The sequence below is a fragment of the Fodinibius sp. AD559 genome, assembly GCF_052712805.1.
On the sequence record NZ_JBQPVW010000004.1, the window covers coordinates 114,999 to 230,341 of the forward strand.

At 42.6% G+C, this 115,343-nt stretch carries 104 protein-coding genes and 1 pseudogene (1 of these 105 only partly in view); 54 read left to right on the forward strand and 51 right to left on the reverse strand.

The window, feature by feature from the left end; translation table 11 throughout:
- The first annotated feature begins 736 nt into the window (after nucleotides 1-736).
- Entirely contained in the window at nucleotides 737-1,861 is a 1,125-nt protein-coding gene (locus ACQ4LT_RS08630; protein WP_445665631.1) for a GTP cyclohydrolase, read from the forward strand.
- Nucleotides 1,862-2,938: 1,077 nt separating this feature from the next.
- On the opposite strand, the gene ACQ4LT_RS08635 is transcribed toward ACQ4LT_RS08630, so the two are convergent.
- Complete coding sequence (locus ACQ4LT_RS08635) at nucleotides 2,939-3,178, reverse strand: hypothetical protein (protein WP_445665632.1); 240 nt, start codon at nucleotides 3,176-3,178, stop codon at nucleotides 2,939-2,941.
- 152 nt (nucleotides 3,179-3,330) lie between these two features.
- Entirely contained in the window at nucleotides 3,331-3,549 is a 219-nt protein-coding gene (locus ACQ4LT_RS08640) for a cold-shock protein (protein WP_445665633.1), read from the reverse strand.
- A 728-nt stretch (nucleotides 3,550-4,277) separates the two neighbouring features.
- Here ACQ4LT_RS08640 and ACQ4LT_RS08645 point away from each other — a divergent pair.
- From ACQ4LT_RS08645 to msrB, 17 genes are all read left to right on the forward strand, one after another.
- The gene (locus ACQ4LT_RS08645; RefSeq protein ID WP_445665634.1) at nucleotides 4,278-5,942 is read left to right on the forward strand and encodes a TonB-dependent receptor; all 1,665 of its coding nucleotides are present in this window, start codon (nucleotides 4,278-4,280) and stop codon (nucleotides 5,940-5,942) included.
- On the forward strand, nucleotides 5,870-6,526 hold the full coding sequence (locus tag ACQ4LT_RS08650) for a hypothetical protein (protein WP_445665918.1): 657 nt from the start codon (nucleotides 5,870-5,872) through the stop codon (nucleotides 6,524-6,526). Before ACQ4LT_RS08645 ends, ACQ4LT_RS08650 begins: the two co-directional genes overlap by 73 nt.
- Before the next feature lie 56 nt (nucleotides 6,527-6,582).
- Nucleotides 6,583-7,308, forward strand: coding sequence for a tetratricopeptide repeat protein (locus tag ACQ4LT_RS08655; protein WP_445665635.1), 726 nt, complete (start codon nucleotides 6,583-6,585; stop codon nucleotides 7,306-7,308).
- Between the two features lie 4 nt (nucleotides 7,309-7,312).
- Nucleotides 7,313-7,804 carry a hypothetical protein gene (locus tag ACQ4LT_RS08660; protein ID WP_445665636.1) on the forward strand — a complete coding sequence of 164 codons (492 nt, stop codon included), beginning with the start codon at nucleotides 7,313-7,315 and terminating at the stop codon, nucleotides 7,802-7,804.
- A gap of 61 nt (nucleotides 7,805-7,865) precedes the next feature.
- The gene (locus ACQ4LT_RS08665; protein WP_445665919.1) at nucleotides 7,866-8,207 is read left to right on the forward strand and encodes a CPBP family glutamic-type intramembrane protease; all 342 of its coding nucleotides are present in this window, start codon (nucleotides 7,866-7,868) and stop codon (nucleotides 8,205-8,207) included.
- Between the two features lie 12 nt (nucleotides 8,208-8,219).
- Nucleotides 8,220-9,311, forward strand: a complete 1,092-nt coding sequence (locus ACQ4LT_RS08670) for a sensor histidine kinase (RefSeq protein WP_445665637.1) — start codon at nucleotides 8,220-8,222, stop codon at nucleotides 9,309-9,311.
- Nucleotides 9,312-9,316: 5 nt separating this feature from the next.
- The gene (locus ACQ4LT_RS08675) at nucleotides 9,317-9,709 is read left to right on the forward strand and encodes a LytR/AlgR family response regulator transcription factor (protein WP_445665638.1); all 393 of its coding nucleotides are present in this window, start codon (nucleotides 9,317-9,319) and stop codon (nucleotides 9,707-9,709) included.
- 66 nt (nucleotides 9,710-9,775) lie between these two features.
- A complete protein-coding gene (locus ACQ4LT_RS08680) occupies nucleotides 9,776-10,063 on the forward strand; it encodes a LytTR family DNA-binding domain-containing protein (RefSeq protein ID WP_445665920.1) in 288 nt (95 codons plus the stop codon).
- A gap of 185 nt (nucleotides 10,064-10,248) precedes the next feature.
- Nucleotides 10,249-10,824 carry an outer membrane protein gene (locus ACQ4LT_RS08685; protein ID WP_445665639.1) on the forward strand — a complete coding sequence of 192 codons (576 nt, stop codon included), beginning with the start codon at nucleotides 10,249-10,251 and terminating at the stop codon, nucleotides 10,822-10,824.
- A 166-nt stretch (nucleotides 10,825-10,990) separates the two neighbouring features.
- Nucleotides 10,991-13,240: a RelA/SpoT family protein gene (locus tag ACQ4LT_RS08690; protein WP_445665640.1), complete on the forward strand. Its 2,250-nt coding sequence runs from the start codon at nucleotides 10,991-10,993 to the stop codon at nucleotides 13,238-13,240.
- A gap of 164 nt (nucleotides 13,241-13,404) precedes the next feature.
- Nucleotides 13,405-13,737, forward strand: a complete 333-nt coding sequence (locus ACQ4LT_RS08695) for an HU family DNA-binding protein (protein ID WP_445665641.1) — start codon at nucleotides 13,405-13,407, stop codon at nucleotides 13,735-13,737.
- A 2-nt stretch (nucleotides 13,738-13,739) separates the two neighbouring features.
- A complete protein-coding gene (ruvX, locus tag ACQ4LT_RS08700) occupies nucleotides 13,740-14,195 on the forward strand; it encodes a Holliday junction resolvase RuvX (RefSeq protein WP_445665642.1) in 456 nt (151 codons plus the stop codon).
- Nucleotides 14,167-14,736, forward strand: coding sequence for a peptide deformylase (gene def, locus ACQ4LT_RS08705; protein WP_445665643.1), 570 nt, complete (start codon nucleotides 14,167-14,169; stop codon nucleotides 14,734-14,736). Before ruvX ends, def begins: the two co-directional genes overlap by 29 nt.
- Before the next feature lie 8 nt (nucleotides 14,737-14,744).
- Entirely contained in the window at nucleotides 14,745-15,659 is a 915-nt protein-coding gene (gene fmt, locus ACQ4LT_RS08710; protein WP_445665644.1) for a methionyl-tRNA formyltransferase, read from the forward strand.
- A gap of 92 nt (nucleotides 15,660-15,751) precedes the next feature.
- The gene (locus ACQ4LT_RS08715) at nucleotides 15,752-16,441 is read left to right on the forward strand and encodes an ankyrin repeat domain-containing protein (RefSeq protein ID WP_445665645.1); all 690 of its coding nucleotides are present in this window, start codon (nucleotides 15,752-15,754) and stop codon (nucleotides 16,439-16,441) included.
- A 125-nt stretch (nucleotides 16,442-16,566) separates the two neighbouring features.
- The gene (gap, locus tag ACQ4LT_RS08720; RefSeq protein ID WP_445665646.1) at nucleotides 16,567-17,571 is read left to right on the forward strand and encodes a type I glyceraldehyde-3-phosphate dehydrogenase; all 1,005 of its coding nucleotides are present in this window, start codon (nucleotides 16,567-16,569) and stop codon (nucleotides 17,569-17,571) included.
- A gap of 197 nt (nucleotides 17,572-17,768) precedes the next feature.
- Complete coding sequence (msrB, locus tag ACQ4LT_RS08725; protein ID WP_445665647.1) at nucleotides 17,769-18,221, forward strand: peptide-methionine (R)-S-oxide reductase MsrB; 453 nt, start codon at nucleotides 17,769-17,771, stop codon at nucleotides 18,219-18,221.
- On the opposite strand, the gene ACQ4LT_RS08730 is transcribed toward msrB, so the two are convergent.
- Nucleotides 18,218-18,631 carry an OsmC family protein gene (locus ACQ4LT_RS08730; protein WP_445665648.1) on the reverse strand — a complete coding sequence of 138 codons (414 nt, stop codon included), beginning with the start codon at nucleotides 18,629-18,631 and terminating at the stop codon, nucleotides 18,218-18,220. The two genes, msrB and ACQ4LT_RS08730, sit on opposite strands and share 4 nt — an antisense overlap.
- Before the next feature lie 158 nt (nucleotides 18,632-18,789).
- On the opposite strand from ACQ4LT_RS08730, the gene ACQ4LT_RS08735 reads away from it, so the two are divergent.
- Together ACQ4LT_RS08735 and ACQ4LT_RS08740 are read left to right on the forward strand one after the other, a co-directional pair.
- Entirely contained in the window at nucleotides 18,790-20,838 is a 2,049-nt protein-coding gene (locus tag ACQ4LT_RS08735; protein WP_445665649.1) for an OPT family oligopeptide transporter, read from the forward strand.
- Nucleotides 20,839-20,866: 28 nt separating this feature from the next.
- Entirely contained in the window at nucleotides 20,867-21,874 is a 1,008-nt protein-coding gene (locus ACQ4LT_RS08740) for an acetamidase/formamidase family protein (protein WP_445665650.1), read from the forward strand.
- A gap of 51 nt (nucleotides 21,875-21,925) precedes the next feature.
- Here ACQ4LT_RS08740 and hisIE read toward each other — a convergent pair whose 3' ends face one another.
- Both hisIE and hisF read right to left on the reverse strand, forming a co-directional pair.
- Nucleotides 21,926-22,540, reverse strand: a complete 615-nt coding sequence (gene hisIE, locus ACQ4LT_RS08745) for a bifunctional phosphoribosyl-AMP cyclohydrolase/phosphoribosyl-ATP diphosphatase HisIE (protein ID WP_445665651.1) — start codon at nucleotides 22,538-22,540, stop codon at nucleotides 21,926-21,928.
- A gap of 12 nt (nucleotides 22,541-22,552) precedes the next feature.
- Complete coding sequence (gene hisF, locus ACQ4LT_RS08750) at nucleotides 22,553-23,314, reverse strand: imidazole glycerol phosphate synthase subunit HisF (protein ID WP_445665652.1); 762 nt, start codon at nucleotides 23,312-23,314, stop codon at nucleotides 22,553-22,555.
- A 333-nt stretch (nucleotides 23,315-23,647) separates the two neighbouring features.
- Between hisF and ACQ4LT_RS08755 the strand changes: the two genes are divergently transcribed.
- A complete protein-coding gene (locus ACQ4LT_RS08755) occupies nucleotides 23,648-24,151 on the forward strand; it encodes a phosphoheptose isomerase (protein ID WP_445665653.1) in 504 nt (167 codons plus the stop codon).
- A gap of 3 nt (nucleotides 24,152-24,154) precedes the next feature.
- On the opposite strand, the gene hisA is transcribed toward ACQ4LT_RS08755, so the two are convergent.
- The 11 genes from hisA to hisG form a co-directional block, all read right to left on the reverse strand.
- Nucleotides 24,155-24,877, reverse strand: a complete 723-nt coding sequence (gene hisA / locus ACQ4LT_RS08760) for a 1-(5-phosphoribosyl)-5-[(5-phosphoribosylamino)methylideneamino]imidazole-4-carboxamide isomerase (RefSeq protein WP_445665654.1) — start codon at nucleotides 24,875-24,877, stop codon at nucleotides 24,155-24,157.
- 154 nt (nucleotides 24,878-25,031) lie between these two features.
- The gene (locus tag ACQ4LT_RS08765; protein WP_445665655.1) at nucleotides 25,032-26,279 is read right to left on the reverse strand and encodes a hypothetical protein; all 1,248 of its coding nucleotides are present in this window, start codon (nucleotides 26,277-26,279) and stop codon (nucleotides 25,032-25,034) included.
- 5 nt (nucleotides 26,280-26,284) lie between these two features.
- Nucleotides 26,285-26,971, reverse strand: coding sequence for an ABC transporter ATP-binding protein (locus ACQ4LT_RS08770; RefSeq protein ID WP_445665656.1), 687 nt, complete (start codon nucleotides 26,969-26,971; stop codon nucleotides 26,285-26,287).
- A 228-nt stretch (nucleotides 26,972-27,199) separates the two neighbouring features.
- Nucleotides 27,200-28,417, reverse strand: coding sequence for an ABC transporter permease (locus ACQ4LT_RS08775; RefSeq protein WP_445665657.1), 1,218 nt, complete (start codon nucleotides 28,415-28,417; stop codon nucleotides 27,200-27,202).
- A 2-nt stretch (nucleotides 28,418-28,419) separates the two neighbouring features.
- On the reverse strand, nucleotides 28,420-29,643 hold the full coding sequence (locus ACQ4LT_RS08780; RefSeq protein ID WP_445665658.1) for an ABC transporter permease: 1,224 nt from the start codon (nucleotides 29,641-29,643) through the stop codon (nucleotides 28,420-28,422).
- A gap of 3 nt (nucleotides 29,644-29,646) precedes the next feature.
- Entirely contained in the window at nucleotides 29,647-30,453 is an 807-nt protein-coding gene (locus ACQ4LT_RS08785; RefSeq protein ID WP_445665659.1) for an outer membrane lipoprotein-sorting protein, read from the reverse strand.
- A gap of 147 nt (nucleotides 30,454-30,600) precedes the next feature.
- A complete protein-coding gene (gene hisH / locus ACQ4LT_RS08790; RefSeq protein ID WP_445665660.1) occupies nucleotides 30,601-31,200 on the reverse strand; it encodes an imidazole glycerol phosphate synthase subunit HisH in 600 nt (199 codons plus the stop codon).
- Nucleotide 31,201: 1 nt separating this feature from the next.
- A complete protein-coding gene (gene hisB, locus ACQ4LT_RS08795) occupies nucleotides 31,202-32,092 on the reverse strand; it encodes an imidazoleglycerol-phosphate dehydratase HisB (protein ID WP_445665661.1) in 891 nt (296 codons plus the stop codon).
- Nucleotides 32,089-33,150: a histidinol-phosphate transaminase gene (gene hisC, locus ACQ4LT_RS08800; RefSeq protein ID WP_445665662.1), complete on the reverse strand. Its 1,062-nt coding sequence runs from the start codon at nucleotides 33,148-33,150 to the stop codon at nucleotides 32,089-32,091. Before hisC ends, hisB begins: the two co-directional genes overlap by 4 nt.
- A gap of 17 nt (nucleotides 33,151-33,167) precedes the next feature.
- Nucleotides 33,168-34,463: a histidinol dehydrogenase gene (hisD, locus tag ACQ4LT_RS08805; protein ID WP_445665663.1), complete on the reverse strand. Its 1,296-nt coding sequence runs from the start codon at nucleotides 34,461-34,463 to the stop codon at nucleotides 33,168-33,170.
- Between the two features lie 79 nt (nucleotides 34,464-34,542).
- Nucleotides 34,543-35,424: an ATP phosphoribosyltransferase gene (gene hisG / locus ACQ4LT_RS08810; protein WP_445665664.1), complete on the reverse strand. Its 882-nt coding sequence runs from the start codon at nucleotides 35,422-35,424 to the stop codon at nucleotides 34,543-34,545.
- 34 nt (nucleotides 35,425-35,458) lie between these two features.
- Between hisG and ACQ4LT_RS08815 the strand changes: the two genes are divergently transcribed.
- The 5 genes from ACQ4LT_RS08815 (at nucleotide 35,459) to lepB (ending at nucleotide 40,179) form a co-directional block, all read left to right on the forward strand.
- Complete coding sequence (locus ACQ4LT_RS08815; protein WP_445665665.1) at nucleotides 35,459-35,587, forward strand: hypothetical protein; 129 nt, start codon at nucleotides 35,459-35,461, stop codon at nucleotides 35,585-35,587.
- A gap of 561 nt (nucleotides 35,588-36,148) precedes the next feature.
- On the forward strand, nucleotides 36,149-36,424 hold the full coding sequence (locus tag ACQ4LT_RS08820; protein ID WP_445665666.1) for a YkoF family thiamine/hydroxymethylpyrimidine-binding protein: 276 nt from the start codon (nucleotides 36,149-36,151) through the stop codon (nucleotides 36,422-36,424).
- Nucleotides 36,425-36,594: 170 nt separating this feature from the next.
- Nucleotides 36,595-38,409 carry a translation elongation factor 4 gene (gene lepA, locus ACQ4LT_RS08825; RefSeq protein WP_445665667.1) on the forward strand — a complete coding sequence of 605 codons (1,815 nt, stop codon included), beginning with the start codon at nucleotides 36,595-36,597 and terminating at the stop codon, nucleotides 38,407-38,409.
- A gap of 14 nt (nucleotides 38,410-38,423) precedes the next feature.
- On the forward strand, nucleotides 38,424-39,056 hold the full coding sequence (locus ACQ4LT_RS08830) for a hypothetical protein (RefSeq protein ID WP_445665668.1): 633 nt from the start codon (nucleotides 38,424-38,426) through the stop codon (nucleotides 39,054-39,056).
- A gap of 25 nt (nucleotides 39,057-39,081) precedes the next feature.
- Complete coding sequence (gene lepB / locus ACQ4LT_RS08835; protein WP_445665669.1) at nucleotides 39,082-40,179, forward strand: signal peptidase I; 1,098 nt, start codon at nucleotides 39,082-39,084, stop codon at nucleotides 40,177-40,179.
- Here lepB and rlmN read toward each other — a convergent pair.
- Entirely contained in the window at nucleotides 40,176-41,288 is a 1,113-nt protein-coding gene (rlmN, locus tag ACQ4LT_RS08840) for a 23S rRNA (adenine(2503)-C(2))-methyltransferase RlmN (protein ID WP_445665670.1), read from the reverse strand. The two genes, lepB and rlmN, sit on opposite strands and share 4 nt — an antisense overlap.
- A gap of 139 nt (nucleotides 41,289-41,427) precedes the next feature.
- Complete coding sequence (locus ACQ4LT_RS08845) at nucleotides 41,428-41,856, reverse strand: OsmC family protein (RefSeq protein ID WP_445665671.1); 429 nt, start codon at nucleotides 41,854-41,856, stop codon at nucleotides 41,428-41,430.
- A gap of 254 nt (nucleotides 41,857-42,110) precedes the next feature.
- Between ACQ4LT_RS08845 and ACQ4LT_RS08850 the strand changes: the two genes are divergently transcribed.
- Nucleotides 42,111-43,022 (forward strand): mechanosensitive ion channel family protein, encoded by a 912-nt coding sequence (locus tag ACQ4LT_RS08850; RefSeq protein WP_445665672.1) that lies wholly within the window; start codon nucleotides 42,111-42,113, stop codon nucleotides 43,020-43,022.
- Between the two features lie 72 nt (nucleotides 43,023-43,094).
- Here ACQ4LT_RS08850 and ACQ4LT_RS08855 read toward each other — a convergent pair whose 3' ends face one another.
- The 6 genes from ACQ4LT_RS08855 to ACQ4LT_RS08880 all read right to left on the reverse strand — a co-directional run bounded on the left by ACQ4LT_RS08855 (nucleotide 43,095) and on the right by ACQ4LT_RS08880 (nucleotide 53,799).
- Complete coding sequence (locus ACQ4LT_RS08855; protein ID WP_445665673.1) at nucleotides 43,095-45,329, reverse strand: S9 family peptidase; 2,235 nt, start codon at nucleotides 45,327-45,329, stop codon at nucleotides 43,095-43,097.
- A gap of 90 nt (nucleotides 45,330-45,419) precedes the next feature.
- The gene (locus ACQ4LT_RS08860) at nucleotides 45,420-46,172 is read right to left on the reverse strand and encodes a ZIP family metal transporter (protein WP_445665674.1); all 753 of its coding nucleotides are present in this window, start codon (nucleotides 46,170-46,172) and stop codon (nucleotides 45,420-45,422) included.
- 151 nt (nucleotides 46,173-46,323) lie between these two features.
- Entirely contained in the window at nucleotides 46,324-48,066 is a 1,743-nt protein-coding gene (locus tag ACQ4LT_RS08865; protein ID WP_445665675.1) for a phospho-sugar mutase, read from the reverse strand.
- Between the two features lie 20 nt (nucleotides 48,067-48,086).
- A complete protein-coding gene (gene lgt, locus ACQ4LT_RS08870) occupies nucleotides 48,087-48,917 on the reverse strand; it encodes a prolipoprotein diacylglyceryl transferase (protein ID WP_445665676.1) in 831 nt (276 codons plus the stop codon).
- A gap of 240 nt (nucleotides 48,918-49,157) precedes the next feature.
- Nucleotides 49,158-50,612: a cysteine--tRNA ligase gene (cysS, locus tag ACQ4LT_RS08875; protein ID WP_445665677.1), complete on the reverse strand. Its 1,455-nt coding sequence runs from the start codon at nucleotides 50,610-50,612 to the stop codon at nucleotides 49,158-49,160.
- 106 nt (nucleotides 50,613-50,718) lie between these two features.
- Nucleotides 50,719-53,799, reverse strand: a complete 3,081-nt coding sequence (locus ACQ4LT_RS08880) for a DUF748 domain-containing protein (RefSeq protein ID WP_445665678.1) — start codon at nucleotides 53,797-53,799, stop codon at nucleotides 50,719-50,721.
- 147 nt (nucleotides 53,800-53,946) lie between these two features.
- Between ACQ4LT_RS08880 and ACQ4LT_RS08885 the strand changes: the two genes are divergently transcribed.
- The 3 genes from ACQ4LT_RS08885 (at nucleotide 53,947) to ACQ4LT_RS08895 (ending at nucleotide 56,885) form a co-directional block, all read left to right on the forward strand.
- Nucleotides 53,947-54,615 carry a protein-L-isoaspartate(D-aspartate) O-methyltransferase gene (locus ACQ4LT_RS08885; RefSeq protein ID WP_445665679.1) on the forward strand — a complete coding sequence of 223 codons (669 nt, stop codon included), beginning with the start codon at nucleotides 53,947-53,949 and terminating at the stop codon, nucleotides 54,613-54,615.
- A 104-nt stretch (nucleotides 54,616-54,719) separates the two neighbouring features.
- Nucleotides 54,720-55,850: a DUF368 domain-containing protein gene (locus ACQ4LT_RS08890; protein ID WP_445665680.1), complete on the forward strand. Its 1,131-nt coding sequence runs from the start codon at nucleotides 54,720-54,722 to the stop codon at nucleotides 55,848-55,850.
- A 42-nt stretch (nucleotides 55,851-55,892) separates the two neighbouring features.
- Nucleotides 55,893-56,885: a universal stress protein gene (locus ACQ4LT_RS08895; RefSeq protein ID WP_445665681.1), complete on the forward strand. Its 993-nt coding sequence runs from the start codon at nucleotides 55,893-55,895 to the stop codon at nucleotides 56,883-56,885.
- An 83-nt stretch (nucleotides 56,886-56,968) separates the two neighbouring features.
- Here the strand turns inward: ACQ4LT_RS08895 and ACQ4LT_RS08900 are convergent, their stop codons facing one another.
- Entirely contained in the window at nucleotides 56,969-57,676 is a 708-nt protein-coding gene (locus ACQ4LT_RS08900) for a metal-dependent hydrolase (protein ID WP_445665682.1), read from the reverse strand.
- Between the two features lie 221 nt (nucleotides 57,677-57,897).
- Between ACQ4LT_RS08900 and ACQ4LT_RS08905 the strand changes: the two genes are divergently transcribed.
- The 3 genes from ACQ4LT_RS08905 (at nucleotide 57,898) to ytxJ (ending at nucleotide 60,164) form a co-directional block, all read left to right on the forward strand.
- Entirely contained in the window at nucleotides 57,898-58,569 is a 672-nt protein-coding gene (locus ACQ4LT_RS08905) for an L-threonylcarbamoyladenylate synthase (RefSeq protein WP_445665683.1), read from the forward strand.
- Between the two features lie 4 nt (nucleotides 58,570-58,573).
- Nucleotides 58,574-59,650 carry a 6-phosphofructokinase gene (locus tag ACQ4LT_RS08910; RefSeq protein WP_445665684.1) on the forward strand — a complete coding sequence of 359 codons (1,077 nt, stop codon included), beginning with the start codon at nucleotides 58,574-58,576 and terminating at the stop codon, nucleotides 59,648-59,650.
- A gap of 127 nt (nucleotides 59,651-59,777) precedes the next feature.
- On the forward strand, nucleotides 59,778-60,164 hold the full coding sequence (ytxJ, locus tag ACQ4LT_RS08915) for a bacillithiol system redox-active protein YtxJ (RefSeq protein WP_445665685.1): 387 nt from the start codon (nucleotides 59,778-59,780) through the stop codon (nucleotides 60,162-60,164).
- An 18-nt stretch (nucleotides 60,165-60,182) separates the two neighbouring features.
- On the opposite strand, the gene mtnA is transcribed toward ytxJ, so the two are convergent.
- A complete protein-coding gene (gene mtnA, locus ACQ4LT_RS08920) occupies nucleotides 60,183-61,241 on the reverse strand; it encodes an S-methyl-5-thioribose-1-phosphate isomerase (RefSeq protein ID WP_445665686.1) in 1,059 nt (352 codons plus the stop codon).
- 112 nt (nucleotides 61,242-61,353) lie between these two features.
- Complete coding sequence (gene ggt / locus ACQ4LT_RS08925) at nucleotides 61,354-63,054, reverse strand: gamma-glutamyltransferase (RefSeq protein ID WP_445665687.1); 1,701 nt, start codon at nucleotides 63,052-63,054, stop codon at nucleotides 61,354-61,356.
- A 217-nt stretch (nucleotides 63,055-63,271) separates the two neighbouring features.
- On the opposite strand from ggt, the gene ACQ4LT_RS08930 reads away from it, so the two are divergent.
- The 4 genes and pseudogenes from ACQ4LT_RS08930 (at nucleotide 63,272) to ACQ4LT_RS08945 (ending at nucleotide 66,143) form a co-directional block, all read left to right on the forward strand.
- On the forward strand, nucleotides 63,272-63,643 hold the full coding sequence (locus tag ACQ4LT_RS08930) for an IPT/TIG domain-containing protein (RefSeq protein WP_445665688.1): 372 nt from the start codon (nucleotides 63,272-63,274) through the stop codon (nucleotides 63,641-63,643).
- A 12-nt stretch (nucleotides 63,644-63,655) separates the two neighbouring features.
- A pseudogene (locus ACQ4LT_RS08935) lies at nucleotides 63,656-64,573 on the forward strand (IPT/TIG domain-containing protein); the annotation flags it as partial.
- Nucleotides 64,527-64,925 (forward strand): TolB family protein, encoded by a 399-nt coding sequence (locus tag ACQ4LT_RS08940; RefSeq protein WP_445665689.1) that lies wholly within the window; start codon nucleotides 64,527-64,529, stop codon nucleotides 64,923-64,925. The pseudogene ACQ4LT_RS08935 and the gene ACQ4LT_RS08940, both read left to right, overlap by 47 nt.
- A 42-nt stretch (nucleotides 64,926-64,967) precedes the next feature.
- Complete coding sequence (locus tag ACQ4LT_RS08945) at nucleotides 64,968-66,143, forward strand: TolB family protein (protein WP_445665690.1); 1,176 nt, start codon at nucleotides 64,968-64,970, stop codon at nucleotides 66,141-66,143.
- A 109-nt stretch (nucleotides 66,144-66,252) separates the two neighbouring features.
- On the opposite strand, the gene ACQ4LT_RS08950 is transcribed toward ACQ4LT_RS08945, so the two are convergent.
- The 3 genes from ACQ4LT_RS08950 to ACQ4LT_RS08960 form a co-directional block, all read right to left on the reverse strand.
- Complete coding sequence (locus ACQ4LT_RS08950; RefSeq protein WP_445665691.1) at nucleotides 66,253-69,054, reverse strand: tetratricopeptide repeat protein; 2,802 nt, start codon at nucleotides 69,052-69,054, stop codon at nucleotides 66,253-66,255.
- A gap of 61 nt (nucleotides 69,055-69,115) precedes the next feature.
- Nucleotides 69,116-69,679, reverse strand: coding sequence for an ECF-type sigma factor (locus ACQ4LT_RS08955; RefSeq protein ID WP_445665692.1), 564 nt, complete (start codon nucleotides 69,677-69,679; stop codon nucleotides 69,116-69,118).
- Nucleotides 69,680-69,797: 118 nt separating this feature from the next.
- The gene (locus ACQ4LT_RS08960) at nucleotides 69,798-69,983 is read right to left on the reverse strand and encodes a hypothetical protein (RefSeq protein WP_445665693.1); all 186 of its coding nucleotides are present in this window, start codon (nucleotides 69,981-69,983) and stop codon (nucleotides 69,798-69,800) included.
- Nucleotides 69,984-70,166: 183 nt separating this feature from the next.
- Between ACQ4LT_RS08960 and ACQ4LT_RS08965 the strand changes: the two genes are divergently transcribed.
- Nucleotides 70,167-71,027, forward strand: coding sequence for a hypothetical protein (locus ACQ4LT_RS08965; protein WP_445665694.1), 861 nt, complete (start codon nucleotides 70,167-70,169; stop codon nucleotides 71,025-71,027).
- Between the two features lie 255 nt (nucleotides 71,028-71,282).
- Here ACQ4LT_RS08965 and ACQ4LT_RS08970 read toward each other — a convergent pair whose 3' ends face one another.
- Both ACQ4LT_RS08970 and ACQ4LT_RS08975 read right to left on the reverse strand, forming a co-directional pair.
- On the reverse strand, nucleotides 71,283-73,862 hold the full coding sequence (locus ACQ4LT_RS08970; protein ID WP_445665695.1) for a tetratricopeptide repeat protein: 2,580 nt from the start codon (nucleotides 73,860-73,862) through the stop codon (nucleotides 71,283-71,285).
- A 17-nt stretch (nucleotides 73,863-73,879) separates the two neighbouring features.
- Nucleotides 73,880-74,443 carry an ECF-type sigma factor gene (locus ACQ4LT_RS08975; protein ID WP_445665696.1) on the reverse strand — a complete coding sequence of 188 codons (564 nt, stop codon included), beginning with the start codon at nucleotides 74,441-74,443 and terminating at the stop codon, nucleotides 73,880-73,882.
- Nucleotides 74,444-74,681: 238 nt separating this feature from the next.
- Here ACQ4LT_RS08975 and ACQ4LT_RS08980 point away from each other — a divergent pair, with 238 nt between their 5' ends.
- Nucleotides 74,682-75,884, forward strand: a complete 1,203-nt coding sequence (locus ACQ4LT_RS08980; RefSeq protein ID WP_445665697.1) for a hypothetical protein — start codon at nucleotides 74,682-74,684, stop codon at nucleotides 75,882-75,884.
- A 332-nt stretch (nucleotides 75,885-76,216) separates the two neighbouring features.
- On the forward strand, nucleotides 76,217-77,872 hold the full coding sequence (locus ACQ4LT_RS08985; RefSeq protein WP_445665698.1) for an IPT/TIG domain-containing protein: 1,656 nt from the start codon (nucleotides 76,217-76,219) through the stop codon (nucleotides 77,870-77,872).
- Between the two features lie 89 nt (nucleotides 77,873-77,961).
- On the opposite strand, the gene ACQ4LT_RS08990 is transcribed toward ACQ4LT_RS08985, so the two are convergent.
- The 6 genes from ACQ4LT_RS08990 to ACQ4LT_RS09015 all read right to left on the reverse strand — a co-directional run bounded on the left by ACQ4LT_RS08990 (nucleotide 77,962) and on the right by ACQ4LT_RS09015 (nucleotide 88,244).
- Nucleotides 77,962-80,778, reverse strand: coding sequence for a tetratricopeptide repeat protein (locus ACQ4LT_RS08990; protein ID WP_445665699.1), 2,817 nt, complete (start codon nucleotides 80,776-80,778; stop codon nucleotides 77,962-77,964).
- A 113-nt stretch (nucleotides 80,779-80,891) separates the two neighbouring features.
- Nucleotides 80,892-81,458, reverse strand: coding sequence for an ECF-type sigma factor (locus tag ACQ4LT_RS08995; protein ID WP_445665700.1), 567 nt, complete (start codon nucleotides 81,456-81,458; stop codon nucleotides 80,892-80,894).
- Between the two features lie 116 nt (nucleotides 81,459-81,574).
- Nucleotides 81,575-82,483, reverse strand: coding sequence for a site-specific tyrosine recombinase XerD (gene xerD, locus ACQ4LT_RS09000; RefSeq protein WP_445665701.1), 909 nt, complete (start codon nucleotides 82,481-82,483; stop codon nucleotides 81,575-81,577).
- Nucleotides 82,484-82,488: 5 nt separating this feature from the next.
- Complete coding sequence (locus tag ACQ4LT_RS09005; protein WP_445665702.1) at nucleotides 82,489-84,939, reverse strand: HD family phosphohydrolase; 2,451 nt, start codon at nucleotides 84,937-84,939, stop codon at nucleotides 82,489-82,491.
- 122 nt (nucleotides 84,940-85,061) lie between these two features.
- Nucleotides 85,062-87,065, reverse strand: coding sequence for an NAD-dependent DNA ligase LigA (gene ligA, locus ACQ4LT_RS09010; protein WP_445665703.1), 2,004 nt, complete (start codon nucleotides 87,063-87,065; stop codon nucleotides 85,062-85,064).
- A gap of 24 nt (nucleotides 87,066-87,089) precedes the next feature.
- The gene (locus ACQ4LT_RS09015; protein ID WP_445665704.1) at nucleotides 87,090-88,244 is read right to left on the reverse strand and encodes a helix-turn-helix domain-containing protein; all 1,155 of its coding nucleotides are present in this window, start codon (nucleotides 88,242-88,244) and stop codon (nucleotides 87,090-87,092) included.
- Nucleotides 88,245-88,393: 149 nt separating this feature from the next.
- On the opposite strand from ACQ4LT_RS09015, the gene ACQ4LT_RS09020 reads away from it, so the two are divergent.
- From ACQ4LT_RS09020 to surE, 7 genes are read left to right on the forward strand one after another with little or no spacing between them, the layout of a single operon-like run.
- A complete protein-coding gene (locus ACQ4LT_RS09020; protein ID WP_445665705.1) occupies nucleotides 88,394-89,104 on the forward strand; it encodes a ComF family protein in 711 nt (236 codons plus the stop codon).
- Between the two features lie 52 nt (nucleotides 89,105-89,156).
- Nucleotides 89,157-89,792 (forward strand): hypothetical protein, encoded by a 636-nt coding sequence (locus tag ACQ4LT_RS09025; protein WP_445665706.1) that lies wholly within the window; start codon nucleotides 89,157-89,159, stop codon nucleotides 89,790-89,792.
- A 1-nt stretch (nucleotide 89,793) separates the two neighbouring features.
- A complete protein-coding gene (locus tag ACQ4LT_RS09030) occupies nucleotides 89,794-90,435 on the forward strand; it encodes a histidine phosphatase family protein (protein ID WP_445665707.1) in 642 nt (213 codons plus the stop codon).
- 37 nt (nucleotides 90,436-90,472) lie between these two features.
- The gene (gene ubiE, locus ACQ4LT_RS09035) at nucleotides 90,473-91,162 is read left to right on the forward strand and encodes a bifunctional demethylmenaquinone methyltransferase/2-methoxy-6-polyprenyl-1,4-benzoquinol methylase UbiE (RefSeq protein WP_445665708.1); all 690 of its coding nucleotides are present in this window, start codon (nucleotides 90,473-90,475) and stop codon (nucleotides 91,160-91,162) included.
- Nucleotides 91,163-91,206: 44 nt separating this feature from the next.
- Nucleotides 91,207-91,650, forward strand: a complete 444-nt coding sequence (fabZ, locus tag ACQ4LT_RS09040) for a 3-hydroxyacyl-ACP dehydratase FabZ (protein ID WP_445665709.1) — start codon at nucleotides 91,207-91,209, stop codon at nucleotides 91,648-91,650.
- Nucleotides 91,651-92,478 carry a 3-methyl-2-oxobutanoate hydroxymethyltransferase gene (gene panB / locus ACQ4LT_RS09045; protein WP_445665710.1) on the forward strand — a complete coding sequence of 276 codons (828 nt, stop codon included), beginning with the start codon at nucleotides 91,651-91,653 and terminating at the stop codon, nucleotides 92,476-92,478. It begins immediately after the preceding gene.
- Nucleotides 92,479-92,490: 12 nt separating this feature from the next.
- Complete coding sequence (gene surE, locus ACQ4LT_RS09050; RefSeq protein WP_445665711.1) at nucleotides 92,491-93,258, forward strand: 5'/3'-nucleotidase SurE; 768 nt, start codon at nucleotides 92,491-92,493, stop codon at nucleotides 93,256-93,258.
- Nucleotides 93,259-93,260: 2 nt separating this feature from the next.
- Here the strand turns inward: surE and ACQ4LT_RS09055 are convergent, their stop codons facing one another.
- Both ACQ4LT_RS09055 and ACQ4LT_RS09060 read right to left on the reverse strand, forming a co-directional pair.
- On the reverse strand, nucleotides 93,261-94,121 hold the full coding sequence (locus ACQ4LT_RS09055) for an esterase/lipase family protein (RefSeq protein WP_445665712.1): 861 nt from the start codon (nucleotides 94,119-94,121) through the stop codon (nucleotides 93,261-93,263).
- A 1-nt stretch (nucleotide 94,122) separates the two neighbouring features.
- Complete coding sequence (locus ACQ4LT_RS09060) at nucleotides 94,123-94,998, reverse strand: hypothetical protein (protein WP_445665713.1); 876 nt, start codon at nucleotides 94,996-94,998, stop codon at nucleotides 94,123-94,125.
- A gap of 212 nt (nucleotides 94,999-95,210) precedes the next feature.
- Between ACQ4LT_RS09060 and ACQ4LT_RS09065 the strand changes: the two genes are divergently transcribed.
- Entirely contained in the window at nucleotides 95,211-96,353 is a 1,143-nt protein-coding gene (locus ACQ4LT_RS09065) for a hypothetical protein (RefSeq protein WP_445665714.1), read from the forward strand.
- A 78-nt stretch (nucleotides 96,354-96,431) separates the two neighbouring features.
- Nucleotides 96,432-98,585 carry a PAS domain S-box protein gene (locus ACQ4LT_RS09070; RefSeq protein WP_445665715.1) on the forward strand — a complete coding sequence of 718 codons (2,154 nt, stop codon included), beginning with the start codon at nucleotides 96,432-96,434 and terminating at the stop codon, nucleotides 98,583-98,585.
- Here ACQ4LT_RS09070 and coaBC read toward each other — a convergent pair.
- The 7 genes from coaBC to ACQ4LT_RS09105 form a co-directional block, all read right to left on the reverse strand.
- Nucleotides 98,582-99,784: a bifunctional phosphopantothenoylcysteine decarboxylase/phosphopantothenate--cysteine ligase CoaBC gene (gene coaBC / locus ACQ4LT_RS09075; RefSeq protein ID WP_445665716.1), complete on the reverse strand. Its 1,203-nt coding sequence runs from the start codon at nucleotides 99,782-99,784 to the stop codon at nucleotides 98,582-98,584. The genes ACQ4LT_RS09070 and coaBC overlap by 4 nt on opposite strands.
- A gap of 3 nt (nucleotides 99,785-99,787) precedes the next feature.
- Nucleotides 99,788-100,081, reverse strand: coding sequence for a DNA-directed RNA polymerase subunit omega (locus ACQ4LT_RS09080; protein ID WP_445665717.1), 294 nt, complete (start codon nucleotides 100,079-100,081; stop codon nucleotides 99,788-99,790).
- 15 nt (nucleotides 100,082-100,096) lie between these two features.
- A complete protein-coding gene (gene gmk, locus ACQ4LT_RS09085) occupies nucleotides 100,097-100,675 on the reverse strand; it encodes a guanylate kinase (RefSeq protein ID WP_445665718.1) in 579 nt (192 codons plus the stop codon).
- A complete protein-coding gene (locus tag ACQ4LT_RS09090; RefSeq protein ID WP_445665719.1) occupies nucleotides 100,668-101,549 on the reverse strand; it encodes a YicC/YloC family endoribonuclease in 882 nt (293 codons plus the stop codon). Before ACQ4LT_RS09090 ends, gmk begins: the two co-directional genes overlap by 8 nt.
- A 72-nt stretch (nucleotides 101,550-101,621) precedes the next feature.
- Nucleotides 101,622-102,965 carry a phosphoglucosamine mutase gene (gene glmM / locus ACQ4LT_RS09095; protein WP_445665720.1) on the reverse strand — a complete coding sequence of 448 codons (1,344 nt, stop codon included), beginning with the start codon at nucleotides 102,963-102,965 and terminating at the stop codon, nucleotides 101,622-101,624.
- A 116-nt stretch (nucleotides 102,966-103,081) separates the two neighbouring features.
- Entirely contained in the window at nucleotides 103,082-103,630 is a 549-nt protein-coding gene (locus tag ACQ4LT_RS09100; protein ID WP_445665721.1) for a cob(I)yrinic acid a,c-diamide adenosyltransferase, read from the reverse strand.
- Nucleotides 103,631-103,706: 76 nt separating this feature from the next.
- On the reverse strand, nucleotides 103,707-104,330 hold the full coding sequence (locus tag ACQ4LT_RS09105; RefSeq protein WP_445665722.1) for an IMPACT family protein: 624 nt from the start codon (nucleotides 104,328-104,330) through the stop codon (nucleotides 103,707-103,709).
- 251 nt (nucleotides 104,331-104,581) lie between these two features.
- On the opposite strand from ACQ4LT_RS09105, the gene ACQ4LT_RS09110 reads away from it, so the two are divergent.
- The 4 genes from ACQ4LT_RS09110 to ACQ4LT_RS09125 all read left to right on the forward strand — a co-directional run bounded on the left by ACQ4LT_RS09110 (nucleotide 104,582) and on the right by ACQ4LT_RS09125 (nucleotide 110,085).
- Entirely contained in the window at nucleotides 104,582-105,289 is a 708-nt protein-coding gene (locus ACQ4LT_RS09110; protein ID WP_445665723.1) for a succinate dehydrogenase cytochrome b subunit, read from the forward strand.
- Nucleotides 105,290-105,316: 27 nt separating this feature from the next.
- Nucleotides 105,317-107,236, forward strand: coding sequence for a fumarate reductase/succinate dehydrogenase flavoprotein subunit (locus ACQ4LT_RS09115; protein ID WP_445665724.1), 1,920 nt, complete (start codon nucleotides 105,317-105,319; stop codon nucleotides 107,234-107,236).
- 45 nt (nucleotides 107,237-107,281) lie between these two features.
- Nucleotides 107,282-108,049: a succinate dehydrogenase/fumarate reductase iron-sulfur subunit gene (locus ACQ4LT_RS09120; RefSeq protein ID WP_445665725.1), complete on the forward strand. Its 768-nt coding sequence runs from the start codon at nucleotides 107,282-107,284 to the stop codon at nucleotides 108,047-108,049.
- 110 nt (nucleotides 108,050-108,159) lie between these two features.
- Nucleotides 108,160-110,085 (forward strand): RecQ family ATP-dependent DNA helicase, encoded by a 1,926-nt coding sequence (locus tag ACQ4LT_RS09125; RefSeq protein WP_445665726.1) that lies wholly within the window; start codon nucleotides 108,160-108,162, stop codon nucleotides 110,083-110,085.
- 4 nt (nucleotides 110,086-110,089) lie between these two features.
- Here ACQ4LT_RS09125 and ACQ4LT_RS09130 read toward each other — a convergent pair whose 3' ends face one another.
- Genes ACQ4LT_RS09130 through ACQ4LT_RS09145 form a run of 4 tightly spaced genes read right to left on the reverse strand, consistent with a single transcriptional unit; the run spans nucleotide 110,090 to nucleotide 113,182 of the window.
- Nucleotides 110,090-110,443 carry a DUF4296 domain-containing protein gene (locus ACQ4LT_RS09130; RefSeq protein ID WP_445665727.1) on the reverse strand — a complete coding sequence of 118 codons (354 nt, stop codon included), beginning with the start codon at nucleotides 110,441-110,443 and terminating at the stop codon, nucleotides 110,090-110,092.
- Nucleotides 110,444-111,163, reverse strand: coding sequence for an SDR family oxidoreductase (locus tag ACQ4LT_RS09135; protein WP_445665728.1), 720 nt, complete (start codon nucleotides 111,161-111,163; stop codon nucleotides 110,444-110,446). It lies immediately after the preceding gene.
- 51 nt (nucleotides 111,164-111,214) lie between these two features.
- Complete coding sequence (udk, locus tag ACQ4LT_RS09140) at nucleotides 111,215-111,871, reverse strand: uridine kinase (protein WP_445665729.1); 657 nt, start codon at nucleotides 111,869-111,871, stop codon at nucleotides 111,215-111,217.
- Between the two features lie 18 nt (nucleotides 111,872-111,889).
- Nucleotides 111,890-113,182, reverse strand: coding sequence for an N-acetylmuramoyl-L-alanine amidase family protein (locus ACQ4LT_RS09145; protein WP_445665730.1), 1,293 nt, complete (start codon nucleotides 113,180-113,182; stop codon nucleotides 111,890-111,892).
- Between the two features lie 161 nt (nucleotides 113,183-113,343).
- Here ACQ4LT_RS09145 and ACQ4LT_RS09150 point away from each other — a divergent pair, with 161 nt between their 5' ends.
- Nucleotides 113,344-115,343: the 5' portion of a hypothetical protein gene (locus ACQ4LT_RS09150; protein ID WP_445665731.1), read on the forward strand. Its footprint extends 943 nt past the window's final position; 2,000 of the gene's 2,943 nt are visible here — the first part of the coding sequence; it begins with the start codon at nucleotides 113,344-113,346; its stop codon lies off the right edge, out of view.

Sequence of the window (115,343 nt, forward strand, 5' to 3'; positions counted from 1 at the left end):
TGATTTTGTAATAAGGATGAAAGCCCCACCAAGGACGTCATGCCACACCTTGATGCGGCATCTCACACCGCAGTAGCCCCAGTGCAGGCAACGAAACAGAGCAGCGATACCCATTTATTACCGCTGTTTTATTATGGTGGCGGTGCTGATACCTTGCTATGCGAGATTGCGGCTCAGGTCCGCAATGACAGGTTCTGAGCGTTTTGTAGTCGAGAAACATATGGCGCCAATTATAAATTTTCGAAGCATGATAGATCCCTCGACAGGCTCCCCGTAGTATGGGACACAGCGGGATGACACTCCAAACTGCAAGCTAACCTTATTGATAAATCATTTCTCTAGTTGAGAGAGGGTTGTACCCTCGAGTAACAACGAAAATGTTCTTCGGGAGTACAATTCCCTCTGAACACAGAGATGACAAGGTTTATGAATACAATGTAACACCACCAGGACGTCATGTCGCACCTTGATGCGGCATCTCGCACGGCAGTAGTTTTTGTATACAAGCATGGAAAACAGCTCAGCGGTATAAATATCCCCAAATTTTTTATTTGCCGTTATTATATTTCCTGCCGTATCAGATTGCGGATCAATACCGCAATAACATAGTAAAAAAGTAGATGCCATCGACAAAATGCCATTATTTTTTGCCTATACTTATTAGTATCATAAAGGCAAAAATGAGGGATATTTTTACCTTCGTTATTCGTTTGGTCAAAATTGATACTGATACTGCATGATTACTATTCGTGAATTGAGCTCCCATGATGAGCTTTATGATTTCGTTCACTTTCCCTTTTTGCTGTTTGGCGATGATCATCCACAATGGGCGCCGCCTATAATAAGTGATGAGCTGGATAATCTGAATCCTCAGAAAAATCCGGTATTTAATCATGTGGAGGTCAGGTACTTTATGGCCTATAGGCATGAACAGCCGGTGGGGAGGATAGCAGGGATTATAAATGGGCTCGAAGTCCGCGAGCTGGATATCCCTAAAATACGTTTCGGCTATTTTGATTACATCGATGATCCGGATGTTTCCAAAGCACTGCTGAATCAGGTGCGGCAGATGGGTAAAGAACACGAATTGGAGTTTTTGGAAGGTCCGTTGGGACTTTCCAATTTGGATAAGGCGGGCATGCTTGTTGAGGGATTTGAAGAGCCCAATACCATGGTTACGTGGTACGGGATGCCTCACTATCCATCCCACCTCGAGCAGCTGGGGTACGAAAAAGAAAAGGAGTGGGTAGAGTATGAGATTCAGATTCCTGAAGACGGTCCCTCCGATAAAATTGAACGCTTTGCTGAACTCATCAGGGAGCGGTATAACCTTCATATGGTTCGCTTTTCAAATACCAAGGAGATACTCGGTTATGCTGATGAGATGTTTGATCTCATCAATAAAACCTATAGTAATTTAAGTACTTATATCCCTATAAAGCCGGACCAGATTGCTTACTATAAGGATAGATATCTTAAATTTCTTCATCCGGATTTTATCAATTGCGTGGCAGACGAAAACGGCAATCTGGTTGCTTTCGCTATTACGATGCCGTCATTTTCTGAGGCATTGCGTAAAGCGAACGGTAAGTTATTCCCCTTTGGATGGTATCATCTGCTAAAGGCGCGGTACTTTCCCCGGAAAGCGGCTTTCTATCTGATTGGGATCAAGCCGGAATTTCAGAACAAAGGCGTGCCATCTATTATTTTTAAGGAGATGAACGAGGTATTTAACAAAAATGGGATTACCACTGTTGAAAGTAATCCCGAGCTTGCAGATAATGAGGCCATACGATCGCTTTGGAAAAAGTATGAAAACAGGCTTCATAAAAGACGACGAACCTACCGAGATAGCTTGTAAAGTAAAAGATCTAACCAAGACGTCATTTCGACTAAGTCCCGAACGGGACGCACGGAGAAATCTATTAAGGCAATTCGTAGTTGAGAGAGGGTTGTACCCTCGAACAACGGTTATTCGTTATTTGGGTAAACCGTAAAATAGGCACGAAAAAAAATCCCCTTCAGTGGAGGGGTGCCGAGCTTGCGAGGCGGGGTGTGTAACACATTTAGCTACCCACCCCATCAAATCTGAAAAGCACAGATTTGATAACCGTACCCCTCCCAAGAGGGGACTTGATGGCCTGTACGAACCTGGTATCGGGAGATTCATCGACTTACACTCCCCGTAGGACGGGACACAGCAAGATGACGCTAGGTTAAAACATAATACCACATGACGTCACTCCGCACCCGATGCGGAGTCTCGCACGGCAACTGTTGTTATATACTAGCATGGAAACAGTTCAGCGATACCGACTTATTGTTACCGCTGTTCCAATTAGGTAAGTGTTACCGATTTGCTGCCATGCCAGATTGCGGATCAAGGTCCGCAATGACATTTTCTGTTCATTATGTTTTGAATTACCAACCCTGTCATTTCGAGTGGAGCGCAGCGAAACCGAGAAATCTCTGTTTTTGCACATAACTAAAACAAAGATCTCTCCCTGTCGGTCGAGATGACAGGTGAAGGGGATAAAGTGTTGATCTTATACTGTAACCAGAGCGAAGAAATAAGATAAGAACCTAAAATATAAACATGGAAAATCCCCTCCGCTGGAGGGGTGCCGAAGCGAAGCAAGGCGGGGTGGTTTCGCATAAATATGAGTTCCGAGAAGATTGTGCTCTCGGGATGACAGGTTTGACATATAGTATTAGTATTGCGAATCCAGAAAAGCCAGCAATACCGTCATTTCGACTAAGCCCCGAAGGGGACGCACGGAAAAATCTATAGTGGCAATTAATAATTTATGAAGCATGATAGATCCCTCGACTACGCTCGGGATGACGACTTAAAGAGAATTGGAATAATGACGTCATATATCGTGGCAGAAAAAGAATCAATCACACCCAACCAGGGATGGCCGCTTAGGCCTTCGGTTTACCTCTTTCTCTTTCTTTTGCTTTTCATTCTCTTCTTCTCTTCACGAAGCCATAATTCTACATCCGTGTCGAAAGCAGCAGCCAAATGATGAGCCCGAAGGCTGGTTATAGGAAGGTCACCCTCCATAATACCCTGTACTTCCGTTTCAGGCAGGCCTGAAAGTTGAGAAAATTCTTGGGGACTTATATCCTCCTTGCGAAGGTATTTCTTTAAAAGTTGAGCAGGTAATTGATGCATAGTTCTTTTTAACAAGCAATTTCAGTGGTACCGGTTCTCTTGATAATTATTAGATTACAGGGTAAAAAAAGATTTCAATACGTCCCCCTTAAAGCAATAAAAAAAGCCCGCTTAAAAGCGGGCTTTCATATACCAAATATCTTGGCTAAAATTTACTTGTAATCAAGGCTGCGTACCTCAACTGCACTTAAGCCTTTGTCGGTTTCTTCAACGTCGAATTCTACATTCTCTCCGTCTTCAAGACCTTGATTATAATCCAAATTTTCTACGTTATTGCGGTGGACGAAAACATCTTTACTTCCGTCCTCAGGCTCGATAAATCCATATCCTTTCTCTACATCGAACCATTTAACTTTACCTTGTTGTGTCATGTATACTAAGTATTGTGTGTTTATACACCTTAGGTTAAGATCGTCAAAGAAATGTATCGTAAGATAGTTCTATCTTAGATCTCAATTCCAAGGTGGGAATTAAAATTATATTTAAAGATACAATTCTATTTTTGGAATGTCCATCCCCGGCGTGCATATATCCGCATATCCTGACTTCAGTATTAACAAATTATTCTTTCATTATATTTCTAATAACCATATTGGTTTCGATAATTTAAGTAAGAGTCATCAGAGGGATTTTGAACTAATTCAATCGATTTAATCCCTAACCTTAAATTCGGTATCAAGTATGCTCACAGGCACAGATTACGTTCTGGTTTATTATGCGCTGGGCCGGGTGCGTATGTAGGTTGATGAGTTTGAGGAAGGGAGATGGATGGTTTGATGAAAGTAATTGCTGTCTTTCGGTATATGCATTTATCTAATTAAAAGTCGGTGAAACTTCCAATTGCAAAAAATGACCCTCATAAAGTAGGTTTTAGCATTTGGAGAAGTTGCTTGAGCTGATTTGGAGCTATTTGATTTTAAATCGACAAAAGTTCTTAGATATAATCTAAAAACTTAATTTCGGTGGATGGATACATTAGGCCTATCGCATCTGCCAGTTATCGATTAATACTGCAACTCATCGAAAATAGTCGTTAAAACCGGGCGCAGCCTTTTACTTTTTGGAGTCATGTTAAAGTCAGAAGCAAAAATAGTGTCCGATGACTCATTTACAATTCCATATTAAAAGAGTAGTTGTATTATTTTTGGGGGTATTTTTTACTGTAGCCGTACTTCCCATACAGGCGCATCAAGGGGAGCAAACGGTGCTTAAAGGCACTGTGCTTAATGAAGAGGGAAAGCCATTGCATTTGGCTCATGTTATGATTGAGGGAACTTCGAATGGAGATGTAACCGATCGGCAGGGCCGATTTCAAATAGAGGTATCTTCTTCGAGTTCCGTTGTCATGGTTGTTTCAATGGTTGGGTATGCTCCGGCTAAAGAGGAAGTAAATGTAGAGGCCGCGAAAACAGTTGAAATCAATTTTCAGTTACAGCGGAAGCAGGCTAAACTGGATGAGACAACAGTAACGGCCGATGCTTTTACTACTGGTGATACTGAAGGGGTTACCCTGTCTCCAACTGAAGTCGTAACTACACCGGGGGCAGCCGCAGATATTTTTCGATCATTACAGACTTTTCCTGGAGTCTCTAATATGGATGAAGGATCGGGTTTGTTTGTCCGTGGCGGTGATGTGAGTGAGGTTTCATTTGTGCTGGATCAGGCTCCGGTTATACATCCTTATAAATATGAGAGGCCGACTGGCGGAGTGTTTGGAACGATTCCGCCTTTCTTGGTTTCGGGAACTTATTTTTCGACCGGCGGATTTTCAGCTAAATATGGCAATGCGATGTCGGCAGTACTGGCTATGGAATCAAAGGGAATGCCCGATGCTAACCAGTTCGATGCAAATATTGGCATGGCGGCGCTGTCGGCCGGGGGTGCCATTCCGATTGTATCGGATAAGTTGGGAATCCGATTTTCGGGGAATCGAAGCTTATCTCGGTTTATGTTTAAAGTCAATGGCCTGGTCGATGAATTTGAGCAAGCACCAATGGGCGCTAATGGGAATTTCAGTATTATTGCCAAGCCATATCAGGGTACTACCATCAAGTTTTTTAATTATGTAAAAAGCAATCGGGTTGGTGTTCCAGTGCCCCGGCCTTCGTTTGATGCAACCTACCGGAGTAAGGAACAAAATCGTCTCCATAATTTGCAGTGGAAACAGCTTTGGGGCAATTGGCTTGTAAAAACCAGCGCTTCGGTAAATCGCTACCAAAACGATCGGCAGCTGGGCGGGCTCGACCTGAATGAAGCAGACCGAGCATACAAACTACGGTCAGATCTGGAGTTCTCTGGATTTGAAGATATGGTGTGGTATGCCGGTTTAGAATGGGGGCGCTTTGGCAACGAATTTGCGGGACAATTACCTGGCGAGAAAGATATTTTAGATCCCGATGCAGATTTTTATACGATTGATGAACAATACTTTACCAAACGTTTAGGAGGATATCTGGAGTCGGAATATCAGTTGTTTCCTCAATTGGAGCTCCGCTTGGGCGTACGCACGGATTACGAAAATCATGCTAAGGAATGGACGATCGATCCACGAATATCATTGCAGTATCAGACAACCAATCACAGCAACATTCGTCTGGCCAGCGGTCGCTACCATCAGTATGCCGAACCCTTTCAATATAATTCTGCAACAGGCAATAAAACCTGGGCGTTCAGCAAGCCTGGCACTACATTATCGGATATGAATTCAGGAAAAACTTATTTCATGTCCGAACGGAGGGCTATTACAAGTCGTATAGTGACTTAATTATTGAGGATGACCAACAAAACCTCAGTAATGCGGGTTATGGTGAAGCGTATGGGGCTGACTTCTTTTTCAAGTATTCTGATTTTATGCGTACGCCTTTCAATGGATGGATTTCATACAGCTTTTTACGATCCAAGCGACTGCATCCCCGCCAAAAATCCGAAAGCATCGATTATGAATATGCGCCTTCAGCTTTTGACATTACACATAATCTAAATGTTGTTGCCAAGGCCTGCCTGGTTGATATGTTAACTGGCGGATTTACCTACCGGTATTCTACGGGACGACCTTTTACACCTATCATAGGCGCCGAACCGGTTTCCAAGGGGTACTATCTACCGGTGGAGGGATCCGTTCACTCGCAGCGGTTCCCAGATTTTCATCGCTTGGATTTAAATTTGAGCTATTACTGGGTTCCAAAGCAGAATTGGTCGGTCATATTTTATGCTTCTGTTTCGAATGTACTCGACAGACAAAACGTAACAGATTACACTTATAACAACGATTATTCACAACGTAGACCTATTTATAGCGATTATAGCCGGTTCGTTTATGCCGGTGTTACCATTAATCTTGAACTCTAAATCACCAGCAAATGAAATATCTAACAACGTTATTTTTCTGTTTGTTAATGATCCCTATGTCGCAACAGGTATCGGCGCAGGATTCTACTCAATTTGACAAAATTCGCCAATCTATTGAAACAGCAGTGGATTCTCTTCAGCCCGAAAGGTTAATTGGGTTGAATACAAAACTAAAAACACTGACTCAAACAGGTGATCCTGAGATAAAAAAATACGCCTATTATTATTTGGGGTACAGCAACTACCGGTTGCAAAATTCCTTTCCTCAGATTAATGAAGATCAACAAGAGAAATATCTCGACGAAGCTACGGGAATGTTTGAGAAAGCAGTGGAAATCGATCGGGAGTTTGCTGAAGCCTACGCCATGCTGGGGAGTTGCTATGGAATGAAAGCCAGTGGAATTTTTTCAGGGATGAAATACGGTCCTAAATCAGATAATGCCATGAGTAAGGCCAAAGAACTGGCTCCCGCAAATCCCCGCATAGTGATGCTTGATGCCATTGGGAAACTATATAAGCCCTCGATGTTTGGTGGAAGTATTGAAGGGGCAATTGAAGGTTTTAAGCGGGCAGCTGAGTTATTTGAGGACTGGCAGCGGCCAAATACGTATGCTCCCAGGTGGGGTGAGGCTGAAGTTTATGCCTGGCTTGGGCAAGGGTATGTAAAAGCCGAGAAATACGAAGAGGCCCGGCAAGCATACCGAAAGGCGCTTGAAGTTAAGCCTGGTTTCCCTTGGGTTAAAAATATGTTGCTTCCCGAATTAGAAGAAAAGTCCGAGTAGCGTTATGGAGAAAACGCACCTCTCACACTTAACGGAAGAAATAAGGCTAAAATATCACAATAAGGTACTGGTCATTAGCGAAGTAATACTGGCGTATATCAGTATTATTGGGCTTATGTGGATAACAGAGTTAATACCGGGATTTGAATCTTGGCAGCAAACTTTTTTAGGTCGGCCAATCTTGAGCGCCATAATATATATGGTATTACCGACCGTGCTGCTCGTTTATTGGCATGGTCGGGTGGAATCGGAAAGGGAGGGCAGGCTGGTTTTTAATGGCAAAAAATTTACAAAGTCGATGATCGCAGGCGCGAAAGCCCTTGCCGTTATGTTTCCCGCTTCTTTTGCTTTTCCCATTGCTGAGATGTTCGGCCTGGGATTTACAGACTGGGGCGGGGCAGGAATCATAGCTTCTTTTTATCTGATAGCCATATTGGGATTGCTTTGGTTGTTTAAGGAAAAAGGTAGTCGAAGAAAAAGGCTTTTCGAGCAGTGATGCGCGCATATCAGGATGGATTTTTATTATCGGGCTATTTCTGGTTGGAATTTTCTATGCTCTGTATCCTCCGGTATCCAATGTTGTAATTGCGCTGGTGTTTGTGGGATTTATGGAAGAGTTCTTTTTTAGAGGTTATATGCAGCCAAGACTGAATTTTGCTTTTGAAAAACGGTTTAACTTTCTGAATTTCCAATTTGGATGGGGACTCATTATAACTTCGGCATTTTTTGGACTCATCCATGTGATTAGTCCGGGAGACAACCCAATGGAGTGGGCATGGGGATTCTGGACCTTTGTTGCCGGATTCGGTTTTGGCGTAATTCGTGAAAAGAATGGCTCGTTTTTGGCTCCGGCCATAGTGCACGGTGTTACGATGATACTACCACTAATTTTTTCATAAATAGAGCCGACCATGAGTACGGATTTTGATAGCATGGAATTGCGATTAGAAAAACCACAGTTATCGACACGTGGCGTTGGATTAGCTTTGTCTGTAGCATTCTTATATCTGCTGTTTTATACCGCAATTATATCCAATGTAGAGGATGTGCCTTTGATAGCCGCTTTCATCAACTCTGCATTAAGTGCCTCTATTAAAGTACTGCTGCTTTTTGGGAGCTGGTATCTTATTATCCGTGAAATGTACAAATTCAGCGGATGGATTAAACTGGCGGCTCATGTATTTGCAGGAGTGATATTCGCAGTAGGATGGTATTATAGCTATTTATGGATTTTTGACCTGTTATTCGGGTTGGAGTTTCTGGAAGGCGGTGGCTTTTTGGAAGAAAAGACCTGGATTATGTCTTCTGCCTACTTTGAATATGCTATTACGTTTTCGGTGATCCACATTATGGATTCAATGAAAAAGCTACGCCTGCGTAAGCAGCAGGCAGCAGAGCTCCGTGAACTTTCGACCCGGCAGCAGATTGCCAATTTGAAAGCACAGTTAAATCCTCATTTTTTGTTTAATACGCTTAACAGCATTAACGCGATGGTATCGAAAGATGTGGGCCAAACGCGTGATATGATTACCGGACTTTCGGATATGTTGCGTTATTCAATCCGAAGTTTTGAAAAAGATCGAGTGGCATTATCCGAAGAGCTGGAATTTGTGAGGCAGTACCTGGAGCTCGAAAAACATCGCTATGGAGATCGATTACAATATGCTATTGCAATCGATGAAGATTTATCGAATGTGGAAATTCCGCCGATGATAATACAGCCTATTGTTGAAAATGCGGTAAAACACGGGATTGCTCCTACCGAAGAGGGTGGAGAGGTGAATATCAGTATTAGCCATGATGGCGAAGAAATGACGGTTTCGGTAGAAGATACCGGTCGTGGATTGGACGATCCTGAGGAGGTAAATTCCTCGGATGGTATCGGTATTCGTAATACGGATGAACATTTACAAAAACGATATGGCCGTCAATCTAAACTACAGTTCGAATCGCTGAATCCACATGGCACAAAAGTGTGGTTTAGAATACCGTTGGGAGGATAGTAGTCATGAAAACGCATCAAGCAGTTATTATAGATGATGAATCGCCGGCTCGCGAGGTGGTGGCAGAGTACCTCGAAGACGTGGATTGGATAGGGGTTGCAGGATCATTTGGGAATCCCCACAAAGCACTGACATTCCTGGAAAAAAATCAGGTAGATTTGCTTTTCTTGGATATACGGATGCCACAGATGTCGGGTTTTGAATTAGTGGATCAGCTTGACACACTTCCCCATATTGTTTTTTCGACTGCTTATGATGAATATGCTATTCGGGCTTTTGATATCAATGCGGTGGATTATCTGCTCAAACCATATACCAAAAAGCGATTTCTGGAAGCCCTGAAACGGGTTCGTCAAATTGCGGGTGATAATAATCAGCAGAAGCGAATTCGTGCTTAACTTCATCAGGTTAAGGAGCAAGAGGATTATCCCAAGCAACTGTTTGTCCGTAGTCGGGATCGTATTATCCCGGTTATGGTAGATGATATCCTCTGGATTGAAGCGGAAGGGGACTATGCATGCATTCATCTTGAAGAAAAGACTGTATTTTGTGGAATCGGTTTGGGTAAACTCATGGATAGAGTTGACCCTGAGCGCTTTGTCCGCGTGCATCGGTCGCACGCTATTGCACTTTCGGCTTTAAAAAAATTAGACCCGGACGGTTACGGTGGTTTTACGGCTACATTATCTGATGATACTGAAGTTAAAGTGAGTCGACATTATGCCAAGCGAATCAAGAATTTTATTATTTAAGAAAATAGTAAACGGATACCTGCCGACTTGCTGATATTGGTTCTTTAGATATTAAGTCTGTTTAAGGCTTATGTATTTATTCTTTAAAATATGCCAAAACTCTTATTTGCATAAAGTTTTTTACTATCTTACTCTAAGTGCATTGCACAAAAGTAAGAATCAATAATAATGGAAGAGGAAAGATTATGAAGCTTAACAAAATATTAGTTGTAGTTGCTACTTTTGCATTGATGTTTAGCATGATGCCCGAAAAAACGTCAGCTCAGTGGAGTTTGGGCGCTTCCTACGAAATAAGAGATGAGGATCCGCAGAATGGTTTCGGAGTTCGTCTCGAACGTCAAATTCTGAATAAAATTCCCGTCGTAAATCTTAAATTACGTGGGCATTTCAGTTACTTCAACGATGATATCTCATATGATAACAGAACATATTCTACTGATATCACTAATTACGATTATGGATTAGCGGCTGTTGGTGGAGTTTCTCTCGGTTTGTTAAGTCCATACGTGGGGCTGGGATTAGGAGCTTCTACTCTTGATGTAAGTCGGGATAATCTTCCCCAAAACTCTCCAATGGATTCAGAGAATAACGATAGTGCTATCTATTGGAATGGCTTTGTGGGAGCAGAGGTGAGTCCCATACCAATGATTAAACCATTTGTAGAATATCGTTTTGAGGATGTTGCTAATTATAGTGATGAGCTTTCCGATGTAAAAAATAGCAACGGACGGCTTATTTTTGGAGTTTCTCTGTCGTTCTAAATACATATATTCATTCAAAAGGCGGACGTTGTTAAAGCGTCCGCTTTTTTATTTTAAATTATCTTAGTGATTGCTAAATAGGCATACAGTTCCTTTTTTGAATGTAAAAGGTATTGGTGTTGTTTTAATGATAGTGAAAGCGCTTAAATATTGTCACATGTAATATATGGCAGATACAAAAACGACATATGATATTGATCTGAACGATTATATTCTGGATCCGCCTCAGCAAGATGATCTTGATGAGCTGTTAAAAGTATGCCGTGAAAATCTGGAAGAGGTTGATGAAAACCTTGTTTCACGCGCATTTAAGCTCTGCTATATATCGCACGAGGGTATTGAGCGGGCATCCGGTGAGCCCTACTACTATCATCCCGTGTCAGTAGCTAAAATTGTGGCATCAGAAATTAATATTGATGATGTTTCAGTCGTTGCTTCGCTGCTGCATGACACAGTCGAAGACACTGAGGTTACCCTCGATGATATCAAAGAAAAATTTGGTGACACGGTATCGCATCTCATTGACGGGGTGACGAAGATTTCGGGTGTATTTAAGAGTCGCAACACCAAGCAGGCCGAAACTTTTATGAAGATGCTTCTGTCGATGGCAGAAGATATCCGCGTGGTGTTAATTAAGTTTGCCGACCGGCTGCACAATATGCGTACAATTCAGCACATGCCACGCGAAAAGCAGATGCAAAAGGCGACAGAGACGATGGAGCTGTATGCTCCACTGGCTCATCGTTTTGGGCTTTTTAATATTAAAAGTGAGCTCGAAGATCTCTGTTTTAAAGTAATCGATCCCAATTCCTACAAGTTTATAGCTCGTAAGCTTCGGGAAAAGAAAGAGGCTCGTGAGGCCTTTATCGAGGAGTTCATGGAGCCTATCGACGAAGAGTTGGAAAAGCAGGGATTTTCTTTTGAGATGAAGGGGCGTCCCAAGCACATTTATTCCATATTTAGAAAAATGCAGCGCCAACAAAAGCCATTCGAGGAGATTTACGATCTTTTTGCCATCCGGATTATCCTTGAACAACCCCATACCAAAGAGGACTGCTGGCGGGTATATTCTATTATTACGGATTGGTACACCCCTATTCCCAAGCGGTTCCGCGATTTTATATCGGTACCCAAAGCCAATGGTTATCAATCGTTGCATACGACGGTAATTACCAAGAAAGGCCGCAAGGTGGAGGTACAGATTCGTACGCGCCATATGGATGATATTGCTGAAAAAGGGGTGGCCGCACACTGGAAATATAAAGAGGGCAAAGAGAACGGCTCTGAGACGCTGGATAAATTTGTGCACTGGGTACGTGATATCTTGGATAATCCCCGTCCCGATGCGGCGACAGAATTTGTTAAAGATTTTCAGCTGAATCTGTATCAGGATGAAATTTACGTGTTTACTCCCGATGGAGAGCTGCGAACCTTACCGCAGGGGGCAACGCCTATCGATTTTGCTTTTGATATCCACAGCGAAATTGGAGAGCGGGCGATTGCTGCAAAGATAAATGGTAAAATGGCGCCTCTTCGCCAGAAGTTGGATATCGGTGACCAGGTAGAGATTATTACAGGGAATAAAATTAATCTCAATCCTGACTGGATTAATGATGTTGTTACTCATAAGGCCAAATCCCGCATTCGGCAGTACATCAAACAGAAAGAACGTCAGACGGCCGAGGAGGGACGAGAGATCTGGGAGAAAAGAGCCAAGCGCGCCAATATTGAAATATCGGATCAGGATCTGACGCGCATTGCCCAGAAACTGAAATTCGATTCCACACAAGACCTGTTTTATGATATTGGCAAGGGAAGCTTTGATGTTAATGAGCTCTACAATGTTGTTAAGCAGTTTACCAGCAAGGGACGTATTGATGAGAAGGAGGACGAAGATAAGCCGGCTCCTGTAACCGAAGAGGAAATTCAGGAAACATATATCAATGCGGCGCGTTCGATTAGTGATGATAAAGCGCTGGTTATAAATGGAGAGCTCACTAATGTTAAATACAGTTATGCCAATTGCTGTAATCCTATTCCCGGTGATGATGTGATGGGATTCATCAGTCGAACAGGTGATGTGAAGGTGCATCGATCAAACTGCAAGAATATTCATCATCTGATACAAACCGACGGCGAACGTATTGTGGATGTCTCATGGGCGAAAAATATTGATTCCAAATTTCTTGGTGCTGTTAAAGTCATCGGTGAAGATCGAGTGGGTATGATTAATGATATTACTGATGTGCTTTCGAAATCGCTTGAGACGAATATGAAAAGCATCAACGTAAATAGCGACAGTGGCATGTTTGAAGGCATTCTTACGGTCTATGTTGATGACATTGACCACCTCGGACGTATTGTCAATAAATTGCAGAATGTGGGAGGCGTAAAAAGCGTATTCAGGTATGAATAAATTGTTGTTTTCCTTACTACTTATCGGCTAAGTTCATTTTTATCTCTGGGATAAAAGTAATATCATCAACCTGGTAAAAATTTGGTGCTTTTCCACTATTACAGCTACGGGACACTGTAAAAACAGTGTTGAATTACAGAGTTAAAAAAGATCTTTTTTAATTTATGATAACCTATACTAAAAGAGATATCGTGAGACGCGTTGCTGAGGAGATGGACGAGCCCATGGTTCAGTCCGATCCGTGGGTAAATGCAGTGTTGGATGCTTTGCGCGAGACGATGATGGACGCAGACCCAACGTGTCGGATTGAATTGCGCGATTTTGGTGTTTTTGAAGTGAAGAAGACCAAAGCGAAGCCAAAAGCCCGAAATCCGCGCACAAACGAAGAGATTTATGTGCCGGCGCATCGCAAAACACATTTTAAACCCAGTAAACTGTTAAAAGAATTTTTAAAACAACCTCTTGAAGAAGAGGAAGTAGAAGAAATGGAAGATTAGTCGTGGCAGAATATGGAAGAATAATCGGTATCGATGTAGGAACAAAATGGATTGGCTTGGCCCGTACCGACTTATTAAAAACTGTAGCCAATCCTATCGGAACCTATTATGTTGATGACGTTTTTGAAGCACTTGAAGAACAGGTTGAAAATGAAAACGTCGAAAAGATTGTAGTAGGTTGGCCGCTTACTCCCGAAGGTGATGAAGGCAGAGCCATCAAAATGGTTGAGGAATTCCTAACCAAACTTGAGGCCAAATTTCCCGATATTGAAATCGCTAAGATTGATGAGCGTTATACCACGAAGGAGGCCGTTCGAGCAATGGTTGAAGCGGGAGTTCCCAAAATGAAAAGGCGTGAATCTGATCGCATAAACCAGGCTGCTGCCGCTATAATTCTTCAGAAATATATTGAACTTGTAAAAGCAGATAATGTCCGTATTACCGATCGTTACATATGATGATGAAGTGCTTCGCAAAGAAGCAGAACCTATCAAAAAAAACACTCCTGAAATTCAGCAGCTTATCGACGATATGTTCGATACTATGTATAATTCTGATGGGGTCGGGCTTGCTGCTCCGCAAATAGGGGAACTGCGTAGGATTTTTGTAGCTGATGCCGGTCCGCTGACGGAGGAAGAGGGAGGGAGTAAATATGGTCCTTTGGCACTTATCAATCCTGAGATTACCTTCGAAAGTGAGGAGGAAGTTGACATGGAGGAAGGATGCCTGAGTATACCGGGTGTTAATGCATCAGTAACCCGTCCCGAAAAAATTGTAGTGAGCTACCTGGATCGTGATTTTAATGAGCAGCAGCTGGAAGTAGACGGGTGGTTGGCAAGGGTGATACAGCATGAAACCGATCATCTTGATGGTATTTTATTTCTGGATCATCTTTCCATGTTTAAACGAAAACTGTTGAGTTCCAAGCTCAATAAAATTGCTGAGGGACGTACCGAAATAGATTATCCCATTGTTCCCAAAAAGCAAGAAACCAAGTAGAGGCTTTTATGCGCATTGTATTTATGGGTTCTCCGGATTTTGCCATTCCCAGCTTGGAGCGACTGCATAAATCTGATCACGAAATAGTATCGGTTGTAAGTAATGTTGATAAGCGGCGCGGCCGACGTGCAAAACCATCGCCAACGGCTGTAAAAAAGAAAGCGCTTGAATTGGATTTGCCGGTTATAGAGGTGGAAGAGCTCAATGATCCCGGCTTTTATGATGAGCTCAACGCATTGAACGCCGACCTCTTTGTGGTTGTCGCATTTCGGATTTTACCGCCGGATATTCTGGATCTGCCCCAAAAAGGATCTATTAATCTTCATGCCTCGCTGCTTCCCAAGTATCGAGGGGCGGCTCCCATACATTGGGCCATTATGAATGGAGAAGAGAAGACCGGCTGTACGGTTTTCTTTTTGGATGAAAAAGTTGATACCGGGAATATTATTGAGCAGCGGGAAACAGATATTGGTCCCAATGAAACGACCGGTGATGTATACAAGCGCCTTAAAAAGATGGGCAGTCAACTGTTAATGGACGCCGTCGATCAGATCGAACAGGATTCGTATCAGCTGCAGGAACAGGATCACGATAAAGCAACGCCGGCCCCCAAATTATTTACGGAGGATTGTAAAATTGATTTCAGTAAAACGGCTGAGGAGATACACAATAAAATTCGTGGACTTAGTCCATTTCCAACGGCCTGGGCTATGCTCGATGATTTGAAATTTAACATGTACCGATCAGAAGTGGGCCCTTCCAAAGATTTAGCTCCGGGACGTCTGCAGATGCATAATGATGAACTTATTGCCGGATGCAAGGATGGAAGCGTAGCATTGAAAAAAGTACAATTGGAGGGAAAAAAGCGAATGAGCGGAAAGGATTTTATGAACGGGTATAACGGTCGTGGAATGCTTCATTAAAATATCCCGAAAGGAAATTTTCATTGATAAATAATCAGATAATTGTCATATAATCACTTTCACTTTCATCCAACAAAAAAACAACTGTTAATATGGAATTATCACCATTCATGAATGCTGCTAAAAAGGGAGATTTGTCTCAAGTAAAGAAATTAAGTGAGGGTGATCACGATATTGATGAAGCTGCTAAAAATGGCGTTACCCCTCTTATTCTGGCAGCTGAAAATAATCAGGAAGAGGTTGTTGATTTTCTGTTGGATGAGGGGGCCGATGTCAATGCTGCAACAGCAATGGGCGGTACTGCTGTTAGCAGGGCGGCCGAAAATGGACATGTTGATATTATCGGGAAGCTGCTTGACCACGGAGCAAAGGCCGGTGATTTAGCTCTTATCGCCGCTGCACGGGAAGGAAAGTTAGAAGCCGTTAAGCTGTTGGTCGAAAATGGTGCCAATGTCAACGCGGAGCAGCGATGGGGACAGACCCCTTTGATGCTTGCTGCCAGAGAAGGTCATTCGGATATTGTTAGTTATTTGCTGGCAAACAAGGCAAGGATAAAAGTGAAGGATAAAGATGGTCATTCGGCCTTGTCACTGGCTCTGGATAATGATAATGCTGAAATCGCGAGTCTATTACGGCGGGCCGGAGCAAAGGCTGATGCCGCCCGTGAAGGTGAATCAGATCCGGATGACGAAGAGGGGGATGATGTTCTGGATACAGATGATTTTGACGACCTAATTGATGAAGAGGAAATCCCTGAGGATATCGATCTGGATGAAGATTAGGGGTAAATTAATTCAGGAATTGTTTACAAAAGATCGTTTGAACTCTTATTTTTAGTTGAAAATAAATAACACGCGATTTTATATCGTGAGAACTTTAACGAAGTAACTAAAAAAGGTTACAATTTATGGGTAAAATTAATATTGGAATTAATGGTTTCGGGCGCATTGGAAGATTGGTAACCCGATCAATTATGGCGTACCACAAAGACGACATTAATATTGTTGGCGTCAATGATTTAATGGATGCGGAGACGCTTGCTTATCTCTTTAAACGTGATTCTGTACACGGTACGTATCAGGGGGAGGTAAGTCATACAGAAAACAGTATTACGATTGATGGAATGGAAATCGGTATTTCATCCGAAAAAGATCCCTCGAATCTGAAATGGGGTGAGCGCGGCGCTGATATCATTGTTGAATCAACCGGATTATTCAGAACAAAAGAGGCCGCTTCCAAACATCTCGAAGCCGGTGCTGAAAAGGTGATTATTTCGGCTCCCGCTAAAGGAGATAAAGATGTAAAAACTGTGGTACTGGGAGTTAATGAAGAAGTAATTGATGACAGTGCTCAAATCTATTCTAACGCAAGTTGTACGACCAATTGCCTGGCGCCAATGGTGAAAGTATTGAATGATGCTTTTGGTCTCGAAAAAGGATTTATGACAACTACCCATGCTTATACGGGCAGCCAAAATATTCTGGATGGACCGCATAAGGATCCCCGTCGCGGACGTACGGCAGCACAAAATCTGGTTCCAACCACTACTGGAGCGGCTCAAGCGGTTGAGCTGGTATTACCGGAGTTGGAAGGAAAACTGGACGGCAGCGCTATTCGTGTTCCGGTACCTGATGGATCACTCACTGATCTGACGGCAACGCTTAGCAAGGATGTTACGGTTGAACAGGTTGATCAGGCGTTCAAGGATGCTGCCAATGGTGCCATGAAAGGCGTATTGGGATATTCCGAGGAAGAGTTGGTCTCAACCGATATTTTAGGCGATCCGCACTCTTGCATTTACGACAGTGGCTTTACCAAAGCGAATGGTAATCTTGTGAAAATTCTTGCCTGGTATGATAATGAAGCAGGATACTCTGCTCGTACCGCTGATTTAATCAAGAAAATAGCATAGATCTAAAATTGAGATATGGTCCACTTGAAGTGGGCTATATCTCTATTTATTAATATTTCTTACGGGACGTAGCGCAGTCCGGTAGCGCACTTAGTTTGGGACGAAGGAGTCGCTCCGATGATTCGGAGTCGTCCCGACAACCAAGGTCAGATTTAATCTGACCTTTTTCTTTTTAATAGATAGAACAAAATAAGCTCATGATTGATTGGAAACAGGTGAATGAATATGCAGGCAAGGGAAATCCCGAGCCGCCCAAAAGAATTGAAAAGTCCGATGAAGAGTGGAAGAAGGAACTTACCGATGAACAGTTTTATGTGACACGTAAGCATGGTACAGAGCGTCCGGGGACAGGAGAATATTGTGAAAGCCATCAGCCGGGTTTGTATGCTTGCGTCTGTTGTGGTACAGAATTATTTGATTCTACCGAGAAGTTTGAATCGGGATCGGGATGGCCCAGTTTTGGGGAGCCGGTGAAAAATAATGTGGTGAAATACAAGGAAGATTACAGCCACGGCATGCAGCGTATCGAGGTGTTGTGTAATGTTTGTGATGCCCACCTTGGGCACGTCTTTCCGGATGGCCCCAAGCCTACCGGGCTTCGTTATTGTATTAATTCAACTTCGCTACAGCTTGTAGAAAAAGCTGATTAGGACTTTATTTCATAACGGTAAGAAATATCGGATCCTTTTTCCAAGGCTTTGGAGACCGAGCAATATTTTTCGAGGGATAAATCAATAGCGCGTTCCACTTTCTTTTCTTCCAGATCGCCGGTAAAAATAAAGCGTAGCTGAATAGTCTTAAATTCTGAATAAGTTCCCGCGGATTGTTTGTTACCCTCCACGATCACCTGTAAATCTTCGAGCGGTTGTTTCTGTTTTTCCAGAATTCCAATAATATCGATGGCGCTGCAGCCACCAATACCTGCGAGCAATAACTGCATGGGACTAAAACCACCTTCGAGCCCACCGATTTCGGTTTTTCCGTCCATGCGGATTTTCCCACCTTCTTCATTTTGGGCTTCCATATGTAGATCATTAAGGTGGTCGATAGTGATTTTCATAAGAACGTCTTTTTTACCTAAAATTTGCTGCGCAAAGTACAAAAACACCGTTAGTTAGCAAAGTGTGGATATGATATTAAAGCGAAAATCTGCCACTTGCTTTCTTGTTTAGTTCTTTTAATTTGAAACGAATCAATCTAAAGTAACGGGAGAATGTTTTGAGTGACGAAAGCAAGCAATTTGTACCATATGTTCGGGCGGAGGATGACTATCCGCAAATAACATTTAAAGCTGTAATTCTGGGAATTTTGCTATCGGCCATTTTGGCCGGAGCCAATGCCTACCTGGGATTAAAAGTAGGGATGACCGTCTCGGCCTCTATTCCGGCAGCTGTAATTTCAATGGCTGTGTTACGACTTTTTAAAGAGTCTAATATTCTGGAGAATAACATTGTGCAGACAGCAGCCTCGGCCGGTGAATCGTTGGCCGCGGGAGTTATTTTTACGCTTCCCGCCCTGATTTTGCTTCGCTATTGGTCAGATTTCCCTTTCCTTGATACGATGGCTATCGCCATGTTTGGCGGGATATTGGGCGTCCTTTTTACGATTCCATTGCGACGGGCTCTTATCATCGAAAAGAAGCTTAAATTTCCGGAAGGGGTTGCTACCGGTGAGGTACTGAAAGCCGGCACCGAAGGTGGTAAAGGCATTGTACAAATTGTTTGGGCCGGACTTGCTGCAGCTCTGTATAAATTGGGACAAACAGGGTTTAAGTTATTTTCGGGATCAGTCAGCGGATCGGTGACAGCCGGCAAATCGATCTTCGGGATGGGGACAGAGCTGTCGGTGGCACTCTTAGGGGTCGGATACATTGTGGGATTAAATATTGCGGTACTCGTGTTTGCGGGAGGATTGATTTCATGGTTATTTGGGATCCCACTGTACATGGCATTTGCGAATCCCGCTGATGTCGCCGAGGTAGTTGGAAATATGAGCGGATATGATGCGGCTCTCGAAATATGGAGTCAAAAGATTCGCTATATGGGGGTTGGAGCCATGGTGGTCGGTGGCATCTGGGCGTTAATTTCACTTACCAAACCACTCAAGGATGGTATCGCATCATCATGGGAAGCAGTTAAAAAAGCTCGTGCCGGAGAGAGTGCCGATATTCCACGCACTGAGCGTGATATGCCTATCAATTATGTATTGTGGGGAATTATTGGATTGGCCGTCCCGATATTTATTGTGTTTACCCAGGTCATTGATACAACGCACCTGCCGGTATCGAGTGGATTGTATTGGACGACCATGGGAATAGGCGCTGTTTTTTCACTGGTTGCCGGTTTTCTGTTTGCCTCCGTTGCCGGATATATGGCCGGTTTGGTCGGATCATCGAATAACCCTATTTCGGGCGTAACAATTGCTACTATTTTAGCTACTTCATTGATACTGTTGGCCCTTTTGGGATCACAGCTTGATTTCTCAGTTGATACGGGAAGAGCCCAAGCTGCTGCGGCTGCTGCAATTTTAGTTGGTGCAATGGTGGCTTGTGCGGCGGCCATTGCCGGCGATAATATGCAGGATTTGAAAGCGGGCCAGCTGGTAGGGGCAACGCCATACAAGCAGCAAATTATGCAGATTGTGGGAGTTGTTTCTGCGGCGCTGGTAATTGCTCCGATACTGAGCTTGCTGTTTAATGCCTATGGATTGGGTGGTGTGCTCCCACGTGAGGGAATGAGTTCGGCCGAGATGTTAAGTGCTCCTCAGGCTACCTTGATGCAGTCGGTGGCCGAAGGGGTGTTTGCTCGGAACCTGGAATGGAATATGATATGGATTGGAGCAGTTATTGCCGTGGCGATTATTATTTTGGATAAAATCCTTGAAGCCAAAGAGTTTGAGTTTCGAACGCCGGTACTTGCAGTTGCCGTTGGAATATATCTCCCGCTTGAGCTTACAGTACCAATTTTTATTGGTGGAATGATTGCATGGTGGGCCGGACGCGTGGTTGCCAGCCGAGCCAGACAAGAGGGAGCAGATGTGGAAGCGGCTAAAACCAAAGCCGAGCGCAGAGGGTTATTGTTTTCATCGGGATTGATTACCGGGGAAGCCCTGATTGGTATTGTGCTGGCAATTCCCTTTGCTATCCAGGAGAGCACTGATGCCCTTAGATTAGTTCCGGAATCATTTGCGCCCTTTGCAGATTGGCTGGGTGTATTGGCAGCAGTGTTTTTCATAATTTGGCTATATAAGGTAGCCGTTAAGAAGTAATTAAATGTTAAAATAAACAGGGGATAGGATGAAACAGCATACTATAATATTCGGATTGATAGTGCTATTGGGGATTGGATGTGAGCAAAAGATGTCGGATACCGGGCACTCAGAGGAAGTTCCGGAGCCGCAGTATACGCTCTCAGCCGATCAAACACATAGCTATTGGAGCAGTGCGATTGAGCCATTAATAGAGGTGGAATCGGGAGCTGTGATAGAGGTGAATACGGAAGAAGCATCTGACCAACAGCTTACTCCGGAATCAACGGTAGAGGACATCAAAAATTTAAGTTTCGATCCCATTCATCCGCTTACAGGGCCGGTTTACGTAGAAGGTGCAGAGCCGGGCGATATCCTGAAAGTAAAACTACACAAAGTAGAATTAGGTAGCTGGGGATGGACGGGAATCATCCCCGGATTTGGGTTCTTGTCCGATGAATTTGACGAGCCCTGGATTAAGACATTTGAGTTTGATAAGAATTCAGGTACCGCTGCATTTTCTGAGGATATTAACATCCCGCTAAAACCCTTTCCAGGTGTTATGGGCGTAGCACCAGATACAGAAGAAGAACTTTCAACGGTACCACCGCGTGCTAATGGCGGTAATATGGATGATCCTCATATGACGGAGGGAACCACGGTGTATTTTCCGGTGCAGGTAGAAGGGGCTTTATTTTCTATTGGTGATGCTCATGCTGCCCAAGGCCTTGGGGAGGTTTGTGGTACGGCAATTGAAGCACCTACCCGCATTGTTTATGAAGTGGAAGTGATCAAAGGTGGGCGCGAAATTCAAGAGCCGCAATACGAAACGGATGATTATTATGCGGTAACCGGCTTCGGAAAAACCATCGATGAGGCAGCGAAGAAGGCAACCCGTTACATGATCGATTACCTCGTGGAGGAACACAATATGGATCGCAATGAGGCCTATGCACTGTGCTCGCTGGCGGGTGATCTTAAAATTGCTGAAGTGGTAGATGTTCCGCATATGCTGGTGACGATGCACATGTCGAAAGAAGTACTGGGCGTTAAATAGTTTCTTTATTTCATCGGATGGCTGTGTTTGCCATCCGATGAATAATTAAGTTTACTTCCCGTGACGTTCTTCAAGGTTTTGGATGATTGTTTGTAATGGCACTTCTTTCTCTACTAACAATACTAACAGGTGATAAACGAGATCTGAAACTTCGTCCACGATGCGATGATCTTCATTTTTGGCTTCGATCACTGTTTCTACCGCTTCTTCTCCTACTTTTTGGGCAATTTTATCGATCCCATCATCAAAAAGAGAAGTAGTGTACGAACCTTCCGGCATTTCTTTTTTTCGACTAATGATCAGCTCTTCCAGATCATTGAGGAAATTTAAATCCTTTGTGGGTTTAAAATCCTTTCGATAAAAACAGGATTGCTCACCGGTATGACAAGTGGGGCCGTGCGGTTTAGCTAAAACGAGCAGGGTATCATCATCACAATCCTGTTGGATGTCAATCACATCAAGATAATTGCCCGAGGTTTCGCCTTTGGTCCAAAGGCGTTGTTTGGTACGACTAAAAAAGGTAACGCGCTCCTCGTCAAGCGTTTTTTTAAGGGCGTCTTTGTCCATGTATCCAAGCATCAACACTTGAAAGTTATCGGCGTCCTGAATGATGGCGGGAATAAGTCCGTCACCTTTTTCGAAGTCTAATGAACTGATATCAATCATAAATAAAAGTAATTAAATCGTATTACGAACAGAGATATTTGCTTGCTGAAGTTCTTTTTTTAGGTCGCTAATTTCTATTTCCTGAAAGTGGAAAATGCTGGCTGCTAAAACTGCATCGGCATCCCCTTTTTTAATGGCATCGATACAGTGTTGTTTTGTACCGGCACCGCCGCTGGCAATAACGGGAATAGTGGTAAATTCGTTGACTCGTTGCAGCAATTCAATATCGAAGCCTTCCTTGGTACCGTCCTGATCCATACTTGTGAGGAGGATTTCCCCGGCCCCGCGTTTTTCTACTTCTCTGATCCATTCCAAGGCATTTTTACCGGTATTTTCTGAGCCGCCGGAAATAAAAACGATCCACTCATCGTCAATACGTTTGGCATCAACAGCAGCTACAATACATTGAGAGCCGAACTGTTTGGCGGCTTCGTTAATTAACTCGGGATTTCGAACGATAGCGCTGTTCAAGGATACTTTGTCGGCTCCGGCATGCAGTAGTTCAGCAATTTGTTCAGTGCTGCTGATACCTCCACCCACGGTAAACGGAATATCGATCTCGAGCGCAATCTTTTTTACGAGATCTATCAGTGTTTTGCGCTTTTCTTTAGTAGCCGTGATATCCAAAAATACGAGTTCATCAGCTCCTTCATCCGAATAGCGTTTGGCTAATTCAACGGGGTCGCCGGCATCACGCAGGCCTTCAAAGTTTACACCTTTGACCGTTCTTCCGTCTTTAATGTCTAAACAAGGTATAATACGTTTTGCGAGCATTGTGGAAATTCTTTAAACCGTTGCTTTTACTTAACTTAGATTGAATTTAAATTTGAGGGACAGGGAATTATATTACCAAAATTTTTTGTAGAATTGAAGTGAAGGTTAATGCTAAAACCCGATTCGTTATGGCAAAACCAGTAGAATGTCCACAATGTGGAGCTTCTGCAGTTGATCCTTGTCAAAAAGAGCCAAAGATTGATTGCGAACGCGACGATTAAAAATTCACTTAAAAAAATAATTAAAAGGCTGCGGTTTAACCGCGGCCTTTTTTATTTTAAAGGCCAGATAGAAAAACTTATGAGTTATAACGGATAAAAATTAACAGATTCAATGAGTACTGAGCAGCCAGAGAAACAACTTTTTACCAAAATAGAAAATGAAATAAATGAGCAGGGATTTAGGATCGTTGACAAAGATTGGGATCGTCCTTGGGGCGGTTTTTTTGTGATAGATGAAGAGCAGGCTCCGGAGTTTGCGAAAATATATTTTGGAGATAAAGATATAGACGATCTTAAAATTTCGGGAAAACTGAGTCCCAAGATTTTGGTTGTGCAGCCGGAGAAGCGATTATCTTGGCAGTATCATCACCGGCGGGCCGAAATATGGCGGGTGCTCGAAGGTCCGGTGGGTGTTATGACCAGTGATACGGATGAGCAGCAACCGGTAGAGACATTAAAATCGGGTGAATATGTTAAATTAAAACAGGGCGAACGCCATCGCTTGGTTGGACTTGATGACTGGGGAATATTAGCTGAAATTTGGCAACATACCGATCCTGATAACCCCTCTGATGAAGATGATATTGTGCGTGTTCAGGATGATTTTGGGCGATAGAATCTATTCTGCAGAATGATATTTACGCATCTCTTTGAGGGATAAGTTGCCTTCATAGTAAGCGCGTCCAACAACAACACCATAACGATCTTGCTCGGCAAGGGCTTGTAAATCCGAAACATCGGAAACGCCCCCCGAAGCAATAAAATTAAGCTGTGGAAAATGCTCTGATAGTTCTTGGTAGAGTTTTAGATTTGGACCAGCCATTGTGCCATCCCTGGAGATATCGGTACTGAGTACAGTTGAGAGGCCACGGTCGATCATCGGTTGTAAAAAATCTTTCAGTGATTTATCGAGTGTTTCCAGCCATCCTCCATAAGCTACTTTGCCGTCTTTGAGATCCATGCCCAATATAGCCCGGCTTCCATATTCATCGAGTATTTTAAGCCATTCATCGGAACTTTTAACCGCCATGGAACTGCAGATAATATTGGAAATACCGGCATCCAGCAGCATTTTTGCATCCCTATAACTGCGAATACCACCGCCCGTTTGAACCGAAAGACCTGTTTTTGAAATTATTTGCGAAATGATGTCAAGATTTACGAATCGACCTTCTTTGGCTCCGTTGAGATCAATAACGTGGATATGGTCAAATCCGGCTTCTTTAAAAATTTGGGCCTCTGCAGGTGGATCGTCGTTATAAATGGTAGCTTCGTCGTAATCGCCTTTGTGTAGGCGAACAACCTTTTCATCGAGCAGATCAATAGCGGGAATAACTTTCATTGAGAAAAATTTATTGAAATTAGATTGTGAAAGTAATCAAACAAGCAGACAGTTAATAGTGTAATATTACGGCTGTGAACAGTGATCAGAGTCAGCATTTCATAAAATTTGCTCACCGTTTTTAAATTTGGCAATTCCTGCTAACTGCTCATTATTAATACGACCATGTAAGTCTAAAGAAGAAGAGGTTTGGCGTTTGAACCGCTTGTTTGAAAACGGAGCCTTTTAATAGCTGAGAAAGCAACAGCAGATCTATATCTTCAGTAACTGAAAAGGTAATTTGTGGAATTGCTATAAATATCGATCGATCAAAGCTACCCATAAAACTGATGTTGCCATTTACAAGAGGATGAATCTGGTAAGAACCGTTGAATAGAAATCCCGATTTGGCAATAAAAAGATTGTCAGCACTGGGCGGTTGTACCAAGGTATTGAGGGGATTTCCTCTTTGGTTATATCCCCCGTTATATAGGAGCTCACCTTGTAGATAAACGCCATTTTGCAACATATAATCGAATCCGGCTGTAGCATTAACATGTCCGGAGTGTTTAAAAAATTGATTTTCGGGATGGAAGTAGGAAATTTCTCCTTTAAATCCGGCATCGCCAAGATAACCTGCCCATCCCGTACCAAGGGTTAGGTTATCTAGGTAATGGCCTCCAATTATTTGGATGTCATAATTTTTCCAGCTTGTTCGTACCAGGGCGGCGATAACCGATTCGTTCCAATTGTCACCCAATCGAATACCCACCTGTGAACTTGAAGCGTAACTCCAGTTATATTGAGCAGTGAGTGCATCTACGCCGGGACGTTCTTCATAGTCGAAATCCAGAAAGGCGTAATTGTTGAAAAGGTCGTTGGGATTCCAAGCCATCGTGCGACCCCAGTTAACCCGCTGTCGTCCGGCATGTACTTCCCATGGGCCGTTGATATAGCTTAGGTGCATCCGGTCAATATTAGAATGCATCAGCGAGCGATTGTTATGAAACCATATCCAGGACAGGTCAAAATAGTTGGGGTCTTGTTCGTAGAATTGCTCAATTGCTGGTGTATTATTCACCGTATAGCCGTTAAGTAGTCGAGTTCGAAGATCCGCACGAAATTCGAAATGATCAGATAATGTCCAGTCGCTTTCAATGCGGTGGTGGAGGATATTGTCGTAATGGAGAGTGCTAAAATCATTGTTTATGCTTATTTGACCAAGCTCTTTTACATATCCGCCGATATCTACCTCTTGTGCGAAAGAAGCTTGGAATCCAAGTAAAAAAAGAACAGCTGTAAAGCATGCTTGACCTATATTTTTACGGAAAAAACCACAGGGAAGCCCCAAAGTATCACAAAGAAAGCTCCTTTGGTTCTTTGTGTCTTTTTCGTGTAACTCTGTGTAATAATCTGTAAGCATGTGTCCTATTCTCTCACTTCATCATTGTCAATTTTTCCATCCACGAGCGTAACGACTCGGCGCGCCCGGTCGATGACTCGCTGGTCGTGGGTTGAGAATACAAATGTCATTTCTTCCTTTTTGTTGAGCTCCAGCATTAAATCCAGCAGGTCAGCAGTTGATACGGAATCGAGACTTGCAGTAGGTTCATCTGCCAGTACAAAATCGGGTTTGGAGGCCAGCGCTCGTGCTACTGCTACGCGCTGTTGTTGTCCCCCGGAAAGTTCTGAAGGACGTTTATAAATTTTATCCTTGAGTCCCACTTCTTTTAACAGAGCAATACTCTTTTGTTGATACTCCTCAGCTGTACGCCCTTGCATTTGCATGATAAACGACACGTTTTCTATAGCTGTCAAAACGGGAATTAGGTTATAGGCCTGAAAAACAAAGCCGATATGGTGGAGCCGAAAGTCAACCAATTCCCGATCAGACAATGTATTCAGCTGAGTACCCTTAATAATTGTTTGGCCTTCGGTGGGAGAATCAAGTCCACCGATGATATTTAACAGTGTAGTTTTTCCGGAACCCGAGGGACCAACGATTGCAGTAAATTCTCCCTTATCAATCTTCAGGTCTACGCCATTGAGAGCATGTACCGGTACTTTATCAGGGTTATAGACTTTTGTTACACCTTTAGTTGTTATGACAGCCATAGGTTTTTGGAGTGTGAGTTACGGGATTGGAGTTTAAAGATTCGGGTTAAGTTTTCCAGCTTTTTTTCAACATACTATATAAACTTGTTCAATTTGCGGCCTACCTTGTCATATCTTCCTATTAGCTCATATAACGCATTATTTTGAAAATGAATATCGCTAATGATGTTTAATTATGAGTTGTTAATCTATTTTGAATTAAGATAACTTATAACACGAAACGCAATTTTAATTCATCTTTTGGATTGCTTCTACGGGATTTAGCTGCAGGGTTTTCCAGGCCGGATACATAGCGGAAAGCAGTGCCGCCAAGCCAATTAAGAGCGTTATATTGAGATAGTAAATAGGGGGTAAGCTGGGATAAATGACTGTCCCAAATCCATAAGCATTCATCCCTTCGGCAAAAGCACTGAGATCAATTCCGGTATTTCCGTAATACGAGATGGTGAGCCAGCTGAGGAATAGTCCCACTGGTGCTCCAACCATAGTAAGAAATATCGTTTCATAAACAACCATGGAAAATACGCGTGTTTTATTCATACCTACTGCCCGAAGCATCCCCAGCTCGCGCGTGCGTTCCAGTACGGCCATAAGCATCGTGTTAATAATACTAAATACAAGGGCTATAATGATGATAATCATGACGATATACATCATCAGATCGGTCATCTCGTAGGTGTATTTGAGTTCGGGTGCGGCTTCGCCCCAGGTTGTTATTTTAAGGTTTGGAAATTCCTTTCGAAGCTGGTTTGCATGAAGATCAGCCTTCCTGAAATCCGAAAGTCTAAGGTGAATGGTATGAATCTGTCGGTTAAGTCCTATTATTCTGTTTAAATCTTGCCGGGTTACAAACACATTACTTTTGTCAAAGACAGTACTAAAACTATCGAAGATACCAACGACCTGAAATGCACCGCCCGTTATATCACCTTCGGTATCTTGAAAGTTAAGTACCATCTTGGATTCTAATTTCAGTCCCAACCGGTTGGCCAGCTTTGAACCAATAATGACAGGATTTCTTTGCTGGGTGGTGGGCATTGATCCATTTTCGAGATAATTCGCAATGCTGTAGGTACTGTCCGGATGAATACCGCGAATAGTCACCCCATAGTTATTGCGTGCGCTCTGGGCCAAGCCACTTGCAAGGCTTTGTGTAGAAATATCAGTCACAAAGGATTTCTGAGACAAATTGTATAGGACATTTTGATCCTCTGGGACAAAATATTCGGGATTATAGAGGTCTTCGAATTCCGGATGACTTATTTCAATATGTGGAACGGTCAGATCAAACTGGTTATCGAGATAGCCTTGAATCATGCCGGTAAAAAAAGCCGAAAGAAAAACACCTGCCCAAGTGCCAAGCAGTACTGCAGTAATTACAACTCCGCTACGAGTTGGATTGCGCCACACATTTTTCCAGCCGATTTTTATGATATTTTTAATCATGATCACCCTCTCATTGCCTTAACGGGATTAAGTCTGCTGGCTTTGATAACCGGAATCAAACTAAAAAAGAGCGTGATGATAAAAATGATAACGGCCTGCCAAACAAATATCGATGGGTCGGTTGAAAACTGGAGCATGGGTTGTAAACCGTAGTTTTCCATTGTAGCAGCCATATCTCCGGTAAACTTGATAGGGTTTAAATTGAAATACCAAGCGACAGGCAAACTCAATAAAATACCTGCGATACTGCCCAGCATTGCTATGCTTAAAATTTCGATTGCCAGAATCAAAGCAAGTCTGTGCCGAGGAGTGCCGATCGAAAGCATAATTCCAAATTCGTAGGTTCGTTCGTTGATCATCATCAAGAGGGTACCGAGTATGCCAAAACCTACTACCATGTAAAGCACTGCCAACACGATATAACCACTCACCCGATCTATTTCGATTCCCTGAACTAACTCGGGCATTAGCTCTTGCCAGGCCATAATTTCATAGTTTTCGGTTGATAACTTGTCTCTGATATTTTGAACTATAGGTTGAATACGCTCGGGATTGTCGACAACTAAAGAAGCAGATGTTAGCCGATTGCCCGCTACTAAAAATTGCTGTGCTGTATGCAGTGGGAGCATAACGAGACTTTTATTTAGTTCCGGATTGGGCAGATTTACTGTTCCCTTCACGCGGTATAATCCGGTAGCAGATCTCCCTCGAAACCCTTGTCCAAGTAATACGAGGCTGTCACCCAGCTGTATATTGAGTCGCTGTAGAACATCACGACCTACAATAGCCGACTGTTCATTATTTTGTTTAAAATAGTTGCCCGATTGGATTCTTTCTTGTGGATTTATCAAATGCTGCTCGGCATTAATATCAATTCCTAAAACCATTAGCGGACGGCTTTGTTGCTTCCCAGCTCCCAGCGCATATGATTCAATTCGGGGAACTAAAGCTGTGACTCCATCTGAATGAATGATTGTTTTCAGTAGTGAGTCATTCGCGACAAAGCTGTTTTCCAGCGTTTTATCATCCCAATAGCCGTTTGCATGAACTTGAGCATAACCGCTAAAGCTGCCCACGGTGGTATCGATCATATCTTTGTATTGTCCCTCCTGCATCGATCGCATCACCGCTGATAATAATACGGCAATGGCGATAGATGTCATGGTGATGAACGTACGTCGTTTATTACGCCAGATATTTCGCCAGGCCAGTTTTACAGATAGCATTTTCTATTTTACCCTCTTCATATTCTGAATACTGAAAAACCGTTCTGAGAGGTCGATATCAAATTCTATATTCTCATAGGTCATAATGGTTTTTTGGCCGTTTTCTTGCAGCGGAATCATTTCCAGCCGGGTTGGGATTGTACGTCCCCCCATGTCCTTAATTTCAGAACCTTCCATCAGTCTGATTATTTCTTGGTTTTCATCATAAAATTCGGTGCGTAGTTGTAGGTAGTTATCCTTCGACACAAAAGAAATAACCTTTGACCATACTACCGGCGCATTAGGTTTGGGAATCATCTCGATTTTATAGCAATCGTAATTGTTTATTGTTGAATCTCCCACCAAAGTATGCGTATAATCTGTTACGATAGATGATTCTCGAACCAGATCGTTGTTGGAAAAGTCAGATCCCATCCAGGATTGACTCATCATTGAAGGTGGAAGTTTTACGGTTCGATTAATGTCAGGTAACCAGTGCCAGATTTGATTTTCGCGTTTTAGGTAGGCCGAACCTTCATCGCGAGCAGGGGCTGTAATCAAAATAAGGCTGTAGTCTTCACCTAAACTCCATGCTTTCATTGAAACGCGGCGTTCCCAGGTTGGGCGGACAATTTCCATTGTCATTTCAGCACGAGAGCTTTCGCCCCGCATCTTTTTATCAGCTCTTTTGATAATTTCGGTAGCATCCTGGGCGAATGTTGATAAGGGTAAAGTCGTAAAAAGTATTACAGTGGCTAAAATTCCGGAAAGGAGAGCAGCAAATCGCTTCGTGAAAATTGTGAAATTCGAACGAGAAATGACGTATTGCATTTTTATGTGAAAGATCATCTACATCTATTGAATGGATATTCAATTAAAATGTAAACGGTACAAACTCTGAATGCAAAAAAAGGATAATTTTTTTGAAATAAATGGAAGAGAGGCGACTAAAAAACTGAAGAACTATTCTATGTTTCCTTATTCAATTTTATGAACATGCTGCAGAAAGTTTTGCAGCAATAGCGATCCGACTTTCCCTGACTTTTCGGGATGAAACTGGACGCCCCAAAAATTATCTTTGCATACTACTGAGGTGAAATCTTGAGTGTAATTACAGGTTGCTACTGTATATTCATTTACAGGGGCATAAAAGCTGTGCACATAATAGAAATAATGTTCTTTGGTGAGCGAATCAATCAAAGGATGGGTATGAATATTTGAAAAGGTATTCCATCCCATGTGGGGTACTTTAGCCTTAGAGGAATCAAACTTTTTTAGATTGCCAGGAATAATGCCCAAACCCTTAGATTCGCCCTCTTCGGACGAATCATAAAACAGCTGCATTCCCAGGCAGATGCCTAACACCGGCTTTTCTGTTTCTTTGATCCAATTATCCAGATCATTTTTTTGTAGAGATTGCATGGCTGGTTGCGCGTGGCCAACGCCGGGAAAGATAATACCATCTGCCTGCTCGAGTTCATCTTGTCTATCAGTAATGATATGTTCTTCATTAAGCCGTTTTAAAGCGTTGGATACAGAAGCAAGATTACCAGCTTCGTAATTAATAATTGCGATCATCTTATAATAAGTTCTTTGTACTCGGTAATACGTTTAAGTTTCGTTCATTGCGGCTGACAGCAGCCCGTAGACATCGTGCAAATCCTTTAAAGCATCCTTCAATTTTATGGTGATCATTCTTTCCGTCAATAGAAATATGCAGTGTTGCTTGCAGATTAATAGCCAGTGAATAGAAGAAATGCTCGACCATTTCTGTGGGAAGGTCACCGACCATTTCTCTTTTGAAAGAACCATCGAACTCTAAGTAGGGCCGGCCTGAAAAATCCAGTGCTACGGTCGCCAGGGTTTCGTCCATAGGCAACGCAAATCCATACCGCTGAATTCCAATTTTATTGCCCAGTGCTTTGTTGATGGTTTTTCCCAGGGTGATGGCCACATCTTCGATGGTATGATGTTCATCGACCTCCAGATCACCATCACAGGAAAGGTCTAAATCGATGAGTCCGTGTTTGGCAATCTGTTCCAGCATGTGATCAAAGAAATTAAGTCCGGTAGCAATGTCGCTTTGCCCGGTGCCGTCAAGATTAACAGCTATACTGATATCAGTTTCTGCGGTAGTCCGTTCTTCAGAAGCTTTCCGGGTAGGAAAGCATATTTTATTGCTGAGCGCGATCCAGTCCGGTGCTGATTCAATTTCTGATCCGTCGTTGTCTAATGCATTAAGATCATTGTTTTCGGTAATAATCTGTAGGTCAATGGTGTCAGGCAAGGTTTTTATGGGTGCTATTTTTTCGTTCTCGAGAAGTAGCTGCTGCTGTTTGGATAAATCCTCTACGAGAAAGTAGAGTTGATGATCAAATTCTTGCAGTCGTTTCAGGCCGTATAAAGCACCGCTCCAAAGTAGATTGGGATCGGTATCGGATAAAGCTTCCGTAGAAATTCTAATATTCATGATCCTAATTTTTTTAAAGCTGAAATTAATCGTTCATTTTCATCCGGGGTTCCTACGGTAATGCGTAAACAGTTTTTACAATGCGGTTGATTGCCTCTATATCTGATAATGATATCCTGATCAGCAAGTTGCTTATAGACCATTTGGGCATCGGTAAATTTTGTCAGCAAAAAGTTAGCTTCGCTTTCATAAACGTGTTGTACCATTTTCAGTTGTTCCAACTTGTCTTTAAGCTGTTTTCGTTCCTTCTTTATGGCATCAACTCGAAATTGGACGGTCTCCCAGTTTTGCAATCCCTTGATCGCCTTTTCCGCCGTTAATTTATTGATGTTATACGGTGCCTTTACTTTCATCATGTAATCAATGATTTCTTCCTGTGCATAGGTAATTCCGAGCCGAATGCCGGCTAATCCGAATGACTTGGAGAGGGTTTGAAGCACTACTAAATTCGGATAATCTACTACTTTTGGGGCCCAACTTTCTCGATTACTGAAGTCGATGTAGGCCTCGTCGAGGATAACGATGCCCTGAAATTCTTTAATTAATGTGCGGATATCTTCTGTTGCAAATGTGTTTCCGGTAGGATTGTTGGGAGAGCACAAAAAAAGCATTTTTGTATTCGGTTTTACTGTCTCCAAAATTTGATCTACCGGGAGTTGAAAGCCTTCCTCATCCAGCAGTACCTGATCAACTGAGATGTCGTGAATATTTGCGGATACATTATACATACCGTAGGTGGGCGGAGTCGTTAGTACGCGGTCTTGCCCAGGCCCACAGAAAATGCGATAGAGCAGGTCGATCCCTTCATCACTGCCGACGCCGGTAAATACGTTTTGAGTACGAACGCCCCGCCATTCGGCGATAAGGTCTCGTAGTTTGGTCTGTTTGGGATCAGGGTAGCGATGCAACTGTTGATCGTCGGGAAATGGAGTACCCAAGCTGTTTTCGTTGGCATCAAGCAGTAGCCCTTCGCCAAAATCTTCGCGGGCACTGTGGTATGGAACCAACTTTTTAATATTGGGACGAATGATTTTTTGAAGATCAAAAGAGCGATTCATAATGTGCTAAAAAATCTTTAAGTGTTTTGAATGATGTCTTTTAGACGGATTGAAACAGCACTTTTGTGTGCCTCCAGCTTTTCCAATTCTGCCAGCTTTTCAATGGTAGGACCCACGTTTTTTAATCCATCTGCTGTAATTTGCTGCATCGTGATCTGTTTTAAAAAGGAATCAACAGAAACGCCGCTGAACATCCGTGCATAACCGTAAGTAGGAAGCGTGTGATTGGTGCCCGATGCGTAATCACCGGCACTTTCGGGTGTCCACTCTCCCAAAAATACCGATCCGGCATTCATGATTTTATCCTCATACTGCTCGGGATTCTCGCATTGCAATATCAGGTGTTCGGGAGCATACCGGTTCGAGAACTCAAGTGCTTCATCGAGATTATTTACCGTAACAGTAAAGCTTTGCTTTATTGATTTACGAGCAATATCCTGACGCGGTAGCTCAGTAAGCTGATGCTCGATTTCTTGCAAGCAATCATGTAGATCAAAGTCTTCGGTAGCTACTAATACCACCTGACTATCTTTACCGTGCTCGGCCTGGGATAGAAGGTCAGCCGCCACATATGCAGGATTGGCTGATCCATCAGCAATGACAAGCACTTCCGACGGTCCGGCCGGCATATCGATAGCGATCTGGGCTTCACTATTTTGCAGTATCATTTTTGCAGCAGTTACATATTGATTTCCGGGTCCCAAAATTTTATCCACTTTGGGAACAGATTCAGTACCTATAGCCATTCCGGCTACAGCCTGTGCTCCGCCTGCCTTTAAAAGGTGTGTTGCTCCAATTTTTTTCGCGATATACAGAATTTCATCTGCAATAGAGCCATCGCTTTTAGGGGGTGTTGCCACCACTGTCGTTGAGCATCCGGCCAGCATAGCGGGGATGCCAAGCATCATCAGGGTAGAGGGGAGAATAGCAGTGCCGCCTGGTACATATAATCCCACACGCTCAATGGGACGAGCAACTCGTTTGCATTGCACGCCCGGCATTGTTTCTACTTCCAGGGGTTTGGGTAGCTGGGCTTTGTGAAACCGGTAAATATTATCAAAAGCAGTATCTATTGCTTTTTTGATATTATCATCAATCGATACCTGTTGTTTAGCAGGATTTATGACGAGCGGATCAGGGATTACACCATCGAACTGCTGTGTAAAATGGTTTATTCCCGCATTGCCTTCTTGTTTTACCTTTTGAATAATTGGATTCACCTTCCCGAATATGGATCGGAAATCCATTTTAGGTCGCTGACAGAGTTGTTTGAACTCATCGTCAGATAAATTTTTGTAAGAATATTTTTTCATAGGATACCATGTTTAAGAAGCAAGAAGTAAAGATATGGTAAATCATCTTACTTTTTGCTTCTCACTTTTCACTCGATAATTATAAAATCATACTTTCAATGGGAAGTATAACAATACCACTTGCTCCCTCTGCTTTCAGTTTTTCCATTACAACCCAGAATTCATCAATAGGGATGACCGTATGAATAGCGACCATGCCATTATCGGCCAGTGGCATTACTGTGGGACTCTTGAGGGATGGAATAATTTCCTTGATTTTGGGAACGGCTTCTTCCGGGGCATTCATCATGATATAGCGGCTGCGTTCGGCCTGCTGGTGACCATCCATGCGCTGCAGAAACTTTTCGATAAGCTGTTGCTTGCCGGGAGAAAGTTCTTTATTCGTACGTATCAGCTGGGTTTCAGATTCTAATATCGTTTCCAGCTCCTGAAGTCCGTTAGCTTTGAGTGTATTTCCGGTAGAAACAAGATCACAGATGGCATCGGCTACTTCAAGCCGGGGCGCAATTTCTACGGCTCCCGAAATGGTTACAATTTCTGTATTGATATCTCTCTGCTCGAAAAAATTTCGCGTTAAATTAGGATAGCTCGTAGCTATCGACTTGCCTTCAAAATCTTGTGTAGATTGAATATCACCGTCTTTGCGAGCGGCCAGTGAAAGGCGGCAGACCCCATAATCAAGTCCGCGGAGAACAGTGATATTAGCACCTTTTTCCTGTGTCTCATTAGCACCTACAAATCCGAGGTCACAGACCCCATCCTGTACATATTCGGGAATGTCATCATCCCGTATCAAGAGAAGTTCAACGTCGAAATTGCGGCATTTTACAAGCAGGTTTCGTTTATAGTCATCAAAACGGAGACCGATACCTTTGAGCAGATCAATGGTTTTGTCGGTCAACCGACCTGATTTCTGAATGGCAATACGTAAAGAAGTAGTAGAGTCAGCAGTGCGTTGCATAACAAATAGTTATTAATTTTTTTGGGAAAAGTGTTTGAAAAGTAGAAAAGACGATGTAGCTACAGCTACACAAAGTGATGCTATTGACGGGGCCAACCGCCGTGATGGAGGTGAGAATGGAGAGATATATGTAGGCTTTGTTTTTGCATCAGGCCAAAGATAAGATTTTTAAGGAATTCTTCCACAATCAATTTTTGAATTTTATTAAAAGGATCTCTTTTAATATTGATTGCAGTTAACTGGAGGAATGAGAGAATCATTCCGCAATTAAAAAGGCCCTTGCCATTTGGCAAGAGCCTGTGACTGTTCATTTCACCTTGATGGGTAAATGAATGACCTTAGTTGGAATTTTTATTCAGTTGCGTATTGTCTGATACTGTACTAACAATTTTGATGAATACGGATGTTGAAAACGCCCCTGCTTAATATCCTGCAGATTAAGCTATGCAGATATGGCAGCTACAAAGGCAATAATCGTTAACGTAAATAAAGTAAGTTGAATAACGGGGTTATGAACAATTCGTTTATGCATAAAAGGAATCTTTCTGTGATATCTGATTAGCCCCATTTAAATGGTAATACGATTCCATTGTTCCGATATTTCTGATGTTATTTTGAGGCTCGGTAAATGAACTCATAATTTTGTTATTAAGCGATTGAAGTATTATTGCTAAAAGGCTATTCTTACTACCCAATAATTGAAACTGATAACAGATATTCTATTATGATTACAACTGCCCAATTTACCTATATTCCACTCAAAGCCTCAGACCCGCGAGAAAGTATTGATTACCTGCTTGAACTGGTGGCCCAGCATGATGTTGAGGTGGATGTAAATTATATGTCGACAAGTGTGCGCGGTGAAACGGAAGTTGTTTTTGAATTGATCCGTGAGATGTATGATACGATGACGATAGAAAAGGAAGAGTTCCGGTTTCATGTTGAGCTGCTTAGTCCGGAGTCGGAGGAAGAGGATCCACTCGATATTCCGGAAGCGTAATTCTTAGGATTATTCAAAAAATTAATACTCCCAATGCCTGACCGGTATTGGGTTTTTTAATGAAATATTTTTAAAACCCTATAGTTGAATATTTTCTGCAATGCCATTGTCATTTTTGTATCTTTAGCGTTCTTTTGAGCAAGCAAAAATAGTGCTTTAAGCACATCTTTATGACCCAGATTCGCAACTTTAGTATTATTGCCCACATTGATCACGGCAAATCCACGCTCGCAGATCGACTCTTGGAGCGTACCGGTGCTATCACCGAGCGCGAAATGCAGGAACAGATTCTTGACGATATGGATCTGGAGCGTGAGCGTGGTATTACGATTAAGAGTCACGCCATCAGGATGGACTATGAACGTCCGAATGGTGAGAATGTGATTTTTAATTTGATCGATACCCCTGGTCATGTTGATTTTGCCTATGAGGTATCACGGGCGTTAAAAGCTTGCGAAGGGGTGTTGCTTGTTGTAGATGCAGCGCAGGGCATAGAAGCTCAAACGATTTCTACGTTGTATCAAGCCATCGATCAGGATCTTGAAATTATTCCGGTGCTTAACAAGATTGACTTACCGAGTGCCGATGTTGAAGGAGTCGGGCAACAGATTGTAGATCTTATTGGTTGTACCCATGATGAGATATTGAAAGTTTCGGCGAAAACCGGTGATGGCGTTGATGAGTTGCTTGAGGCGATTGTAGAACGTATTCCGGCACCTGAGCAAGAGACTGAGAAGCCTTTGCGGGCGCTTATTTTTGATTCTGTGTTCAACAGTTATCGTGGTTCTATTGTGTATGTTCGAGTGATGCAGGGAACCCTTAACAAAGGTGATGGCATCCGTTTTATGGCAACGGATAAGGAGTACGAAGCCGAAGAAATAGGATTTTTAAAACTCGAAAAGGAAAAGACCGAAAAGCTTGAGGCCGGTGATGTGGGATATATTGTCGGAAGTGTAAAATCGCTACAGGATGCTCGTGTTGGTGATACGGTAACGCGAACAGATAATCCTGCAGAAAAACCGATTCCCGGATATCAAGAGCCGAAGCCGATGGTATTTAGCGGCTTGTTTCCCACGCAATCGGATGATTTTGAGGATTTGCGATCGGCACTGGAAAAGCTGCAGCTTAATGATGCTTCGCTGACTTATCAGCCGGAAACATCGGAAGCTCTGGGCTTTGGATTTCGTGCCGGGTTTCTGGGAATGCTCCACATGGAGATAGTGCAGGAGCGTCTCGACCGCGAGTTTGATATTGATATCATTACCACGGTTCCCAATGTAGAATATGAGGTACATATTACGGAACGAGGTGAACAGAAAAAGGTAGTGGTTGATAACCCAAATGATATGCCTGATCCTGCCAAAGTGGAGGCGGTTTATGAACCCTATATCAAGGCCAGTATTTTAACGCCTTCGGATTATATCGGTCCGGTAATGACCCTGTGCCAGGAGAAGCGGGGCAAATATATAAATCAGCTTCATATGCAGAGTCAGCGCGTAGAAATTAAGTACGAGCTGCCCATGGCCGAAGTGGTCTTCGACTTTTATGATCGTTTAAAAAGCGGAACGCGCGGATATGCTTCTCTTGATTATGATTTCTTGGAATATCGAGAGGGGGATCTGGTGCGATTGGATATTTTATTAAATAAAGAACCGGTTGATGCGTTATCGAGCATAGTTCATAGGGATAAAGCCTATGATCTGGGACGTAAACTGTGTAAGAGACTAAAAGAGCTAATAGACCGTCACCAGTTTGAGGTACCCATCCAGGCGGCTATCGGGAATAATGTTATCGCCCGTGAAACTATTCCGGCCATCCGAAAAGATGTGACGGCTAAATGTTATGGCGGTGACGTTTCACGAAAACGCAAACTCCTTGAGAAACAGAAAGAGGGGAAGAAACGTATGAAGCAGGTAGGAACTGTTGAAGTACCTCAGGATGCATTTTTGGCGGTACTCTCTATGGATGATGACAATAATAATTAATGCAATATTAGATAATGGACAGGACATTTTTTGATTCAGTTAAAGAAGCTTCAAGCTTTCCTTTTTCGAAAATGGTTATCACTGGAATTGTAACCATTTTATTAATTCTGACATCATTACCGACTCATGCTCAGTTTGAGGCCGCAGAATTTGAAAAAATAACCCAAGAAAAGCGTGCTAAGTTTGAGCGACAGACCCGGGATATTAGCTTAACCGGCCAAGGATTATACGAAGATACGAAACTTGATGATCGGCAAACCAATGAAATTAGAGCTCGGTTACAGGCTCTGTTTGGCGACCCTACGCAAACGCTCGAAGATCTAATCAATAAGGACAACTTTAGACTTGGTAAAGCCATACAATTTGAGTATTGGTTTATGGTTAATGACAGTATTCCTTTGATGGTATTAGACTGGAACGGACCGTTTGGGAGCGGTTTGACATATGGCGGGGCAAGCAAATACGTTGACTTAATGCCTCAAATTAAAAGGGAATTTGCACAAAAGTTAATGTCGGTTAAGAGGTTCGGTGAGTATGAAGATTTTTTTTATTCTCCGGAAAAACAGCAGTGGTTTATTGTTAAATATGAGGATGGGAAGTTTAGAACTGAAGAGATTGACTCACCTGAAGGAATGAGTATAGATTAATTTAGATTATTAATAAGGAGTAACATTGGCAGATCAATTATCAAAAGAAGAACGCAAGGAACGGCGATCTCAAAGAAAACGGCGAAAAGGAGAAGAGAACGAGAAGGCAAAAAGTTGGCTTCGGGAATGGATGGATGCACTGCTTTTTGCAGCAGTGGCAGCAATAATAATCCGTGCTCTTTTATTTGAGGCCTATCGTATTCCTACGCCTTCAATGGAGAAAACCCTGTTAACGGGAGATTTCCTAATTGTTTCTAAAATTAGTTATGGATCCCGAACACCGATGGTGTTGGGGGTGCCGTTTACGAATATTTATATGCCCGGTGCAGTAATTCCGTGGACACGTTTACCTGGCTTTAGTGAAGTTGAACGCAATGATATTGTTGTCTTCAACTATCCCATTGATTTAGATCCTATTTCGGCTAAAACAAGCTATATTAAACGTGCTGTTGGCGTGCCCGGTGATACAGTTACTGTTGATGATGCGGAACTTTTTGTTAATGGAGACGAGGCAAAATCGTTCGAGGGTATTCAGCGAACGTACGTTGTTTCGGTTCGCGATCGGGTACGACTGAGTCCGGCCAAGGTTGAGGCAGCGGGAGGTCGGCTTATAGGATCACAAAATCAGGGATCATATAGGGTGACGATGCCCCGGGATGTAGCTGAAAAAATAAGTGATTGGCCCGAAGTTAATAATGTAGAGCTATTCGTTTTACCGGAGGATTTCAATGAATTTAATCGACGTGATTTCAGCTTTTCGTCTGGTTTTAATAATCACCATCACATTCCACCGATTGTTATTCCATTTGATGGGCAGACGGTTACGTTAACGCCTGATAACTACCATATATACCAAAATGTTATTACTCGTTACGAAGAAAATAATGTAGAGCGAAATGGTGATCAGTTTGTAATCAATGGGGATACGACGAATAAATATACTATTCAGCAGGATTATTACTTTATGATGGGAGATAATCGCGATGACAGTGAGGACAGTCGTTTTTGGGGATTTGTCCCACAAACTCACATCGTAGGTAAAGCAGGCATAATTTACTTTTCGTGGGATAGTGAACGCATGCTGCCGCGTTTTGGTCGACTGTTAAACTTTATCCACGATTAATTTTTGCGGATAGTTTTTCCCATTGGGTGACCTTCTTTGATGGCAAGCTGTCCGCATCCTGCATCGATATCGTCACCACGACTCCGTCGAACGGTAGCTGTTACATCTCGTGACACAAGTTCCTGCATAAAGGCATCAAGGCGTTGTTCACGGGCTCGTTTTAGTGCTACCCCAGCCACATCATTATACATGATGATATTTACCTTGCTGGGTGCCCACTGCACAATATCAGCGAGCTGCTGTGCATCTTCGGGACTATCGTTAAACTCATCAAAAAGCAGGTATTCGTACGTGATAGGCCGGTGCAGCTTGTCGTAATAATGCTGAACAGCCTCTTTTAATTTATCTAATCCCATCGAGTTGTTGATAGGCATAATCTCATCGCGCTTTTCATCATTAGCCGCATGCAGCGATATTGCCAAGTTAAATGGCTGACGCTCGTCGGCCAGCTTCTTGATCTGTTTGGTGAGTCCTACCGTAGATACGGTGATACGTTTGGGTGAAAGGCCAATGCTAAGCTCATCAGTGATTATATTCGCAGAATTAACGACGGCCTCATAATTATGGAGGGGTTCGCCCATCCCCATATATACAATATTGGTAATGCCTTTGCCGAATCGTTCTTCGCAGAGCTCGGCAATATATTGTACCTGATCGACGATTTCACCGTGCGTTAGGCTACGGAAAAATCCCATCTTGCCTGTAGCGCAAAATGAGCAGCCGAATACGCATCCCACTTGTGATGAAACACAAACCGTGAGCCTGTTGGCAGCCCCATCCTCATAAAAGTCAGGGATGAGTACAGCCTCAACCTTATGATCTTCTTCACCCTGCAGTTTGAAAAGAAACTTTATGGTTCCGTCTTCAGATTCCTGGTGGGTGACATAATCAATAGTTGGGACCTTTGCTATTTCTTTGAGACGTGAACGCAAATCTTTGGAGAGATTGGTCATCTCATCAAAGCTGTGTACGCCTTTTTGATACAGCCATTGGAATAGCTGATCACTGCGAAAGGATTGAAGTCCGAGTTCTTCGGTAAACTCCTGCAGTTCTTCCTTAGTTAAATTTTTTAGATTGGTTTTTTCGTCGATATCGGTTTGTGTATTCATATCTTTAAAGATACAAATCCTATAGCACGTTTGTTAAACAAAGAGTAATGATTTTTTAGCGTTATAATGACTATTACAAATTAAAAGAGGGGGATGCCTCAAAAGACATCCCCGAAATAATTGTCAGTAAAAAAGAGTTTTAATTGTCGAGCGTTGCATTAAGCTTAATATTGACCCCTGCTAATGCTTTTGAAACCGGGCAATTTTTCTTAGCTCCTTCGGCAAATTCCAGAAATTTATCTTCTTCGATGTCAGGAATATTGGCCGTTATGTTTAGGGTGATCGTAGTTATTGCAGGATCGCCATCTATCATTTCGAGAGCGACATCAGCGTTGGTTGTTACGGCTTCGGGAGTATATCCGGCTTCGGCTAAATCAGCAGAAAGAGCCATTGAATAACACCCGGCATGAGCGGCCCCAATGAGTTCCTCCGGATTGGTGCCGGTGCCATCCTCAAAACGGGATTTGAATGAATAGGAACCTTTATAGGCTCCGCTTCCAAACGACATGTTTCCGTTCCCATTTTTGAGATCTCCATTCCAGCTTGCTTTTGCTTTACGTGTAGGCATAGATAAATAATTTTCGGTTAAACTTTTGATATGAGATATAAGAACAGCTTATTCCCTTCTGACATTCCTGAGAGATATTAGAATTGTTTTGAGACTACATTGATAGATTAATGATTAGGGAAAAGAGGAAAAGCAGGAATTAGTGGTTAAATCGAAAAATCATTATTTAAATGAACGATCTTTTTTCGTATTTAATTCTAAGGGTTTGAACTTGGAGCGGGCTCGAATTAATTGCAATAAAAAACTTATTACTGATGAATCAAGAAATGGAAGCGGAATTTGTGGATGTATATAGTACACTCACAGAAAAATTGATGAATTGGTTTGAAACAACTATTGCAATGTTACCGAATCTTGTAGTAGCATTGCTTATTTTGATTGCGTTTTTCATACTCGGGCGCCTTGTCCGCGGAGGTGTAAAACATATGCTGGAGAAGACGACCAGCAATAAAACAATCATCAATTTACTGGAAACAATTGTTGGGATTATAATAATTGGTATTGGGGTTTTTATCGCTTTGAGCGTTCTTAAGCTTGATGGGGCGGTAACATCACTTCTTGCCGGTGCCGGTATTATTGGTTTGGCATTAGGTTTTGCATTTCAGGATATTGCCTCGAATTTTATCTCCGGAGTTATTTTATCTATCCGCCATCCGTTTGGCATTGGAGATATTATTGAAACCAATGGCTTTTATGGAACGGTGCAAAAGATGAATCTTCGCAATACCATTATCCGCACTCCACAGGGGCAAATCGTTTATATCCCAAATAAAAGTGTTTTTGAAAATCCATTAGAAAATTATACAACAAGTGGAGTACGACGCATTGATCTGGAATGTGGTGTATCTTACGGCGATGATCTTGAGAAAGCGAAAGAAGTTGCCATTGAAGCGATTGAAACACTGGATAATTATGATGATGACAAAGAAGTCGAATTTTATTATGAGGAATTTGGCGGAAGCTCAATTAACTTTGAAATTCGTTTTTGGGTGAATTTTAAATCAAATTCTGATTTTTTGTCTGCCCGTAGCGATGCTATAATAGCTATTATGAAAGCATTTGAAGAAACTGATATTATGATTCCATTTCCCATACGTACGCTGGATTTTGGAGTTCGGGGAGGCGAAAAGCTGAATACAATGATAGGGGAAGCCCAAAAATCGTAGAAGCTCAGGAAGTATCTAAAAGAAGGCCGAGTATTAAGCTCGGCCTTTTACTTTTGTAAAAATTGTGATTCGCTATTTGAGGTAGCGATTAAGATAATCCACATAGGAGGTATAGAGTAGATAATAGCTTGCAGTATTAAAGGCTACGCCGTGAGCACCGGGAGGAAAAATCTGCAAGTCAACTTCTTGTCCATTTCCTGTGAGTTCGGTTAATAGTTGCATAGTGTTTTGAACGTGCACATTCTCATCCATTGTAGAGTGTGAAAGCAAGAGATTGGCTTTTAGATTTTGAGCGTGTGTTATGGATGAGCTTTGCTCATAACCGTCCTTATTGTTTTCGATTAGCCCCATATACCGTTCAGTATAAATACTGTCGTAAAATCGCCAGTCGGTAACGGGTGCTGTAGCAATACCGACGTCAAACACATCGGGATAATTAAAAAGAGTATAGGTTGTCATGTAGCCACCATAGCTGTGTCCGCGCATCGCCATTCTGTTACTGTCTACCCAACTTTTATCACCCATAAATTGGGCCATTTCAACAAAATCGTTGGCTTCCCATTTACCGAGCTGCTTATAAACAATCTTTTCAAATTCTGATCCGTAGCCCCCGCTGCCCCGATTATTCACATTCACAATAACGTAGCCTTCCTGTGCCAGGTATTGGTTCCATCCGCCGGATTCCCAGCTGTTATAAACGCCCTGTGCACTGGGACCACCATAAATATTGAGTACCAGGGGATATTTTTTATTAGGATCAAAATCAACGGGTTTAATCATGTAGCCATCTAATTTCTGCCCGTCGGAGGTTGTAAAAGAAAACAGTTCGCGAGGGGAATAGACATGTTTTTCTGTAAAATCTTCCACAGATGTGTTACCCTCAAGAACTTCCAATTTTCCATTCCTCGTACTCCAGAGTTCAACCTGTGTTGGAGTTGAAGTATTTGAATAGCGATCGATATAAAACTTGCTATCCGACCCCATGCTGATGTTATGCGTTCCCTCTGTCTGGGTGTGCTTGGTTTTATTACGGCCGCTAAAGTTGACGGAATACAGATGCCGTTCCAGCGGTGATTCTTCGGTGGAGGTGTAGTAGATTCTGTTATTGCGGTAATCTACTGTGTGAACATAGGTTACTTCCCAATTTCCATTGGTGACTTGATTTTTGACGGTACCGTCATAACCATAGCGATAGATATGACTCCAGCCATTTCTATCCGAAATCCAGAAAAATTCCTTGCTGTCTTTGGGGAAAAAGAACAGGTGATCAATGCCGGCAAAAAAGTCGAATACATCGATCCAGGCATCAGACTGTTCATCCATAACCAGTCGTCGTTCACCATCATTGATATCGTTGAAAAACAGCTTCAAGTGATTTTGGGCTCTATTCAAATGTACGGTAGCCAGTTTATTCTCGTCAGCCGTCCAGTAAATTCGCGGAATGTAGCCATCAGTTGGTGTATCCATCCACTGTTGTTCCCCTGATTCCACGTTTATAACCCCGATTTTTACCTTGGGATTTTCGTCGCCCACTTTAGGATAGGGAATTTTTTCGTATTCAGGATGCTGTCCGGAATAATCGGTCATTTGAAAAATGTTGACATGGCGTTCATCGGTTTGCCAGTATGCAATTTTTTTGCTGTCGGGCGACCATGTCCATGCCTGGGCCAAACCAAATTCCTCTTCATAGACCCAGCCAAACCGTCCGTTATAAAAATATTCTTTGGCGCTGTTGGTAAGCTGTGTTTCTTCTTGGGCTTCCAGGTCATATACGAAGAGATCTCCGTCCCGTTCATAGCCGATCTTGCTTCCGTCAGGGGAAAGTTCTGCCGTACGCGCATCTTCTACGAGTAGATCGAGCGATCCATCTTCAACGGAGTATAGATAGTAATCAGAAATACCCGAACGGCGATATACCGGTCGGAAGTTCGATTGAAATACTAAGTATTTTGAATCATCTGACCATTGAAACGAAGAATATTCGAAGGTGGAATCGGATTTCGGAAACGTATGGTTGGCGCTATTGAAGATAAGTTCATCTTCTTCCAAAGCGGGATCATATGCGCGAATCTCCATATTTTCCGTTTCCTCGTTGAATTCCATGTACGAGTATCGGTTGCCGTCGTCAATCCAGTTGACATTTCGGGGTCCGTTGGAACCGCTAAGCTGACTGCTTTTTGAGAGGGCTTCTTTGACGCTGGAATAACGCTGTTTATCCTGGGCTAAAGTGGGTTGTTGAAGTATAAAAGCTCCTATCAAGAAACTGAGAGCCAACGTTTTGAAAAACAGAGAGAATGAATATTTCATTTTTTTGATATCTATTTAGAGAAAAACTCTTTTGTAAGAGTTGAAGAAATTAATAATTGAAATCCGGTACAAATTAAAATTTATAACCCGTTATTCAATCAGTACTTGGAAAATAATCATTAGAGCGATGGATATAGTTATAGTTGTTGCAACGGTGGAGGTATCACTTTCCTCCATGGCGTCGGGGATGAGTTCTGCAAACACCATCCATATCATAGCTCCCGCAGCAAAGCCAAGTCCCATGGGCAGGTATGTGCGAAATATTTCTACAAATAGAAAAGCGGGTACGGCCATCAATGGCTGGGGCAGGCTCGAAAAGATACTCCACCCCGCTGCTTTTAAAGGGGATGTTCCTCGGGGAATTAGCACCAGGCTGATGGCTAATCCTTCGGGAATATTATGTACGGCAATAGCGGTGGTAATGAACAATCCCAGATCCAATCCCCCACTAAAAGAAACACCAACGCTTACGCCCTCGGTAAAAGAGTGGACCGTCATAATACCGACGATCAGGAGCATCTTTGTACTGTCGACTTTATCGATATTTTTGATGGAAAATCGATTATCGTATTTGTTAAGTATTTTTTTGCTGCCGATAATAAATACCAGCCCTATAATTATTCCATAAAAAGTAAACCAGAGGTCGTGATTTGTTCCTTCATAGATGAGTCCAAAGCTTGCTGCAATCATCAATCCGGAGGCGATGGCATTGGAAATGCCCAGCCAGTTGCGGGTTAAATTTTTAAAAAAGAAAAAGGGAAGAGCTCCTAAACCCGTAGCTACGGCGGTAATCAGGGCGTAAATAAAGACATCAAATGCGGGCTGTTGTAATAAATCACTCATAGTCTCTGGTAATCAGTGCTCGGGAATATACAGAGTGATCTTGTTTAATCCAGTATCCGTAAAAAATTTAGAATTGAAATAAATAGGAAGAGAAAAATAACGAGTGACGAGTAACGCTTGAGACATTACTCATCAAATATTGGAGAGACTGTTAGTTTTCTTCAGTTAGCTCTTTGATAATGGTATCCATTTTGTCTTCCAGATCGCTGGTTTTTTTATCAAAACCAGTACGGTTCGCAAGTTCGGTATTAACACTACAGTAGAATTTGATCTTAGGCTCTGTACCGGATGGGCGCACGGTTACCATTGTTTCATCTTCTGTAACAAATTGGAGGACGTTTGAGACCGGTAGATCAATATCTTCGGTTTTGCCTGTTTTGATATTTTTCGATACTCGGGTTTTATAATCTTTGATTACAACCACATCAGATCCCGCAAGTTGTTTGGGCGGATTCTCCCGATAATTTCTCAGCATCTTTTGGATTTCCTCAGCGCCCTCGCGTCCTCGTTTGTAAACAGAGACTAATTTTTCTCGATAATAGCCGTGTTGAAGGTAGATATCCAGCAGGGCGTCAAACAGGCTGGTTCCCTGATCTTTGTAATAGGCGGCCATCTCGGCGATGATAACCGACGAAACAATGGCATCTTTATCGCGCACATGATCGCCGATAAGATATCCGTAGCTTTCCTCACCGCCGGCAATAAACTGTTTTTCATCTTCCAGCTCGGTCATCAGTTCACCGATATACTTGAATCCGGTAAGCGTATTGTAGCACTCTACACCGTAATGCTCGGCAATGGCATCAATCAGGTAAGATGTGACAATAGTTTTGACGATGTATTCATCGCCGTCCAATTTGTCGGCTTCTTTCCAGGCGTTTAGGACGTAATTTATGATCAGTGCCCCGGTTTGATTGCCGTTAAGCAAAACCCACTCATCGTGATGGTCCTTAATAGCAACACCCACACGGTCGGCATCGGGATCGGTAGCCATCACCAGCTCGGCATCAATTTCTTTGGCCTTATTTAAGGCCATGGTGAGTGCCTCTTTTTCCTCCGGATTGGGATACTCAACCGTGGGAAAATCACCGTCATAGGTCATCTGTTCTTCAACGAGCGTTACATTCTTGAATCCGTACCGTGTTAAGGCAGGTGGAACCATTACACCGGAAGTTCCGTGAATGGGAGAAAAAACAATGCTCAGATCGTTCTGGCGACTGATTGCATCCCGTGATAATGATACATCCATCAGGGCATCCAGGTACTTCTCGTCAATTTCTTTGCCGATAGTTTCAATATTTTTGGATACGCCCTCAAAAGAAACATCATTGATGTCCTCAATCTGCTGGACTTCTTCCATTACTTCTTTATCCTGAGGAGCTACCAGCTGACAGCCATGTTCGTCATAGGCTTTGTAGCCGTTGTATTCTTTGGGATTATGTGAAGCCGTCAGCATTACGCCGCCGTGACAGTCCAGTTCGCGAATGGCAAATGACAATTCAGGGGTTGGACGTAACCCTTCAAACAGGTATACATAAATGCCGTTGGCAGAGAATACATCAGCCACTACTTGAGCCAGTTCCTCAGAATTATTTCGGCAGTCGTGAGCGATTACCACCTTAATTTGTTCGTCGGGATACCTTTTCTTCAGAAAGTTACTGAATCCCTGGGTAGCCATCCCAAATGTATATTTGTTGACACGATTAGAACCGACGCCCATAATGCCACGCAGTCCGCCGGTTCCAAATTCCAGATCCTTATAAAAGGCGTCTGTCAGCTCTTGGTATTCTTCATTGTCAAGCTTTTCCCGGATGACAGCTTTGGTTTCGTCATCATAGTTACCATTCAGCCAGCTGTCAATTTTTTGTTTTATCTGTGGATCTAAGGATTTCATAGTAAACGAAAGTTGATGAATTAATTTTTTTGTGATTCTACGGCCGGAGGTTGGCTCCAGTCTACTTTTTTGATCATCAGCCAGATGCCGATTGCAATAAGTGGGATACTGAGCCATTGTCCCATATTAAATACCCAGTCGGCAGCAAAAGCGGCCTGTTCCATCTTTGTGAATTCGAGGAGAAAACGCCCGGCAAATAGGATGGCTAAGAATAGGGCGAAGAGTGATCCTTCCGGAGGATTCGTTTTATAGGCGTGATATACTTTCCATAGAATTCCAAAAACGATAATGCAGAGCAGGGCTTCATAAAGTTGGGTTGGGTGACGAGGCAGCATGTCAACACGGGTAAAAATAACAGCCCAGGGTACTTCTGTCGGCTGTCCGACTATCTCGGAGTTCATAAAATTGCCCGTTCGGATAAAAGCTCCTGCAATGGCAACGACGACGACTACGCGATCAGCCAGCCAGAGAAAACTCATATCCCTAAATTTTTTGGTGAACATGTACAGGGCAATGATAATCCCAATGGCGGCACCGTGGCTTGCCAGTCCGCCATTCCAAATTTTTAAAATTTCGGCAGGATAACGCAGATAAAAGCCGGGGTCATAGAATAGTACATGTCCCAGCCGGGCACCAACCACAGTAGCAATTAAAACATACGTTAATAGTTGATCTACTTCTTCAGGATCACGATTGGCATGGAGAAACATTTTGCGTGTCAGCCAAAACCCCACTAAGAATGAGGTGGCGAAAAGAATGCCATACCAGCGGGGTTCGAGTGGTCCCAGGCTAAAGGCTACGGGATCGACGGACCAAGTAAAATAATCGTTTGCTAAAAGTAATAAGTTCATGTGGTAGTTTATCTATTGTAAAAATAGTTTGGTAAAAACCTTTATGCCCCCCTCTTTTTAAGGGAGTATTTTATTTCAATCCCCCTAAATTCCTCTTCTCCAAGAGGGACTGAGGAGTTAAAGGAGTTCCTCCTTGGAAAAGGAGGTCAGGAGGATTGATAAAAGTTCAAAAAAACGCCTGATTTTTTAATTATTGAAAGTTAATAGAAAACGTACTAAACAACTAAGTAGGAGTAACTACTATTTCACGATTTTATAATCGGTACCTTCAGGGCTATCCATCAGCTTGATATCCAGTTCTTCGAGGCGGTCGCGGATAGTATCCGAAAGCTCAAAGTTCTTTTCGTGGCGTGCACTATTGCGGATATCAATAAGTAGCTCGATGAGCTGTTCAGTCTTGTTATCACCAGCAGTTGAATCATCTTCTTGTGGCCAGAGTCCCAGTACACCGTCTACAAAATCCCGTAGAAACTCTTTGATATCGCTAATATTTTCAGGGACATCTCCGCTGTTAATTTGCTTGCGGATGGTTTTTAGCTCCTCAAAAAGAACGGCGATAGCCTGTGCCGTATTAAAATCATCGTTGAGTTTACTTTCCAGTGAGGTTTTTAGGGATTCCAGATCATAAGCTTTGCTGGTACCTTCCCCTGCATTGTCAATGGTTTTAATCATTTCTTGTAGGCTACGAAGTCCGTTTTCGGCTCCGGAAAGGGCATCCTCAGAAAAATCAGTGGTACTGCGGTAGTGACTTTGAAGCAAAAAGAATCGGATAATTTGCGGATCCCAGGCGCGGGTTAGGAGGTCGTGATCACCGGAGAAAAACTCGTGCAGTGAGATAGCATTGCCCAGTGATTTACCCATTTTTTGTCCCTCAAGGGTAACCATGTTGTTGTGCATCCAGTAGTTGGCGAAGGGCTTGTTAAAAGCGCCCTCACTCTGTGCAATTTCACATTCGTGATGCGGAAATTGGTTATCCATGCCACCACCGTGAATATCGAAATGTTCGCCCAGGTACTTTGTTGACATCGCCGAGCATTCTACGTGCCATCCCGGATAGCCCATGCCCCAGGGCGATGGCCACTTCATAATGTGTCCGTCATCAGCTTTTTTCCAGAGCGCAAAATCTTCGGGCGAACGCTTATCACTGGCAGTCTCGATGCGAGCACCGCTTTCCTGATCTTCAACATCCCGGCCGCTTAGCTTGCCGTAATCCTCATCCGAGGAGACATCAAAATAGACATTGCCGTCGGTTTCGTAAGCGTGACCATTTTCAAGTAATTTTTTGACCATCTCGATTTGCTCGATAATGTGTCCCGTTGCACGGGGAGAAATATCTGGTCGCTGTACACCCAGCGCATCCATATCGCGGAAATAGTTATAGGTGTACTTTTCTGCAATCTCCATGGGCTCCAGCTTTTCGATGGCCGCCTGTTTTTCCAGCTTATCCTCACCCTGATCGGCATCGTCAGTCAAGTGACCCACATCTGTGATATTTTGAACATACCGAACTTTATATCCCAAATAACGCAGGTATCGAATGACTACATCAAATGAGACATAACTTTTGGCGTGTCCCAGGTGGGGATCCCCATACACCGTAGGCCCACAAACGTAGATACCTACAAAGCCTTCTTTGATAGGGTTGAATTCCTCTTTTTCGCGGGACAGTGTATTGTAAATATGTAATTTATCCATGGATCAGGATGCTTCCTTATTAATCAATAAAATTGCATTTCCAGTTTGCAAAGATAACGTTTCATTGCAACAGTTGACAACGTGTATTGCTGTAAAATCGTTGTAATTAGTTGTCAAATAATCCTTTGAGAATATTCTTGCCCTTATCTTTCAGGTAGTCTTTTATAATGGGGGCAATCTCTTCTTTATCCGGTCGAATATTGGGATCTTCTTGAGTACCTGTCATCCGAAGCGGAACCATAATGGTACCGTTTTCTTGTGTTAAGGCTTCGACAGCCTGTGAGCTTATAATTGAAGCGATTCCCTTTTTAAATCGTCCCGGAAGGAATAGTTGGGTTTTATAATTGATCTTGCCGGATACCATGTGTTGGGTACCATTGAGTTCCATGCCGATATCATCGCTGGTCATGCGTAAGTCATTTATAGTAAACACACTGTTTTTTAGCGAATAGGTGCTTTCGAACTTATCTAATCCCACATTGTTAAATTCCTTGGCATTTAACAGTGTGGCCAGCTTTTTTTGGATGGGATGCCCTTGAATACGAGAGTTGGTCATTCCAAAATTTCCGTCCATCGTTGAGGTTTCAATGACCGGTTCTAAAAACTCGTTGAGTTCGGAATAGTATGCTACATCGGCACTGAAGGCTCCAGATATATATTGGTGAAAATTGCTGTCTTCTCCGAGTACCTGGAACTCATTAAAAAAGGCGGAGGCTTGCAAGCCGTTTAGGTTTCCGTTGAAAGTGATCATGGTGCGCTCGGGTTTGGGCACATCCCAGGTGAAAGAGCCAGTGGCTTCGCCATCAAAAAGATTAATGGATGCTTGGTCCATGGTAATTTTCTCCGGGGATGTGGAAGCATCTGCTGTCAAGTTCGTCATTGTAACGCCAGTGACAATCATTTTATCGATTTCGGCACTTACCGAACTTGTTAAATCGGGCAGATGGATGGGAATCGGTTCCGTGGTTGCTGTGGTATCACTCCAGTCGATCAGTTCATCCAAGTTGAGAAGATTGCTTTTGTAGGATCCCTTTAAATGTGGAGTAGTTGTTCGGTCTTTTTTTGTTTTGAGATACTCCATATAATTACTGAGTGAGCCGGATAAGGCGATATCAGAAGAGCCGATATTAAATGATAATTTATTTAAATCTACAGAACCGGGTGAAAGGTTGAGTTTGCCATTGAGGTCGGTCACCGGCTGGACCATGGCTTCGCCATCCATATTGATATTCTGTGCTGTTAGTTGTCCGTTGAATTTCATATTTGCAGGATCATTAGTGGCCCCTTGCACGCGCAGATTGAGATCGGCCAATCCGTTAAGCTCAGTGATTGTAGGTTGCAACTCGTAATAATCTTTAATCTGATTAAGCGCTGCCTTGCCGGTAAGTTTTATATCGATCGTTCTATTATCACTCAGGTAATTTCGTACATTTCCTGAAACGCCCAGGTTATTATCACCGGTGGTAAAGCTGGCTTTTGAAATGGTAAGATTGGGACCATCCAAGGAAGAATTTAGAGTAAGATTTTCAATGGGTTTACCCAGTGATTTGTGGCTGATATATCCATCAGAAAGCGAGATATTTCCTGACTGAACAGCGTTTTCTATCTGATCGGCTTTGCCTTTTAAGACGGCCTGAGCTTTAAATTGGCCACGCATACTCAGTGTATCTTCGTCGATGGGATAAAAGTCTTTGATGGTAGCCAAGTTGAAGTCCAGATTGGTCGTTAAATCAATGCTGCGTTGATCCTCACTCATCGGCTCGTTTATCGATCCCTTCATAGAAAAGGTGTTGGTTGCAGCCTGTAGTTGCATGTTGTTTATGGTGATGACCGATTGATTTGCTTTGGCATCGATGGAGATATTTTCAATTGGTTTGGCTACTTCTGCATATTTGAGCAAGCCATCGCTTAATGAAATAGTGGCATCAAAAGTGGCTTCTTCGGGAGCCGCCATATTTCCGGATGCCTGTCCGTTGGCTGTTAGTTGTCCGCCCAGATTTTCAACATCAAACTGACTGATGTCATAAAAATTGCTGACGGTAGCCAGATTTACATCTGAATCGAAATCAATAGAAAACGTACCGTTTTCTTCCAGTGGATTTTCAAGCTGTCCGTTTGCCGACAGAGTATTTTCTCCGGCCTGGGCATTTAAGTTTTCAATGGCAATCAATTTGTTGGATGCATTAGCTGTCAACTGGATGTTTTCAATTGCTTGGGGCAGATCCGGATTTTTGACGTAGCCGTCACTGACAGTAATCCCGATATCAAAATTTGGCAATTCTTCGCCCAGCAATGTTCCTTTAATGGTTCCGTTAATAGCTAATGCCCCCCGACTTTCGAGTCCCTCGGTGTATTCTTCATATTCCGCGGGAACCAGTCTGAGTAGTTCACCGAAATTGTCTGAAGATGAGTTAATATTAAGATCGGTATTTAAATTGTTACTCCACTCAGATAATGATCCGGTCATATTTAGCGCCAGCCCGCGAATAGAAAAAGTGCCTTCATTGAGTGTTACGGTTTCGTTCTGCAGGTCGATGGTAGATTGCTGACTCATGCTCAGCGGTAGGTTGTTGAGGTAGGTACTTTCTCCCATTGAAGCCGAAAGTCCACCCAGTTGCAGATCAATGGTGCTTGTGATCAGATCGGCGTAGCTCAGGGAGATATCGGCGTTGAGGTCGTCCAGTTGAACGTTAGTTTCGGTTGTTGCATCCTGATAGCCAAAGTCTCCTCCGCTAATATTGAAATAGGGAATATTGATGGCCAGAGTCCCGGCAGTAGTGTCGGCCTCGGCTTCTTCAGCCATTAAAAAATCAATATTTGTAGTACTATCGGTATTTACAACGTAAGTAAACTTCGGATTACGAAGGCTGATTTCAGAAATATTTATCTGGTCGCCCAACAGTGAAAAAAGTTCAACTGAAACCACCAGTTCGTCTAACGAGAGCAGAGTGTCTTCTTCTGTTTCGCCTGGGATACTCATGTTTTGTATACTTATGCCCGGTTGTGGAAAAGTGCTGAACAGTGTCAGCGACATTTTTTCTACGTTGACTGTACGTCCCACAGCATCATCGACGTAAGGCATGACGGTAGTTTTCAGGCGTTCATCTGTGAAATAGATGTTTAGCCCAATCACAATAACAATAAATAATCCTATAACAGCACCGGCTATCTTCAGAAAAGTTTTCATAATTTCAAGATGTTGGTCTCAATTGAATGTTATCCCGCAATTTTTGATAGCAAGAAAGCTTACACTGATTAAAAGTCGAATAAATTGCCACAAGTTCCTTATGTTATATTCAATTCGTAATTAGTTGGTAAAATACAAAAGTTTATCATGTTAAATTGGGGTTCAGGAGCAGATAATCCAAAGTTTAAAAAACGTCGCCGCCGATTAGTTCAAGCGCTGGCTGATAAGGGCATTAAAGATCAGCGGGTGCTGGATGCCTTTAATATTATTCCGCGACATGTTTTTGTGGATACGGCGCTACAGGATCGTGCTTATAAAGATACCGCATTGCCCATTGGCAAAGATCAAACCATATCGCAGCCGTACACCGTAGCTCGACAAACGGAATTGCTCGAAGTACAGCCGGGTGAAAAAGTGCTGGAAATTGGGACAGGATCAGGGTACCAGGCGGCAATTTTGTGTGAGTTGGGTGCTAATGTATATACGGTTGAACGTCACGAAAAACTGTATAAAAAAGCTAAGTCTACTCTAAAAGAGCTCGGGTATTCTGTTCGCGCTAAATTAGGTGACGGAACGCTGGGATGGTCGGCCTACGATCCTTATGATGCCATTGTGGTTACGGCAGGAGCTCCGGTTGTACCCGAGGATTTAGTTGAACAATTAAATATAAATGGACGCCTGGTGGTTCCGGTGGGTGATGACAAAAGACAGGAAATGGTTCGGATCATCAAGATTCGGGAGGATGAGTTTGAAGAAGAGCATTTCAGTGATTTTAAATTTGTGCCGCTTATCGGAGAAAAAGGCTGGAATAAATAATTGTGAATTAAGAATTGTTCAATGAAAAATTGTGATCCTTGCTATATCTTAGGGTTTAAATTAATTCCTAATTCTTAATTTCTAACTCCTAATTCTCAATTCCTTTGTCACAGAACGACCAGCCTGAAATCCAATCCGATAAAGATTTAACATCGTGGAGCGAATCCCCCTTTTTGTTAATAAAAGGTTTTTTAATGGGATCGGCGGATATTGTGCCAGGTGTAAGCGGGGGTACATTAGCGCTTATTGTCGGTATTTATACACGCCTCATCAATGCGATCAAGAGCTTTGATACGCACTTTTTAAAGCAGTTTATTACACTAAAATTCCGGGATGCTTTTCGTAAAGTACACTGGAAATTTATGGGGGTCCTGCTCGCAGGGATGTTCTGTGCTATCCTGTTTTTTACGAAAGTAGTGCCTCTCCAGGTGTATATGTTTACCAATCCTGAATTAATATATGGCCTCTTTTTTGGATTAATAGTAGGATCTGTGTTTGTGCTTATCAAAGCTATTGATGACTTTAACTGGGTACATGGTTTGATGGTTTTGATTGGAGCAGGTGTCGGATTCTGGGTTGTTACCTTAGTGCCGGCCGATACCCCTGAAGCGCCGTGGTTTGTTTTTATTAGTGGGTCTATTGCCATTTGTGCGATGATTTTGCCGGGAATTTCCGGCTCGTATTTTTTACTGATCCTGCGAAAATATGACTATATATTATCACAATTTGGCAAGCTGGGTACATCAGAAACAATAGCCGGTTTATTGTCATTACTACCTTTTGTAGCCGGGGCTGTTGTAGGCTTGGTGCTTTTTTCAAGGTTATTGTCGTGGTTATTAAGTCGATACGAAGCAAAGACACTGGCTGTACTAATTGGCTTTTTAATTGGATCGCTTTATGTGATATGGCCCTATCAGGATCGAACGTTTGAGCAAATTGTTAGCAAAACGAAAGTGGTGGCATATGAAAGCTCTGTAGCGCAGGAATTGCGGAATAATCCCCCCAATGAAAATCGCCCCGAATTTAAGCGACTGGGCGAAACGCTGAATCCCGATGGCGCACAAAAAGAAGTAGAGGTTTTGACGGTTAAAAACAAGCTGGTGAAGAGCGATCCTTTTATTCCGTATTTAACCGTTCAGGAGGCTGGGACGTCTCATTTTTGGAGCGGGATTTGGGGAATGATTGTTGGATTAATTATGGTGATGGGGCTTGACTATTTACGAACGGAAACCTAATGTTTATAAAAGAGAATTTAATCTTAAATAATAGCTGTTATCATGAAGGATATTAAAAAAATATTAGTACCTACTGACTTTTCGGAAAATGCACAGTTTGCCTATCGTCATTCCCAGGAAATTGCTCATCGTTTGGGAGCGAAAGTTGACTTCATCCATATCATTCCTACGCTTACCTATTTCCATAAAAGTTTATCAAAAATGCAAGCTCCGCTGGATGTGGATAAGGAGCTGTATCCCACTATTCAAAAAGAGGCATTGCATCAAATGGAAAAGGCGATGGGTGATTATATTGCCGAGGAGTCAAAAGGAGAAGCTATTTGTAAAATTGATCGAAAACCTTCTAAGACTATTGCTGAATATGCACAAGAAAATGGCTATGATTTAATCGTAATGCCCACAAAAGGCCACCACAAGTCTAACTTGATGCGCGGGTCAACGACCAACAAGGTTGTTCGATATTCGTCGGTTCCGGTATTTACGGTAGATGAAGGACTCAAGGCCGAAGGATTGAAAGAGATAATGATACCTACGGATGGTTCTGATTTATCATTTACTGCTTTACCCATGGCGTTGACACTGTCAACAATTTATGATGCTGGTATTACTTTTTATCACGTACAGGAGCTTTATGGTAGCCCGCTTGATTCTGATAGCCGGGATCCCCAAAAATCGGATAAACAAAATATATATGAGGCGCTGTTAGATCGGCTGGATGATTTTCTGGCTGCCGAGGGTATTGATAATGTAAAAATTGTTCGCGGCGACGAGAAGTTCAGAGATCAGTTCGTAATATCAGATAATGCATCAAGCAGACGTGTTAATATTTATACGGCAATAGAACGAGGAGTTTCGGCTCACCTGGGAATTGAAGACTATGCGGCGGAAAATGTTGATGTAGTCGTAATGGCTACGCATGGTCACAGCGGTTTTGCTCACCTGCTGTTGGGTTCTACAACAGAAAAAGTAGCTCAGTCGCTTAGTACTCCGGTGCTGACTGTCAGGCCAGATGAGAAGAAGTTGTCGAAGAAATAGTGTTTAGTTTAGATCCATTAATAGTAATAAGAAAAAGGCGCAAAGAAACTTTGCGCCTTTTTCTATTAGAATGAGACTATGTTTTAAGCCAGAAAATGGTCTCCTGCTTCGGGAATCCAGACTTCGGTGCCGGTTGATTTCTCGGTGTATTTCTTAAAGTCTTCGGGATCGCCCGTCAACGGTGGGAACGTGCCGTAGTGAATAGGTACCGCATAATCAGCTTGAAGCAGATCACAGGCCATGGCAGCTTCGCCCGGCCCCATGGTATAGTGGTCGCCCATCGGAACGGCAACAACATCGGGTTCGTAGAGCTCACCATAGAGTTCAAGCTCATAAAAAATGTTGGTATCACCGAGATGATAAAAGGTAATATCATCATAAAAGGAGATCACCAATCCCGCCGGTTCGCCCGCATAATCGCCCTGGAAGGATGAGCTGTGATTGGCCGAAACCATGGTGACAGAGAAATCATCAAAAGCAACCGTACCACCTTTATTAAATTCGACGGCTTGATCTTCGTCGAGACCATGTTTGCTAACCAGCAGTCGAGAAAGTTCGACCATTGTAACCACTTTACACCTGGTTTCTTCGGCAATGTCCAGCGTGTCGCCCACATGATCTTCGTGTCCGTGGGTTAACAGAATATAATCGATGTCATCCTGTTGTTTATACTCGTCTGGGGTGGTAGGATTTCCTGACAAAAAAGGATCAACTAATATTTTTGTACCTTGGGGACTTACAAGTTTAAAAGCAGAATGTCCTAACCATTGTGCTTGAACTGATGTATCCATAGCTGTAATAGTTTATTTAATGATTTAATTATAAATAGTATTGATTATCCGTGATCAATGTGTTATTAATGAAGTTCAAAAGCGCATAAGATAAGATGAATTATGAAGTTGAATGTTATTCCATTTGGTTTACTATCACAACATTTTATGGCGAATCATTCCGTGCGCTTTTCTGTGCTTATCTAATATCGTATAACTCCTAAAAAATATGAGGTTTACCCATGGCAGAACGAATCAAACTGCATCCCGAAACGCCCCATGTAAAACGATTATTTGAAATTGCTGACAAGGTAAAGGATGGAGCGGTGGTACTTTTTCCGACCGACAGTCAATATGCTCTTGGCTGTGATTACAAAAATAAAAAAGGGATTGAACGGATTCGTGAGATTCGACAGCTGGGAAAGGGGGATCATTTAACCATTTTATGTGATTCTTTATCGGGTATAGCAAAGTTTGCCCATATTTCTGATTATAATTTTAAGCTTATCAAACGCCTGATTCCCGGCCCGTATACCTTTATTTTACCGGCTACTAAAGAGGTGCCCAAGCTACTCGTACATCCCAAGAAAAAGACGGTAGGCATTCGCGTGCCTGATTATCCAATTTGTGAGGGGTTGCTCCGTGAGGTTGGTAATCCCATGCTCGCTATTACTGCTAAAAAGCCCGAGATGGATGAAAATGCTCTGGAAAAATTTGATCGAGAACCGTTTTTGCGAAAATTTGATAAACAAGTGGATGTGACTATTGATAATCAACAGGATTTGCCTTCCCAAGAAACCACGATCTTAGATATGACCGATGATAATACGAAGATTGTTCGTCGTGGTCTTGGAATTGAACGAGTGGAAGAAGTGTTTGACAGGCAACGAGAACCGTTAGAAAAACAAAGTTAGTTTTATGAAGATTGCTATTAATACAGGTGGCGGTGATGCTCCCGGCCTTAATGCCGCCATCAGAGCAGCAACGTTGGCTGCGCTTAAAAGAGGCTGGGAAGTGTACGGCATAAAAAATGGATATGGATCGATATTTACGGATGAGCCTTTTGTAAAGCTCGATGCCAAAGCAGTGGAGGGTATTACCTTACAGGGCGGTACTATTTTAGGAACTGCCAATCGGGGCAATCCCTTTGAGATGCCGTATCAAAAAGACGATGGGAGTTGGGGCACCAAAGATGTATCTGATCAGCTGGTGCAGACCTTTGAGGATTATGGAATTGATGCCCTTGTGGCTATTGGCGGCGACGGATCAATGAATATTGCCAGTAAGCTTATCCAGAAGGGGCTTGATATTGTAGGCGTCCCCAAAACCATTGATAATGATATTTACGGCTGTGATGTAACACTGGGGTTTGATACTGCTATTGATATTGCTACTGAGGCAATTGACCGGATTACGACTACGGCTGAATCGCATCATCGGCTGATGGTCGTGGAAGTGATGGGGCGCTATGCCGGATGGATTGCCCTTTATTCTGGTATCGCAGCTTCTGCGGATGTGGTTTTGATACCCGAAATTCCTTTTAGCTATGATTCCATTGTGGAGAAAATAAAAGAGCGGGAATCAAAGGGACGTCATTATACGATGATTGTAGTTGCTGAGGGGGCCAAGAGAAAAGACGGCGAAATTGTAACTAAAGGCAAAACACCGGGTCAGCAAGTGCAGCTGGGTGGTATTGCCAATCAGTTAGCGGATGAACTTTCTGAGCGAACGGGTAAAGAGTCACGGTCAGTTGTATTGGGGCACCTCCAGCGTGGCGGATCGCCCTCTACCTATGATCGGCTTATTTCACTGCGGTTTGGCGCAGCCGCTATCCGATGCGTGGAAGAGCATGATTATAATAAGTTGGTTGTATTACAGGATAATAAGCTGACACGGATTCCCATCACCAGTATCGAGGGAAAAATGAAATCCGTTTCTCTTGAAAGTGATACCGTACAGACAGCCCGTGATATTGGCATTTGTCTGGGTGATTAGTATCTAATACTCATCCGACCGCTGATCTTGCGATCGGATGAATGGGTGAAGAGAAATATTTATACCACGTTCTGCAGCTCTGCTGCAAAATGTTAATTGAATAAAATAATAGAAATAATTTGAGCATATGGGTCTTTTTAATTCGGTAAAAAATGCGTTTTCGGGATCGGATACGAGTGAGATTTGGGAGATGATTTCAGATGCTTCTCAGGTAGATTCCGTTGTTGAAGCATCAAAAGAAAAACCGCAGCTGATCTATAAACACAGCCATCGCTGTAGTGTCTGTTTTGTTGCGAAAGGAGATCTTGAGATGGCATCAGATAATATAAAAGAACATGCTGACATGCATTTTGTAAATGTGGTTCGCAGTCGCGATGCCTCAAATAAAATAGCGTCTGATTTGGATGTTCGCCATGAATCGCCGCAAGCCATTTTGGTTGATGATGGAAAAGTGGTTTGGGATGGTTCTCACGGCAGTATTGATACCGATGCTATTTTGGAATATTTTGAATGATATTTGGTTTCTGACACCTCAATCTCCAAATATATTCTTGAAGTTTTCTTCAAATGGCGGCTCTATAATCCCTTCTTCTGTAATAATTCCTGAAATGTACTTATTGGGAGTAACGTCGAACGCGGGATTATAAGCTTCGGCCTTTTTAGGAGCTATTTGTGCATCGCTGTAGTTAAGCACCTCATCTTGCTCGCGTTCCTCCAGAGGAATCTCATCACCGGTTTCTGTCTTCATATCAATAGTTGAAAGCGGAGCTGCTACATAAAAGGGGATTTTATTTTCTTGGGCTAAAACCGCAAGGGGATAGGTTCCGATTTTATTGGCCACATCGCCATTCGCGGCAATGCGATCGGCGCCTACCATAACCAAATCAACCTCTCCGCGACGTATGAGCAAGCCCGCGCTGGAATCAGTTATTATTTTCATCGGTATCTCAGCATTCATCAGCTCCCAGGCGGTAAGGCGTGATCCCTGCAGAAGCGGACGCGTTTCATCCACCCAAACGAATGGCTTTTTGCCTTGTTCATGGGCGTGAAAGATAACCGAAAGAGCGGTACCGTATTGTCCGGTTGCAAGACTGCCGGTATTGCAATGGGTTAGCACTTGCGCTTCTTTGGGAATGAGCTCAACACCGTTTTCCCCAATTTTTTTGCAGATGCGTTTGTCTTCATCATGGATGGTTTTAGCCGTTTGTAGGACGATATCTTTAATTTCGCTGATATCCTTATCTTTATGCGCTCGGATGGTTGACTTAATTCGATCCGTTGCCCATTTAAGATTCACCGCCGTTGGTCGGGCTCCCTCCAGGTATTCGGCGACGCGATCGATTTCTACAATAAAGCTTTCAAACGAATTTTCAGGCAGATCCTTGATCCCCAGATATAAACCGTAAGCTGCTGCAATACCAATGGCGGGCGCTCCGCGAATACGCAGCTTTTTAATAGCTTCCCATATGCGTCCCACATCCCGGATATCGCTATAGACTTCGCGTCCGGGCAGATATGTTTGATCTAAAATGCGAACATGATCTTCCCGCCATTCAATAGACTGTACTGCAGTATCAATGTTATCACTCATAATAGCTTTGCTTCAGCTTAGATTATACGATACTGATTATGGCAAAAGAGGCGGGATTTTACAACCTTTTTAAGAATAAGTTTTTTTACCAGATAGAAGAACGGATCGATGATTAATATCCTTCGGCGGCACCGTCGCCACGTGGATCAGGAGACCCATATTTTAGGCCATTGTTATCAATATAGATATTATGTGTCCTTCCTATATTGCCATAAGGGTTCAGTTTATGCCCCTTTTCTTTTAGTTTTTCTCTGGTGTCGGGACTTAACCCAAACTCCTCATAGTATAATTTGTCGGGCATCCACTGGTGATGAAAACGCGGTGCGGAATTGGCTTGCTGTGGATCCATCCCAAAAACAACCCTGTTCAAGAAACTTTGGAAGGTGGCCGTGATAATGCGGGGTCCCCCGGCAGCGCCCAGTACCATTCTTGTAGAGTCGTTTTTAGTAACGATGGTGGGTGACATACTGCTGAGCATCCGTTTTTTGGGAGCCACAGAATTGGCTTTACCCTGTATTAAACCAAACATATTGGGTTCGCCCGGCTGAGCCGTAAAATCGTCCATCTCGTTATTGAGCAAAAATCCGGCACCGTCAACAGCAATTTTGTTTCCAAAAGAGCCATTCAGTGTGGTTGTTACCGCCACGGCATTGCCGTTTTTATCAACAATGGAATACTGGGTTGTTTCGTTGGATTCTTGGTATTTCAGCGGGTCGCCGTGTGAAATGCTGTTGCTTGAGGTTACGGTATCCCAACGGAAACTTTGCATGCGGTCGTGATTGTAGGCCGAATCTAACAGGCCGGATTGCGGAATACGTACAAAATCGGGATCGCCTAAAAAGTGAGCTCGATCAGCAAAGGCACGACGCATAACTTCGGTAACGAGATGGACATATTTAGCCGAGTTGAACCCCAGCTCTTTTAGATCGTAATTTTCGAGTGAGGTTAACATCTGTGCAATAGCAATGCTTCCGCTGCTGGGGGGAGGCATAATATATAAATCATAATCCTTGAATGAAGTTTTTACGGGATCACGCCATTTACTCTCATAATTTTTTAAATCGCTGTAGCTGATGATGCCTCCGAATTCTTCCATCGTATTGACGATGCGATCGGCCGTAAGTCCGGAATAAAATCCATCTCTACCCATCCGGGAAATACGTTCAAGAGTTTTTGCTAAATCCTTTTGAACAAAAAGATCTCCTTCTTGATAGGGGGTTTTATCCCGCTTTGTAAAATATCGTCTGGATGAACGGTACTGTTTGAACTCCTCAGCCTTGTCGTTCAGATCCTGTGCTTGCAACCACGTTAGTTTATAACCTTCGCGAGCCAACTGGATAGCCGGTTCAATGACCGTTTCCAATGGTAAATTTCCGTATCGCTCAAGCGCCTTGATCATGCCATCTACCACACCGGGTACCCCTGAGGCTAAGGCAGAACGGCGACTTAAATCAGGCTTATATTCCCCGTCTTTTATAAACATATCTTTTGTTGCCTGTTCGGGCGCTCGTTCCCGAAAATCAAGAGCGTTCGTTGTACCATCATCCATGCGGAGCACCATAAATCCACCACCACCGATATTACCGGCGCGCGGTTCTGTAACAGCTAAAGCAAACTGTACGGCTACGGCTGCATCAACGGCATTGCCGCCTTGTTGCAGTATTCTTTTACCTACTTGCGATGCATGTTTTTCTGCCGTTACGACAACCGCGTTTTCATAGGATTTTGCCCACCCAGTTTGGGCAAGGAGAGCTTCGGACTGGACAGTAAAAATGAAAATTAAGATCAACAGGAATCGGATAACAAACTTCATATATGAGAATCAATATTCAAATTGCCAATAGTTCTGAATATAGAAAAATATATGAATCTCTTTGAAAGTCAGGATTGTGTTAACTGAGAAAATACCGACTCGTTTTAGAAAGTTTAGCTGGATTTAATTAAAAAGATTGAGAAAAATGAACCGATTTCGTCATCTGTATCGCAAAATGTATGTAGAGAGAGATAGTATTCATCCAAAAAAACTGACTATGCGACGATTAATCCCAATATTTGTCCTATTCATCACGATGATAACATTAATTTCTTGCGGTGGGGATGATGGACCTACTGGCAACGGTACGCCTGATCCTGAGATTACATCCCTGCAGCCCGAGAGTGGTCCTCCCGGAACTTCGGTAACGATCAGAGGAACGGGATTTCAGCCGGAAGGAGAAATGAGCGTATTATTTGGTGAGAGTTTGGCTACGATTGCCAGTGCAACCCAAGACGAGATTCAGACCAACGTGCCGGAAGGTATTAGTACCGGTTCGGTGCAGGTATCGGTAACGGTAAATGAGGAAACCGCCAGTGGGCCGAATTTCACTGTAGAAGCAAAAGCCCCTGGGATTAGTTCTGTTTAACCCGACAGCGGTACGGTCGGTACCGAGGTGACTATTAAGGGTATGAATTTTTCAACCACGGCCTCAGAAAACGCCATTAGTTTTAACGGTACAGCAGCCAGCGTAAAAAGTGCTGCCGAAACTCAGTTAGTCACAGAGGTACCCCAAGGGGCCACAGACGGACCAATTGAGGTAACGGCAGGGCAAAAATCTACGACCGGTCCCGACTTTGATGTGATTCCTGAGGGAACCATGGAAGTAATTACTGAAACTACCGGAAACGATCTGGACGATAACGGATATACAATTAGCTTGGATGGTGGCAGTGGATCAACTATCGCAATTAATGATACCCTTTATTATAGAGGGTTGGAAGAAGGTAGCTATCAGCTTGAACTAAGTGACTTGGCTTCCAACTGTAGTTTGGAGAGTTCTAACCCACGAACTGAGGACATCATTGCCGGTGATACGACATCTACCACTTTTGAAGTGCTTTGTGAAGCTACCACTACAGGTAAAATTGCTTTTTCCAGCACTCGGGATGGGGATGACGAGATTTTTCTGATGGATTCTGATGGTACCAATGTGCAACAGTTGACGGATAATGATGCCGGTGATTTTAAACCTGCTATTTCAAATGATGGGCAAAAGATTGCTTTTGTAAGTGATAGAGGTACGAAAACAAACTTGTATGTAATGGATGTGACTGGCAATAATGTGCAGCAGGTAACTAATTTTGACTCTTATGTTCAAGATCCGGCATGGTCACCCGATGATACGAAACTGGTTTTTACCGATGATCGGAATCAAAACAAGGAAATATACACGATCAATGTTGATGGTAGTAATCTGCAGAAGGTAACGGATAGTGATTTTGATGCTTCGTCACCAAGCTGGTCGCCGGATGGGAAAAAAAATTGCTTTTCACCGAGCCGCGAATTACCACTCTGAGTATGTAATATATACCATTACCCCGGATGGTACTGGCCTGAATGTTTTAACAAATGCCGATAACTCTTACGAATTGGAACCGGTCTGGTCACCGAGTGGAGATCGTATCTTATTTAGAAAAAGTTCAGATCTCTGGACGATGTCACCAACGGGCGATGATAAAAAACAGTTAACAACCAATCCCGGCAAACAAGAGTTAAGCCCGAGCTGGTCTCCGGATGCCCAACAAATCGCTTTTGAGTTAAATAACAATATATATGTAATGAGTGCCGATGGCACCGGTTCGCCTACGCTCATCGAGCGATCGGATGTGGTAAATAGTCATCCATACTGGGGACCTGCATCACAATGAATTCACAAAATAAATCATCAATAGAACCAATAATACATCGTTATGAAGAAACTACAACGAGCAATCCTCATGATTATAACAATAGCGTTAATTTCCTGCGGTGGCAGTGACGGGCCCACCGGTCCTGAAAATCCTCATAGTCCTGAAGAATCCGAACCGACGACCGGGGCCATAGAAGTTACGACTAACACCACGGGTGATGATATTGACTCCGACGGTTATACTGTAGCTACTGCCAATGTAAGCTCCAGCATAGACCCTAATGGTAGCACTGTTCTCCCTGATCTTTCTGAAGGTAGTGCCGAGGTAGAGCTCTCGGGCATTGCCTCTAACTGTAGCGTTAGCGGTGAGAACCCCAGAGATGTTTCTGTGACTGCCGAGGATACTACCACTACTACTTTTGATATTGAATGTGAGGCACAACTAAAGAACGAAATACTTTTTCAAAGTGATCGGGATGCTGATCCATATATGTATGAGCTTTTCGTGATGGATGAAGATGGTAATAACGTAAGGCAGTTAACGAATAATGGAATTTTTTACATTGGAGATATTTCCTCAGATGGAACTAAAATATTATATACCAACTTTCCCAAGGATGGCTTGTTTAGGATGAATGCCGATGGTAGTGAGCAGAAAAAGCTAATTTCAGATGCAGATATAGGCCTGGGTAGCTGGTCACCCGACGAGTCACAAATTTTTTTTGGCAGTGGCCGAGATGGTGATTTTGAACTTTATATCGCCGATGCAGATGGATCAAACATCGAACAAATTACTGATAATACCTATGGAGATGATTATCCAGACTGGTCACCCGACGGCGATAAAATTGTTTTCCGGAGTAGGCCGGATGATGCTTTTAACCTTTATACAATAAATAGCGATGGAACAGGACTTACTCAATTAACGTCTGCCACCAAAAATGTTGGCGGTGCACGATGGTCGCATGACGGGCAAAAACTGGTGTTTAGTCGTGATGGAGATATTTACACCATTAATGCTGATGGTTCAGATGAGCAACTGGTATATGATGGTTCCCGCAACCTTTTTAACCCTTCATGGTCGGCGGATGATTCGAAAATTATTTATGACAGAAACATGTCACAAGGAGGGTATGAAATCTATTTTATCAATGCAGATGGCAGTGGACAACCCACAAATATTACTAATAGCTCTTCTTCAAATGATCAGTTTCCCACTTGGAGCCCGATCGAGTAGCGGTACATTCTAATTCAGATAATCTCCAATGAGTGTTTGAACTTATGAGATTTTGTTTTTAATTGACGACCGGGGCCATATTGGCGATAATTATATTTTTTAATTGATGCTACCCATTGGTATCCATTTTGCTACGGCATTCTTTTAGAAGAGATTTGGCTTCTTTTATACGTTCATCCTGTGTGTCAAAGTTAGCTTGGTATATTTTTATTGCTTCTAAAAGTTTTGATTCTGCCTTTAAATAATTCCTATAGCGGATGTGTAATTTTGCATGTTCAACAAGGCTTTCTGCTATTCTATAGTGATCTTTTGGCAATGTTTCTGAATAAATACGTTGCGCCTGCTTAAACAGGGAGTCGGCCTTTGAATAATTTCCCATTTTTGTTAAAACTGAAGCCAGTTTATTTAAGTCAATTGCAATATCTGAATGGTTTGTCCCATAATTAATTTTGTCTATTTCTAAAGCTTTTTCGAATAAAGTTTTCGCCTTCTGTAGTCTTCCAATTTTTTTCAATATGTCAGCATAATTATAATAGGCAATAGCTAGAGAGGTATGATTTTTATCTAAAATAGTTTCTTTTATTTCTATAGAGCGTTCAAACATTGATAAAGCCTGGTCGTAGTTTTTAGTCTCAGAATGAAAAAGCGCGAGATTGGTTATACTTTGAGCATAAGTATAACTCTGTTCCCCATGAATCTTTTTATTGATTTCTATGGCTTTTTTAATATGATGGAAAGCGTTATCGTAATTTCCTAATAATCTATAGTTTAATGCGAGCGTTTGATGAGTACTAGCTATAGTTGAGTTTTCTGGTCCCAAAAGTTCTTTTTTTAGTTCAAGTGCCTGTTGTAATAAACTATCTGCCTTTTTATATGCCCCCATTCTATGATATAAGTCACCCAAGGTACTTTTAGCTTCTGCAATATTATTATCGTGAGGACCAGCATAGTGGTTTTTAAAAAAATCTAGGGCATTGGTAAGGTTTTTTTCTGCCAGATCATACTCATCAAGTCTTACTTGGACTTCAGCAAGGTCTTCTGAATTTGTAAACCGAGAGACTGTATTCCCATTCCCTGAAGCCACATAAAGGTTTTCTGCTTTTAAGAAAAGGGTTCTGGCGGTGTCATATTTGGATTGCAATGCTTTTGAAAATCCAAAGGTTGAGTATTTATTGGCCAGGTCTTGTTCATTAGATCCTGGCTGTTCTTCAATAATGGCAATCGCTTTTTTAATATAGCTGGTAGCCATACTCGGATCACGTGCCGAATTTTTCAAAACAGCAAGATTCCCATAAATATTGGCTGTCTTTAAACTATTCTGTCCATAAAATTCAGCACTTTTTTCAAGTGCTTTATTAAGAACTTCTTCACCCTCATCAAAAGCGTCTAAATTGGTAAGTGCTCTTCCTATACTGGCCATCAGTTCTACGTACATTTCGGGTTGATCGCTAAGTTCTTGCTCGACTTTTTCAATGCCAGAGCTCAATAACTGTTTTGCGGATAGATCTTTAATTGCACCGCCTGCCAGTTCAGGATTGGTTTCGTCGAATATACCAAGCATAAATTCTTTGACTTGTTCAGCTCGTTCTGCTTCGAAATGTGCCTGATCTCGTTCGTGGGCAATGCGCCAGGTATAAAACCCTGCAAAGCCGGTAATGAGTAACAGAAATCCGACGGCTACAGAAATACCTGTCTTGTGCCTGCGTACAAACTTTGAGATATTATAGCGAACGGTATCTTCCCGTGCTATTACCGGCAGGTTCTGCTCACGGCGGTTCAAATCTTCCAACAGCTGTTCGGCAGAACGGTAGCGCGCCTCTGGTTCTTTGCGGAGGGCTTTCATTATGATGGCATCAAGGTCGCCCTTCAGTAGTTTGATGAGGCTAGATGGGGTGGTATTGTGTTTTTGGGCAATATGTTCCTGTTTTTTTGATGGAAGACTTTCAAGCCTTGCTGAAGGTCGATTTGGAGTTTGATTAACGATTAGGTTTTCGATTTCTGACAGATTTTTATCCTCTAACCCAAAGGGATGAATTCCTGCCAGTAATTCGTAGAGTAAAAGTCCCAGCCCGTAAGTGTCGGTTGCTGTGGTTACATTTGTGCCTTCGATCTGTTCGGGTGCTGCAAAAGCCAGTGTAAATATCCGGGATCCGGTACGAGTTTTAAAAACGGTGGTTTCAGGATCTTCCGGTTCCAGTAGTTTGGCTATGCCAAAATCGAGCACTTTAGCTGTTCCATCTTCAGTGACTAAAATGTTTGAGGGTTTCAAGTCACGATGGATCACGGTATTGGAGTGCGCGTGCCGTACAGCACGGCATACGGATTTAAACAACTCTATTCGTTTGTCAAGGTTAAGTTGATGGGTATCGCAATAATCATGGAGTGGAATTCCGTCCACATATTCCATCACTAAGTAGGGCAGGCCATCTTCTGTTACTCCACCATCCAGTAGTTGGGCAATATTGGGATGATTAAGTTTAGCCAGGATCTGCTGCTCGCGACGGAACCGGGCGATATTCGAGGGGGTGTCCATACCGCGATGCAGGATTTTTATGGCAACCTGCTTCTCATAAAGTTCATCAGATCTTTTGGCGGTATATACTGATCCCATACCGCCGTGGCCAATGAGGCCTGTGATTTTATAAACATCAATTTCATTGCCTATAAGTGATCTACCGGCAGGCTTATTCGAATTAGGAAAATAAGCCTCAAACTCTAGGTATTGTTTGTCATCTTCCAAATAGTTTGAAGCCTTTGCTTGCTCAATATTTTCCAGCATTTTGATGGCTTGCCTCTTAAGTTCACTACTTCCTTTACAGTTTTCTTCGATATATGTTTTACGTTGAGATTGGTCCATCGTAAGTGCTGTATCGATAATCTCCTCGATATTTTTCCAGTTTTCTCTGTCCATTGTTATTTGTGGATTTTGATGATAGTCATTGTAAAATATGGATTGATGAGGGAATATAGTCTTACCCTTCTTTAAGTTCCTTGTAAAGCCATCCTCGTGCTTTGTCCCAATCTCTTTTCACCGTACTTTTAGAAACATCCAATACCTGAGCTACTTGATAAATTGGCAATTTCCCAAAAAAACGCAATTCTACGACTTTAGCCAAGCGCTCATTTAGTTGGGCAAGTTCTTTCAGCTTTGCATCTATATCAATGAGTTCTTCGGCTTGGTGGTGGGCCTCCATGAGTTCATCAATAAAAGTGATGTCTCGTTGACTGCCCCCTCTTTTTTCTCGTTTTTTTGCTCGGGCATGGTCAATAAGAATCTCACGCATACACCGGGCTGCAATTGCCATAAAATGGCTTTTGCTTTCGGCAGCAAGCGAATCCTGATCTACAATTTTCATATAAACTTCGTGGACGAGAGCAGTTTCTGATAGCGTTATATCATCCCGTTCTTTTTTAAGCTTAGAGTAAGCAATTCGCTTTAATTCCTTATAGATAAGTGGGAAAAGCTCATCATAAGCCTCTTTAGACCCCTCTTGAACTTTTTGTAACAGTTTCGTAACCCGGGTTGTTTTAGTCATTACTAACGGACTAATAATTATCTGAAGAGGTAACCAGGAATCAATTTTAATAAAAAAATATAAAAGCTAATAATATTACCAATATACAGCACAGACTATTATTAGTCGGTTTTACTCCCTACTGTTCCATAAAGTTTGATTCTTCAGCTTCTTGAATAGCCGCCAGTAAAGAGGTAACCTCTTGATAAAGCAGGCTATCATTTCTGCATGCTTTTTCGATATAAATCTTTCTATTGCTTGGGTGATCTATACGCAAGGCTGCATCAATGATAGGTTCTATTTTTTCCCACCGTGGTTGATCCATGAAAGCTAAAAAAATGTCCTTTCTCCTTTATTAGTATATGCGAGATCCAGAGTAAAAGTAGGCCAAATAAGAAGTAAAAAAGTGGTTTAAGTTTTTTTATAGGTATTAATTTGTCCCCATTCCGCTTGCCGTTACGCATGTTACTATGCAGCATTCATTAATTCCAAAAAACGATTAATAACTATGCATCGAATAACACGAATAGTGACGCTACTGTTAATTTGTTCTATGTCTATTTTTATAGCTTGTGAGGGACCAGCCGGTTCCGAAGGTCCGCAGGGCCCCGAAGGTCCGGAAGGCCCTGTTGGTCCGGCCGGTGAAGACGGCAGCATGATTTATTCGGGCAGTGGAGCCCCCGGCAGTGATGTTGGATCTAATGGGGATTACTACTTGAATACGGATAACGGCGAAATGTATGGTCCGAAAGATGACAGCGGCTGGGGTAATCCCATCATTGTACTGCAAGGCGAAGATGGAGAAGACGGAAGCCAGATTCACTCAGGAACTGGTGCTCCGGCTTCTTCACTAGGTTCAGTGGGTGACTACTATTTGGATAAAGACACTTATGAGCTGTATGGTCCGAAGACTGATCAGGGTTGGGGATCTCCGATTAACCTGAAAGGAGCTGATGGCAATGCCAACGTTACTCGGTATATCTATCCCGGTCATGATTTTGGAAGTCAAGCTTCTCTTACCCTTAGTGTTCCTTCTATAAGTAATACTGAATTTAAGAATAGTGCTTGGTTAGTTTACTTAGCAAATGACAGGGGCCTTAATAATTCTACGTTTAGGTATTATTCTATACCTGGTGAGGGTATAAATTCCACATATTCTGTTAGTTCTGGAAATATCAATGATGATCATGCAGCATTTTTTATTGAATCATCCGGAGGAGGAGCGGAATATGAACGTATAGAAATTGTGCGTATTGAAGCTTCTAATACTGAAGACCAGACAAAGCAGAAAGCAGGAGCCATTCTTCCCAGTGAATTGGATACCTCAGATTATGAAGCTGTAGCCGAATATTATACTTTCTATAAATAACGGTAAAGATTAATTAGATATCTTCGAAATGGGCTCTAAAGTAAAAGTGGAGCCCATTTTTAGTTTGCTTATCTATTTTGAAAAGTCTTTGCAAAATAGGCGAATTTGATTTGTCCCCATTCCGCTCATCGTTCCGCATGTTCTATGTAGACATTTATAAAGTATACGTACAATAATCATACCCGTGGCAGTATGAAAGCTGCTGCGGGCTTTTTATGATAACTGATTAACTACTGGCTGGTCTGTCGAAAGAGTTTACTGTGTTGAAGAAAGAATATTTCGCAGTGAATCTACTTCTTGGATGTTTCCCTTAGATTCAAGTATATCAATCAGCTTTTGCAAGGGTATTTGGATATCTTCAGCTGAAGAATCATAACGTTCTTTGCGGATAGATAATACTTTTCGAAATAAACTTTCTGCTTGATCTATATCTCCACGGTAAAAGGCGTTTTCTGCTTTATTGTTTAGTACGCCCACGATTTTGGGATGGTTGTCAGGATAGTGTTTCTCGAGAATGTATAGCGCCTGCTTATATAGCGAATCGGCCTTCGAATATGGTCCTCTCTCTCTAAAAGTGTTTGCATAATCGTTTAAATATTCTCCCATCTTGGGATGCGTGTTGCCCAATTCGTTACGGGTAATTTGTAATGCTTGTTCCATCATTTTTTTAGCGGAGTCAATTTTGCCCTGCTGTAACAGTACATTAGAAAAATTACTGCTAATAGTGGCAATATCCGGATGCGATTCTCCGTATAGTTTTTCTGACATTGCAAGCGATTTTTGATAGTGAGTGGCAGCTTTGTTTAGGCTGTCTTGTTCTTTATAAATAATAGCCAAATTATTTAAATTATTGGCCTTCCCGGGGTGAGGGCCATCTATGTTAGTTTGTAGGATATCCAGCGATTTAATTTGATATCTTTTTGCTTGTTGGTAGTTATATTTCTTTCTCAGTATCGAGGCCAAAATATAATAGGGTTCTGCTAACTGCATATGTGTGCTATCATAAAAAGATTTTTTAATATCAATGGCATCTTCTATCATTGATAGAGCTTCATCATAATTGGCGTTTATGCGTTTTACGTAAGCAAGGTCGGCCAAGAGTTTGCTGTATTCTTCGGTATCGGATTCTCCTGCTTTTTGGAAAAGAGCTACAGCTCGCTCCATTGCTTTTTCTGCTTTTTTAAAATCCCCTTCATCGCGCAGTATTAGACCTTGTACATTGTATGCTTCAGCCTTTTCTGCAGGAGGTATACTCAAAGTGTCGTGTATTTCCACAACCTGTTGCATAAGAGGGGCGGCCTTGTCAATCTCTCCCAACGACCGATAAGTATGAGCCATAACCTGCATAACATTCGCTTTTATTTCGGGAGATTGGTCAAGTTTTTGTACGCGGTCATATCCTTGATTAAGGAATTCCCGAACGGTAATAGTATCACCCTGTGCATTTTCAGGATAATTGCTTTCAATAAGATCGGTTAAAAAGGCAGTGACTTGTTCAGCTTTTTCCGCTTCAGTCTGAGCTATATTTCGCTCCTCAGTAATTTGCCAGGAGTAATAGATAACAATTCCAGCAATAATTAAAAGAATGCCAACTGCTGTTGATAACGGTGTTTTGTACCGTCGAAGGAATTTTGAGGTTTTATATCTAAAGGTATCCCTGCGTGCAATAATCGGATGATTTTGCTCTCTACGGTCCAGGTCTTCTAATAACTGAGTTACACTCTCATAACGAGCTTCGGGTTCTTTGCGCAGGGTCTTCAATATAATTGCATCCAGATCGCCTTGTAATGTATTTATCAGATTATCGCCAGAGATATTACGAAGCCGGGCGTTTTCGCGCTGCTTAACAGGATCGAGGTCTTGAAATTTAGCAGAAGGTTTGGATGGAAGCTTGTGGCGGATGAGATCTTCTATCTCAGTAAAGTCTTTCTCACCCATATCAAAGGGATGAACACCGGTGAACAATTCGTATAACAGAATTCCCAGCGTGTAAATATCTGTTTTTGTAGTGATAGCTTGATTCTCGACTTGTTCGGGTGCTGCATAACCGAGGGTTAGTATTCGGGCACCGGTTTGGGTTTCAAATAATTTTGTGCCAGGATCTTCCGGTTCCAGTAGTTTAGCAATACCGAAATCAAGAACTTTGACCGCTCCATCAGGAGTCACCATGATATTTGAGGGTTTAAGATCGCGGTGGATTACGGCGTTATTGTGTGCATGTTGAACGGCTTCGCAAACAGATCGAAAGAGTTTAAGCCGTTCATTGATATCAAGACGATGCTGATCGCAATATTCAAGAAGTGGCTTGCCTTCCACAAACTCCATAACGAGATAAGGCAGGCCTTCGTTGGTAATACCTCCATCCAACAAGCGAGCAATATTGGGATGATTTAAGTTTGCCAATATTTGTCGCTCGCGCTTAAATCGGGCAATATTTGAAGGCGTATCCATGCCCCTGCGCATTAATTTTAAGGCCACTTTTTGCGTGTAGGCCTTGTCTGCGCGTTCGGCCAGAAATACTGACCCCATACCACCGTGCCCAATGAGCTCGATAAGTTTGTAGCTGCCTATTGTAGTGCCGATGAGAGAGGAGGTGTTCTTGTGGGATTGTTGTTCCGAAATTTCCCGGGCAAGGTGCCGGGGATAGTCTTCGAAATCTTCCAAAAAGTTTTCGGTATCGGATTGCTCAATTGATGCAATGAGGCCAGTAACTTGCTGCTTGAGCTGCTCATTCCCTTTACATTCCTCTTGAATATAGGTTTGTCGTTCTTTTCCACTAAGATCAAGAGCCGTATCAACAATATTATTAATTTTCTTCCACTGCTGTTGATCCATATGAGAAGACTTCTGAATTATTCCTTTTTTAATTTCTTATAAAGCCATCCTCGGGCCTTGGCCCAGTCGCGTTTGACGGTGCGTTCCGATACCTCCAGCGCTTTGGCAGTCTGATGAACGGTCATTTGTCCGAAATAGCGAAGTGTTACCACATCAGCCATTCGTTGATCCAGTTGAGCAAGTTCTCCTAATTTTTCATCGAGATTGATAATTTTTTCAGACTCTTGACGGGCTTTTAATAATTCGTCGATATAGGTAACATTTTTTTGTTCGCCGCCGCGTTTCTCGGCTTTCTTTTTTCGGGCATGATCCACCAGAATTTGTCGCATGCATCGGGCAGCAATTGCCAAAAAGTGATTTTTATCATTGGCCTCAATACAGGTTTGGTCAACCATTTTTAAGTAAACTTCATGAACCAACTCGGTTTCGGTAACGGTGATATCATCACGTTCATCTCTAAGTTTAGAACTGGCAAGACGTTTTAACTCGTTGTAGATGAGAGGGAAAAGTTCTTCATAAGCTCGTTCTGATCCCTCTTTTACTTTTATTAAGAGCTTGGTAATCTCTGATTTTTCTCTCATCTGTAATAGGTTTTTCAAAAAAATTATACCCCAGTTCTCTCAAAGAAACGTATGTCTTTGTCAAGGGATATTCAAGAATAGGTTATAGTTCGACAAAAAATAGTTCGTGTAACTTATTTATGAGGAGTGTTTGGTTTTCGGTCAGTTGTAAACAAAACTCAAATTTGAACCAGTTCTGTTTGATGTATCGCATGTTGCTATGTAGAGAAATATTAGCTGCAATAAAGTTTTGTTTATCATGAGACGATTACTGCCAACGATGTTATCCTTAATGATAATACTATTGTTGTTTACCTCGTGCGGAGATGATAGCACCGGACCTGAAACGACAGAAGAAGTAGAACTATCTAAAGAGGAAGTGGTTCAGGCTGTTTCAGAAGTTCTGCGCGAAAGGGGCTTTAATCTTCCTGAAGAGGATTCTACCGCCGGAAAAAGTATGGCAAAGAATACTATTCCTGGTTTATATAACTATGTTTCCGCCGAAATTGACATTATAGAAGGGGATTACAGAGTCCGTTTTAATATTGGACCGGACGGAAATATTATCCCCAATTTAGGTTGGAGAGAAGATAACCCGGACCATTGCAGGCAGAAGAATCGATATATGAAGGGGGCCATTAAGAGGTTGAATTATAAGATTTTTAAGCGCAATGATGGTTGGGCCGTCTTTGTGCAATATATCGATGTAGCGACCACAGAAATCGAAAACCAGCGAGAGGGGCAAGACCCAGATCCCGATATAAGCGGACTTAAGAAGTCGATAGATAAGGCTATGGATAAATTTGAGCCTGAGATCGGTGAAGTTGTTGGTCCCTGTGGAGAGAAGTTCCCTCTTAAATTTGTATTAACATCGCAAACAACACTGGAAGGAGTTAATACCCCTGAAGGAGGAACAGCTGACATTGTTATAGAAGATGAGGTAGAAGCAGAGGTAGCACTGACTTATAATGATCAGAAAAAGATCTATGAGGGCAGGGGTGAAGTCAAATGGGTGCAATACGATGTGCGTGCCCCGGAAAGTTCGCAACAGATCGATTGTGCACTACCTGGACCTCAAGATTTTAATATTCCTCGGTTTTATGATGGGACGGTTGATAGCCTTAATCAAGGTAATGAGTTAGTGCATATAGGGCCTATAGAATGGGGAATACCGCGGCCTACCTGCACGGTTACGTATGATAATAATAGCACATCAACCCAATTGTTTAAAGCCTTTTCATATATATGGGGAATGGTACCATCACCTACTCTTACTCAAATAACAGAATCAGATCAAAATTTCTATGTATATGCAATTGAAAATTGGCAGGAGATTTCTGACAACGATGATGTCCTTGCTCGCAGGGAATATAATCGAACTGAAACTGCCGATACGCTTGGATTTAAAACATATACCGAAGAGACAACCATGGAGATCAGGCGTGATTTCCAGTCTAATTAAAGCAGATGATGAATATCATAAGTAATAAGGCGGTTGATATAAGCTCGTTTTGGAGACCCGTAGAATGAAAGAAAAGAATTAATAGAGAGATAGAAGCACATTAAATAATACCCGTGCTATATATTTGTCTGCAGTGGTATGACGACCACTGCAGACTTTTCTCTTTTAAGCAAGTCCCAAAATCTTATTGCCTGCAGAAAATGTGTCAGAAGTCCCCCCATTGGTATTTCATTTGAACCCATTTCGATTCCTGTCACGCATAATACGATGTGGGAAATTTTAGAATGATGTTTGGCTCTTTAAAACTAAAACTAAATTAAACTAATTTGATTATGATGCGATATCCGCTACGCATGCTATTAATAGTTGCAACAGTTGTCACTTTTGTCGCCTGTGGCGATAACGGCCCGGGTGAACGTGATCCGATGATCTCGGATGTTCAGCCTGAGAGTGGCCCGCCGGGGACTTCTGTAACGATTTCGGGTAGCGATTTTAGTCCGACGGCTTCCGAGAATACTGTTGTATTTGACGGAGTAACAGCTTCAGTAAGTGAAGCCACTGAATCCGAGCTGGAGACGGAAGTACCTGATGGTGCCGAAACCGGTCCGGTTGAGGTAACTGTGGACGGTAATACGGCCAGTGGGCCGCAGTTCACGGTTGAATCTGAAGCACCGGGTATTAGTGCTGTCGAGCCCGATAGCGGAACGGTAGGTACCAAGGTAACGATCACCGGCATGAACTTTAGCTCGAATGCTGCAGAGGTGGATATTACATTTAATGGTACCAATGCCCCGGTAAACGGTGCGGCAAAAGACCAGCTGATTACCGAAGTGCCTCAGGGTGCTACTGATGGACCGATTGAGGTGACAGTAGAACAGAAGTCGACTACCGGCCCGGACTTTGATGTAATTATCGAGGGAACGATGGAAGTGATTACCAAAACAAGCGGTTCGGACCAGGATTCTGATGGATATACAATTACTGTTGATGGATCCGCCAGCAAGTCGGCTGGCAACAACGACACGAAGTACTTTGCGAATCTTGGAGAGGGTAGCCACGATGCTGAACTGTCTGGCATTGCTGAGAACTGCAGCGTTTCGGGCGATAATCCCAGAAGTGTAAGTATAACGGCCGGTGACACTACCTCAACCAGCTTTGAGGTGAGTTGCCAAACAGTGGCGAATAATAAAATCGCATTTGCCAGTGACCGCGATGGTGATCTGGAGATATTTAAGATGAACGCCGATGGCTCTGACCAACAGAAGCTGAGTGACATCGTATCTACGGAATATTATCCCGCTATTTCTCATGACGGCACAAAAGTAGCGTATTATAGTACTCGTAATTCGCAGACAGGAGAACTGTTCGTGATGAATGCCGATGGTACCAATGGACGGCAAATTACCAATTCAGCAGGTGCGCCGCTATACTACAGCTGGTCCCCTGATGATTCGAAAATTTTATTTCAGGATGATCGTGGCAGCAATAACGACGAAATATTTGTGATCAACGTCGACGGCAGTGGATTAACGCAAATTACTGATGACACGAATTATGATCGATATCCATCGTGGTCACCGAACGGCAACAAAATTGCTTTTACGAGCAACCGTGATGGTGATGCTGAGATTTATACAATCAATCCCGACGGCACCAATCTCCAGAAGATTACGGATAATACATCGAGAGATTATGCTCCGCGCTGGTCTCCTGACGGAAGCAAAATGGTTATCACCACTGATCGCGATGGCAATGATGAGATCTACACCATTGATGCCGATGGCAGTAATCCGGAGCGTATTACCAATAACTCTGCATCAGATCAGTATGCAACTTGGTCGCCGGACGGTAGTGAGCTGGTTTTTCAAACAGATCGTGATGGTAATTCTGAAATTTATCGGATTAATGCGGATGGATCAGGTAGCCCGATTAACTTGACGACCAACAGTGCACGTGATGAAGTGCCGTTCTGGAGTCCCGTAGAGTAATACGTCAATTACAACAGTACAAAATCCAGAATCTACAATCTTAACTTCAAGACCTGTCAGGCTTTCAAAACCTGACAGGTCTTTTTAATTCAGTTAGATTCCAATTGATCTAATTTACCTAATTTATCCCACTGCCGATAAAGATTGGCTAAAGCTGAGCGACTTTGTTCTGTAGTAGAGTCCGGAGCTTTTTGTGTATTTTGTAATGTTTGGTATCCTTGTTTTAGTAGTTGTTCAGCTCGTTCATATTCCTTCATTGCCGTAAGCGTCTCACCGAGAATCACTTTGGTATGAGCGATTCGCCAGTCATTTTTTGGCAGTGATGTTTTTCGTATTTCCAGTGCTTTGTGCAATTGCAACTCAGCTTGCTGCCATTCTCCCTGTTGAAAATAGAGGTTGCCAAGTTCGTGACGTACCGAGCCTATACGGCGATGGTTTGAAGGGAGCGTTTGTTGAAAAATAGTCAGGCTTTGCTCGAGTAATGATATGGCTTTTTCGGTTGATCCTATATTTTGTTCGATGCGTGCCATATTTGCAAGGTCCCCGGCTACGTATGGATGTTGAGGACCGTGGGCTTCTTTATCAATAGCTAAGGCTTCTTTTAGCAGGGGACGCGCTTTTTCGTATTTGTCCATTTCTATATAGAGTCGCGCAAGATTATTTAGACTCTCTGCCAATGCAGGGTGATCGGCGCGCAGAAAATCACGCCGCATATTTAAAGCTTCCAGCATATAATCCAGGGCTTTCTCATGGTTACCTGTTCTTCCGTATAACAACCCTATATTGCTAAGTATTTGAGCAATATCTCGGTGCGGACCGTCGTAAATTGTTCGATTCATTTTCAAAGCCCGGTGGTACAGAGAATCAGCCTCCTTAGTTCTTCCTTGCCTCTCCAACACTACTGCAAGATCATTATATGCAGTTGCTAAGTTAGGATGTATGTTGTCATGAATTTCTTGCCATTCTTGCAAGGCTTTTCGAAAGTACTTTTCTGCTTTGCCTAGTTTGCCTAATTCGCGCAAAACTCCAGCCCAGTTGTTTGCGGTCTGAGCAATATCGTCGGGCTTCGAACTGGGATTGGCTATGTAAATTTGCATGGTCTGGCTAAAAAGAGAGTCAGCGGCTTGATAGTCGCCCTTTTGACGCAGTACTAAGGCAAGGTCATTCATTGTACCAGCTAACATTTGACGATTTGCTTCGCCTTGGTCTCGAAGGATCGTAAGAGATTCCCGATGCAGGGACTCTGCGACTGGGAAATTGCCCATCTTGCGATTGAGTACTGCATATTCTCTCAGGCCTTGAGCATATTCTATACTATTGGTACCAAATTGTTGTTTACTCAATTGAAGGCTGCGCTGTAATAAGCTGTCGGCTCTTTCATAGTTTCCAAGTTCAGACCGTGCTTTGCCTATGACTGTAAGTAACTGTGCCTGAACCTTGGACTGGTTTTTAATTTGATTTATGCGTTGTTCACCTCTTTGAAGAAGCGTTGCGGCACTTACCGTATCTTTGGGATTGTAGTGGGGATTGCTTGCCCGAAACATATCGGTTAGAAATGCACTTACCTGTTTGGCCTTTTCAGCTTCGAGCTGTGCACGATTTCGCTCCTGTGTTATTTGCCAGGTATAAAAAACGGTAAAGCTGATAATGAGAAGCAGGAATCCGGCAGCGACGCTTAAGCTTTTTCTATGCCTTTTAACAAATTTCGTTGTTTTGTATTGCAGGGTATCTTTTCGGGCAATTATCGGCTGGTTGTTTTTACGGCGCCGCAAATCTTCAAGAAACTGTTCAACGGTATTATAGCGAGCTTGGGACTCTTTGCGCAGCGCTTTCATGATAATCGCATCAAGATCACCTTTGAGGGTGTCCGCCAGAGTAGAAGGACTGGTATTGCGCTCTTTTGCAATATTTTCTTGGTCTTTATTAGGTAGTTCCCCAAATTTATCACTGGGAGAGAGGGGAGTTTTTTTACGAATCAACTGCTCAATCTCGGTGAGATTTTTATCCTCCAAATCAAAAGGATGAATCCCCGCCAGTAACTCAAATAAAATAATACCCAAGGTATATGAATCGGTAGCCGTGGTGACGGGTTCCCCTTCAACCTGTTCTGGGGCGGCGTAACCGAACGTAAGCATTCGTGCACCGGTGCGCGTTTCAAAGAAACTGGCTTCTGGGTTTTCTGGTTCAAGAAGCTTGGCGATGCCAAAATCCAGTATTTTAACCGTACCGTCTTTAGTTACCAGGATATTGGAGGGTTTCAGGTCCCGATGAACTACCGTATTGGAGTGGGCATGCTGCACTGCGTGGCATATAGACTGGAACAAATCGAGGCGATCGCTGATCGAGAGCTGTTGCCTGTCACAATATTCATACAAGGGGGTCCCATCAACATATTCCATCACCAAGTAGGGCAGGCCGGAATCTGTTATTCCACCGTCGTGCAGGTGAGCAATATTGGGATGATTAAGTTTCGCGAGGATATTTCGTTCACGTTTAAAACGGGCGATGTTGGCGGGCGTATCCATACCAACACGCATTACTTTTAGTGCCACAGTATGTTGGTAGGAATCTTCGGCCCGTTCTGCACGATAAACCGATCCCATGCCGCCATGGCCAATAAGATCCTTAATTTTATATTGGTCGATCTGTTTGCCAACAAGTGACTTTCCAGAAGGGTGATTAGCAGATTCTACCAGATCAACCCTGAGTTCTTTATGCACATCCGGATCTTCGAGATAGTTGGTGTCACCTGATTTTTCTATGCTTTCTAAGAGTCGCGTAACGTTCTTTTGTAGACTTTTGTCTCCCTCACAGGCTTCAAGAATATATTCTTCGCGCTGAGATTTGTCTTTTGTTAATGCCGTATCGACGATCTGTTCGATCTTTTGCCAACGCTGTTCATCCATGATAACAACCTTTGATAATTAATTACTTCAAACTTAATGGGAAATTTGTGGATTCAATTGGAGTAGCAAATCAGGTTTGAATAATGGCTTAATCAATCATATAGTTTGGATTATCATCCTCCTTCCAATTCTTTGTACAGCCAGCCCCGGGCTTTGGCCCAGTCTCTTTTCACCGTACTTTCAGAGACATCCAGCGCCTTTGCCGTCTCATAAATGCTGAGCCTTCCAAAAAAGCGTAACTCCACCACATCGGCCAGACGTTGATTCAGTTTGGCCAATTCTTTTAGCTTTTCATCAATATTTATGAGTTCATCAGCCTGATGGCGAATCTTAAGCAATTTATCAATATAAGTGACGTCTTGTTGGTCGCCACCGCGTTTTTCACGTTTTTTTCTACGTGCGTGATCGATGAGAATTTGCCGCATGCAACGGGCGGCTATTGCCATAAAATGATTACGATCGTTGGCATTAAGCTCGTCCTGTTTTACCATTTTCAGATATACCTCATGAACGAGCTCTGTTTCAGTAAAAGTGATATCGTTTCGCTCCTTTTGCAGCTTAGAATAGGCCAGATGTTTTAATTCTTCATATACCAGTGGGAAGAGTTCTTCGTAAGCATCATCTGAGCCCTGTTTAACTTGAAGTAATAACTTGGTAATCTCTGATTTAGTTTTTGGCACTGGGTAAATAAGATGTTTTACATTTATTTTTAATGGATAGTAGTTGGCTTTGTTATGCCAAGCTATATCCGCAACAGTATAAAACAAATAAATTTATTTCAAAGAATCGTTTTGCGTTATGCTCTCGGATGAAACTCTTTGTGGACCTGATGGAGTAGGCTGCGATCTACGTGGGTATAAATCTCGGTGGTGTTGATGGAGGCATGTCCCAGCATTTCCTGAACGGCGCGTAAATCGGCACCGCCCTCTAAAAGATGGGTTGCAAAAGAGTGGCGAAAAATATGGGGATACACATTTTTTTCAATACCTGCTCGCTCGGCGGCGTCATTGACAATATTCCAGATACTCATGCGCGAAAGAGGGTTGCCCCGCTGACTCAGGAAAACTTTGTTTTCGGCTTTCTGTGGATTTTTATCACTCTGAAATTTAGGACGAACAATCTCGATATAATGTTCTAATGCTGATTGGGCTACTTCGCCAACTGGGACTAAACGCTCTTTATTACCCTTGCCGATTACACGAATAAAGCCGATTTCAAAAATAAGATTATCGAGTTCCAGGCTGGTAAGTTCACTGACGCGCATGCCAGTGGCATAGAGTGTCTCCAGGATAGCTGCATTGCGTATTCCTGCATTTGTTTCTCTGTTGGGAATATCAATGATAGCAGAAACTTCATCGGGGTTTAATACATCCGGCAGATTTTTGGCCTTCTTGGGTAAATCAACCAATTCTGCGGGATTTGCTTCTGCCATGCCTTCGACAACAGCGAATTCGTGGAAGCCGCGTATACTGGATATATTGCGCGCAATAGAGCTCACCGACAGATCCATGGCTGTCAGTTCTTCGAGGTAGTTTTCAATGTGGCGAAGCTCGATACCCCCCAAGTCAGAGATTTGCAAGTCGTTTGCTACAAATCGCAGATATCGTTTTAAGTCATTTTTATATGATACAACGGAGTTCTCGGACAGACTTTTTTCCAATTTAACAAACTGAAGATACCGCTGTAACTCTTGTTGAAAATGCATGCTGATTACGAATTGTAGTATTCGTCTACCCGTGGTGGCTTCTTGGGAGAATCGGGATGATCAGGCATTTCATCAGTAGCCGGTGTTTCTTCAAGATCAATATCTTCGGATTCTTTTTGTGCTTCCTTTTCCTCCTCTTTTTCATCATCCGGGTACTCAACACGGCTGTGGTATATGCCTACCAAAATATTGAGAAATGTTTCCTTGATCGTTCGAATATCCTGGAAAGTAAGCGGCGTTTTACTAAGTTGTCCTTCGTTTACCCGTTCATCAACCATCTTGTCGATGAGGTTTTCAAGCTTTTGATAGTTGGGATCCTTTATTGCACGAGAGGCCGCTTCTACGCCATCTGCAAGTAATAAAATTCCGGTTTCCTTGGTTCGTGGTATGGGGCCGTCATATCTAAAATCTTTTTCTTTTATCTCTTTTTTACTGGTATCGGCCTGCTCTTTGGCTTTTTCCCAGAAAAATTTAATAAGAGAATCACCGTGATGAGTTCTGATGAACTCGATAATAACTTCGGGTAGCCCGTGTTCTTCAGCTATCTTAACACCATTAGAAACGTGTGCTTTAATAACGAGAGCACTCATGCGTGGTTTTAGCTTGTCATGTTCATTGCCCTCAGTCTGATTTTCGGTAAAGTAACCGGGGTTTTCCATCTTTCCTATATCGTGATATAGCCCTCCAACGCGGCAGAGCAATCCATTTGCCTGAATAGCTCCAGCAGCAGCTTCGGCAAGGTTTGATACTTGTAAGCTGTGGTGGAACGTACCCGGAGCTTTCGTCATTAGTGTTTTGAGCAGCGGCAGGTTTGTGTCACTCAGTTCTAATAGTGAAAAATCGGTGGTTACGTTGAATGATTTTTCAAAGAGCAAAATTAAGGGATAGGTAAATAGGATAAATATAGCATTGATAGCTATAAAGAGCAGCTCGCTACCGAGAACACTCCAGCTGTCAAAAGTGGTCATGCTAAAGCCCAGCACTACCACAAGGTACGATCCAAATACGATGCCGGGAGTAGTAAAGAAAAATTGTGAACGCTTTTTAATATCACGCACCGAGAATAATCCAAGGCTACAAGCAACGGTGGTAGCGGTAACGAATTCAAAATTATTGTCGTTAATAAGTCCGATTAGAAGTGCCAGCGTAATTGTTGATAAGAGGCCTACTCGGGAATCAAAAATGATGGTTAGAATTATGGGAGCAATGGCAACCGGTACGATAAATGGAGAGATGTCATCAAGATGATAAACAATAGAGCTGCTGACAATTACAAGTGAAAATGCAATGAGCACGAGTGTCAACATCGAATTGTCGACGAAGATATACCGGCGATACAGATAGAGATAGAAGAAGAAAATAGTAAGGATAGCAATAACCGCTATTATATCCCCACCATAGCGTAACCAGCGTTCAAGGTTACTTGCATTTTGGGCGCGGGCATCAGCCAAGCTCTGCAGCATATTGTACTTTTCAGAGGTGACAATGTCTCCCCGACGAATAATAACTTGTCCTTGGGCTACAGCTCCTTTTGAAGTGGAAATTTCGTCAAGAGCATCTTGGATACGTGCTTGGGTTTCTTCTTTATTAAAGATATAGTTTGGCTGGATGATCTGGGCAAAAATTTCGCTGCCCGCCTTTGCCAGCTCGTCATAAAAGTTGCGTGAAAGACGATATTGTACATATTCTTTTGCCTCAGACAGATCACGCACATTTGCCAAATTGAGGGTTTGCTCGGTGCGCTTTTGTAAATCGCGAATTGTAATTTCATCGTTGGATAGTTCTGATTTTGGAACATCTAAAACGCCATCGTCAAGAACTTTAGCAGTGAGGGTTTCAAGCTGATCTTTAATATTTACATTAGAAAATTGGCCGTTAGTACCGTTGTTAGAGCTCTTGTTTTGGGTAGAAGCCGACTCATAGTTTTCCAGAAGAGTTTGCCAGGCGGAATCAGATAAATTTATGGGGGATCTGTTTTTTAACTCTTCGAATCGCAGGCTGTCTCGTTGGGCATTTGATTTTTTACCTTGTTTTGATTGCTGCCAGGTATCGTATCCTTTTTTTATTGGTCCTAAACTTTGAAATAGAGAGTCCAACTTGCTTTGTACCGCAATTTGAACATTCGGTTCCTTATGGAAAATTGGTGGAGTTGTTTCTCGTATTGTTTGACGTTCTTTTTCGAGCTCCTGATCACTTTTTTGTATGGCAAAGGTGAAAGGGGCTGTTAAATCATCGGCCCGCCAGGGTTCACCAATATTGTAGTTAATTGGTTCTTTATAGGAACTTTCTGGTATTGCAAGGACAATCACTGCCAAAAATAGAACAAGAATAAATGCTCTGAGATAGGGATTATACTTTAATGAAGAGGCTTCTTCCTTTTTTTTCTTCTTTTCTCCGAGTACAGGAGCGTCTGGCCTTTTTTTGGGGGCTAATCCCAATTTTTCAAGAATACCCATAAATATAAATTCAGTCCGTTTCTGTAATACCTAACCTAACAGAAGCATTAAAATGTTTAGATAAGATACGTTGATTACAAAATTATACCAACCCATAACGATATTCCCAAACTGGTAATAGGTTATGGTTTTTCATCAATAAGGTCCAGAAATGTATCCTGGTCAAGTATAGGAATGTCTAACTTTTGGGCTTCATCGTATTTACTGCCCGGAGAGTCGCCCGCCAGCAGATAGTCGGTGTTGCCACTTACGGAAGAGGTCGTCTTACCACCGTGTTTTTCGATTAGTTGTGTTGCCTCTTTTCGTGTTAGCGAGGGAAGGCTGCCCGTGAGTACAAATGTTTTGCTATCGAGCTTTTGTGAAGCCTTCTGCTTTTGCTCCATCACCAAATTCAGTCCGTGATTACGCAACTTGGCTACAATCTTACGGTTGTGTTTTTGATTGAAAAATTCAACGACCGACTGCGCAATTTTAGGCCCGATTGAATCAATTTCTTCCATCGTTTCTTGGTTTGCGTCCATGAGAGCCTCCATCGTTTGGAACGCATTGGCCAGATCACGTGCCACAGTTTTACCCACAAAGCGGATCCCCATAGCGTAGATCACCCGATCCAAAGGTTGTGATTTACTTTCTTCAATAGCATTAATTAGGTTTTGGGCACTTTTTTTAGCTATACGCTCCAACGGCAGAAGTTGTTCTTTGGTGAGATCATAGAGATCTGCATAATTGCTTATTAACTGCTCTGAAACCAGTTGATCTACTACTGCTTCTCCCAATCCGTCAATGTCCATGGCATCGCGCGAAGCAAAATGTTCAATACGCTGACGTACCTGGGGTGGGCATCCGGGATTGATGCATGTCCAGTCAACGTCGTCCCCAAGTTTAACGAGTTTTTCATTACAAGCAGGACAATATTTGGGCATCTTAAAGCGCGGGGCACGATCTTCTCGGTCAGGATTAACCACACTGACTACCTGGGGAATAATTTCACCGGCTTTTTCAACTACTACGCGGTCACCAACCCGAATATCTTTTCGGTGTATTTCATCTTCATTGTGTAGCGAAGCGTGTTTAACCGTAGTGCCGGCCAGTTGAACAGCTTTAAAGTCGGCAACGGGAGTGATTTTTCCCAGTCTGCCCACTTGAAGCCGTATATCTTTTACTACAGTGGTAGCTTGTTCTGCTTCAAACTTATAGGCAATAGCCCAGCGGGGAGCTTTAGAAGTCGTTCCCAGCGTATCACGGTATTTCTCCTCGTTAACCTTGATGACTACGCCATCTGTTTCAAAGGGGAGGTCATGGCGCAGACTTTCCCATTCATCAATTTGGGTATGTACTTCATCAATATCTGTACACTGTTTAAAGTGTTCACAGACTGGTAATCCAAACTTATCCAATAACTTCATTTTCCGATACTGTGTGATTTCTGCGTCAGTATCGTCAGTTAATAAATCAAAACTAAAAAAACGAATGGGCCGGCGGGCAACTTCGCGTGGATCCTGCATTTTCAATGAGCCAGCCGTAGAATTACGCGGGTTGGCAAAGTGATTAAGGCCCTGTTTTTCGCGGTGCTCGTTCAATCGTACAAAAGCCTCGCGTTCTATATAGGCTTCGCCCCGGACTTCCACTACATCCGGGAAGTCATCGTCGAGATGAAGAGGAATATCTTTAATCGTTTTGATATTTCGGGTAATGTCGTCACCGCTTTCACCGTCCCCGCGTGTGGCTCCCAGGACTAACGCCCCATTTTCGTATCGGAGTCGGATGGCTGCTCCATCAAACTTCAGTTCAACCAGATAGGTAAAATTATCGTGCCCTAATATATCACGAACACGACGATCAAAATCGTTGAGCTCATCTTCATTATAAGTATTGTCGAGACTTAACAGTGGTACAGGATGCTCAACTGTTTCAAAATCGCTGCTGGGTTCCCCTCCTACACGCTGGGTCGGTGATTGGGGATCAACGAGATCATACTCTTCTTCAAGCTTCTCCAGCTCTGCCAAATAATTATCAAATTCCTTATCCGAAATAAAAGGTTGTGCATCTTGATAGTAGGCTTTATTGGCTTTGTCGAGCAATTCGCGTAGTTCTTCAACGCGTTTTTTTGCCTCTTGTTTGTTCATTTTAAAGAGAAAGCTTGTATTGGTTTAATTAAAAGTAGGACGATTTCTGATGGTGGAGGGGGGAGGGGCATCAATTTTCAGGGAATCCGGAGCAGGTTGTAGCCATTGAGGGTCATTCTCAAAATAACTGCGGTTGATTTCCAGCAACCGTGAATCAGAATTGTAAAATTCCTCGCGGATGTTTTCAACAGGATGACCATTGAACAATAATACCATGCGGCTAAATTGCCCTCGGATATTGAGTTCATTTACAAAATTAAATCGAATTGCTTCACCTTGTTCAATCCAATAGGGATTAATATCATCCATAATATCAGTATATACACGTACCGGTTCCAATCGTCCATAAGCAGCATACAGTACGACACTCAGGGTGTCTGGTAGTGTGGACATGGCCTCATTTGGAATATCATCCCTTGTATTGGTTGGTTGTTGATCGGTAGTATTATTTGTTTCGGATGATGGAACGATATCCAGTTGCAGAGAATCAGTACTTACCCTTTCTTCAGAAGACTCTTCTTGTTGGGGAGGTGTTGTAGAATTATTGGTAACTTCATTAGATACTGGATCGGTTTCATAAAAATAGAAAAAGAACCCAGCCGCAATAAGTATTAAGAGAGTGATAAAAATCCCTGCCCATGTTCTGGACCGTACGGATTTAAGGGGTTGGAATTTTCGGCCCATGTCAGCCCAATCTACCGATTTAACATCGGGATGGTCGGCTTTTGGGAGAGGCGAAGATTTGGGTGTTTCGTGAGAATCATCCGATGAGTCTGCTTGGTCGGATTGAAACTCAGGTGAATGGTCATGAATCATATCTTCATCTTGGCGTTCTTTCGAATCTTCTGACTCCGCATCAGCGGTATCACCTTTCTCATCATATTCAAAAGAACGCTTGGGTTGTTCGTCAAACAGGCTTTGAAGAGACCCGGAATAGTCATTTTTTTCAACTTTATTTAGGGCATAGATAATCTGTTTTTCATCTATAGATAATGCTTTGGCGTAGCTTCGTACATAGCTGCGAATGTAGGTAGCATTTTCCTCGAAGTTGGTAAAAATTGAGTTGTCTTCAATAGACTTGAGAATCCTTATGGGAATCTTGGTAGCTTCATAAATATCCTCAAGACTTAATTCTTGCTCTTTGCGAATGTGGGCAAGATCTTTTCCGAGTGATGCCATAAATAATTTTCTGAATTAATAGTGGCAAACCGTTTATCCGGCGTATAATCTAAACAAATATAGTGGTTGCCAAAAATTTTTTGCTGAAAAGAAGTTTCTCTGTAAGGATTTGTGCCAATAGTAGATCTTACCTATAAAAATGATTATCGATGAGTACGTTTTTCCATATTTTAAACGGTTTTAAGAGAGTTGTATTTCCCAATGTTTGTGTTTGTTGTGGCCGTGAACATACAGAGCAGGAGCGGCAAATTTGTTCGTTTTGTCTGAGAGATCGCTTTGAGGACGGAAATCCCCAAAATGTAAAGGTTTCTTCCGATTCACTTTTGCCGGACGGGATTGTGATTCAGCACGCGCTATGGCAATTTGACAAGGGCGGAGATCTGCAGAATTTATTGCATCAACTTAAGTATGAGCGACTTACAACAGTGGGGCGTGATTTGGGCAGGGCCTTGGGGCGTCGTGTGCTAAAGCATCCTTTTATTGTAGATTTATTTGATGATCATCAATTAGTGATTGTACCGGTGCCACTGCACTATCTAAAATATCGGTACCGTGGATTTAACCAGGCATTTAAATTAGCACAGGGATTTCAGGAAGTTTGGGAAGAAATTCCAATTTGTGATATTGACGATATCGTTCGGATCAAAAATACTCGTTCCCAAACGGGCTTTAGCCTTGAAAAACGCCTTAAAAACCTGCAGAAAGCTTTCAGGGTTAGAAATGAAACGTTGATAAATAATCGATTGTGTGTAATTATTGATGACGTATTTACGACGGGTGCTACTACATTTGAATTGGCAGATACCTTAAAGGAAGCAGGGGCAGGACCTGTTATCATTTTAACAGTAGCACAGGCATAATTAATTGCATTGAGAATTCGTTTTTTGCAAAAAGAAGGATATTTTTCGGCTTATGAAAAAGCAAAACCCCGGCACGCAGAATTTATTTCTCGAAACACAACTTGGTATTGTTACACGAACCGGAGATTGGTTTCATATTACTACTGACCAGATTAAGCAATTTGTACCGGGTCTGTTGGAGAAACGGCCACTCGACAAATTGGTTGAAGAAGCTATTGCCTGGGTGCGCAGTGCTGATAGCCTTTCACTTACACTGTTATTAGGATTGTTATTGGTGATTCATCCTATATTTGCAGTGACCATAGCCATTGCATTTCACTTTTTATGGTATCGGTCCAAAAGTGCATTTGTGACAGTTTATCTCGGTAAGGTGCTTAAATTATTGAATAAGGATGGTTATTTACTGATTACATCGCTGGTCATAATCAGTGCATTGGGTATGAATGGACAGTATCTGGCTGCCGGTATTGGACTTGTATTTTTCTTTTTGATGAAGCTGGGTCTTTTAAAACGGTTGTGGGATAAGATTGATCAGGGGGTTGATAAAAAGCTGACGCTCAATGATCGTGTGTTTAAAATGATACTTGTTAAATACGGTATGCATTATAACCTGCAGTCCTCCGAGGTACAGCAGATGGAAGATAAATTTGTGGAGCTGGCAACAAGTAGAAAAGAAGGTAAGAGCTAACATGGGGGTAACGAATATATATCTGGCTCGTCATGGAGAAACGGAGTACAACCGCTGTAATCAAATTCAGGGTCGCGGTATTGATGCTTCATTGAATGATACCGGTATTAAGCAAGCGCAAGCTATAGCTCGTCATCTTCAGGATGTATCAATTCAACAAATTTTTAGCAGCAGCCTAAGACGATCTCGACAAACGGCGGAGACCGTGGCAAAACACCAGCGTTTGGATGTGGAGGCTTATCGTGACTTGGATGAGATGGATTTTGGTATTTTGGAAGGAAAACCGATTTCGGAGATAAAATCTGACTTAGAACATCTTCATGAACAATGGAAGTCCGGAGATGTATACTTTGCTTGTGATCAGGGAGAAAGTCCTACTGCTGTTTTCAAGCGAGCTGATAGCAGAGCAAGGATGATACTGAAAGAACATCAGCATAAAAACTTGCTTTTTGTGTTACATGGTCGATTGTTACGCATCTTGTTGTCTGAATGGCTTGGTTATGGACTTAGTAAGATGCACGAAATTCCACACAGCAATGGAGCTTTATACCATCTGCAGTGGAATGGTTCTGGATTTAAATCCTTATATATTAATAAGACCGATCACTTGACCGAAGTATTTTCTAAAGAAGTTGTATCCTAATTAACAGGTAAAAATAGATTAATTTGTACGAAGTTTTATGAGTGAGAAAGTTCGAAAAATGTTTGCGGATATTGCCGATGATTATGATCGGGTGAATAATATCCTGTCGTTTGGCATTCATCATATATGGAGAGACCGAGCAGTATCTTTAAGCGGAGCTAAGACTGGCGATCGGGTGCTGGATTGTGCTACCGGAACAGGTGATCTGGCATTAGAGTTTAAGGAGGTGGTTGGTGATGATGGCTATGTGCTGGGTACCGATTTTTGTGCCGAGATGATAGAATATGCTCCTGCTAAGGCGAAAGAAAATAATTTAGTCGTCGATTTTGAAGTGGCAGATGCGATGGATTTGCCTTACGAGGATAATATTTTTGATATTTCCAGTATTGCCTTTGGCATTCGTAATGTTGATGATCCTGTACAAGCACTTAAAGAGATGGCTCGTGTTGTAGTTCCGGGTGGTAAAGTTGTGGTTTTGGAATTTGGACAACCCAAAGGATTGCTAAAATATCCATACGAGTTATATAGCCAATATATTATGCCTACATTAGGAGGGTGGATAAGTGGCAATAGAGAGGCCTACACCTATCTGCCACGAACAAGTGCGGAATTTCCTGCTGGAGATGACTTTGTAGCACTGATGGAAGAAGCAGGATTATTTTCGTCACAATTTTTCGAAAAATTAACCGGCGGTATCACCTATATTTATGTGGGGACCGTAGAATAAATACTTGAAATTATTACATATTTAAATAAAAATATTAAAGGATTATGGATCAGTTAACAATTGATGAAATAAAAAAGCTAATTCCCCACCGGTATCCATTTTTATTGGTTGACCGAGTGTTAGAGGTTGAAGAGGGGCGCATTCTATCATTAAAAAATGTTACAGCCAACGAGGACTTTTTTAACGGTCATTTTCCGAATCGACCTATTATGCCGGGTGTACTACAGGTTGAGGCGATTGCCCAAAGTGGCTGTTTGATGTTGATGCATTCCCATATCGATAATCCGGAGGACTTTATCCCGGTATTTACGGGGATTAACAGAGCAAAATTTCGTAAATCAGTAGTGCCCGGTGATCAGCTTAGAATGGAAGTTAAGCTGGCTCAGGAAAAGCGCAATTTTTACAATATGACAGCAGAGGCCCGGGTTGATGGTAATGTTGTCTGTGAATTGGATGCCACCGCGGCGATAGTTCCAAGCGAGGAGTAAATGAGTACCCAACAATCTTCAGATCGGCCCCAAAAAGTTACAACCCAGACTGTTGTAGAAATGAAGCAGCAATCTGAAAAGATTAGCATGCTTACCGCCTACGACTACACGATGGCTCGCATCGTAGATCAGGCGGGTATTGATGTGATATTGGTAGGCGATTCGGCCAGTAATGTAATGGCCGGCTATGATACCACCGTGCCTATGACTATGGAGCATATGATTTATCATGCTTCGTGTGTGGTTCGGGGGGTAGAAACAGCCTTGGTAATTGCAGATTTACCCTTCATGAGTTACCAGGTTACAGCTGAAGAGGCACTGGAAAATGCCGGACGCATGATGAAAGAGGCGGGAGTGCACGGCGTAAAATTGGAGGGTGGAAAGCCTGTTGTAAAAACAATTGCTAAAATAGTAGAGGCCGGTATTCCTGTTATGGGACACCTGGGACTAACACCCCAAAGTATATATAAATTTGGGACGTACAAGGTGAGAGCCACTGAACAGACTGAAGCTGAACAACTGGTTGAAGATGCTAAACGATTAGAAGAAGCAGGATGTTTTTCCATTGTGTTGGAGAAAATTCCAGCTGAATTGGCAGAAAAGGTGACAGAAACAATTTCTATTCCAACCATTGGTATTGGAGCCGGGCCCAATTGTGACGGGCAGGTGCTGGTTACCCATGATATGCTTGGACTTAACAAAGAATTTAAACCGCGGTTTCTCCGTCGATATGATGACATGCATTCATCGATGACGAATGCGGTTCAGCACTATATTACGGATATAAAATCCGGAGATTTTCCCAATGAAAATGAGCAATATGATTAACTGAGTTTACTTATGAGTACATCCGACAAGAATCCGGTAATATTAGTTTGTAATGATGACGGCATTTTTTCCCCGGGCATACGAGCGCTTGCCCAGGTTGCCGATGAATTTGGCGATGTGGAAATTATTGCTCCTGATCGTCAGCAAAGTGCAGTAGGGCATGCCGTCACGGTAAATACGCCGCTTCGGTCGCGCGCTTTTCAAATTGATGGTCGGTTTAACGGCCAGGCGGTAACGGGTACTCCGGCTGATTCGGTAAAATTGGCGCATGATCAGTTGATGAAGCGCAAGCCGGATCTGGTTGTCAGTGGTATTAATCACGGAAGTAATGCCGGAATTAATATCTTGTATTCGGGAACAGTGAGTGCTGCTACGGAGGGGACCATTTTAGGATACCCCTCTATTGCTGTTAGCTGTACTGATTATGATGAGGATGCAGATCTCTCAGGAGCTAAAGATGCGGCGCGCAAGGTGATTGGCTATGTGCTCAGTGAGGGGCTTCCCAAGGGAGTAACAATGAATTTGAATGTACCTGCAGGACCGCTCAAAGGTATAAAATGGGCACGTCAGGCAAACAGTCGCTATGTAGAAGAGTTTGAAGGCCGTGTTGATCCCAACAACAGATCGTATTATTGGATGACCGGTAAGCTTGAGCTACTCGATGAAGGGGATGATCTGGATGTTAATGTATTAGAGAAGGGGTACGCTTCATTAACGCCCATCCAATATGATATGACGGCTTATAATCTGCTCAAGAAAAATAAGGATATTGAGCTGTAAGATTAATGCCCTTTGGCTTCGAGCATTTTAACTACATCTAACCAGAATGTGTTAAACAGTGCTTCGCGATCATCCTTAATGCGTAAGTTCATTTGCTCCAGGTGAGAAAGGTTGGAAGTCTTAATATGTTCGCCCCATTTGGCACTTTTTACCGATACCATTCCATCATTAGGGCCTTCAATGTCATAGATATGCTTGTTTTGATATCGCGCAATAACTCGGATGGGCTCGTTGGTTCCTTTACCCACTGCGGAGGTGTAGGAGTAATAGGGGATGCCGTCGACGTTTGGTGTTGCAGGATTGAAGACGTCCGTAACGTATTGACGCGTTAATTGGGCCGCTGATGCCACCGAATCACTTTTCGTATGGGGATAGATCCGGTCGCCCATCCAATCGAGAAAATCAGCCAGTTTGTCACGGATAGCATCAGGCGTTTTTAAGGTAAGCTCGGCCAGACTTGTTCCATGGTGTGGTGTGCTTATCGTAGTGAATGAAGCTACATGTTGTGCTACATCCATATTAGAAAGGGCGTATCGCATATCGAGTCCTCCCATGCTGTGAGCAACAATATTTATTTTATCGCTTTGAGTACTTTTTGTTAGTTCTTTTATAAGTTTGACCCAACCTTTCGCGCGGGTTTCGATTTTGGCATAAGGAACGATGTTTGGCGCAAAAGCCATCACATTATGAGTGCGCAGCATTAACGCCACATCATAAAGTGGAGAAGGCTTTACTAGGGATGCTATGGCCCCATATCCGTGGCAAAGCAGTACCGGGTGCTTGAGCTGCACGATTTCCGGTTCGGGAAATTTGTTGAGCTCAAAGCGTTTGAGCCACCTGTCAGTATCAAGACGATCAATCATATTATAAATTCATTTTTGGCGGTGGTATTATTCGAGCACCTGCTTTTTTAAGGTCAGGTAATTTCTCTATCAGCCATTCAACAGTTGTTTCCGTTCCTGTAATTAACGCTAAATAAGACCGTGTATTGGATTGTAATATTGTAAGTTCTTCAAGAAAAGCTTTTTTTCCTAACTGTTCATGTAGTAGTTGGGCGTTTGAGACATCGACAAATGTAAGTTTGTTAAATTTATTGATCAGCGGTGTGGCTTCATTTTCAGTGATCAAAACATGCGAATTCGGAGAAATGTCTTGTAATCGGTCAAGCCGGGCACGTGCTGCTTCCGGATTTGTTTTGATTAAGTCATCCCCATTTTTATTCTGAAACCAAAATATGACAGAGGGATATCGTCCATTGAGTTCTTTTTTCAGTGTTTGGACCTGCATTGGCTGTTCAATTTTTAATACAAGAGGAATGGGTTCTGCAAGGGCATTTAGTTGTGATATGATTTGTGATTGAGGGATCTCATCAAAACTTAACAGAAGGCTGATATCATTTTGTTGTAGTGAAAGTTCGGGATCGGTTTGCAGCGAAATTGTCCGAATTACGGTCTCCCGATATGATAGTTGAATATCCACATTTTTTTGGGGAAAGGTGACACGAGCCGGAGTTCGTATCCCGAATGGATAAAGGGCATCATTGAGTTCGGCGTGGAACTGAGTTTTTGAGAAGCGGTAGGGAAGTCCCACGTAATATGTTTTACGGGAAAAGTTTGAGTCTACCCGGGTAGTGGCAATAGATACTTGATCATCAGAAATATTAAAAATTGAAAACTGTTGCTGAATAAGTGAATCAGCCTGAGCGAGTGATGTGAGTCGTTTAGTGTTTTGATCCGACACAGAAAATAGGATGAATCCGCTTATAAAACACGATACTAACAACAGAATTGCTATTAGCTGTTTTTTCTTTTGTTCCTTCAAGCCAGTTGTCGATATTAAGTTGGCATTTTGCCGTCTAATAATAGGTGTTATTCTATTGTAAATCTATGAATAATTTCCCGAATTAGACGAATCGTAAGATTAGATTTTAAACGAAGTGACCTTCCTGACAAATGGCTTATAGCTTTGAATTGGTAAATACATCACAACAAATTGATGCATTCCATCAGTTGCCTTTTCGAATTTATAAAAACTATCCCCAATGGGCACCGCCATTCCGTTCTGAAATCGAAAGCATTTTTGATCGCGATGAAAATGTATTTTTTGATAAAGGGGAGTGCGAGCGATTTCTTGTAAAAGAGGGGAAAGAAGTTGTAGGACGTTTTGCGGTGATGAATACGCCAAAGCGTGATAGAGTGCTTGAACCTACAATGGGAGGGATGGGGTTTATCGAAATGCGGGAGGATCCGAAAATTGCAGAGGCAATAATAAATTTTGCTGCCGACTGGCATCAAGAACGCGGATATAGTGCCATGCGCGGCCCCATTAATTTTGGCGAAAATGATCTCTATTGGGGATTGCTTGTGGAAAATTATGATGCTCCTCCTATTTACGGGATGTTTTATCATCCGCCGTATTACAAGGAATTTTTGGAACAGGCCGGCGCAGAAAAACTTGACGATCACTGGAGCTACAAACGTAGCTTTGATCAGCCCATACCGGATCGTATGAAACGAATTACAAACCGGATTGAAGCCAGGTCAGATGTCACTCTGAGGTCACTGGATAAGAAAAACATTCATCGCGATGCAGAATATATTCGTCAAATTTATAACGAAGCCTGGAGTCAACAGGATATTACAGAGCGTGAAATGGAGTTTACCGAGCTCACGCAGGATACCGTTGAGGCGATGATTAAGAAACTTAAGCCGGTGTTGATTCCCGAGAGTGTGCTTATTGCTTTTGTGGATGGTGAACCGGCGTCGTTTATAGTTTGTGTGCCGGATCTCAACGAATTATCAAAAGAGACGGGCGGGAAATTGCGCTGGTGGCACTATCCCAAACTGTTATGGTTTAAGCGACGTGCACGACATTTACGAACACTCGTTTATGGTACGCGCCCACAATATCGCAAAATAGGGTTAGAAGCACTCACATTTACCCGGGGTATTCAGTTTACTAAAAAAGCCGCCCCTGCCCTGGAATATTTGGAAGGAGCTTGGGTAAGCGAAAGCAACTGGTTGATGCAGCGTAGCTTAGAGGCATTGGGATGTTCTCATCATAAAACTCATCGGACCTACAAATGGGAGTTTTAATTTAAGTTCACAAAACTTGAATTAGATAGATTGTTCAGTTACCCTTAGGGTAAAATAGAAGGACAAAATAAATCATCTATGGATCGGTCGCTTTTTGATTTAAACCCCAACCCCGTCCTTATCTACGATAAGGATTCGCTTAATATATTGGAAGCTAATGAGGTCTTTTGGGAAAAGTATGGATTTCAAAAAGATAAGCTGAAATCTTTGAATCTTTATGACTTGCGTCCGAAGGATACCTACGAGGAATTGGATCAGGTTATTAAGAATCGTGAGGATAATGAATCTAACCATACCGGAGTTGCCCGTCACCAAACAAAAGACGGAGATCAAATTTACGTGATGGTTTCTTCTCATCCTTATAAAAATGGATATAAAAATGCCCGTATGGCATTTATCCATGATGTGACGGAACGTGTAGAAGCAGAAAAGAAAGCAAAACGAGCGTTTGATGAGTTAAATCATCACGTCAACCACAGTCCGTTGGCTATGATAAAATGGGATGCGGACTTTAAAGTTATAGAATGGTCGGAAAGGGCAAAAGAGATTACTGGTTATACCAAGGGTATGGTTCAGGGACATTCTCCTGAAGTGTTTGATTTCTACGAGGATGATCTACAGGTAGTCAAAAAAAACATGGATTACCTTATAAGTGGTAAGGGCGATAAAACTCATTTTGAAGTTAAAATGTATCATCATGATGGTCATTTAGTAGACCTCAGCATTCATACTTCGGTGATGCGGAACGATAACGGTGATCTCATTTCCATTCTTACTTTTATTGAAGATGTCACGAATGAGAAACAGGCGGAGGTTCGGTACCAGCGTTTGTTTGAGAATGCCAACGACGGCATTTTTATTATGGACGGAGACAAATTCATTGAGTGTAATAGCCAGGTGGTTAATATTTTCGGATTGGACTCAAAAGAGCAGATCTTAGATAAATCGCCTATTGATTTTTCACCCGAATCTCAGCCCGATGGACAGAAATCGGGGGTAAAAGCACGCAACAAAATCCAAAAAGCCCTTGAGGGAACGCCACAAGTTTTTGAATGGCAGCACCAGACATTAACCGGCAAACCGGTAGATGTAGAGGTAAGCCTGAATCGACTGCAATTGGTTGAGGATGTTTATGTGCAGGCCATTGTGCGGGATTTGACAGAGCAAAAAAAGGCGCAGGAGAAACTTAGAAAAAGTGAAGAGTTATTTAGAAAGCTATTTCTGAAAGCGCCCGGTGCCATGGTGATGATCGACACCGAAAATAGGGTGCAGAAAGTAAATAAAAGCTTTGAAGAGCTTTTTGGATATACCGAACGGGAGCTGCTCAATAAAGATATTGATAAAATAATTGTGGGGGAAGAAGACAATCAGATTGTGCCTCGTATGCCTGACAATGGATTTGAGGAGGATAAGTTTTACACCGATATCATCAGGTATACAAAGCAGGGCGAAAAACTTAATCTCCTGTTAGGTGCCATCCCCGTTTATTTAGATGATAATCCTATTGCTGGCTTCGGTATTTACGTCGACATCACCGAGCAGAAGAAATATCAGGAGCAGCTGAAGCAGTCGGTCAAAGAAAAACAAGTGCTGCTGGAAGAAATCCATCATCGGGTAAAAAATAACCTGGCGATTATTTCTGGGATGTTACAACTGCAGGCATTTGAGGCAGAAAACGAAGAAATTCGAAATGCGTTGAATGATGGTCAGCTGCGAATACAGTCAATCGGTATTGTGCATGAGCTGTTGTATCAGTCAGAAAATTTTATTGATATTTCATTTGAAGAATATATATCCAAATTGATTGATACGATTAAAAATACATTGCCTTTTAATTATCAGCATATCGATGTTGTGGCAGATACCGGGGATGTTTTGTTGGATATCAACCAGGCTATACCAAGTGCAATTCTTATTAATGAGCTAATAACAAACGCGTATAAACATGCTTTCGATGATAATGAGGCAGGGACAATAGAGATCCTGCTTTCGAGATCAGATCAGGAAATTTCTATTATTGTACGTGATGATGGCAAGGGATTGCCTGAAGATTTTACAGTGGAGGATCACGCTTCAATTGGCATGAATTTGATAGAAACTTTGACCAATCAACTCGAAGGAGAGCTCTTTTATTCTTCTGATGATGGCACGGAATTTAAGGTTGTGTTTGAAAATAAAAAGCAAACCGGCAGTGGAAGTTTACTGCTTGCGAATGAGAATGGATCAAATTAACTGTTCTTAAAGATATGGGACAGCACTTGTTGTGCAACTTCCGACTTTAACCCTTCTATCTGGACTGTGTCTTTTTTTCCAAGCAGATGTACCTTGTTTTTATCGGATGCAAACCCGTACTCATCTTCATTGAGTGAGTTTGCTACAATCCAATCGGCCCTCTTTTTTTTGAGTTTACTTTGGGCATTTTCAAGCAGATTTTCCGTTTCCATTGCAAAGCCGATGAGCACCTGTCCATCTTTTTTATGATCTCCAAGCCAGGCAAGAATATCAGGAGTTTGCTTAAGCTGAATGGAAGAGTCGGCCTTATCTTTCTTTACTTTTTGCTGATGAATTTTTTGCGGAGTAAAATCAGAGACAGCAGCTGCCATAATCACTGCATTCGCATCTGCATGGTTTTTAACATGCTCAAAAAGTTGTTGGGCAGATTCAATTTCAACAGTATTAATTCCTGTGGGTTTTGATAAAGAAACGGGTCCGTGTATAAGGGTGACTTCTGCCCCCAATTGCTGTGCCGCCTCGGCCATAGCAAAGCCCATTTTTCCTGAACTGGGGTTGGAAATAAAACGAACCGGGTCGATATGTTCCCGGGTTGGTCCTGCAGTAACCACTACTTTTTTACCGGCTAAGGGTTCTTCTGATCGATATCCCTTGAGAACAGCACGGCATTTTTCGAGAATAATATCTGTTTCGGGAAGGCGCCCCTTGCCTTCCAATCCACTGGCCAAATATCCTTCTTCCGGCTCCAGAATGTGATAGCCAAATTCCTGAACGGTGTTCAGGTTTTTTTGTACGGCAGGCGACTCATACATTTCGCCATCCATGGTTGGACAGATAAGTAGCGGACAGCGCGCAGCCAATACCGTTGAAGTAAGCATGTTGTCAGCGGTACCATTCGCAATTTTGGCCAGAGTATTGGCCGTGCAGGGAGCAATTACAAAAAGATCAGCCCATTCTCCCCAGGATATATGCTGGGTCCACGATTGAGTTGCCGAATTATTTTCGGGAAAAACATCAACCGCAACTTCGTTTTTGGAAAGGGAAGAAAAGGTTTCGGTACCTACAAATCGAGTAGCGGCGGGTGTCATCGTTACACGCACTTCGGCACCAACCTTTTGCAAGGCACGTAAAAGAAAAGCAGCCTTATAGGCTGCAATTCCCCCGCTAACACCCAGTATTATCCGTTTACCGGATAACATAAATTAATCTTCTTCTTGTGGATATCGGAAATAAACTTCTCCACGACGCATTTCTTCAATAGCGCGCTGTGTAGAGTGGTTCCGCTGTTCAAACTCTTTTGAGATGTTTTCCTGTTCCTCGTTGAAAGTGAACTCATCGTCATCCTCAAAGCCTTCGAAGTACTTCAGCTTTTCATCAAGCTCAAGCTTTTCTTGGGCTGCAATTTGGCGTGCCCGTTTAGACATGATCGTAATCAGCTCATACTGATTACCAGTGTCTTTATTCAGCTTTTCAATATCTAATGTTTTAATACCCATGTTGTAATCCAGCTTTTAATCAGTGATAAAGGGTTCTATAATATTCTTGACTTCTGTGTATGCTTCCTCAAGATCGTCATTAACAACAGAATAATCGAAGCGATCGGCATATTTTATTTCCATTTCTGCCCGTTTGAGACGTTGTTGCAACGAGTTTTCTGTTTCGCTGCCTCGTTTAGAGAGCCTGTTTTTTAATTCCTCCAACGAGGGCGGTTTAATAAAAATGGAAATGGCGCCCGAATTGTAGAGCCGCTGCACATTAAGGGCTCCCTTCACTTCGATATCAAGCAAAGGAAAATACCCAGATTCCACCAGTTTATCAACTTCAGATCGTAGGGTTCCGTAACGATTACCGCTGTAGTGCTCCCATTCAAGAAACTTCTCGTTTTTTATTTTTTGATCAAACTCCTCCTCGCTTAAAAAATAGTAGTCTTCGCCATCTTTTTCGTCTTTTCGAGGCTCCCTTGTCGTGGCAGAAACCGAAAATTGTATCTTCGGATATTCCCTCAGCAGGCGCTGTGCGATGGTGGTTTTGCCAGCACCGCTGGGTGCTACAATTACAATGATTTTACCGGGTGTTGGATTTTTACTCAACGTTCTGTACCTGTTCTCGAATTTGCTCTAAACTTTCTTTGGCTTTAACAATATACTGCGATATTTCCGAGTCATTAGCTTTGGAACCAATCGTATTAATTTCACGATTTATCTCCTGACTCAGAAAATTGAGTCGCCGGCCGACGGAGTTGTCATTATTGACAGCTTCGCGGAAAAATTTGATGTGCGATTGTGTTCTCACAATTTCTTCTGTGATATCCATCTTGTCGACCAACACAGCTACTTCCATTTCCAGTCGATCGGGATCGATCTTATCACTGTCAATTAATTCGTTGATTCGCTCAATAAGATCTTCTTTAATCTCCTCAGAGCGTCCATCCACTTTATCCATCACGATATTCAGCATCTCTTCAATGTGGTCGATACGCTGGTTGAGATCATTTTCAAGCTGACTTCCTTCCTGCAAGCGCATCTTCTTTAACTCATCGGCGGCGTCTTTAACGGCTTGTTGAGCAAGATCCCAAATTTGTGCTCTGGTCTTTTCATCATCTTCGCGGGATTCAAAAATGTCGTTAAATTCCAGAAATGTTTGTAGCGTTATAGGCTCTTCAATGCCGGCCGCTTTGCGCAGGTCATTGAGCATCTCCTTATATCCCTGAACTAGATTCTCATTAAATGTAATCTCCGGTTCTCCGGTATCCGATTTATCAACTCGGATTGACACATTTACTTTCCCCCGCTCAACATGTTCTTGCAGGATTTCTTTAATATCCAGTTCTTTATCTTGTAGTGTTTGCGGAAGGCGCAGAGAAATATCAAGATAACGGCTATTTACTGATTTGAGTTCAACTGTTACCGTGATACCATTTTCTGAGGCTTCGCCGCGACCGAAACCCGTCATCGATGTAATCATAAATGAGTAATCTATATAAGGATTAGAAAGTCATAAAAAGCATAAAATACGAAAGTAACTTTCACTTGAAAATTATTGAATTGCTGATACAACAGTATTGGCCAGCTCTTCTGCTTTTTCGGGCGATATGCCTTCAGAATATACGCGAATAATAGGTTCGGTATTGGATTTTCTGAGGTGTACCCATCCATCCTCAAAATCTATTTTTACGCCGTCTGTGGTGTCGGGATTGTAATCTGCATATTTTGATTTTGCCTTTTCGAGCAGGGCATCGCCGTCAACGTCGGTCAGCTGCATTTTACTTTTTCGCATATAGTAATTGGGCAGGCTGTTGCGATATTCCTCAGCACTTATATCGCGTTCGGCCAGTAATTGCAGGATCATAGCGGTACCCACGAGCGCATCACGTCCATAGTGCAGATCAGGATTGATAACGCCGCCATTGCCTTCTCCGCCGATTACGGCATCAACATCCTGCATTTTTTTGACAACATTGATTTCTCCAACCGAAGAGCGGTGACATTTTTGGTCGTATTTTTTAGCTACATCTTCGGCTACTCGCGAAGAAGATAAGTTCGTAGCACAGGGACCTGCTTTTTTATCCAACAGAAAATCGAAAGCCGCAGCCTGGGTGTATTCTTCTCCAAAAAGATTGCCTTTGTCGGTTACCAATGCCAGCCGGTCTGTATCGGGATCAGTAACGATGCCAAGATCACAATTTTTCTCTTTTACCAGCTCACAAATATCCCCCAAATGCTCAGGCAGCGGTTCGGCTACGTGTGCAAAAATGCCGGTAGGTTCATCGTTGATAGCATGGATGGTATCCACGCCGAGCGCCTCTAATAGTTGAGGCAAGCTCACAGCTCCGGTACCGTTTACGGGATCAATAGCTACTGAAAAGTTTTTTGAAGTAATGAGATCGCGATCAATATAGGGAAGGTCCAATATTTTCTGGATATGATAATTCAGCAGCTCATCATCTTCTGTAACTGTTCCTACTTCGTCATATTTTTTGTAGGAATAGGATTGATCTTCACTAATCTCGATCACTTTTTTGCCTTGGCTTTCGTCCAAAAACTCACTTTTGCTGTTTAACAGCTTCAGGGCATTCCATTCTTCTGGATTGTGACTGGCCGAAATAATAATAGCTCCATCAGCCTGATGCTTTAGTACCCCCATCGCCACCGTGGGGGTTGGAGCAACGCCAACTTTAACCACATCACAGCCAATCGACTGCAGAACAGCGCACACTATATCTTCACAAATTTGTCCGGTAACGCGGGTATCGCGACCTACTACGATTTTTCCGCCGCCCGACCAGTGACCGAAAGCAGCTGTAAAGCGTGTTAGATTTTCCGGTGTAAGATCAGTACCAAATACGCCCCGGATGCCCGAGACCGAAATCATTAATGACATGTATCAGTGATCAGTTTTCAGTTAACAGTTGTCGATATTTATTGAAGATCGAGAAAAAATAAATGAACAGCGGGCGTACCAGAAATTATAATTGTTTAATGGTTACTGCCAACTGTTCACTGCTTTTCCGGTTTCCAGGTTTCTTCGCGCACACCGGCATGCTTGTTTTCATAGCGGGCTATTACAAAAAGGAAGTCTGATAATCGATTGAGAAATTTGATACAGTTTTCTGAAATATTATCAGATTTCGAACAGGTAACTGCTGCTCGTTCGGCACGGCGGCAAATAGTTCGGGCTACGTGCAGAGTTGCCCCGGCTTGAGACCCGCCCGGCAAAACAAAGTTCTTCAAGCTTTCAAGATCCTCTTCAAGCTCATCGATGGCATTCTCCAAAAAAGTAACATCACCCTCGGAAATACGGTCTATCCGGGTTTTTGAAGAGGGCGGCGTGGCCAAATCTGCACCGAGGGTAAAGAGTAGCTCCTGAACTTTACGTAAATATTTTGTGCCGGCACCCGACAGTTCATAGCTGGCAGCTAATCCCACAAAAGAGTTGAGTTCATCAACTGTTCCATAGGCTTCAATGCGCTCATTGGATTTAGAAACGCGGGTCCCGCCAAAGAGCGAGGTTTCTCCCGAGTCACCTTTTTTAGTATAAATTTTCATGATGTGATAATAGTATCTAAAATTTGATGACTAAAAGTACGGAGCACAAAGCATATTTTCAGATTTAATATTCTTGCTAATTAGTGTCGAGCGTCACAAAACTGCTACCTTTATCTGTCATCGAAACACCCTCGTGCTCTAATTGTTTGAGGGCTTGTTCAAAAGTATCAGCATGTATAGCTCTACAAGCCATTGTTAAACTCACCTCTTCGGTGTATTGAGCATCGATTTCTTTGAGATTAAACCTGTTTTTGAGGCGATCAATCTCTTTCTGTTGATCATAAGGATAGGTTATTTCAAATTTTTTGGTAGGGATAACCGTTCGGAGTGAAGCTTTTTTGAGGCAAAGTTCGGCTGATTTTCCATACGCTTGTATCAGTCCGGAGGTACCTAAATTCGTGCCCCCATAGTATCGTACAACCACACATCCGCAGTTTACCATCTCAAATGACTTCAACTTGTTCAGGATAGGCAGACCGGCAGTGCCGCTGGGTTCTCCATCGTCTTGGGTGAACTCTTCTATGTTGCTGGGATTGATCCGCCAGGCATAACAATGATGAGTAGCATCCGGATAGTTGGATTGAATATCTTCCAGTTTATCTTCAAAATTCTCTTTGGATAAAGTTGGAAGTAGATACCCAATAAATTTTGACCCTTTTTCTCGAAATGATGATTGGTAGGTTTGTTGAACCGTTTTCAATGTTGGAGTACAGGTTATTAAATATCAGTTAATAGTTATTGAGAATACCAAGTAATAACAAATAGCCGGCCGTAATTAATAAATATACTCTTCCAATTTAGAACATTTCTGAATAAGATTTTAGGGGGAAAACTAATTCGGAATACCTTGCCTTTCTATCCATTAAAACACATCTTCAACTCCTTGGATTAGGAGTCCAAACGTTGGCGTTTTGCAGCGGTTTAACAATAGATTAAATATTATCAGTTACAATGCCATCATTTTCAGACGCGCTTAAATCTCAGGTTGGTCGCAAGATATTAACAGGCGTAACCGGAGTTGGGTTAATCATCTTTATTATTTTTCATTTGGCTACGAACCTCCAGGTTTTTGGGGATGTTCATGCCTTTAATGAAGCAGCACATGCTCTCGAAAGTTTGGGCTGGTTGTTGTATGTATTAGAGGCCGGTTTAGCTATAGCTTTTCTCTTACATGCTTATGTGGGAATTTCAATCTGGTGGAATCGTCGTAAGGCTCGTCCTGAAGGTTATGAGAAATATCAAAGTAAGGGTGGACCGAGCCATATGTCATGGGCTTCCAAGTCGATGATTTTTACCGGTATCGTGCTCTTGGTTTTTCTGGTGATTCACATAGATACGTTCAAGTTTGGTGCTACCGATATGGTAATGTTGCCCGGTGGAGAAGAGGCGCGCGACCTTAAGGGACTCATGATCTCTACTTTTCAACAGCCGCTCTACGCTTTTGGATATACAGCGGTTATGATTTTGCTCGGTTTTCATCTGGGACACGGATTTTGGAGTGCGTTTACATCGCTGACGATGAAGCACAACAAGTATTCCGCACTGATTTATACGGTAGGTATTATTTTTGCCATGCTGATGGCTGTCGGATTTCTGTTTATTCCACTTTATATCTATTTTGGCGGAGGCTGTGAAGCAGCCCTCATTCAGTGCCAATAATCATTTTGTAAATCCACTTTTAGACTTATGAATTTAGACTCAAAAGTTCCTTCCGGACCGCTCGAAGAAAAATGGTCCAAGCATTTGAATGATATAAAACTTGTTGCTCCCAACAATAAACGTAAGCACGATGTTATTGTTGTGGGTACCGGTTTGGCAGGCGGATCTGCTGCGGCAAGTCTCGCAGAGCTGGGATACAACGTGAAAAGTTTTTGTATTCAGGATTCCGCTCGTCGTGCCCATAGTATTGCCGCCCAAGGGGGTATTAATGCCGCCAAAAATTATCCCAATGATGGGGATACCATCTGGCGTCTCTTTTATGATACGATTAAAGGAGGAGACTACCGATCCCGTGAATCTAATACGTACCGATTGGCCGAAATATCTAACGAAATTATTGATCAGGCGGTAGCACAGGGGGTACCGTTTGCGCGTGAATACGGTGGTTTGCTTGCCAACCGCTCATTTGGTGGGGCGCAGGTTTCCAGAACATTTTATGCTCGTGGTCAAACCGGTCAGCAGTTGTTGCTTGGAGCATACCAGGCGATGATGCGTCAGGTTAATGAGGGTAAAATCGAGATGCATACCCGCCACGAAATGCTTGATCTGGTGATTGTTGACGGAAAGGCACGGGGAATTGTAACCCGCGATCTTGTTTCCGGAGAAATTCAGCGCTGGATGGCCGATGCGGTTGTGCTGGCCAGTGGCGGATATGGAAACGCGTTCTATCTTTCCACCAACGCGAAGAATTCAAATGTAACGGCGGCATGGCGCTGCCATAAACGCGGGGCGGCTTTTGCCAATCCCTGTTATGTGCAGATTCACCCAACGTGTATTCCGGTTTCGGGAGATTATCAGTCTAAACTTACGCTGATGAGTGAGAGTCTCCGTAACGACGGACGTGTTTGGGTGCCTAAGGACAAGGATGATGATCGTCATCCCAACGATATTCCCGAAGACGAACGATATTACTATTTAGAAGAAAAATATCCGGCATTCGGAAACCTTGTGCCGCGTGATGTAGCTTCCCGGAATGCCAAGATTGTTTGTGATGAAGGGATGGGCGTTGGCCCGACTGGACGTGCTGTTTATTTGGATTTCCGCGATGCTATTAAACGCGAAGGTAAAAAGGCGATCTCCGATAAGTACGGCAACCTCTTTGAGATGTATGAAAACATTACGGATGACAATCCCTATGAAGAACCAATGCGGATTTTCCCCGCCGTGCACTACACGATGGGCGGTCTCTGGGTTGATTACAATTTACAGAGTAATATTCCGGGACTTTTTGTAGCCGGTGAGGCGAATTTCTCGGATCACGGGGCAAACCGACTCGGGGCAAGTGCACTCATGCAGGGACTTTCCGATGGATACTTTATCATCCCTTATACTATAGGTAATTACATTGCCGGTACGGAGCTCGATGATGTTAGTAAGGATCACAAAGCTTTTGATGAAGCGGCAAACAACGCTCAGTCTCAAATTGATAAGCTGTTCGAAGTGGATGGCGATAAGAGTGTTGTTGAATTCCACCGCGAGCTGGGACAGATTATGTGGGATAAAGTTGGAATTTCCCGAAGTGAGGAAGGACTCAAAAAAGCGATCAAAGAGATTCAGGATCTACGCGAAGAGTTCTGGAATAATGTGCGCGTGCCGGGCGAATCATCCAACTATAATAAATATCTGGAGTTTGCCGGACGCGTAGCCGATTTCCTTGAGCTTGGTGAGTTGATGGCGAAAGATGCCTTGCATCGTGATGAATCGGCGGGCTGCCACCTTAGGGAGGAGCACCAAAGTGAAGAAGGGGAAGCACTGCGGAACGACGAAGAATATTCATATGTAGCGGCCTGGGAATTTCAGGGCGTAAATGGAGAACTGCAGGAAGAGTTGCATAAAGAAAATCTGGAATTTGATTTTGTAGAACTGAAGCAACGCAGTTATAAGTAGAAGCTAACAACTGCGTTTCAATTTTTTATCCTTAATAGCTTAATTATGGCTGATACATTTACCATACATCTAAAGATTTGGCGACAAGACGGACCCGATCAACCGGGGAAATTGGTTGATTACACCCTTGATAAGGTAAACGAGCATATGTCTTTTTTGGAGATGCTCGATGTACTTAACGAGGAAATTGTTGCAGAAGGTAAAGAAGAACCCATCGAATTTGATTACGATTGCCGCGAGGGAATTTGCGGCTCTTGTAATCTCGTGATTAACGGTCAGGCGCACGGTCCCAAAGACATGACCTGTACCTGCCAGTTGCATATGCGCAATTTTAGCGATGGTGATACTATTGTTATTGAGCCGTTTCGTTCCAAGGCATTTCCCGTTATCAAAGATCTTGTTGTAGATCGGTCTGCTTTTGATCGTATTATTGAGGCAGGTGGTTATGTTTCAGTCAAAACAGGGTCGGCTCCGGATGCCAACTCTATCCCAATTGATAAAACAGTAGCCGATACGGCTTTTGATTATGCAACCTGTATTGGTTGTGGTGCTTGTGTGGCAGCATGTCCGAACTCTTCTGCTTCGCTGTTTACCGGTGCTAAATTGGCGCACTTGAACCGATTGCCGCAAGGTGAGCCCGAGCGCAAAAAACGTACGGTTTCTATGGTTGAACAGATGGAAGAGGAAGGCTTCGGGGATTGCTCAAATTATGCTGAATGTGAAGCTGTTTGCCCGAAAGGAATTTCCATTTCAGCTATTGCCGAAATGCGACGTAATTATGTGAAAGCTACCCTTGCCGGTACAGAAGCATAGCTTTTTAATAGGGATCAGTTCTTAAGGCGCAGGTTTAATGATCTGCGCCTTTTTTATTTGGCGTAATATGCTGAAGTTATTACAACGGAAATTTTGTATAAAAAGAGATTATGGAATCCAATCTGTTTGAAAAAGCTCAGCGATCTCTGAAAAAATACTGGGGATTTCCATCTTTTCGTCCGGGACAAGATAAAGTTATTCAAGCAGTACTGGATGGAAAGAATACGATGGTGCTTTTTCCCACGGGCGGGGGTAAATCACTCTGCTACCAGGTTCCGGCCACGGTGATGGATGGATTGACGATCGTGATTTCTCCGTTAGTGGCGCTGATGCAGGATCAGGTTGATCAACTTAATGATCGGGGCATTGCTGCTACATTTGTGAACAGTTCGATTTCATCCTGGGAGATTGAGCAACGTTTTGCCAATGCCCGAAACGGAATGTATGATTTGCTTTACTGTTCCCCCGAGCGGCTTAAGACTACACTTTGGGAAGCTGAAATGCCGAAATTGAATATCGATCTTATTGCGATTGATGAGGCACACTGCATTTCGGAGTGGGGACATGACTTCAGGCCGAGCTATCGGAAAATTCGTCCTTCTTTAGAAGATATTGCCGATGAGGTAACCTGGATTGCTTTAACCGCAACAGCAACCCCGGAAGTTCGGGATGACATCCAAAAAAGCCTGGAGCTGACAGATCCCGTTATTGTTTCCAAAGGTTTTGATCGTCCTAATCTCAAGTGGTGGGTTATTGAAACAGTCAAAAAAAATCAGAAGCTTTTTCAGGCTGTTAAAAAGGCTGCACCCAAAGGATCTGGGCTCATCTATGGGGGGACCCGTCGCAATTGTGAAGAACTATCCCAAAAAATTGAACAGAAGCTGGGAGTAAAAACAAAGGCCTATCACGCGGGAATTGATTCGGCCGACCGACAACAAATTCAACAGGAGTGGATTGATGGTAAGACGCCGCTGGTTGTAGCGACTAATGCGTTTGGGATGGGAATTGACAAAAGTGACTGTCGCTATGTGATACATTATGAGATGCCGTATTCGCTGGAATCGTACTATCAGGAGGCGGGCAGAGCCGGGCGCGATGGAGAAGAAAGTTTTCCCATATTGTTATGTAAGGGGGCGGATGCCATTATTGCCGAGAAAAGAATTAAGGATTCCTATCCCGGTAGAGATGAGCTACAGAAAGTGTATGATGTGCTCTGCGATCACTTGAATTTGGCAGTGGGATCCGAAATGGAAGAGTGGGAAGAGGTGTCGATACAGGCACTTGAAAAACGTTCAGGATTATCTGGTCGAAAAGTACGGACTGCTTTGGATGTGCTTAGTCAACTGGGAGTTCTTGAGATGATTGAGCATATAAGTCCGCAGGTTGGCGTCCAATTTATTGTAAGCCAGGATTATGTGCATGATCAGATTAGCGGTTTGGATAATCAGCAGAAAGCGGAGTTTTTGGATGTGCTTTTCCGTCAATTTGGAGGAGAGGCATTTGGGAAAATGAAATACCTGGAATTTGATTATATCCAGAGGAAACTGGGGGTTTCTGCAAATGCCGTAAAAAAAGGATTACAGGTTCTTCAGGATCGGGATCATATGCTAAAGTATGAATCCATCGGGGAATTGCCCCTTATTAAGTTAATTGAGGAACGACATTCCAATCTGACAATAAGCACAGAAAAACTGGAAAAACATCGCGATAATCTTTTACAAAAGTTGGAATATATGAAAGGCTATGTTTCAACTGAAAATTGTCGTGAAGTTTATATTCGTCATTACTTTGGCGAAGATAATGTCGAGGCTTGCGGACATTGTGACAACTGTTTGGATACCAGTGAATCAACAGTTTCGATTAAAAAAGAAGAGCTACATCGGATTAAAAATGTTCTCAAAGAAGGGGCGCTCTCATTTTCAGAGATAGCAGGCCGGGTTGGATGGAACAAAGCTCGTACCAAACGCTTATTGAGCTATTTGATTCGTGAAGAAATGTTGATTACCAAAGGGGATAAATACGCCTGGAAAGGGTAGTAGGTCAATTTGATGTAGTATCTTGCTTGGTGGTGTCTGATACCTGGTCCATTTTCAAGCGCTCAATTGCTTTTTCGATACGGGTTTGCTGCTTTTTGGGAAACTGTTGGTAATAGTTATGACTCTGAACAAATACAGAATCGGTTGTTTCGTACTTTTGAAAAACTTGATTGGTAAGTGAGTCGACTATAAGGCTATCCAGTGCATTGCTCTCCCCGTAAGATCGAACGAGCTGTAGCTCTACCATCAGGTTGATGTATTTGTCTTCCTTGATAAGCTGATCGGGTTTCGAGGGATTATCCGAACAGGCCGATATTGAAAAAAACAGCAGAAAAATGAGAGAAGAGAGCCACTTCATCTATTGATCTTCCGGTGCTTTGGGGTTTAATGGTCGCATGGTGATATCATTGATTAAGAAGTTGTCAGGCGTTTCGAGGATATTTACCAGAACCTGTGCTACTTCATCAGGTTGCATCATATTATCATGGGTATCAATGTCTTTGTCCCCAAAAAAATTGGTGGCAATAGAACCCGGATAAAAGCAGGTAACTTTAATACCGTCGTATCGAACTTCCTTAAAGAGAGCTTCGCTAAAACCTCGCACGCCAAATTTCGAGGCATTGTATCCAGTCATTTTAGGATTCCCAACTTTGCCGGCAATAGATGCAATATTGATGATATGGGAAACGGATTTCTTTTCTTTCATCAGGGGAACAATCTGACGAGTCATATAAAAGGTTCCTGATAAGTTCGTCTGTACCATTGCCTCCCATTCATCCAAGGGCAGCTCATCAACATCGGCAAAACGGCCCAGTCCAGCATTATTGATAAGTATATCGGGTTGGTGGTCTGTCGAAAAATTTTCATTAATCCATTCTTCGATGGCATCATGATCGGTGATGTCCATGGTAACAGGATTAAACTGTTTGCCAAGCTCCTGTTGCACTTTTTGCAGTTTATTCGTGCTGCGAGCCAGACCATAAACGATAGCTCCTTTATTTATCAGGGCCCGACTAAAATCGATTCCAATTCCACTGCTGGCACCTGTGATAATGGCGGTTTTAGCATTAATGTCCATAATAATATTCGATTAATATTCTTAGTGTCGTTCTGATTCTATTCAACAAAATTATTTGGAAACTGATTCGTTTTCCTCCTCCGTTACTTCGGTATTTTTAAGCCGATCTTGAATAAGAGCATTTACCATATCGAGTGCGACTTTATTTTCACCACCGTGGGGAATGATGATATCGGCATACCGTTTTGTGGGCTCTACAAATTCAAGATGCATGGGGCGAACATATTTTTGATACTGCGAGAGTACCTGCTCAAGCTCCCGATTGCGTTCTACGATATCCCGCTGAATACGTCTCATCAGTCGAATATCATCATCGGTATCGACATAGAGCTTGATGTTCATCAGATCACGGAGCTCTTTTTCGGTAAAGACGAGAATACCATCAATTAAGACAACCTGTTTGGGCTCGGCCAGTCGGGTTTCTTCTTTGCGGATATGTTTGGTGAAATCGTAAATAGGAATTTCAACCTGGTATCCTTCTTTAAGGGCTTGGATGTGACGAATCATCAATTCGGTTTCGAGCGAAGAAGGGTGGTCAAAATTTTGCTGGGTACGCTCTTCAAACGATAAGTGTTTAAGATCCCGGTAATAAGAATCGTGCTGGATCAAGAGAATATTTTCTTCTCCAATCGCATCAATGATATGCTGAACTACGGTAGTTTTTCCGGATCCGCTGCCACCTGCAACACCAATTATCAGAGGGTCCAATATATAATTATTTTAAAATTAGGGGTTCCCGTTTCCTTCCTTAAAATTTCTAATAGCTCGAAAAATAGCTGAGGCAATATAGGTTTGTCCACGATCGGAAGTTAAATAACGTGCCTCACTTGGATTACTGATAAAGCCAGTTTCAACGAGTACCGCAGGCATAGAGGCGTGATATAGCACCACAAAACGTCCCTGCTTTACACCACGGGAGTGGCGTTGGGCACGTTCGTCAAACTGATATTCCATCATCCCTGCAATTTGTTCACTGGCGGTGATATAGCTGCTATTTGCCAATTCATATACTAATAATTCTTCCTGGCTCAACTCACGTTGTTCAGTATCATTATTGGGACGCACGACTTTATTTTCACGTTTCATTACTTCAAGGGCAGATTCGCTGCGTTCCAGTCCCAAAAAATATAGTTCGGTACCATATGGGCGATGCGATGTGTGGGAGTTACAGTGTATCGATATAAACAGATCGCCCTCGGCTTCATTGGCAATGCTGCCGCGTTCTTCAAGTTCAATAAATTTATCAGTTTCACGGGTATACACTACTTTTACATTGGGCATATACTCGTTGATATAGTCTCCCACTTTTTTTGAAATATCGAGTACGATATCCTTTTCTTTTACATTTCTATGGCCGATGGAACCCGGATCATGACCGCCGTGACCGGGATCAATCACGACTACATCAAACTTCATTTTATTTCTCGTCTGTTCGTATTCGGTATTTCTTCTGTTGTTTTCACCGCGGCCGTTTCCTTCTAATAGATTTTTTTCGGTGATCGTAAAACTTGACCATATAATGGGTTCAGTATCCTTAGTAAGATACTCCAACTCAGTTTTATCTACTTCCGTAAGCCCCAGCAGAAGGTCATTGCTGTTCCCGTCGTGATACGCTTTGCCATCGTAAAATTTATCTTCAGTAATATAGATGTCAACCCCAATACCGGACGGTACATCGTAAAAACTGATTTCGTCAAAAGCGGAAGAGATATTGGGCAGCTCGATATCGGTCGTGTCAATATTGTCTTGGTAAAGCGTCATCTGTATCAGGTCTACATCGGGCTGATATATTTGAAAAGAGTCAACAGGCTGGGTTAGATGAAATCGAATAACCTGCCCCTTTCCGTCGCTGCGCTCGGCTGTGGTAACCATTTGCAACGAATTGTCTTGTGCCTGCAGGGGATTGGAAAAGCCCCAATTAAAAAAGAGACAGATTACCAACAGTGACCAAAAATGTCCACATTTTGAAAAAGAGGGCATCAAATATTTTAAAATGGGATCGATCACCTTACATTTCATTGTTATGCTGAAGAATATTTTGGTCGAAATTAACCAATATTTGCTCAAGAAGAAAAGGAGATTATTGCCAAGATTATTCAATAAGTAACGGTGAGTATTAGTTTGTATTTCACCATATTTTAATCAATTTATGAAAAATAAAATTAACGAAGGTATTTCTATTGGATCGTCAAGAATTTAGGGATAAGCTACAGAAGGAAATTGATGAGAAACTGCAGGCCAATCTTACCCGGCATATCGAGGTATTTTTTGATGAGTTTGAACGGTTGTTGAAACACTTAACGGTGATAGATCGGAAATATGAAGCAGAAGATATTATTAAAAAAGGATTTCCCGGAATATTAAAAAATATTGAGGATACTTTATCCGACAAAGAAAGCGAGAGTATTTTAGAGACGTATCTATCAGCTGCTGAAAAGATAGGTGAACAGTTTCCGGATAATGAAGTCTGGGAGCAAAAGGAAGAACGGTTTGTGATACAGCAGGAAGATTCTGTTTTAGTCACAATTGGGAAGGGAGGGAAAAAGACTTCCCGCAGTATTGCCAAAATTGGGAATACCATCATTCAATCTGTAAAAAGTCTTTTGGGAGGTACCAAAAGAAGATATCCTGAATGGGAACAAGAAATTCCTTTACGTAGAGCGGTGAGCTATCATTTGTTGGATCATGAGTCTGTTCTGAAATGGGGACATATCCTTCAGCGTGTTCAGTTAGATTTGATAAGGGATATTGAAGATCTATTGGTAAAAGAGGGAAACGAGCAGAAAGAGTTGGATTTAGCTGCTTTTGTATCAGACCAAAAGAAGAAGCTGGAGGAGAAAAAGGCAGAACTGCTGGGCAATGTAGAACAGTCACTCAGTAGCAAGCAGTCTCAGATAGTTGAAGATATTGAAAAAGTGGGGACGCTGGAATGGCGTGGCGAGTTTTTTGACGAAAAACGACTGCAGACAACGAAAGAAAAAGTAAGTACCCAGTTCAAAAGCCAAAAGGAACAATGGCAGTTTGTAAAACGGCTCTTTTTTGAACGAACCAAGGACGTTATTCATTTTTTGAAGCTACAATCTGAAATTGGAGAAAAGATTGCGCAATTCAAGGGAACGTTTGAGGATATTTTTTATGAATCATTAAGAGCTCCGCTCCAAGAATTTTTGGCGGATCTTGATGAGGCTATTGAGAAAGTTGGTCGAGGAGCTACGCTGGATGAGTTGCGTACGTTACATGAAACGTTTACTACCTTTGTGGATGAGCGCCTGATACAGCCCATACAGAAACTGCTGGATAAACAAATTTTACCAGAGAAAACGGAGCATCTTTTTGAGGATCTATTGTTAATGGTGGGGCAATCTCCGCAAAATGCACAACTTATTTTTGATGCCAATCTCGACAGAAACCCGCCGTCAGTAAATCAAGAGGAAGTGGAGTGGCAACAGCTGGTTATTCGGGCTCTTAGGGAGTTATTTATGAAACCTTTGCAGCCAGCTAACCAGCAGCATGAGGAATTTCTATCCCAGAATCTGGAAGAGATTATTGAGATTAAAAATATAATATCAGTCAATTTTGACTCGGCACTTAAAGCTCGCGATGAAGATGTAGCTGAGAAAGAAAATCCTACAAAGGTGGTGAGAGAAGCGTTACAGCGCATTCTTTTGAAGGTTCAGGAGCTAAAGGACCGTACGGATGAAAAATGGCAAGAGATTAATGATTCTATTGATGGAGGAAGTGAAAAGTTTTTTTCTGCTTTATTGGCCCTGTTGCACGAGGGGAATTCGAAGCAGCTTCAGCTGGTGAATGCTAAGTACACGATGAAGGAGAAAACAAAGGATTGGAAAACGATTTTAGACTCACGGTGGGCAAGAGTTGAGGATCGGCTGATGTTGTGGAGCCGATTTGTTTGGAAGAAGCTAAAAACATACGGCACCGATCTCAAAGCGTTTTTGGGATTTAAGGAGAATAAAATTCAGGAGACAAAGCGAGCAGATATTGCTACGTATCTTTCAGAGACGGATCAGAAAATGAACAAGCTGCCCTATATCTATCGGCGTTTGTTTGATTTTCATTCGCTGGCTGATAAACGATTTTTTGAGCCTGCACAGGAATCGACCATTACTTTTAAAAGAGCATATGAGCAGTGGCAGAATCAGTTTCCCACTAATTTTGCCGT

Bases quoted from the DNA above. Each gene is read 5' to 3' on its own strand.
- ACQ4LT_RS08985 (WP_445665698.1), top strand. From the start codon at position 76,217: ATGATGCGATATCCGCTACGCATGCTATTAATAGTTGCAACAGTTGTC.
- ACQ4LT_RS09120 (WP_445665725.1), top strand. From the start codon at position 107,282: ATGGCTGATACATTTACCATACATCTAAAGATTTGGCGACAAGACGGA.
- ACQ4LT_RS09135 (WP_445665728.1), bottom strand. From the start codon at position 111,163: ATGGACATTAATGCTAAAACCGCCATTATCACAGGTGCCAGCAGTGGA.
- ubiE (WP_445665708.1), top strand. From the start codon at position 90,473: ATGAGTGAGAAAGTTCGAAAAATGTTTGCGGATATTGCCGATGATTAT.
- ACQ4LT_RS09020 (WP_445665705.1), top strand. From the start codon at position 88,394: ATGAGTACGTTTTTCCATATTTTAAACGGTTTTAAGAGAGTTGTATTT.
- ACQ4LT_RS09005 (WP_445665702.1), bottom strand. From the start codon at position 84,939: ATGGGTATTCTTGAAAAATTGGGATTAGCCCCCAAAAAAAGGCCAGAC.
- ACQ4LT_RS08655 (WP_445665635.1), top strand. From the start codon at position 6,583: ATGTCGCAACAGGTATCGGCGCAGGATTCTACTCAATTTGACAAAATT.
- xerD (WP_445665701.1), bottom strand. From the start codon at position 82,483: ATGCATTTTCAACAAGAGTTACAGCGGTATCTTCAGTTTGTTAAATTG.
- gap (WP_445665646.1), top strand. From the start codon at position 16,567: ATGGGTAAAATTAATATTGGAATTAATGGTTTCGGGCGCATTGGAAGA.
- ACQ4LT_RS08635 (WP_445665632.1), bottom strand. From the start codon at position 3,178: ATGCATCAATTACCTGCTCAACTTTTAAAGAAATACCTTCGCAAGGAG.
- ACQ4LT_RS08880 (WP_445665678.1), bottom strand. From the start codon at position 53,799: ATGAAAACTTTTCTGAAGATAGCCGGTGCTGTTATAGGATTATTTATT.
- ACQ4LT_RS09110 (WP_445665723.1), top strand. From the start codon at position 104,582: ATGCCATCATTTTCAGACGCGCTTAAATCTCAGGTTGGTCGCAAGATA.
- ACQ4LT_RS08980 (WP_445665697.1), top strand. From the start codon at position 74,682: ATGAGACGATTACTGCCAACGATGTTATCCTTAATGATAATACTATTG.
- ACQ4LT_RS09025 (WP_445665706.1), top strand. From the start codon at position 89,157: ATGAAAAAGCAAAACCCCGGCACGCAGAATTTATTTCTCGAAACACAA.
- ACQ4LT_RS08740 (WP_445665650.1), top strand. From the start codon at position 20,867: ATGAAACAGCATACTATAATATTCGGATTGATAGTGCTATTGGGGATT.
- ACQ4LT_RS08850 (WP_445665672.1), top strand. From the start codon at position 42,111: ATGAATCAAGAAATGGAAGCGGAATTTGTGGATGTATATAGTACACTC.
- ACQ4LT_RS08865 (WP_445665675.1), bottom strand. From the start codon at position 48,066: ATGAAATCCTTAGATCCACAGATAAAACAAAAAATTGACAGCTGGCTG.
- hisG (WP_445665664.1), bottom strand. From the start codon at position 35,424: ATGCAACGCACTGCTGACTCTACTACTTCTTTACGTATTGCCATTCAG.
- ACQ4LT_RS08660 (WP_445665636.1), top strand. From the start codon at position 7,313: ATGGAGAAAACGCACCTCTCACACTTAACGGAAGAAATAAGGCTAAAA.
- glmM (WP_445665720.1), bottom strand. From the start codon at position 102,965: ATGTCATTAATGATTTCGGTCTCGGGCATCCGGGGCGTATTTGGTACT.
- msrB (WP_445665647.1), top strand. From the start codon at position 17,769: ATGATTGATTGGAAACAGGTGAATGAATATGCAGGCAAGGGAAATCCC.
- fabZ (WP_445665709.1), top strand. From the start codon at position 91,207: ATGGATCAGTTAACAATTGATGAAATAAAAAAGCTAATTCCCCACCGG.
- ACQ4LT_RS08855 (WP_445665673.1), bottom strand. From the start codon at position 45,329: ATGAAATATTCATTCTCTCTGTTTTTCAAAACGTTGGCTCTCAGTTTC.
- ACQ4LT_RS09065 (WP_445665714.1), top strand. From the start codon at position 95,211: ATGGCTTATAGCTTTGAATTGGTAAATACATCACAACAAATTGATGCA.
- fmt (WP_445665644.1), top strand. From the start codon at position 14,745: ATGCGCATTGTATTTATGGGTTCTCCGGATTTTGCCATTCCCAGCTTG.
- ACQ4LT_RS08830 (WP_445665668.1), top strand. From the start codon at position 38,424: ATGGACAGGACATTTTTTGATTCAGTTAAAGAAGCTTCAAGCTTTCCT.
- ACQ4LT_RS09130 (WP_445665727.1), bottom strand. From the start codon at position 110,443: ATGAAGTGGCTCTCTTCTCTCATTTTTCTGCTGTTTTTTTCAATATCG.
- ACQ4LT_RS09115 (WP_445665724.1), top strand. From the start codon at position 105,317: ATGAATTTAGACTCAAAAGTTCCTTCCGGACCGCTCGAAGAAAAATGG.
- ACQ4LT_RS08640 (WP_445665633.1), bottom strand. From the start codon at position 3,549: ATGACACAACAAGGTAAAGTTAAATGGTTCGATGTAGAGAAAGGATAT.
- hisA (WP_445665654.1), bottom strand. From the start codon at position 24,877: ATGAAAGTTATTCCCGCTATTGATCTGCTCGATGAAAAGGTTGTTCGC.
- hisB (WP_445665661.1), bottom strand. From the start codon at position 32,092: ATGAATATTAGAATTTCTACGGAAGCTTTATCCGATACCGATCCCAAT.
- ACQ4LT_RS08730 (WP_445665648.1), bottom strand. From the start codon at position 18,631: ATGAAAATCACTATCGACCACCTTAATGATCTACATATGGAAGCCCAA.
- ligA (WP_445665703.1), bottom strand. From the start codon at position 87,065: ATGAACAAACAAGAGGCAAAAAAACGCGTTGAAGAACTACGCGAATTG.
- ACQ4LT_RS08900 (WP_445665682.1), bottom strand. From the start codon at position 57,676: ATGGATACATCAGTTCAAGCACAATGGTTAGGACATTCTGCTTTTAAA.
- ACQ4LT_RS08785 (WP_445665659.1), bottom strand. From the start codon at position 30,453: ATGCAATACGTCATTTCTCGTTCGAATTTCACAATTTTCACGAAGCGA.
- ACQ4LT_RS08885 (WP_445665679.1), top strand. From the start codon at position 53,947: ATGTTAAATTGGGGTTCAGGAGCAGATAATCCAAAGTTTAAAAAACGT.
- ACQ4LT_RS08770 (WP_445665656.1), bottom strand. From the start codon at position 26,971: ATGGCTGTCATAACAACTAAAGGTGTAACAAAAGTCTATAACCCTGAT.
- ACQ4LT_RS09100 (WP_445665721.1), bottom strand. From the start codon at position 103,630: ATGAAAATTTATACTAAAAAAGGTGACTCGGGAGAAACCTCGCTCTTT.
- ACQ4LT_RS08630 (WP_445665631.1), top strand. From the start codon at position 737: ATGATTACTATTCGTGAATTGAGCTCCCATGATGAGCTTTATGATTTC.
- ACQ4LT_RS09145 (WP_445665730.1), bottom strand. From the start codon at position 113,182: ATGAAATGTAAGGTGATCGATCCCATTTTAAAATATTTGATGCCCTCT.
- def (WP_445665643.1), top strand. From the start codon at position 14,167: ATGTCCGTATTACCGATCGTTACATATGATGATGAAGTGCTTCGCAAA.
- hisC (WP_445665662.1), bottom strand. From the start codon at position 33,150: ATGAATCGCTCTTTTGATCTTCAAAAAATCATTCGTCCCAATATTAAA.
- ACQ4LT_RS09070 (WP_445665715.1), top strand. From the start codon at position 96,432: ATGGATCGGTCGCTTTTTGATTTAAACCCCAACCCCGTCCTTATCTAC.
- ACQ4LT_RS08950 (WP_445665691.1), bottom strand. From the start codon at position 69,054: ATGGACAGAGAAAACTGGAAAAATATCGAGGAGATTATCGATACAGCA.
- ACQ4LT_RS08940 (WP_445665689.1), top strand. From the start codon at position 64,527: ATGGGAAAAAAAATTGCTTTTCACCGAGCCGCGAATTACCACTCTGAG.
- ACQ4LT_RS08695 (WP_445665641.1), top strand. From the start codon at position 13,405: ATGATAACCTATACTAAAAGAGATATCGTGAGACGCGTTGCTGAGGAG.
- ytxJ (WP_445665685.1), top strand. From the start codon at position 59,778: ATGGGTCTTTTTAATTCGGTAAAAAATGCGTTTTCGGGATCGGATACG.
- ACQ4LT_RS09015 (WP_445665704.1), bottom strand. From the start codon at position 88,244: ATGGCATCACTCGGAAAAGATCTTGCCCACATTCGCAAAGAGCAAGAA.
- ACQ4LT_RS08970 (WP_445665695.1), bottom strand. From the start codon at position 73,862: ATGGATCAACAGCAGTGGAAGAAAATTAATAATATTGTTGATACGGCT.
- ACQ4LT_RS08690 (WP_445665640.1), top strand. From the start codon at position 10,991: ATGGCAGATACAAAAACGACATATGATATTGATCTGAACGATTATATT.
- lepA (WP_445665667.1), top strand. From the start codon at position 36,595: ATGACCCAGATTCGCAACTTTAGTATTATTGCCCACATTGATCACGGC.
- ACQ4LT_RS09030 (WP_445665707.1), top strand. From the start codon at position 89,794: ATGGGGGTAACGAATATATATCTGGCTCGTCATGGAGAAACGGAGTAC.
- rlmN (WP_445665670.1), bottom strand. From the start codon at position 41,288: ATGAATACACAAACCGATATCGACGAAAAAACCAATCTAAAAAATTTA.
- hisD (WP_445665663.1), bottom strand. From the start codon at position 34,463: ATGAAAAAATATTCTTACAAAAATTTATCTGACGATGAGTTCAAACAA.
- hisIE (WP_445665651.1), bottom strand. From the start codon at position 22,540: ATGATTGATATCAGTTCATTAGACTTCGAAAAAGGTGACGGACTTATT.
- ACQ4LT_RS08685 (WP_445665639.1), top strand. From the start codon at position 10,249: ATGAAGCTTAACAAAATATTAGTTGTAGTTGCTACTTTTGCATTGATG.
- ACQ4LT_RS08780 (WP_445665658.1), bottom strand. From the start codon at position 29,643: ATGCTATCTGTAAAACTGGCCTGGCGAAATATCTGGCGTAATAAACGA.
- ACQ4LT_RS08945 (WP_445665690.1), top strand. From the start codon at position 64,968: ATGAAGAAACTACAACGAGCAATCCTCATGATTATAACAATAGCGTTA.
- ACQ4LT_RS08860 (WP_445665674.1), bottom strand. From the start codon at position 46,172: ATGAGTGATTTATTACAACAGCCCGCATTTGATGTCTTTATTTACGCC.
- ACQ4LT_RS08645 (WP_445665634.1), top strand. From the start codon at position 4,278: ATGACTCATTTACAATTCCATATTAAAAGAGTAGTTGTATTATTTTTG.
- ACQ4LT_RS08955 (WP_445665692.1), bottom strand. From the start codon at position 69,679: ATGACTAAAACAACCCGGGTTACGAAACTGTTACAAAAAGTTCAAGAG.
- ACQ4LT_RS08845 (WP_445665671.1), bottom strand. From the start codon at position 41,856: ATGCCTACACGTAAAGCAAAAGCAAGCTGGAATGGAGATCTCAAAAAT.
- ACQ4LT_RS08670 (WP_445665637.1), top strand. From the start codon at position 8,220: ATGAGTACGGATTTTGATAGCATGGAATTGCGATTAGAAAAACCACAG.
- ACQ4LT_RS08895 (WP_445665681.1), top strand. From the start codon at position 55,893: ATGAAGGATATTAAAAAAATATTAGTACCTACTGACTTTTCGGAAAAT.
- cysS (WP_445665677.1), bottom strand. From the start codon at position 50,612: ATGGATAAATTACATATTTACAATACACTGTCCCGCGAAAAAGAGGAA.
- lgt (WP_445665676.1), bottom strand. From the start codon at position 48,917: ATGAACTTATTACTTTTAGCAAACGATTATTTTACTTGGTCCGTCGAT.
- ACQ4LT_RS08930 (WP_445665688.1), top strand. From the start codon at position 63,272: ATGCGACGATTAATCCCAATATTTGTCCTATTCATCACGATGATAACA.
- ACQ4LT_RS08965 (WP_445665694.1), top strand. From the start codon at position 70,167: ATGCATCGAATAACACGAATAGTGACGCTACTGTTAATTTGTTCTATG.
- ACQ4LT_RS08910 (WP_445665684.1), top strand. From the start codon at position 58,574: ATGAAGATTGCTATTAATACAGGTGGCGGTGATGCTCCCGGCCTTAAT.
- ACQ4LT_RS08675 (WP_445665638.1), top strand. From the start codon at position 9,317: ATGAAAACGCATCAAGCAGTTATTATAGATGATGAATCGCCGGCTCGC.
- panB (WP_445665710.1), top strand. From the start codon at position 91,651: ATGAGTACCCAACAATCTTCAGATCGGCCCCAAAAAGTTACAACCCAG.
- ACQ4LT_RS09125 (WP_445665726.1), top strand. From the start codon at position 108,160: ATGGAATCCAATCTGTTTGAAAAAGCTCAGCGATCTCTGAAAAAATAC.
- ACQ4LT_RS08975 (WP_445665696.1), bottom strand. From the start codon at position 74,443: ATGAGAGAAAAATCAGAGATTACCAAGCTCTTAATAAAAGTAAAAGAG.
- ACQ4LT_RS09090 (WP_445665719.1), bottom strand. From the start codon at position 101,549: ATGATTACATCGATGACGGGTTTCGGTCGCGGCGAAGCCTCAGAAAAT.
- ACQ4LT_RS08755 (WP_445665653.1), top strand. From the start codon at position 23,648: ATGAGTACTGAGCAGCCAGAGAAACAACTTTTTACCAAAATAGAAAAT.
- ACQ4LT_RS08905 (WP_445665683.1), top strand. From the start codon at position 57,898: ATGGCAGAACGAATCAAACTGCATCCCGAAACGCCCCATGTAAAACGA.
- ACQ4LT_RS09055 (WP_445665712.1), bottom strand. From the start codon at position 94,121: ATGATTGATCGTCTTGATACTGACAGGTGGCTCAAACGCTTTGAGCTC.
- surE (WP_445665711.1), top strand. From the start codon at position 92,491: ATGAGTACATCCGACAAGAATCCGGTAATATTAGTTTGTAATGATGAC.
- hisH (WP_445665660.1), bottom strand. From the start codon at position 31,200: ATGATCGCAATTATTAATTACGAAGCTGGTAATCTTGCTTCTGTATCC.
- coaBC (WP_445665716.1), bottom strand. From the start codon at position 99,784: ATGTTATCCGGTAAACGGATAATACTGGGTGTTAGCGGGGGAATTGCA.
- ACQ4LT_RS08715 (WP_445665645.1), top strand. From the start codon at position 15,752: ATGGAATTATCACCATTCATGAATGCTGCTAAAAAGGGAGATTTGTCT.
- ACQ4LT_RS08775 (WP_445665657.1), bottom strand. From the start codon at position 28,417: ATGATTAAAAATATCATAAAAATCGGCTGGAAAAATGTGTGGCGCAAT.
- ggt (WP_445665687.1), bottom strand. From the start codon at position 63,054: ATGAAGTTTGTTATCCGATTCCTGTTGATCTTAATTTTCATTTTTACT.
- ACQ4LT_RS09080 (WP_445665717.1), bottom strand. From the start codon at position 100,081: ATGGGTATTAAAACATTAGATATTGAAAAGCTGAATAAAGACACTGGT.
- ACQ4LT_RS08960 (WP_445665693.1), bottom strand. From the start codon at position 69,983: ATGGATCAACCACGGTGGGAAAAAATAGAACCTATCATTGATGCAGCC.
- ACQ4LT_RS08820 (WP_445665666.1), top strand. From the start codon at position 36,149: ATGATTACAACTGCCCAATTTACCTATATTCCACTCAAAGCCTCAGAC.
- hisF (WP_445665652.1), bottom strand. From the start codon at position 23,314: ATGCTCGCAAAACGTATTATACCTTGTTTAGACATTAAAGACGGAAGA.
- mtnA (WP_445665686.1), bottom strand. From the start codon at position 61,241: ATGAGTGATAACATTGATACTGCAGTACAGTCTATTGAATGGCGGGAA.
- ACQ4LT_RS08990 (WP_445665699.1), bottom strand. From the start codon at position 80,778: ATGGATGAACAGCGTTGGCAAAAGATCGAACAGATCGTCGATACGGCA.
- ACQ4LT_RS08765 (WP_445665655.1), bottom strand. From the start codon at position 26,279: ATGCTTACAGATTATTACACAGAGTTACACGAAAAAGACACAAAGAAC.